The sequence below is a fragment of the Paraburkholderia sp. Ac-20340 genome (assembly GCF_017104965.1).
Classification (GTDB): Bacteria; Pseudomonadota; Gammaproteobacteria; order Burkholderiales; family Burkholderiaceae; genus Paraburkholderia.
On the sequence record NZ_JAAGPR010000009.1, the window covers coordinates 1 to 113,148 of the forward strand.

Sequence of the window (113,148 nt, forward strand, 5' to 3'; positions counted from 1 at the left end):
GCCATCACGGCCGGCGAGGTGTAGTTTTCCGACGCGATCAGTTCGATGTGCTCTTCCTGACGGCGGTTCTCGAGTTCGATCGCGGCAAAGAGTTCGGGATCGACGTTGGCGATGGTGCTTTCGGCTCTGTCAAACATACGGGTTCCGTTAAGTGTGTTCAGGTTGACCGGGTCTCGCGCGGAACGCGTAGCGCTTACGCGGCGCTGCTGGCGAAGAGGCCAGCCTTGGCGTGGCGGAAGAAGGTGCCGCACACGCGTGGCAGGGCAGCTCCGGCAGCGCTACGTGAAGCGCGCGGATCTCGGCTGCCCAGGCGAACGGCAAAACGGCACCCTGCGCTTCACGGTGGGTCGCTCCACCTTGAGCTCCCAATCGAGCCATGCGATGCACAGCTTGCCGGGCAATTATTACAACTGCACCTGCCGCAGTCGCACTTTCTGCCCCTCGGGAACCCTATCGCCAGTCACGCAGGGATTGAGCGCGTTAGTGTATTGGAACCGCCCACATTAGGCAACCGGACCGCCCCGGCGCCCCGCGAGGCGCGGCTTGCGCAGGTTCTGGCACTTCCTTGCCGCAGCGCCGCATTGGAAGTAGGCTTTCCCCTTTCCTCGCCTTCTACCGACCAGGGAGCCTCCATGATTGTCTTCGTCACCGGCGCATCCGCAGGATTCGGCGCCGCCATTGCCCGGGCCTTCGTCAAGGGCGGCCACCGCGTCGTCGCTACCGCACGCCGCAAGGACCGCCTCGACGCGCTCGCCGCTGAACTGGGTGACGCGCTGTTGCCGTTCGAGCTGGACGTGCGCGACCGCGCCGCCGTCGAGGCCGCGCCCGCCGCGCTGCCCGCCGAATTCGCCAATATCGATGTGCTGGTCAACAACGCCGGCCTCGCGCTCGGCGTCGAACCGGCCCAGAAAGCCGATCTCGACGAATGGGAAACCATGATCGAAACCAACTGCACCGGTCTCGTGCAGGTCACGCACGCCTTCCTGCCGGGCATGGTCGATCGCAACCGTGGTCATATTTTCAATCTGGGGTCGGTAGCCGGCCGCTGGCCGTACGCGGGCGGCAACGTCTACGGCGCGACCAAGGCGTTCGTGCGCCAGTTCAGCCTGAACCTGCGCGCCGACCTCGCCGGCACCGCGCTGCGCGTGACGGATATCGAGCCGGGCCTGTGCGGCGGCACCGAATTCTCGAACGTGCGCTACCGCGGCGACGACAGCAAGGCCGCCAACGTCTATAAGGACGTGCAGCCGCTCACCGCCGAAGATATCGCCGATTCGATCTACTGGATCGCCACGCGCCCCGCGCACGTGAACATCAATACGATCGAGCTGATGCCGGTGGCGCAGAGCTTCGCCGGGCTCAACATTCACCGCGGCTGATGGCTTTCAAAAGTCTTTCGTAGCTCAGTCGTCCGAACGGCGTAGCGCACTCGCGTTCCGGTAGAATGCGCGGCATGGAAAGATCCACCAGCAAGCCGGATACGGCCCCAGAACAGGCTACGGACGGCTTTATTTGGCCGGTCCGCGTCTACTACGAAGACACCGACGCCGGCGGCATCGTGTTCTACGCGAACTACCTGAAGTTCTTCGAGCGCGCGCGCACCGAATGGCTGCGCGCGTGCGGCGTCGATCAGCGCAGTCTCGCCGAGGAATCCGGCACGCTCTTCGTCGTGCGCAGCACTGCGCTCGACTACCGGGCACCCGCCCGTCTCGACGACATCGTGACGGTCGTGAGCCGCCTCGAAAAGCTGGGCCGCGCTTCTGTCGACTTCATGCAGGAAGCGTGGCGCGGCGACACGCTGCTGGCAACCGGCAAGATCCGCGTTGCCTGTGTCGATGGTGCCGTCATGCGCCCTGCCGCCATTCCGAGCCACGTTTTCGACGCTTTGGAGCGTGGCATGAAGAAAGTCTTGCCGGCTGTGTCAACGGCCACTTAACTATTGCCGTTGATTACGACGCCAGTGAACTCGCGTCGGTCATTGCAGGACCAAGCTGGGTTCGGCCACAAGCATGCAACGCCTTGCCGTTTGCCTTCGGGAAGCTTCGCATTGTCTTGCAGCCGCTCGCCCCTTCCGGGACGTCACAACGAATCTTTATGAACACTACACAAGATCTCTCGATCATTTCACTCGTTCTTAATGCGAGCATACTGGCACAGGCGGTGATGGGACTTCTCCTGTTGCTGTCCCTGATCTCCTGGACCTTCATTTTCCGCAAGTGGTTTGCCATCCGCCGCGCGCGCCGGCAGACCGAGCGCTTCGAGCGCGACTTCTGGTCGGGCGGCGACCTGCAGGCGCTGTATCAAAGCGCCGCCAACAACCGTCATACGATTGGCGCGCTCGAACGTATTTTCGAATCGGGCATGCGTGAGTTTCTCAAGGCCAAAGAGAAACGTCTGAACGATCCGAGCCTCGTGCTCGACGGCGCACGCCGCGCGATGCGCGCAGCGTTCCAGCGCGAGATGGACGCGCTCGAAGCGAATCTCTCGTTCCTCGCTTCGGTCGGTTCGGTCAGCCCGTACATCGGTCTGTTCGGCACGGTCTGGGGGATCATGAACGCGTTCCGCGGTCTCGCGAACGTGCAGCAGGCCACGCTTGCGAACGTCGCGCCCGGCATCGCCGAAGCGCTGACCGCCACCGCAATCGGTCTGTTCGCCGCCATCCCGGCCGTCGTCGCCTACAACAGCTACGCGCACGATATCGACCGTCTGGCGATCCGCTTCGAAACCTTCATCGAAGAGTTTTCGAACATCCTGCAGCGTCAGGCCCACTAATCTTCAAAGGAGTCGAAGATGGGAGGCTCAAGCCGTTCGAGCATGCGAGGCAGCCGCTCGCGTCGTGCAATGGCCGACATCAATGTCGTGCCGTATATCGACGTGATGCTGGTGCTGCTCGTGATCTTCATGGTGACCGCGCCGCTCGTGGCGCCGTCCATTGTCAATCTGCCGACCGTCGGCGGCGCATCGCAGCAGCAGCAGGTGCCGCCCGTGGTGGTGAACATTCGCCCCGACGGCAATCTGAGCGTACGCTACAAGGATGATGCGGGCGCCACGCAGCAGGAAACCATGTCGCGCGCCGATCTCAACACGTTCGTCGCCAACCGCGAGCAGGATCATCCCGACCAGCCGGTCGTGATTGCCGCCGACAAGGCCGTCAAGTACGAGACCGTGATGAACGTCATGTCCGACCTGAAGGCGCGCGGCGTCAAACGTGTCGGACTGCTCGTTAAATCGCAATGACCCGGAAGAACGAAACGTATCCATTGCAACCGCCTCGCGAGCGCGGCACGGGACGTGCTATAGCGCTCGCCGTGGTGATGCACGTGCTGCTCGGCTTCTTCCTCTACCACGGCATCCACTGGCAGAACAGCACGCCGGCGGGCGAGGAAGCGGAACTGTGGACGGAAGTCCCGGATCTTTCCACGCCGAAGCCGCTGCCGCCGCCCGTGCCGGTGCAGCCTGCCCCGCCGCCGCCGAAGACGGAAGACGCCGACATCGCCTTGCAACAGCAAAAGCGTAAGCAGCAACAGGAAGCGGCGCGCGAGGCGCAACTGGCCGAACAGCAGCGCGTGAAGCAGCAGCAGGAAGCCGAAGCGAAGCGTCAGCAGCAGCTCGCCGCCCAGCAGGCGGCGCAACTGGCAGCCCAGCAGAAGCAGGCGAAGCTCAAGCAGCAGCAACAGCAGGAGCAGCAGCAGGCCGCCGAAAAGCTGAAGCAACAGCAGCAGCAACAGGACGCGCTCAAGAAGCAGCAGGAAGAAGAGCAGCAGCAGAAGCAGGCGAAGCTCGACGCCCAGAAGAAGGCGGATGCGGATAAAGCCGCCAAGGCCAAGGCGCAAGCCGACGCCCAGGCGAAGAAGCTCGACGCCGAACGCCGTGCACGTATCGCGCAGATGCAAGGCGCGATGGGTGGCGGCGAAGGTTCGAGCGGCAATGGTCTGGCGAAGAGCGGCACCGGCAGCGGTTCGGGCGGCAATGCGGCGTCGGCTGGCTATGCAGAGAAGGTTCAGCGCCGCGTGCGTCCGAACATCGTCTGGGCCGGCGACACGGCGGGCCTCGAAACGGTGGTATCGGTGCATTGCTCGCCGAGCGGCACCCTGCTTTCGGCGACGATCACGCGTAGCAGCGGCAACTCGTCGTGGGACGACGCAGCGCTGCGTGCAGTGCAGCGCTCGGACCCGATGCCGCAGGACACCGATGGCAAAACGCCGTCGAGTTTCAAGATTACCTTGCGCCCGGCGGGTTAACGGCGCAAGTCAGAGCACAGAAAGCTGGCGCGCGGCAGCAGACAAGGAACGATTCGATGCATTTCGGGTCTGTCTGCTGTCCCGCGGTGTGACAAATATCGCTTTTTCAGGAAACAGCACAGCATGAAGTTGATGACGAAGCTTGGCCTGCGTACCCTCGTCGCGTCCTGCCTGCTCGCAGTGGGCGGCGCCGCGAACGCACAACTCAACGTCCTCGTCACCGGCGTGGGCTCCACCCAATTCCCGATCGCCACGGCCACCTTCGCCGGCGAGGCGAACTCGCCGCAGCAGGTCGCCGCCATCGTGCGCTCCGATCTCGCGCGCAGCGGCAAGTTCACCAATGTCGACGCGGGTAGCGCGCCGGTGTCGGAAAACGACTCGGTCGATCTCGGCGGCTGGAAAGCCAAGGGCGCCAACGCCTTCGTCGCCGGCAGCGTGAACAAGCTGCCGAACGGCCAGTACGAAGTGCGCTTCAAGCTCTACGACACCGTGAAGGGCGAAAGCCTCGGCGGTCTCGTGCTGCAAAGCCCGCCTGCCGGTCTGCGCATGAGCGCGCACAAGGTCGCGGACTACATCTACGCAAAGCTGATGGGCGATCGCGGTGTGTTCGCCACGCGTCTGTCGTACGTCATCAAGACGGGCGGCCGCTATCAGCTGCAGATTTCGGATTCGGACGGCCAGGACGCGCACATTGCCCTGTCCAGCCCGGAACCGATCATCTCGCCGGCCTGGTCGCCTGACGGCACCAAGGTCGCCTACGTCTCGTTCGAAAAGAAAAAGCCCATCGTCTACGTGCATGACCTGCCCACGGGGCGGCGCGTCATCATCTCGGACCAGAAGGGCAACAACTCGGCGCCTGCATGGTCGCCGGATGGGCGCACGCTTGCGGTCGCCCTTTCGCGCACGGGCAATACGCAGATCTTCGCCGTCGCTGCAGACGGCTCCAATCTGCATCGCCTGACCCAGGGCACGACGATCGATACGGAACCCACCTACTCTCCTGACGGACGCTCGATTTACTTCACGAGCGACCGCGGCGGCCAACCCCAGATTTACAGGATGCCAGCCCAGGGTGAAAGCGCCGGAGCGGCGCAACGCGTGACGTTTACCGGCAGCTATAACACGAGCCCGCGGGTCAGCCCGGACGGCAAACAGCTGGCGTACATCTCACGCACGGGCGGCGGATTTAAGCTGTACATTCAGGATCTGCAGTCCGGCGTCGCGACCGCCCTGACCGACACGACACATGACGAATCGCCCAGCTTTGCGGCGAACGGTCAGTACATTCTTTACGCCACACAGGTGAACGGCCGTGGCGTGCTGGCTGCTGTTTCGACCGACGGTCGTACGCGGCAAATCCTGTCCGTTCAGGGCGGCAGCGTACGCGAGCCGTCCTGGGGTCCTTTTATGCAATAACACTTCAGGAGAGCAACAATGATGTCAAACAAAGTCCGCCTGGCTCTGGCCGTCTTGATGATCGGTGCACTGGCAGCGTGTAAGTCGGCACCGAAGGCCGATGAAAACGCGAACGCAGGCTCGATGAGCACGCAGCCGAACCCGAACGCCGTCGCACAGGTCAACGTCGATCCGCTGAACGATCCGAACAGCCCGCTCGCCAAGCGCAGCGTGTACTTCGACTTCGACAGCTACGCAGTCAAGGACGACTACCAGAGCGTGGTCCAGGCACATGCACAGTACCTGAAGACGCACCCGGAACGTCACGTCCTGATCCAGGGCAACACCGACGAGCGCGGCACGAGCGAGTACAACCTGGCACTGGGCCAGAAGCGTGCTGAAGCTGTCCGCAAGGCTCTGTCGCTGATGGGCGTGCCGGATTCGCAGATGGAAGCCGTCAGCCTCGGCAAGGAAAAGCCGACGGCAACCGGCCACGACGAAGCATCGTGGGCGCAGAACCGCCGTGCTGACCTCGTGTACCAACAGTAATTAGCATTGGATGAAGGGGCGTATGTCGCACCGTTTCTCCCCGCTGCGGGCAGCCGCAGCCGCCTGCGTGGCTGGCGTCGCCTTTTCGGCGCTGCCGGCCCACGCGGGTCTCTTCGATGACGATCAGGCGCGCCAGGCGATTCTCGACCTGCGCGCGAAGACGGACAATCTGAACAGCCAGTTGTCCGCCGCTCAGCGCACGATCCTCGACCAGTCCAACCGTATCGACCAGCTCAACCAGCAGGTCGCGACGCTGCGTGGACAGAACGAGGACCTCGGCAACGAACTGACGACCCTGTCGAAGCAGCAGAAGGACTACTACACGGACCTGGATACGCGTCTCAAGAAGTTCGAGCCGCAGCAGGAAACCGTGGACGGCATGCAGGGCACGGTTCAGCCGGGTGAGATGGACGCGTTCAATTCCGCTTCCACGCAGTTTCGCAACGGCGACTTCAAGCAGGCCGCCGCTGCGTTCCGCAGCTTCATCTCGAAGTACCCGCAGAGCCCGTACCAGCCGACCGCGCAGTACTGGCTCGGCAATGCGCTCTACGCGCTGAAGGACTACAAAGGGTCGACCGCGACCTGGCAGAACGTCGTCAGCAAGTATCCGCAGCATCCGCGCGCGCCCGAGGCGCTGCTCGCGATTGCGAACAATCAAATGGAGCAGGGGCAAAAGGCCGCGGCCAAGCGCACGCTCGAACAGATCGTTTCGCAGTACGGCAGCACGGAAGTTGCGCAGACGGCGCAGAGCAAGCTCTCGCAGCTCAAGTAACGCACTGCCGCTTTCGCCCGGCGTGACGCAGACATGGCTGCGACGCACCGGGTAGCGAGCTTGCGTATCAGTTTTGAAGGGCCCGGAATACGTCGGCTGATTTGACGTGCTTCGGGCCTTTTCTGTTTGGGCGTTCTCTCTTTGGTCGTTTTCTCCCTGGCGAGCGAAAATTTGGATTGTGTGCGTCGGATTAGTTGACACACCCCCAGTATCTCGCTATACTCCCGCTTCTCTTTTGGGTCGTTAGCTCAGCTGGTAGAGCAGCGGACTTTTAATCCGTTGGTCACAGGTTCGAATCCCGTACGGCCTACCAAAGATACGTCAAGAAGCCCGGTCATTGCGACCGGGCTTTTTGCTTTTCCGGATCGATGCGTGCGCATCCTTGTCCCTGTCCTATCAGAAGATCCTGACGCGAGCGTGTATACTCACGCCCTCCCCGCTGTTCTTCTCCCGCTGCACAGGCCAACGTCAAATGAAGTTCCCGACTCTCGCCTGCGCTCTAGTCGCGCTGCTCTGGATCAGTCTGCGCGTTCAGGCGCAGGTTCAAGCTCCTCCCGAAGATTACGAGTACCTGCGCCGCATCCGCGTGCCGGACGCCGTGGTGAATTGCGTCGCCGCGCTCGACGAATGGGTGCATCAGGCGCAACGCTACGATTCGCTGATGGTCCCCGACCGCCGCGCACTCACTGCCAAGGTCGAAAGCCCCGTGCCCGCCAGCGCGCTCGCATCGGTATCGACGGCGATGTCGGCATCGGCGTCCGCTGCGAGTCCGCCGCCGCAGCCCTCGCCCATCGATACGCTGATCCACCTGCGCGCCTTCGCGAAGGTGCGCGGCAAGTACGCATGGGTGCCCGTGAAGGCGACGTGCGGCATCTGGCACACACATGTGGTGGACGTCGCGCTCTCGCCGCGATCGATCCACGAAAGCTCGCCGATTCACTGAAGCGCGCGCTGCCTCGCGAAGCAAAAAACAAAAAGCCCGTGCGCTCTCACGCACGGGCTTTTTTACGCGTTCAACGCGCAGCAGCGACGCCGAAGCTTAGTCTGCCTTCACGCCTTCGACCTGGATCTGCAGCGTCGTCAGCATCTTGAAGCCGTATGCCTGGCCGTAGTTCACGCCGAAGTCCGAACGGTCGAACTGGGCGGTCGCATCGGCGCCGCACACTTCGCGCTTGAGCATCGGGTTCTGGAAGCACTTGAACGAGTCGATCTTCAGGTTCAGCGGCTTGGTGACGCCGTGCAGCGTGAACGTGCCGATCACTTCAACGGGCTTGTCGCCGTCGAACTTGATCGAGGTGCCCTTGTAGACCGCCGTCGGGTACTTGGCTGCGTCGAGCATTTCAGCCGAGCTGACGTGCTTGTCGAGCGCCTTGTTGCCCGTGTCAATCGACGATGCGTCGATGGTCACGTCGACCGTGCCGGTCTTCGCTGCGGTGTCGAGCACGACGGTGCCCGAGCTCTTCGTGAACTTGCCGCGCCAGACCGAAACGCCACCGAAGTGGTCGGTTTCGAAGCTCGGGTACGTGTGCGTCGGGTCGAGGTTGTAGGTCGTAGCGGCGGCGAACGCAGGCGTAGCGATGGCGGCAGCCAGTGCGGCCGCGGCGAAAATCGTGGTCTTCATGAAAGCGTGGGTCCTGTTACGGAAGAAGAAGCGAAACGGATAAACGAAAAGGCCTACGCGCGTCAGTGCGCGGCGGCCACGATGTGAAACTTGATCTGCACGTCGTCGGCGACGACCGAGGTGTCTTTCCACTCGCCCGTGCCGATGTTGTAGGCCAGGCGCTTGATGGGCAGCGCGCCGTCGAACACCTGGTTCGCGCCGTCCTTGTGGAACGTCACGGGCACGACGACGTCGGTCGTCTTGCCCTTGATCGTAAGCTTGCCCGCCACGCTGTAGGCGCCGTTCGCGCCCGGCTTGATCTGCGTCGAGACGAAGGTTGCGTGCGGGAACTTGCCGGCGTCGAACCATTCGTCGCCCGCGACTTCCTTGTTGTAGTCGGCCGAGCCGAGATCAAAGCTCGCGACATCGACGTCGAGCTTCGCGCTCGATGCAGCGGCGTTGGCCGGATCGAAGTGCACGTCGGCGCTGAACTTGTTGAACTTGCCTTCGACCGGCACGTTCATCTGCTTGAAGACGGCCGACACCGTGCTTTTGGCGTTATCGGCGGCATCCGCGTTCAGCGCGAAGCAAGCGGTGAAAGCCGCGCCGGCGGCAAGCGCCGCGCCGAGCGCGACGACGGAAACTTTGGAGGCGAGACGTTGGATCATGTTCGTTCGGTTCGCGTTGAGCGGTGAGAGATCGGTTTCGGAAGTCTTGTTCAGTCGCGCGGCGTGCCGAACGGCAGCATGCGCGCGATGATGTTCTGACGGTCCAGCAACTGGTGTTTGACGACGGCGAGCACGTGCAGCACCACGACCGCCAGCAATGCGTAATCGAGCGTCACGTGCACGGTGCGCAGCACGCCCTTGAGCGCGGTGTCGGGGCCGATCAGCGTGGGCAGCGGCCAGATGCCGAGATACACCACCTGAATGCCCGCCGCCGAGCTATACAGATAACCGCTCACGGGAATCGCGATCATCAGCAGATACAGCGCGACATGGCCCAGATGCGCGGCGCCCTTCTCCCAGCCGTGCATCGAGCGCGGCAGCGCGGGCGCGGCGTGGGTCGCACGCCAGAGAATGCGCACCAGCACCAGCGCGAGCACGGTCACGCCAATCCACTTGTGCCACGAGAAGTAGCGCAGCTTGGTGGGCGTGAAACCGGGGATGTCGGTCATGACCCAGCCGAGCGCGAAGCCCCACACGATCAGCGCGGCAATCAGCCAGTGCAGCAGCATGGCGACGCCGCTGTAGCGGCCGGCGGGCTTGACGGAACGGTTCATCGGCATGGTCATCTTCGATAAGGAAGGCGCACTTTAACCCGGCGCCAGCTATACAAACAATCGTCTAAAATGGATCGTTACCATCCATTTTTTCGATAGGTCGATCATGGACCGCTCGCCCAGCCTCGAACAACTGCGTGCGCTGATCGCCGTGGCCGAAACCGGCAGCTTTTCGGCGGCCGCGCGCCAGCTCGACCGCGCGCAATCGGTGGTGAGCTACACGATCGCCAATCTGGAAGCGCTGCTGGGCGTGGCGCTGTTCGAGCGCGGCAAGCGCAAGCCGGAACTGACCGCCGCAGGCCGCGCCATTCTCGCCGACGCGCGCCGTCTGGACCTGCTGATGGGCCAGCTTAACGCCAAGGCGGCCGGTCTGCAGCGCGGGCTGGAAGGCGAAGTCTCCGTGGCCGTCGATGTCATGTTTCCTTCGCAGCGGCTCGTGGAGGCCTTACAGGCCTTCGCGCTGGCGTTTCCTACCGTCGCCCTCAATCTCACCATGGAAGCGCTCGGCGGCGTGCTCAAGCTGGTGCTCGACGGCGATTGCGCGATCGGCATCAGCGGGCCGAACCAGAACTGGCCGCATGTGATCGAGGCGCAGTCGATCGGCACCGTCGAACTCGTGCTGGTGGCCGCGCCCTGCCACCCGCTCGCGCAAGTACCTCAGCCAGTGCGGATTTCCGATGCGCGCGAGCACACCCAGCTCGTGCTCACCGACCGCAGCCGCCTGACCTATGGCCAGACCTTCGGCGTGTACAGCAACCGCGCATGGAAGCTCGGCGACCTGGGCGCCAAGCATCGGCTGCTGCTGGCCGGGCTCGGCTGGGGGTCGATGCCGCGCCATCTGGTCGAGGCGGATCTCGAAGCCGGACGCCTCGCGCGCATCGTGCTCGCCGATCGCGGATCGGTGAACTACAACGTCTCGCTGATCCATCGCACCGATGCCGCCACCGGCCCGGCCTGTCAGTGGCTCTGCCACTTCCTCCGCAGCGGCACGCCGCCCGATGCGCCGCTGCCGGATGCGCGCTGATCGGACATCCCGCTGCACGGCGTTGCACGGATACAACCGTCGCGCCTCGCTCTGACAAGTCTTAACAAATCCGCCTCAGCCGCGCCGCGTAACGCGCGCAGGTGGATAAGCGCGGCCGCGGGCGTTTGAACACGCTGGAAGGTGATTTTTCGAGATGTCGAGGCGTGCCATGATCGCGCCGCTTTCGGCCATCGACATCGCCTCATGTACAACTTCGTCTGCTGCCTGCTCTCGAATCTCGTCCTGCTCGCCGTGGTGCGGCTGGTCTGCTGGTTCATCCGCGCGATGCGCCCGGATCTCACGCCGCACGGCACGCGGGTGTTCGTCGGCATGATGGCGCTCGCCTGCGTGTTCGACGCCGCGCTCACCTTTCTCGTTTTCGCCGATGCAGGCGGGCCGTGGACCATCTATCACCCGGTCAACGCGTTCTTCGCGCGCGCCGTGGCGTATATGCTCGCGGTGACCGTCGCGCTGATCCTCGTGCGCCGCGCAGCCCGGCGCGGCACGCGCGAACCGGGCAAACACGGCACGCTCACGATCGAAACGTCGCCGTACAGCAAATCGACGTTGCCGATGTGAGCGCCACGAACCCGCGCATCGGCATTACTTCTTTCTGGCCTTGCTCTTGTCTTTGACCTTGGCCGATGCAGGCTTCTGCGCGGCCGCATCGCTCGCCGCCGCTGCGGCCGCCACCGCCCCGCCCGCGCCGCTCGTCACCGCAGTCTGCGGCACCACGCCCGACCAGCCCGGCAGATAGCGCGCATCGGCATCGTGCGCATGCGCGAGCGCATCGCGCAACGCATCGCCGAAATCCTTCGCGACATGCGCGGCGCTCACCTTCTGACGCAGATAGTCGGCCCAGAGGAATTCGCTGAAGGGCGTCGTGTCCTTGGCGTAGCCGCCCGCCACGCGCAACTCGCCCGCGAGGCTGCGATAGGGATCGTCGGCGAGACCGGAAAGCTGCTTGGGCAGCGCGTCGTAATCGCAGCGCTCGCCCGACGCATCAAACGGATGCACCCACTGGTTGTGCTCCATCATCCGCCAGAAGATCGTCGGCTCCAGCCACGAGAGATCCTTGATGACCGTGACGCGCACGCTCGGCACGCCTTCGTGCAGCCACGCGAGACCAAGGTGATGATGATCGACCACGTAGTAGCGCTGCTTCGGTCCGAGCACGGCCGGGAACCAGTGATTGTCGATGGCGGCGGCGCGGCCTTTTTTGTCGAGCGTCTTCCAGTGATCGCGCTTGAGCGCGACTTCGCGATAACCGACGGTCAGTTGCGTCGGCCGCAGTTCTTCGAGCTTGACGGTGATGAGATGCAGATCGGCATTCGACAGGTTCATGAAGCCTCCGTGTAGGTGTCCTGATAGCTTTCTTATGGGCTCGCCACGACCAATGCAGCGATAGACGCAACCCGCAACGATAACGCCAAACAGCTCGCGCACGCGCATGCAAAGCGCATGTTCTGAAACATCGACGTCGTCGCAATCGCGCGCGCATTGCCTGGGGTCAACCCCGAAGCACCTGGGCACGCAGGATGCACGCGATCGCCGCTTCGCCTATAAATGCACAAGCGATGCAGCGGCGGGCCCGACACTTCACGCCCGCCGGATCACAAGGCCTCGCCCCAACGGTTGCACAGTCGTCGTTTCAGTCGCTTCAACATGCAGTGGCCTGCAGTTCAACGCGTCTTTCCGGCTCAATCACCGAATCAAGCGAGGGCATCTTGGATCTCGAAACCATCCGCGTATTCATCATGACCCGAGGCATCGACTTCGGGACCAAAGTCATTGCGGCCATCGTCCTGTGGATCATCGGGCGCTGGGCCATCAATCTGGTCGCGGGCTTCCTGCGCAAGGTGCTCTCGCGCAACGAGCGCTTCGATCACACGCTCGCGCATTACCTGAGTTCGATCCTCGCGGCCGTGCTGAACCTGATCCTGGTGCTGGCGATCCTGCAGGTGTTCGGCGTGCAGACGACCTCGTTCGCCGCGCTGCTCGCGGGTCTGGGTCTTGCCATCGGCACGGCCTGGGGCGGTCTGCTCGCGCACTTCGCCGCGGGCGTGTTCATGCAGGTGCTGCGCCCGTTCAAGGTGGGCGACTTCGTGACGGCGGGCGGCGTGACGGGCACGGTCAAGGAGCTGGGTATTTTCGGCACGACCATCATTTCGCCCGATAACGTCGTGAACATCATCGGCAATAACAAGATCTTTTCGGACACGATCTCGAACTACAGCGCCACGCCCGTGCGCCGCGTCGAGCTGACCGCGAAGATCGCCAATGGCGTCGATCCCGTCGATGCCGCCAACCGTCTGCGCGCGGCCATCGCGAAGATCCCGAATGTCGCCACGGAGCCGGCGCCGGACGTCGAGATTCTCTCGTTCACGCCCGAAGGCCCGCTGCTGGCCGTGCGCCCCTTCACGAATAACGACACGTATTGGCAGGTGTATTTCGATACCAACCGCGCGATCGTCGAGACGTTCCGCGACGCGGGTTATCCGACGCCGGAAACGCCTTCGATCATCCGGCGCATCGGTGCGCAGGGTACGCAAGCGACCTAAGTGACTTGAGCGACTTAAGCCGCTTGAGCCACATAAAGCGGCCGAGCGCGCAAACAAAAACGGCATCGTCCTTGCGGGCGATGCCGTTTTTTCATGCAGTGCGAAACCGCTCAGTCAAGCTCAGTTGCCATTCGGCCCGCGCACGGCATTCGCGCCGTTGTTCTTGCGCATCATCTTCCAGAGACCACCGAGCACCACCGGCACGATCGCCGCGCCAATGCCCACCAGCACGATGATGTTGAGGTACTGGCGAATAAACGGAATATTGCCGAAGAAGAAGCCCAGCAGCACGAGCAGCAGCACCCAGAACAGCGCGCCCGCGATATTGAACAGCTGGAAGCGCTGCATGCTCATCTGCGAGACGCCCGCGACGAACGGCGCGAACGTGCGCACGACCGGAATGAAACGCGCGAGCACGATGGTCTTGCCGCCGTGGCGCTCGTAGAAGTCGTGGGTCTTTTGCAGCGCGGCGCGGTCGAGGAAGCGTTCGAGCCCAGGAATACGGGTGTTGAACACCTTCGGGCCGATGGCGCGGCCAATCATGTAGTTCAGCGTGTTGCCCGTGACCGCCGCGACGATCAGCAGCGTGAGCAGCGCGCCCAGATTCATTTCGTGCGTGGCCGCGAATGCGCCGCCGATAAACAGCAGCGAGTCGCCCGGCAGGAACGGCAGTACGACAAGGCCGGTCTCGCAGAACACGATCAGGAACAGGACCGCATAGACCCAGGCACCGTACTGGTGGATGAAGACTCCGAGAAACTTGTCGATGTGCAAGACAAGGTTGACGAACTGCAGCAGCGTATCCAAAAGTGTCCCTTATTGGTCATGGTTCCGGTCGACGAATCGTCGTGATGCGGCCGTCTGGAACCTGTGTTGCGCGAGAAGGAAAATTGACCGCGCCATCATACCGAAAGTGCCCGTCGTCACGAAAAATTCCCACGAAAATCTGCAAAAGTTCGTCGAATCTACGGCCAAAGCGCAGCAAACCCGGCCAGACACCGAATCCAGCCTTAAGGGAGCCTGAAGCGCGCGCCACGGCCGAAACCAGGGCCGCAAGGCGCCATCCCCGACTCGTTATAATTGCCCGCATGTCTGAGAATCTCGATCCCAGCGGCGACGCCGCGCCCGAAGCGGCCGATCACGCCGCGCCCGCCATCGACACTGAAGCGTCCGCCGCGCACATGACGCCCGAATCGGCGCATGAATCGCGCGCCGCCCAGCCCGCGCGCGCGATCCAGGCGCTGCCCGATCAGCTCATCAGCCAGATCGCCGCAGGCGAAGTGGTCGAGCGCCCCGCGTCGGTGGTGAAGGAACTGCTCGAAAACGCGCTCGACGCGGGTGCGGGCACGCTGCGCATCCTGCTCGACGAAGGCGGCGTGAAGCGCATTTCGATCGCCGACGACGGCTGCGGCATCCCCGAAGCCGAATTGCCGCTCGCGCTGATGCGCCACGCCACCAGCAAGATCCGCTCGCTCGCCGAACTCGAAAGCGTCGCGACGCTCGGGTTTCGCGGCGAAGCGCTCGCCTCGATCGCCTCGGTCGCCGAGATGTCGATCACGAGCCGCCCCGCCAGCGCCGCGCACGCGGTCAAGATCGACGCCAATACCGGCGCGCTCTCGCCTGCTGCGGGCGGCCAGGGCACGACCATCGAAGTGCGCGAGCTGTATTTCAATACGCCCGCGCGCCGCAAATTCCTCAAGAGCGAGCAGACGGAACTCGGCCACTGCCTGGAGATGATCCGCCGCAGCGCGCTCGCGCGGCCCGACGTGGCGATTTCGGTGCTGCACAACGGCCGCGCGGTCGAGCACTGGAACGCGAGCGATCCGTCCACGCGCGTGTCGAAGATTCTCGGCGAGACCTTTGCAACCGCGCATCTGCCGCTCGACGAGCGCGCAGGGCCGCTCGCCGTCTACGGCTGCGCGGGTCTGCCCACGGCCAGCCGCAATCGCGCCGATCAGCAGTATTTCTTCGTCAACGGCCGCTTCGTGCGCGACAAGCTGCTCACGCATGCGGTGCGCGCCGCGTATGAAGATGTGCTGCACGGCGACCGTTACCCGTCCTACGTGCTGTTCCTCGACTTGCCGCCCGAGGCCGTCGATGTGAACGTGCATCCGTCGAAGATCGAAGTGCGTTTCCGCGATTCGCGCTCGATTCACCAGTTCGTGTTCCATGCCGTGCAGCGCGCGCTGGCGCGGCACGCGGGCGCGTCGCCGGAAACGACTTCGGGCGGCCATTCGGCGATGATCGAGCCGCGTGCGATGCCGGGCGCGGGCGTGCTTGGCGGATCGGTCGGGCTGACTTCGGGTGCGACTGCGGGTGCGTCGGCTGGAAGCGGTTCGGTCGGCGGCGGCGCGGCTTCCGGGTTCGACGCGGCATCGGGCCGCTTCGGCACGGCGAGCGTCGCGAGCAGTTTCGGCGGTTCGGGCAGCGGCTTCGGTTCAGGCTCGCGCTCTTCGGGCTTCGGCGGCTCGGGTGGATCAGGCGGCGGGTTCGGAGGCAGCGGAGGCGGCAGTAGCGCCAGCAGCGGCAACACCTGGATGCGCCAGTCGCGCATGACCCAGGGCAGCCTGCCGGTCGCGCAGCCGCTCGCGCTCTACGACGCACTGTTCGGCCGCAAGGACGTGGGCGCCGGCACGGCCGACGCCTCGACCGTCCCGCACGCCGCCGATGGCGCACAAACCGACGCCTTCGACACGCAAGCCCAGCAGGCCGCCGGTTTCGACGCGCGCGACGATCATCCGCTCGGCTTCGCGCTCGGTCAGGTGCACGGCATCTACGTGCTCGCGCAGAACACGCGCGGCCTCGTGATCGTCGATATGCACGCGGCGCACGAACGCATTCTCTACGAGCAGTTCAAGCACGCGCTGGCCGAACGCTCGCTCGCCGTGCAGCCGCTGCTGATCCCCATTTCGATGACCGCCGATCCGATCGAAACCGGCACCGTCGAAGAAGAAAAGGCCACGCTCGAAGCGCTCGGCTTCGATCTCGCGGTGCTTTCGCCGACGTCGATCGCGATCCGCGCCGTGCCCGCCCTGCTCAAGGACGCCGATCTCCAGGCGCTTGCGCGCGCTGTGTTGACCGATCTGCATGCTTACGGCGGCTCGCGCGTGCTCACCGAGCGCCAGCACGAAATGCTCGGCACGCTCGCCTGCCATCACGCGGTACGCGCCAACCGCCGCCTGACGCTCGACGAAATGAACGCGCTACTGCGCCAGATGGAAGCCACCGAGCGCGCCGACCAGTGCAATCACGGCCGGCCCACGTGGTATCAGCTCACGCTCGCCGATCTCGATCGTCTTTTCATGCGCGGTCAGTGAGAGGGCAGAGATGGTGAATCACGTACTTCCGGTCGCGTGCCTGCTCGGCCCGACCGCTTCGGGCAAGACGGCCGCCGCACTCGAATTCGCCGCGCAGTCGAAAGCGCGCGGGCGCGAGGTCGAAATCGTCAGCGTCGATTCGGCGCTGGTCTATCGCGAAATGGATATCGGCACGGCCAAACCCAGCGCCGCCGAGCGCGCGGCGGCCGTGCATCATCTGATCGACATCGTCGATCCGGCCGATGCCTATTCCGCCGCCAACTTTCGCGCCGACGCGCTGCGCGTGACCGGCGAGATCGTCGCGCGCGGCAACCTGCCCTTGCTGGTGGGCGGCACGATGCTCTACTACAAGGCGCTCACGCAGGGCCTGAGCGATCTGCCGACCGCCGATGCCGCCGTGCGCGCTCAACTCGACGCCGACGCCGAACGCGACGGCTGGCCCGCGCTGCACGCGCGTCTGGCCGAAGTCGACGCGCCCACGGCCGCGCGCCTCGCGCCCAACGACTCGCAGCGCATCCAGCGTGCGCTCGAAATCTTCCTGCTGACCGGCCAGCCGATGTCGACGCTGCTGGCCGCGCCGCGCCAACCCGCCGCCAACGACGAAGCCGCGCGTTACCGCGCCGTGCCGATCGCGCTGGAGCCGTCGGACCGCGCCGTGCTGCACAAGCGCATCGAACAGCGTTTCGACGCGATGCTCGCGGGCGGTCTGATCGACGAGGTGACCGCACTGCGCGCGCGCGGCGATCTGAACGCGGATCTGCCTTCGATGCGCTGCGTGGGGTATCGGCAGGCGTGGGAGTACCTGGACGGCGAGATCGATTACGCCACCATGCGCGACAAAGGCGTATTCGCCACGCGCCAGCTTTGCAAGCGCCAGCTGACGTGGTTGCGCGCGATGCCGGAACGTATCGTCGTGGATTGCTGCGCGGCGGATGTGACGGCGCAAGCGGTGGCGGCAGTCGCCTCCGTGGTCAACAGCGCCGACTGACAGCCGACACGCGCCAAGTCATCTGGCGCGTTCTTCAGGCGCGGCGCATCGCGCGCCGCGCGCATCTGAACCTCCCTCCTCTGCGTTGTTGTGCGTCACAACAAGCGCATCACACGCGCGTCGATGCGCGTCCTCATGGCGTGTACAGCGGCGGTACCCCGCAGCGCACCACCAAAATCCGCTTTTCCCCGTCTTGACTTTCGATCGACCGAATACGATCATTCGTTCATCGATCGAGCAAATGCTCACACCCAGAGCGCAGCGCGCCTCGGAACGGCGCACGCCAGATGGCGCACGCAAAATGCGCGCAGCACCTGCAGGTCAAAGCCAGGCAAAAAATTCAGGGCGAAAAACAGGAGACAACTATGGACAGCGCGCGCAGCGACGCGAACGTGATCCTGCACATCGGCGCGGGATCGTTTCACCGGGCGCATCAGGCGTGGTATCTGCATCGCGTGAACCTCGCGCGGCAGCCGGACGAGCCGGCGTGGTCGCTCTCCGTGGGCAATATCCGCGCCGATATGAACCCCGTCATGGACGCCCTTGCCGCGCAGAACGGCGTCTACACGCTCGAAACCGTCACGCCGCAAGGCGAGCGCGCCTACGAGTCGATCCACTCGATCACGCGCGTGCTGCCCTGGTCGGCGGATCTTGCGAGCCTGATCGAAGCGGGCGCCGATCCGGCCTGCAAGATCGTCGCCTTCACGGTCACCGAAGGCGGCTATTACCTCGACGAACACGACCGCCTCGATACCTCGAATCCCGATCTGGCCGCCGATCTGAACGGTGCGCGCGCCACCATCTACGGCGCGCTCGCCGCGATCCTCGAAGCGCGCATGACGCGCGGCGGCGCTCCCGTCACGCTGCAAACCTGCGACAACCTGCGCAGCAACGGCAAGCGCTTTCACGCGGGCATGCGCGAATTCCTCAGCCTGCGCGGCGCGCTCGCGCTGCGCGAATGGTTCGACGCCAACACGGCCTGCCCCGATTCGATGGTCGATCGCATCACGCCGCGCCCCACGCCCGATGTGCGCGAGCGCGTCAAGGCCGCCACCGGCGTCGACGATGCCTGCCCGGTGATGGGCGAAGCGTTTATCCAGTGGGTGATCGAAGATCACTTCTGCGCGGGACGCCCGGCCTGGGAGCGCGCGGGCGCGGAGATGGTGGAATCGGTGATGCCCTACGAGGAAGCGAAGATCCGCATTCTCAACGCCACGCATAGCTGCATTGCGTGGGCGGGCACGCTGGTCGGTCTCGACTACATCCACGAAGGCACGCGGGACAGCGATATTCAGGCCTTCGCACACGCCTACGTGAGCGAAGACGTGATTCCCTGCCTCACGCCTAGCCCGCTCGATCTCGCGAAGTATCGCGACGTGGTGATCGAGCGTTTCAGCAATCCGTATATACAGGACACCAACCAGCGCGTGGCCGCCGACGGCTTTTCGAAGATCCCCGGCTTTATCGCGCCGACCATCGCGCAACGGATCGCAGCAGGCGCGACGCCGGCCGCCACGGCCATCCTGCCCGCGCTGTTCCTGCGCTTCCTGCAGCGCTGGAATGCGGGCACGCTGCCCTATCCGTATCAGGACGGCGTGATGGATGGCCCGAGCGTGGCGAAGATGTTCGAAGCGGCCAATCCGCTCGACGTCTTTTGCGCCGATAAACTGCTCTGGGGCAGCCTCGCGGGCAGCGCGCCGCTCGCCGCCGCGCTGCGCGATGCGCTCGCACGCGTCGATGCCTGGCTCGCGAAGCGTGGCGCCACCGTTTGACGACGCATCGTTCTTTCCTCGCCATCTGGCGCGCGCCGCGCCCCCGGGTCGGCGCGCATGGCGTCGGCCTGCGCGCGCGGCTAAAGTAGCCCCTCCACCCCACGACTACCGCGGACTTCCGCGCGCGCCCATGTATCTCGGCATCGACCTCGGCACCTCCGAAGTGAAAGTTCTGCTGCTCGCGCCCGACGGCCGCGTGATCGGCACGGCGGGCTCGCCGTTCACGGTTTCACGTGAGCATCCGCGCTGGGCCGAGCAGAATCCCGCCGACTGGTGGGACGGCACGCGCCACGCGCTCGCCGCGCTGCGCGAAAAACATCCGCGCGAATTCGCCGAAGTGCGCGGCATCGGCCTGTCCGGCCAGATGCACGGCGCGGTGCTGCTCGATCGTGACGATGCCGTGCTGCGCCCCGCGATCCTCTGGAACGACATGCGCGCCGTGGACGAATGCGCAGAACTCACTGCGCGCGCGCCGCAACTGCATCGCGTGGCGGGCAATCTGGCGATGCCGGGTTTCACCGCGCCCAAACTGCTGTGGGTCGCGCGCCACGAGCCCGAACTGTTCCGCAAGACCGCCTGCGTGCTGCTGCCCAAAGACTGGCTGCGTCTGAAGCTCACGGGCGGCAAGGTCTCCGATCCATCCGATGCGGCCGGCACGCTCTGGCTCGATGTGGCAAAGCGCGACTGGTCCGACGCCCTGCTCGACGCCTGCAACATGACGCGCGAGCAGATGCCCGCGCTCGCCGAAGGCAGCGCGCCGTCCGGCACGCTGCTGCCTGCTGTCGCGCGCGAATTCGGTCTGCGCGACGACGTCGTAGTGGCGGCCGGCGGCGGCGACAACGCCACCAGCGCGATCGGCATCGGCGCGGTGCAGCCGGGCGACGGCTTTGTCTCGCTCGGCACTTCGGGCGTGCTGTGCGTGATCGGCGACCGTTTCGCGCCGAATCCCGCTTCGGCCGTGCACGCGTTCTGCCACGCGATCCCCAACCGCTGGCATCAGATGAGCGTGGTGCTTTCGGCGGCCAGTTGCCTGCGCTGGGTCTGCAAGCTCACCGGCACCGACGAACCCACCCTGCTCGCCGAAGTCGAGCACATCGACGCGCGCACGCTCGCACAGGCGCCGCTGTTCCTGCCGTACCTTTCGGGCGAGCGCACGCCGCACAACGACCCCTACGCGCAAGGCGTGTTCTTCGGCATGACGCACGCGAGCGACCGCGCGCTGCTGGGCTACGCGGTGCTCGAAGGCGTGACGCTCGCGCTCACCGACGGCCTCGACGCCCTGCGCGCCGCCGGCACCGAAGTCGGTCCGCTGTCGATGCTCGGCGGCGGCGCGCGCAGCGCCTACTGGGCGCAGCTGGTCGCCGACGCGTTCGACACGCCCACGCGCCAGCATGGCGGCGGCGAAACCGGCGCGGCGCTGGGCGCGGCGCGTCTGGGCTGGCTCGCGGCGGGCGGCAATTTCGACGCGGTGCTCGCCAAGGCGCCCGTGACGGCCGAATACACGCCCGATGCCGCGCGTCACGCGGCGTTGCGCGAACGGCTGGCGTCTTATCGCGCGCTTTACCGGCACGTGCGGCCGCTGTTCGATCCCGCGCGCGAAAGGCTGGCGTAAGCGCGGCCGGTTTCGCGTAAACTCCGCCCGCCATCCCACAACATTCGCGCCGATCTCACCGTGCCCAAGTCCACCGAAAAACTCGATCTCGCCACCCGCGCCGCGTGGCTCTACTACGTGGCCGGCAACACCCAGAACGAGATCGCCGAAAAGCTGCAGGTTTCGCGCCCGGTTGCGCAGCGCCTGGTTGCCTTCGCGGTCGAGAAGAACCTGATCCGCGTGCGCGTCGATCATCAACTGGCCGATTGCCTCGCGCTCGCGGACCAGCTTTCGAAGCGCTACGGCCTCGCGATGTGCGAAGTCGTGCCCGTCGACGGCGACACTCAGGAAGCCATCGACCGCAAGCTCGCCGTGGCCGGCGCGCAGGTGATGGAGCGCTATCTGAACGAAGAACGGCCGATGGTCGTGGCCGTGAGCAGCGGGCGCACGCTCAAGGCCGCCGTCGATCAGATCGCGCAGATCGAGCGGCCGCAGCACCGGCTGGTGTCGATGGTGGGCGCAATTGCGCAGGACGGTTCGTCCAATCGCTACGATGTCGCGCTGCATATCTCCGAGAAAACCGGCGGCAAGCACTTCCTGCTGCCCGCGCCGCTGATCGCCGATAACGAAGCCGAGCGCGCGCAGTGGTGCAATCACCGCCTTTATCGCATCGTCGAGTCGCTGTCGGGCGAGGCCGATGTGGCCTTCGTCGGTATCGGCAATATCGGCGAGCATTGTCCGCTGCACGAAGACGGCTTCCTGACCACCGACGAAGTGCACGAGTTGATGCGCCTGGGCGCCATCGCCGAAATGCTCGGGCTGCCGATCGACGCCAGCGGCCGCCGCGTCGATTCGCCGACCGGGCGGCGCGTGACGAGCCTGCATCTGGATTCGCCGCCGAAGCGCCCGACGATTGGTTTCGCGGGCGGCGCGCGCAAGCGCGAAGCGCTGATCGCCGCGCTCAAGGGCGGCTGGCTTTCGGGTCTCGTGACCGACGAAGCCAGCGCGCGCGCGGCCTTGGGCGAGAAAGTCTGACGCGCTTTATTTGAGCGGATACGTCTGCGCCAGCGCCCGGCGGATCGCGTCCGCATTCGGATAGCGCGCGTGCTCCGTGTGGCCGTCGCGAAAGCCGCATTGACACTGGCCGATGAACGGCGCGCTGGCGTCGTTCTGCAGGCCCACGAACACCGCGCCCTGCGCAGCGGACCCCGTCAGCCTGTACACATAGCCGTCGTAAGAATCGCCGCCGTAGTCGTCGTGCTGCTGCGGCGTCTGCACGAGCACGATCAGGCTCTTGCTGCGCGGCGTCTGATCCGCGTGCGCGAAGAACACCGACGCGATCTTCGGAATGCCGCCGTCCTCTTCGTAGCGGTCGAATAGCTGATCGTGCCAGGCCTGATCGGCGTCCTGGTAGATCAGATGCGCGTCCAGCGTGTAGGGCCGATTCTCGCCGCGCTGGCCCGGACGCTTCGTCAGGTTATCGGTGAAATAGACCCACGCGCCAGGCATGACCGGATTTGCGTCGATGATCGGCGGTTGCAGTTCGTGCTGATTGTCGAGGCGCGCTTCGACCTGCTGCACGACAACGGTCGGCGCATCGGCTGCGTGTGCGGACATGGCGGCGAGAAACGGCGATATCGCCAGGACACTCGCGATCGACGCGATCTTGCGAATCATGATGGCATGGCTATAAAGACCCGGACGCAGGATCATAGCGCCCGTCCACCTTTCGCCGCTTGCATGTGCACAGAATGCGAGCAAAAAAGCGCGCAAAAAAAAGCCCGCTCGAAAGCGGGCGTCCCTTGGTTGGGGCAAGGCAACCTCGGACAACGACTAACGACCACTCCAAAACTTCAAGCCGCGAGTTCCTGCGCGAAGCGGCGCTCGAACGCCAGCCCTTGCGCATCGAACAGATGGCAGTGATCGGGCGTCGCGCCCAGCTTCATGGTCTCGCCGCGTTCGTGCTTTTCCAGCGGCGGAATGCGCGCGATCAGGCCATCGGGCGCGACCGGCGATTCGGCGTAGAGATAGGCGGCGTCGCCCAGCGACTCCACCGTCATCGCCTTCGCGCTCGCACCGTATTCGCCCGCATTGACATGCAGATGCTCGGGGCGGATGCCCACCGTGACCTTGTCGCCTTCGCGCGCACCGCGCGGCTCGACCGAGACCTTCTGCGTTTCGCCGGTTGGATAGCGCACCACGATGCCGTCGCTATCGACCTGCTGGATCTGGCCTTCGAAGAAGTTCATCTTCGGCGAGCCGATAAAGCCCGCGACAAAGCGATTGGCCGGCGCATGATAAAGACGGTTCGGACTCCCGACCTGTTCGACATTGCCCGCCGACAGCACGACGATCTTGTCCGCGAGCGTCATCGCTTCGACCTGATCGTGCGTCACGTAGATCATCGTGGTCTTGAGTTCGTCGTGCAGGCGCGCGAATTCCAGGCGCATCTTCACGCGCAGCGCGGCGTCGAGATTCGAGAGCGGTTCGTCGAACAGGAAGACCTTGGGCTTGCGCGTGATCGCACGGCCGATCGCCACGCGCTGACGCTGGCCGCCCGAAAGCTGCTTGGGCTTGCGATCGAGCAGATGGTCGATGTGCAGGATCTTCGCGGCATTCTTCACGGCCGCGTCGATCTCGGGCTTCTTCGCGCCCGCGAGCTTGAGGCCGAACGCCATGTTGTCGTACAGCGTCATATGCGGATACAGCGCGTACGACTGGAACACCATCGCAATGCCGCGCTTGGCGGGCGGCACGTCGTTCATGCGCGTACCGTCGATCATCAGATCGCCGGCGCTGATGTCTTCCAGACCCGCGATCATCCGCATCAGCGTGGTCTTGCCGCAGCCGCTCGGGCCGACAAAGACGACGAATTCGCCGTCGCCGATATCGAGGTTCACGTCGCGCAGGACTTCGGTTTCGTCGTAGCGCTTGAGCACGTTTCTCAGGATCACGCTTGCCATGATGTGTGTCTCCGTTCATTGCGGCAGGTGCCGGTTCTCGACCGTGTGGCACCTTGCACCGCGTTTTTCAGCACGTTCAGTTCGGGGCGCGGCAACGCGCACAGCGCATCACGCCGTGCGCGCCTGCGTCCTGTCGATCCACTCCGCCACCAGCGCGGGCAGCATGCGCATATCGTCGAAGATGGCCTGCGCGCCCACTTCGCGCAGTTCGAGCGCGTGCGCGTCGCCACCCACGTGCGCGCCGCCGACGAAACCCAGCACCGTCATGCCCGCCGCGCGCGCGGCGCTCACCCCCGTCACGCTGTCCTCCACCACGATGCAGGCCTGCGGCGCGACGTTCAGCCCGCGCGCGGCGGCCAGATACACATCGGGCGCGGGCTTGGGCTTCGCGACGATATCGGCGCAATAAATACGCTCGCCGAAAAAGCGCGTGAGATCGTTGCGCGCCAGCACGCCGCGCACCACGGCGGTGTAGCTGTTGCTCGCGCAGGCCTTGGTGAGCGAAATGGCTTCCAGCGCCGCCGCCACGCCGGGAAAGAGCGGCGCTTCGGCGGCTTCGCGTTCGGCCACGGCGCGGATCGCCGCGACATCGGCTTCGCTCAACTGCCGGCCGAGCGCTTCGCTCGTGCCGCCCAGCACGCGCTCGATACGCTGGCCGAGCAGCGGCATCAGCACCGGCGCGACCGCGGCACCGGGCCAGCGCGCTTCCAGCTCGCGCACCAGCACGCTGGCCGCCACGGCTTCGCTGTCGATCAGCACGCCGTCGCAGTCGCAGATCAGCGCTTCTATTGCGACATTCGCCATTACTTGACCGCTCCGAAGGTAAGACCGCGCACGAGTTGCTTCTGCGAGAGCCAACCGACGATCAGCACCGGCGCCACCGCCAGCAGCGAAGCGGCAGAGAGCTTGGCCCAGAACAGCCCTTCAGGGCTCGAATACGAAGCGATGAACACGGTGAGCGGCGCCGCATTCGAACTCGACAGGTTGATGCTCCAGAATGCTTCGTTCCACGAAAGAATGATTAAAAGCAGCGCGGTGGATGCGAGCCCCGGCACCGCCATCGGCATGAGCAGATAGACGATTTCCTGCCACGTGGCCGCGCCGTCCATGCGCCCGGCTTCGAGAATGTCGCGCGGAATTTCGTTGAAGTAGGTGTACGACATCCACACGGCAATCGGCAGATTGATCAGCGTATAAACGATGATCAGCCCGCTCACCGAATCCAGCAGCCCGGTGTTCTTCCACAGCAGATAGATCGGCACCAGCACGCCAACCGACGGCATCATCTTGGTCGACAGCATCCACAGCAGGATCTTCTGCGTGCGATGGTTCGGGAAGAACGCCATCGCATAGGCGGCCGGCACGGCGAGCAGCAGGCAGACGATCGTCACGCCCGCCGAGATCAGCACCGAATTCCACGCGAACGCAAAGTAATTGCTGCGCGCGAACACCTCGCGGAAGCTGTCGAGCGTCGGCATGAAGAAGATCGTCGGGATATACGCCTGCTGCTCGGTCTTGAACGCCGTGATCGTCATCCAGAAGATCGGGAAGAACAAGGCGATGGCGATGATCCACGCGAGCAGCCCCGGCACCACGCGGCCGATGAACTGCAGCGGCGAGGCGCGATTGACCGCGTGCGGCGACTGCGGTGCATGCGTAGCGGTAACTTGACTCATTTTTCGTACTCCCCTTTGAGGTTGCGCGCGAGCATGCGCACGAGGAAGAACGACACGATGTTCGCCAGCACGACAGCCAGAATGCCGCCCGCCGATGCGATGCCCACGTCGAACTGCTGCAGGCCCATCGAGTAGATCAGGTAAGTGAGGTTGGTGGTGGCGTTGCCGGGGCCGCCGCCGGTGGTCGTGTAGATTTCGGCGAAGATCGACAGCAGGAAGATCGACTCCATCATCACCACCACCGCGATCGCGCGGCGCAGGTGCGGCAGCGTGATGTAGAAGAACAGCGAGATCGCGCCGGCGCCGTCGATCTTCGCGGCTTCCTTCTGCTCCTGGTCGAGCGATTGAATCGCCGTGAAGAGAATCAGGAACGCGAACGGCAGCCACTGCCACGCCACGATCAGGATGACCGCGAAGAGCGGATATTCGGCGAACCAGTCGATCGGCGTCATGCCCACCGAGCGCATCGCGATGGCAACCAGCCCGTAGACCGGATGCAGGATCATGTTCTTCCAGATCAGCGCGCTCACCGTGGGCATCACGAAGAACGGCGCAATCGCGAACAGACGCGCAATGCCCATGCCGACGAACTTGCGGTCGAACAGCACCGCCATCAGCACGCCGCCGATCACGGTGATCGCCAGCACGGCCACGATCAGCACGATGGTGTGCACGATCGACGGCACGAACGAGGGGTCGGTCGCGAGGAACTTGTAGTTGTCGAGGCCCGCGAAACCCTTGAGATCGGGATTGAGCAGGTTGTAGCGCGTGAACGAATACCAGATCGTCATCGCAAGCGGAATCGTCATCCACAACAGCAGGACGGCGACCGAAGGCGAGACGAGCCAGCGCGACGCCGAGCGGCGGGTTTCCACCTGTTTCGCATTCGGCTTGGGCGCTCGGGTTCGATTGAATAGAGGCATGTGGAGATGGAGATGACGCATGAGGACCACCCTTCTCTGTTGCGCGCCGAGCGGGGGCAAGGCGCCGCATCTTGCTGCGCTGGACACGCACGGGGCCGGTTGCGGCTCGTGCGTGTCCAAGCTTGAGGCTTGCTTCTGCGCTGATTTCTGCGCTTACTTCTGCAGTTACTTTTGCGCTTACTTCTGATACCCAGCCTGCGCCACCGCGCGATCGGCGGCGGCGTTACCCGCCGCGAGCGCCTGATCGACGCTCATCTGCCCGGCTACCGCGCCCGCGATACTCTGCCCGACCACCGTGCCGAACGACTGGAATTCAGGAATCCCGACGAACTGCACGCCCGTGTACGGCACCGGCTTGGCAGTCGGATGGTTCGGATCGGCGGTCTGGATCGCCTTCAGCACGAAGTCCGAGAACGGCGCGGCCTGCTTGTACTCGGGGCGCTGATACGTCGAAATACGCGTGCCCGACGGCACCGAAGCCCAGCCCTCATCCTTCGCGACCATTTCGATGTACTGCTTCGAGGTCGCCCATTCGATGAACTTCTTCGCCGCGTCCGGCGACTTCGACGACTTCGGCACCGCCAGCGCCCACGACCACAGCCAGTGCGCGCCGTTCGGCGTCACGGCAGTCGGCGCGGCCGCGAAGCCGATCTTGTCGGCGACCTGCGACTGCGACTTGTTGTAGAGAATGCCGGCCGCCACCGTGGCGTCGATCCACATCGCGCACTTGCCCGAGGACATCAGCGTGAGGTTTTCGTTGAAGCCATTCGAGCTGGCTCCCGGAGGGCCGTCCTTCTTGAGCAGATCGACATAGAAGCCCACCGCCTTCTTCCATTCCGGCGTGGTCAGCTGCGCGTGCCACTTCTCGTCGAACCAGCGCCCGCCGAAGGTGTTCACCACCGTCGTCACGTAGGCCATGTTCTCGCCCCAGCCCGCCTTGCCGCGCAGACAGATGCCGTAGGTGCCCGCCGATTTATCGGTGAGCTTGTCGGCGAAGTCCTTGATCTGGTCGTAGGTCGGCTGGTCGGGCATCTTCAGGCCCTTGGCCGCGAACAGATCCTTGCGGTAATACGTCATCGAGCTTTCGACGTAGAACGGCAGCGCGTAGAGCGTGCCGCTGTACGAGAGACCGTCACGCGCCGTCTTCACGACGTCGTTGAGATCGTAGTCGGCGGGCAGGCCGGTCATCGGCGCGAGCCAGCCGCGCTTGCCCCATTGCGGCGCTTCATAGGTGCCGATCATCATCACGTCGAACTGGCCGCTGTTGGTCGTGATGTCGGTCGTGGCGCGCTGGCGCAGCACGTTTTCTTCGAGGATCACCCAGTTCAGCTTGATGCCCGGATTGGCCTTCTCGAAGGCCGGCGAGAGCTTCTTCAGCTCGATCATGTCCGGGTTGTTCAACATGGCGACCGTGACGGTCTGCGCGTGCGCGGCACCGGCCGCAGCGATCAGCGCGCCCGCACTGATCGAACGCAGCACGGTTTTGAAAGCGGGTTTCATGGCGTTGTCTCCTTTGTTTGTTACGTTATGTCGTGCTGCCTGCCCGATTGCAGGGTTCTAGTGCCTGAGGTACCGCTCGAGTCGATGCCGCCGGAACGCTCCGCCGGTTCAGCTCATCCAGTTGCCGCCGTCCACGTTGAGCGTCTGCGCGGTGATGTAATCGGCGTCAGCAGAAGCGAGAAAGAGCGCGGCGCCCGTGAGATCGGCGGGCAGACCCATGCGGCCCAGCGGCACCGCTTCGCCCACCAGACGCTTCTTCTCGCCCAGCGGCCGCCCTTCGTAGCGCGCGAACAGCGCGTCCACCTGCTCCCACATCGGCGTATCCACCACGCCCGGCGCGATGCCGTTCACGTTGATGCGATGCGGCGCCAGCGCCAGCGCCGCCGATTGCGTATAGCTGAGCACCGCCGCCTTGGTTGCGCAGTAGTGCGAAACGAGTGCTTCGCCGCGCCGTCCGGCCTGCGAAGACATATTGATGATCTTGCCGCCGTGGCCCTGCTCGACCATGCGCTGCGCGACGGCCTGCATCAGGAAGAACATGCCCTTCACGTTGACGGCGAAGAGACGGTCGTAGATATCCCAGGATTCGTCGAGCAGCGGGCGCATGTCGAACAGCGCCGCGTTATTGAAAAGAATGTCGATCTGGCCGAAGTGTTCGAGCGTCGATGAAACGATGCGCGCGATGTCGTCGCGCCGCGTGACGTCGGCGCTGAGCGCGAGCACGCGTTCGGGGAATTGTTCGCTGAGCGCGGGCGCGATGCCATCGGCCGGCTTCACGTCGACGAGCACGCAGCGCGCGCCCTCGTCCAGATAGCGACGCGCAACCGCTTCGCCAATACCGCTTGCCGCGCCGGTCAGCACGGCCACCTTGTCCTGCAAACGTCCTGCCGCCGGGTACGCGGGATGTGCCACAGGTTGTCTCCGATGTCGTTCTGCGGATGGACGCCACCAGGCCTTCAGCCTGAACACTCGCTCATCGCATGAACATTTGCTCTCTTGGTGGTCGAATGATCGGATACGCACGCACACATGTCAAGGCGGACAAACGCCATCGATGCGGATTTCGATGGTGCGGCGCGCAAGCGGCCTGCCGAGCCTCGATAGAGCGTCGGATGTACAGCATTTCCCGCGCCCGGCAGGCGCTTTTCGCACAGATTGACGCTCGCACCTCTGCCGGGCTCGCTCGCCAACTTTCGCGTTACGTTATATCATCGCGCCTTCACGGATTTTTGCCTTCTCCGGGTCGCTGCGCGTCCTGCCCCGACGCCATCCGGACCTTGTTCTCACGCCTCGCTCACGTCAAGGATAGAACCATGCTCGCATTTCCCCGCGCGACGCTGCGCACGCGCCGCCGGCCGGCCGCTGCTGCGGCTTTGCTCAAGCCCGCCTTCCGTTCGGCCATGGCGGTTGTCGCAACGCTCGGTGCGCTGTTCGGTTCGATGAGCGCCGCGCACGCTGCGCTCGCCACGGATAACGCGATTCCCGTGGTCGCCGCGGAGAACTTCTACGGCGACGTGGTCAAGCAGATCGGCGGCGCCTACGTGAACGTGACGAGCATCCTGAGCAATCCCGACCAGGACCCGCACCTCTTCGAAGCCAGCCCGAAGACCGCGCGCGCGCTCCAGCATGCCCGCGTGGTGGTCTACAACGGCGCGGACTACGATCCGTGGATGACCAAACTGCTCGGCGCGACCGCCGCGCAGAGCCGCCAGCGCGCCACCATCGTCGCGGCGGATCTGGTCGGCAAGAAGGCCGGCGACAATCCGCACCTCTGGTACGACCCGCAGACCATGCCCGCCGTGTCGCGCGCCGTGGGCGCAGCGCTCGACGCCGCAGACCCGGCGCACAAGAGCGTGTACGATGCCAACCTTGCGGCGTTTCTCGCCTCGCTCAAGCCGATCGACGCGAAGGTCGCGGCGCTGCGCGCGCAGTACAAAGGCCAGCCGGTGACGGCGACGGAACCGGTGTTCGGCTATATGTCGGATGCGATCGGCCTCGATATGCGCAACCTGCGCTTCCAGTTGGCGGCGATGAACGATACCGAGGCCAGCGCCTCCGATATCGCCGCCTTCGAGCGCGATCTGCGCGAGCGCCGCGTGCGCGTGCTGATCTACAACAGCCAGGCGACCGAAGCGCTCACGCGCCGCATGCTCGGCCTCGCGCAGCAGTCGAAGGTGCCGACGGTCAGCGTGACGGAAACGCAGCCCGCCGGCGTGAACTTCCAGCAATGGATGCTGGCGCAGCTCGATGCGCTGGGCAAAGCGCTCGCCACGCCATAAGTACTCGATACACACTCAACAGCAAGCAGTCAGCAGGGAACCGAAGCAATGACCGAAGCCGCGCCCGCTTCACCCCACGCGTCTCATCAGGCGTCCACACCGTCCGGCCACCGCGCGCCGCAGCCGGTGCTCACGGTCGCGGGCGTGACGCTCACGCTCGGCGATCGCACGATTCTGCGCGACGCCAATTTCGCGGTGAACCAGGGCGAGTTCATCGGCGTGCTCGGGCCGAACGGCGCGGGCAAGACCACGCTGATGCGCTCGATCCTCGGCCTCGTGCCCGCCTCGCGCGGCGCGATCCGCGTGCTCGGCGAACCGGTGGCGCGCGGCAACGCGAAGATCGGCTATATGCCGCAGACGCGCACGGCGCTGGCCAGCCGCCGCATTCGCGGACGCGACTTCGTGGCGATGGCCGCCGACGGTCATCGCTGGGGCCTGCCCCGCTCCGACGCCGCCACGCGCGCCGATGTCTCGCGCGTGCTCGACCTCGTCGGCGCGACGAAGCTGGCCGACCGGCCGCTGTCCGAACTCTCCGGCGGCGAGCGCCAGCGTCTGCTGCTCGCGCAATGTCTGCTCGGCGACCCGAAGCTGCTGCTGCTCGACGAACCGCTCATCAGCCTCGATCCGCATCATCAACGCGGCGTGGTCGAACTCGTGCGCCGCGTGCAGCGCGAACTCGGCATCGCGGTGCTGTTCTCGGCGCACGAACTCAATCCGCTGCTCAACGCGCTCGATCGCGTGCTGTATCTGGGCAATGGCGTGGCGGCGCTCGGCAGCGTCGATGAAGTCATCACCGCGCCGGTGCTCTCGCGCCTCTATGGCTCGCCCATCGAGGTGATGCGCATGAAGGGCCGCATTTTCGTGATGTCCGGCGATGTCGAGGTCGAAAAGCACGACCACGAACACGAGCACGATCATGACCACGGCCATTCGCACGGTTCGCACGGCCACGATCACGGCCACTCGCACGACCATAACAACAACGCCCACGGCCATTCGCACGATGCTTGATTACGATTTCATGGTGAACGCCTTCGCGGCGTCGGGCATCGTCGCGGTGCTTGCGGGCATCGTCGGCTACTTCCTGGTGATGCGCGGGCAGACTTTCGCGGGTCACGCGCTCTCGCACGTCGGCTTCACGGGCGCCACCGGCGCCGTCCTGCTCGGTATTTCGCCGATGTGGGGCATGGTCGGCTTTACGCTCGCCGCGGGGATTTCGATGGGCGCGCTCGGCGAAAAGCTCGCGGGCCGCGATGTGGCCATCGGCGTGATTCTTTCGCTGGCGCTGGGCTTCGGCCTGCTGTTTCTGCACTTCTTCACGGCTTACGCCACCCAGGTCACGGCGCTGCTGTTCGGCAACGTGCTGGGCGTGAACCGCGATACGCTCGGCGCGCTCGCGGCGCTGGCCGTGGCGAGCCTCGTGGCGCTCGCGGCCATCATGCGTCCGCTGCTGTTCGCTTCGCTGCAACCGGAACTGGCCGAAGCCAAGGGCGTTTCGCTGCGGCTGGTTTCCGTGCTGTTTCTCGCCATCGCGGCGCTGGCCGTGGCGGCCTGCACGCAGATCGTCGGCGTGCTGCTGGTGTTCACGCTGATGGTCGGCCCCGCCGCCGCCGCGCAGAACCTCACGACGCGGCTGTCCGCCGGTCTCGTGCTCGCGGCGCTGCTGGCGCTCGCGCAGGCGTGGATCGGCGTCACGCTCGCCTTCTACACCGACTGGCCGACGAGCTTCTGGATCACCGCCCTCGCCGCGCTGGTCTACGGCGCGAGCCTGCTGCGCCGACGCTAAGCGCGTCGCGCTGAAGCACCCACGCAAACGGCGTTGCACCGCAAGGCGCAACGCCGTTTTGACGTGAGTCGCGCCGCTTCAGCCGTCGCCCATGATCAGACGCAGACGCCGCAACTCATCCGCGTTCGCGAGCAGATCCTCGAAACGCTGATCCGCCAGCCGCGTGAGCGCCGCCGTGGCGTCGGGCGTGGCGATGTCGAGGCCGCGCAGCACTTCCTGATCGGCGCCTGCATCGCTGTCCAGATGCAGATAGCGCTCCTGTAGCTCGCGCGCGCAGCTCGCCTGCGCCATGCGCGCCTGCGCCTCCATGCTCAGCGCGAGCGCGGGCTGCGCCCACGCGAGACCGCGCAGCGGCAGACGGCTCGGCACGCTGCGATGACGCACGCCCGTGGTGCCGACGCTCAACATGCGCACCGGCACGCCGCGCCGCTGCGCCTGATTCAGCGCGTGCGCATCGGGGCAATTCGCGGCGAGGCCGCCGTCCACGTGCCAGTCGTCGTCGAGCAGCAGCGCCGGAAAATGCGCGGGCGCGGCGGAAGTGGCGCGCGTGGCGTCGAGCAAGGTGCAGGTATCGGCGTCATCGCCCGCGAGACCGCGGCTGCGCAGCAGGCGCAATTCGCCGAGCGACCAGCTCACGGTCGTGAGCATCAAGGGCTTGTCGATATCGGCGAGACGCTGGTTCGCATAGCCGTCCAGACACGCGACGATCGCCCGTTCGAGCGGCTCGGCCGCATAGACCTTCTCGCTGAAAAGCTTGCGCAAGGTGCGCAGCGAGAGCTTCGGGAAAATCGTCGGGCCCCATTGGGCGAGCATCAGGTAGAGATCCCGCGCGCTCACGCCCACGGCGAGACCCGTCGCCAGAATGCCGCCCACCGACGTCCCCGCGATCAGATCGAAGCGCGAGCCGATCGGCCCACGCCCGAGCTTGTCGCTTTCCTCGATGCGCGCGAGCAGCCGCGCCGTGTACAGGCCGCGATAGCCGCCGCCCGACAGGCTCAGCACGCGCGTGCAGACGGGCGCCGGGGTGAGCCGGCCGTCGGGCACCCGGAACTGGTCGTCCAACGCCCTATTCCTCCAGCAAGGAAACGACTTCCACCTGCAGCTTGCGCAGCTCGCGGTGGTACGTTTCTTCGGGCTCGACCAGCGTGCAGCCGTTGGCGACCGCCGTGGCGATCACCATGCGCGTGTCCTGGCCAACCGGATAGCGCTTGCCGCCCTTCTCGATTTCGAGCGGCTGATGGCCGCGCCACTGCTCCCACTCGACGGCCTCGTTGACGCCGAACGGCAGCAGCACCGAACCATCGTCGACGAGCGCCGCCAGCCGCGCTTCGAGCGCCTTGCGGAACGCCGCGCGGCGCGGTTCGCTGGTCTTGTGCTGGGCAATCACCTGGCGCGCGGCCGCCACGCTGATCACGCTCAGATTGATGTCGCGCGCCTTCACGCCGCCTTCGATCCATTTGCGCGAGGCGGTGTCTTCGATACACATGTCGATGAGCGTATTGGTGCTCAACAGGAATCTCGGCATGAACGGCCCGGGTTGTTGTTGTCGCTGCAGTTGTCTTTGGAGTGGCGTGCCGGATGCCGCGCTGGACACGCACGCGAGCGTGTCTTTAGCGCGGCACGCGGTAGTGATCTTCGGCGTCGATGGACACGTCGCGCGGCAGCTTGCCCGAAGCCGGCACCGAAGGCAGCCCGGCGAACACTTCCGCCACGGTGCGGTCGCTGACCGTGTTGGACATGAGCGCGACGGCCTGATCGAGACCGAGGATGATGAACGGCTCCTGGCCCTGGTTGACGATCTCGACCGAGCCCGACTTCACGCGCTTGAGCACGCTCGAATAATTCGTCTTGAACGCCGAGATGGGCGTGCCGGCGGTGTCCACACTGGTCGCGCCCACGCGCGCGGCAATCGCCTTCACGGCCGCCTGGAAATCGACCTTGCGTCGCTCGGCGGTTTCCTTGCTGGCTTTCGGATCGAGAAGAGATGCGGGCATGGCCGTGGACTCCAGAAAAAGATCAATCTGACCAGATAATAGTACCAACCTGACCAGATTTCAAAGTTTCGCACGGGGTCGGATTCCATCAGACTCCGTGCCCGCAACGCCCGCTCCGGCTTACTTCAGCAGCACGCGCGCGTGATGCGCAATGTGATCTTCGATAAAGCTCTGAATGAAGAAATAGCCGTGATCGTAGCCCTCATGGCGACGCAGCATGAGCGGCTGGCCCGCGGCCGCGCAGGCGGCTTCGAACACGTCCGGGTTCAACTGGTTGGCGAGAAATTGATCGGCGAGACCCTGATCGACGAGGATGCCTTCCTCGAACTTGCGCGCCGCGTGCGCCACGAGTTCGCTGGCGTCGTACTGCTTCCACGCTTCGCGGTCGTCGCCCAGATAGCCCGAGAACGCCTTCTCGCCCCACGGGCAGCGCGTGGGCGCGGCGATCGGCGCAAACGCCGACACCGAGCGATAAATCTGCGGATTGCGCAGCGCGAGCGTCAGCGCGCCATGGCCGCCCATCGAATGGCCGAAGATGCCCAGACGGTCGCCGTCGACCGGCAGCGTCGAGGTGACCGCTTCGCGCAGTTCGTCGCGCACGTAGCTGCCCATGCGCCAGTGCGTCGACCACGGTTCGCGCGTGGCGTCGAGATAAAAGCCCGCGCCCACGCCAAAGTCCCAGGCATCCGCTTCGCCCGGCACATTGGCGCCGCGCGGGCTGGTGTCCGGCGAAATCAGCGCGATGCCGTGCTGCGCGGCGAAGCGCTGCGCGCCCGCCTTGATCGGGAAAGTTTCTTCCGTGCAGGTCAGGCCCGCGAGATAGAACAGACCGGGCACTTTCTGCGTGCGCGCCTGCTGCGGCAGGAAGACGGAAAAGCGCATCGGCAGGCCGATGGTTTCCGAGTCGTGCTTGTAGATGCGCTGCACGCCGTCGTAGCAGGCGTGTTCTTCAATCAGGATCAGCATGGTTTCTCCGTGGATACCGTGTTCAGTGATGTTCGGCGGCGCTCATGCGGCAAACCAGCTCCGCACGCGGCCATAGAGATCGATGAAGCGCGCGTAGCGCTGGGCGAGTTGTCGTGCGAGCGCATCGTCATGACGCGGCTGCGCGACGCGCGTGGCGGTCGGCGCAAGCGCGGCGAGTTCGTCGATGCGCCAATGCCCGTACGCCACGCCGCCAAGCAGCGCCGCGCCGCGCGTGGCCGCGTTCGGACAGTCGATGGCATCGAGTTGCGCGCCGAGCGTATCGGCCAGCAGTTGCCGCCAGCGCGCATCGACGGAACCGCCGCCCGCGAGCTTGAGCGTGGCGATGGACGCGGGGCCATCGGCGTTCGCTTCGCGCAAGGCGTCGAGCCCCGCGCGCAAGGCGAAGGCCACGCCTTCGAAGGCGGCGCGCATCAGCACGCCGCGCGTATCGCCGAGTCCCGCGCCCATCCAGCCGCCGCGCGCAGCGGGATCGAGCCACGGCGAGCGCTCGCCGCTCAGATAAGGCAGGAACGCCAGCGTCGACGATGCCGATACGGCGAACGCCTCGTCGTACGCCTGCGCCCAATCGTAGGCGAGCCAGCCGCGCGCCGCTTCGAGCGCGACGCCCACGTTCTGCATCGCCGCCATCGCGTACCAGCCGCCGCTCGCCGACCGGTAGCGATGCAGACCGCGCCGCGCGGGCGGCATCGTGCGCGAGGTGACGAGAATCTGGCCGCCGGTGCCGGTGGTGAGCAGCGCGTCGCCGTGCTCGGCCAGACCGCTGCCAAGCGCCGCGCAGGGCGTGTCGCCCGCGCCGGTCGCGAGCACGACGCCTGGCGGCAAGCCGAGCGCGTCGGCGGCATCGGCGGCCAGCGTGCCGCTTGCCGCGCCCGAGGCGGCCAGCGGCGCAAACCAGCGCGCGGGCAAACCCAGCCGCTCGATCAGGGCGACATCCCACGCGCCGTCGGGCGCGGCGAGCGCGGTCGCGCAGGCGTCCGAGGGATCGGCGACGAAAGCCGATTGCGCCGCACCCGCAAGGCGCACGCGCAGCCAGTCCTTCGGTTGCAGCGCCCAGCGCGCGGCATCGGCGATTGCGCGCTCGTTTTGCACAACCCAGCGCAGCAACGGGCCGGCCATGCCGGGCGCGACCGGGTTCGACGCGACGCCATCGGTATCGGCTTCGGAATCGCTGAGCCACGCGTCGAGCAAGCCATGCGCGCGCGTATCCGGCCAGAGCATCGCGGGACGCAACGCGCGCCCGGCTGCATCGGTGAGCACCACGCCGTGCATCTGCCCGGAGAAGCCGATCGCACGCACGGCCGCGCGCTCGTTCGCTGGCAGGCGCGCGCACGCCTCGATCAGCGCGCGCCACCAGCGCTCGACGTCGATTTCCGCCCAACCGGGCTCAGGGGTATCGAGCGTATAAGCGACGCTCGCGACGGCGCGCTCGACGCCCGCCTCATCGACGAGTGCCACTTTGAGCGAACCGGTGCCAAGATCGATGCCGAGAAAGCGCGTGAGCGTTGCGTTCATGCGAGGCGAAAAAGTGAGGATTAAGAGCACGCGCGCGGCGCGTCGAAGGCGGGATCGCGGCGGCCAGAACAGCCATGATAGCGATACCATTTGTCAGTCGCGAGCCAGGTCGCCATCGATCTGCCCAGGCGAATTCGAGCGCGCATGAATCGAGGCGGATTCGACCCAGTTCGCACGCGTTCGCCGCCTGTTCGCGGGTTAACCCGTGCGCCTGTCTCGCGATGCAAAATGCCTCACATGCGGCGGACGAAATATAGATCATAACCACGCCCGCATGCGCGACATGCCCCGCCATCCACTTGAATCGCGGCGACATGGCGAGAAACGTCACGCCGATGTCATCGCAATGCCTCGCCCGCGCCAGCACCAAACGTCATTCCAGCGCCTGAAAAGCGGCCTGAACGCCGCCACACCGGCACTCGCGCGTATCGGCACGATGCGCCGCAGCATCGCCGCGCGCCCGCATCGACGCACGATCTCCCCCCAATAAACGGCGTCGCGGCGCCCGCGTGCATATCGCCCCCGGAAAGCACGGAATAGTCCCCAGCGGTCTTGTTGCATATTTTCGTCCCGCATACCTTGGAGGCCATATTCCCAAACGAAGACGGAGAGAGACGACATGCATCCCCAGGGTATCGAAAGGGAGCAGGCCCAGTCCCGACAGAGCAGCGCAAACCAGGTTCATCCTTGCGACGAACGCCTGCCGTTCGCCCAGCTCCTCACGCTCGGCATCCAGCACGTGCTCGTGATGTATGCGGGCGCGGTCGCCGTGCCGCTCATCATCGGCGGCGCCATTGGTCTGCCCAAGGATCAGGTGGCCTTCCTCATCAGCGCCGACCTGTTCGCCTGCGGCATCGCCACGCTGATCCAGACGCTCGGCCTGTGGATCTTCGGCATCCGCCTGCCGGTCATCATGGGCTGCACGTTCGCCTCGGTCGGCCCGATGATCGCCATCGGCACCAATCCGCAACTCGGCATTCTCGACATCTTCGGCTCGACCATCGCGGCCGGAGCGATCGGCATCGTCATTTCGCCGATGATCGGCAAGCTGCTGCGCTTCTTCCCGCCCGTCGTGGTGGGCACGGTGATCGCCGTGATCGGCCTCTCGCTGATGGAAGTGGGCATCAACTGGGCCGCGGGCGGCGTGGGTAATCCGCATTACGGCGACCCGGTCTATCTCGGCCTCTCGCTGCTGGTGCTGATGCTGATCCTGCTGATCAACAAGTTCGGCCGCGGTTTCGTTGCGAATATTTCCGTGCTGCTGGGCATCGTCGCGGGTTTCGCGATTGCGCTGGCGCTGGGCCGCGTGAGCCTCGACGGCGTCACGCACGCGCCGTGGGTCGGCTTCGTCATGCCGTTCCACTTCGGTCTGCCGAAGTTCCACGTGCTGCCGATCGCCACCATGGTGATCGTGATGTTCGTGACCTTCATCGAATCGACCGGCATGTTCCTCGCCGTGGGCGATATGGTCGAGCGTCCGGTCGATCAGCAGACGCTCGTGCGCGGTCTGCGCGTGGACGGTCTGGGCACGATGATCGGCGGTATCTTCAACTCGTTCCCGCATACCTCGTTCTCGCAGAACGTCGGCCTGATCGGCGTGACGGGCGTGAAAAGCCGCTATGTCTGCGCGATGGGCGGCGTGATCCTGGTGGTGCTCGGCCTGTTCCCGAAGATGGCGCAGATGGTGGCCTCGGTGCCGCCCTTCGTGCTCGGCGGCGCGGGTCTCGTGATGTTCGGCATGGTGGCCGCGAACGGCATCAAGGTGCTCTCGAAGGTCGACTTCGTGAAGAACCAGCACAACCTGTTCATCGTCGCCGTGAGCGTGGGTTTCGGCCTCGTGCCGGTGGTCTCGCCGCACTTCTTCGCGCAACTGCCGCCGGCGCTGTCGCCGATCCTGCATAGCGGCATCCTGCTGGCTTCGGTGTCGGCGGTGATCCTCAACATCATCTTCAACGGCGTGAAGAGCGAACGCGCCGCCGAGCGCGACATCCGCCGCGCCGGTCACGATCTCGACGGCAGCCACGCGCCTGGCGCGCCGGAAGCCGGCCACGAAATGCAGCGCACCGCTGCGCACTGAACGACGTACCGAGTCGACGCGAGAGGTGCCCCACCGCACATAGGGTGCGAGCTGGGGCCTTTTGCTGGTTTGGCGTCACGGGAAACCGTGACGCCTTTTTTATCGGGCCGCGTGGCTAAGGACTCGCAGCATATTACGTTCAATGCCCGAGTTAGCTAATGCTAAATCCGTGCGCCGCCCAATGATGCGCTAAAGCCTCAGGAGAAGGCGGTATTTTCCCGATACGCATGAAATGACCAACCGCAGGCTCCAGCAAATCGCGTAGCCACGTTCCATTGCATTTTTCTGGATGAGTCACTATCCGCCCGTTGCAATCAAACGTGAATGCTCCGATTTCGAACGCCCGATCATGGAGCACGCAAAGGCAGACACCATTATTCGTTTCGCCCCGAAGATGAGAAGTATCTGCCCAACGCGCAATGTGCGACCCAATCAGAAATCTCACGTTATCTGCTCCGCAACCAGGGAAGCAGCATCGAAAACCATAGTTTTGCTTTACGTTTCTAGCGAAATTTTGTTGTCCGATGCGAGCCGCCACGCTCCTCAGCACAGTGCCCGTATTGGTCGAATCTGCAATCACTGTCGAGCGATCCACGCCAACTTCTATTTCGATGCCAAAAAGCAAATGTAAAAGGCTATCACTGACATATGAAAGGTATGCACCATTCAAACATTGCAGCCTTCCAGCCTGTTCAACATAGAAAATCCTTTCTTTCGCCGCGCCTGCGTTGCGGTTACTACGAAAATAAGCTCTCAGTTCACTGTTACGAGCCGCGAAAGTCTCCGTAAGTGACAGTGGGGACGAGAGCAATTCAAACTCACTCAACTCAACCCTGTAAAGCTTCTCGGGACCATTGGGCCCATTGTCCAAGAACGAACAGCTCGACGCGACAGTTGAAAAACCGGCGAACGCAGCGTTGCCAGAATGGCCGCATAAATGAAAGACCAAATCCCCCGGCTGGACGTCGCGCATGGTCTCCCAAAAGGCCCACGTGCGGCCCAGCTGATTTCTCTGAGGCGACCACAAGCACTGACCTACAGCCCATCCATCAGGACGCTGGTCCGGATTGCGGGACATTTCGATCCAAGCCATTTATCTGTTATGGAAACATAGAGGTTTCTTATGGTATCCGAGCGGCCATCACGAAGCATCGCAGGATTTCTGATTTTTCGTCGCGCGCAAATAAAAAAACGCCACGGTCACCCGTGGCGTTTTGACTTTGAGGCCTGGCTAAAGCGCAGCGAACAGCGCGCTCAGCCCGCCGATGCTGCCGGCGCCGACGCAGCCGCCGGTGCGCTGGCCGCGCCGTAATCGACCGGCTCGTCGGCCGGACGCGGCGTCTCGCCCGCGTGCTCGATCCAGCCGCCGCCGAGTGCGCGATACAGATCGACGAGGTTGGTCAGGCGCGCAAGGCGTGCCGTGATCAGCGACGTCTGCGACGTGTACAGCGTCGTCTGCGCGGTCAGGACCGGCAGATAGCTGTCCACGCCGTTCTTGTAGCGCAGCTCCGACAGATCCAGGCTGCGCTGGCTCGCGAAGGTGCTGCGCTCGAGCGCCCCGATCTGCTGATCGTAGGTGCCGCGCGCCGCGAGGCCATCGGCCACTTCACGGAACGCCGACTGAATGGCCTTCTCGTAGTTGGCGATTTCGATGCGCTTCTGCACGTTCGCAAGCTGCAGGTTCGCGATGTTCGAACCGCCTTCGAAGATCGGCAGCGTGACCTGCGGCACGAAACTCCATGCCGCCGTGCCCGCCTTGAACAGCCCGCCGAGCGACAGGCTTTCGGTGCCGAACGCCGCCGTCAGCGAGATCTTCGGGAAGAAGGCCGCACGCGCCGCGCCGATGTTGGCGTTGGCGGCGAGCAGCGTTTCTTCGGCTTCCATGATGTCCGGGCGCCGCGTGAGCAGATCGGACGGCAGGCCCGCCGGGATATCGGCGAGCAGGTTCTGGCCGTCGAGCGGCAGACCCTGCGGCAGATCCGCCGGCAGCGGCTCGCCGATCAGCAGCACGAGTGCGTTTTCGGCCTGCGCGCGGGCGCGCATCTGCGCCTGCAGGTTGGCCTGGGCGTTCTCGACCACGGTCTGCGCCTGACGCAGATCGAGTTCGGTGCCCGTGCCGGTGTCGAACTGCGCCTTCGTGATGTTGTACGAGTCCTGCGCCGTCTTGAGCGTCTCCTGCGTGACCTTCACGAGGTCGTCGTCGGAGAGCATCGTCAGGTACTGGTCCGCGACCTGCGAGACGAGCGAGATTTCCGCCGCCTTGCGTGCCTGGGCCGTCGACAGGTACTGCGCCAACGCCTGGTCCTTCAGGCTGCGCACGCGCCCCCAGAAGTCGATTTCCCAGGACGCCTGCAGGCCCACGTTGTAGACGCTGTACGGATTGTTCGCCGCGGTCTGCAGACTCTTCGGCACCCGCGTGCGCGTATCCGTGCCCACGCCATTGATGGCGGGGAACAGATCGGCGCGCGTGATCTGATACTGCGCGCGCGCCGCCTCGACGTTGAGCACCGAGACGCGCAGGTCGCGGTTGTTCTTCAGCGCGATCGTGACCAGTTGCTGCAGACGCTGATCGACGAAGAAGTCGCGCCAGCCGATTTCGGTGGCGTTCGCGCCGTTGGCGCTGTGGCCAGCCTGACCGTTGCCGTCCGTCGCGCCCGGCTGCGTCGCGTAGACGCCGCCTTGCGGGAAGGTCTGCGAAACCGGTGCTTCCGGCCGGTGGTACCACGGCGCCATCGTGCAGCCCGCCAGGAGCGCTGCCGCCCCTGCAATTACGGATAGTTTATGCATCTCAATGTCCTTCCTTGCCCGGGCCGTCAGCGCCGTTGCCGCCTGCGCCACCGTTGCCGCCGTTGTTATCGGCGTCATGGTCGTGCGCGTGGTGCTCTTCGTAATGCCTGAGCGCCGCATCCGGGTCTTCCTTCTCGCCGGCGAACTTCGCGCGGATCACCACGAAGAACATCGGGATCATGAAGATCGCGAGGAACGTCGCGGTCAGCATCCCGCCGATCACGCCGGTACCGATCGCGTGCTGCGAAGCCGAACCCGCGCCGTTACTGATCGCGAGCGGCAGCACGCCCAGAATGAACGCGAGCGAGGTCATCAGAATCGGTCGCAGACGCAGTCGGGCGGCTTCGAGCGCCGCTTCGACCGGGCCCATGGTGCCTTCCGCCTGCAGGTCGCGGGCGAATTCCACGATCAGAATCGCGTTCTTCGCCGACAGACCCACGGTGGTCAGCAGACCGACCTGGAAGAACACGTCGTTTTCCAGACCGCGCAGCGTCACCGCCAGCAGCGCGCCGAGCACGCCGAGCGGCACCACCATGATGACCGCGAACGGAATCGACCAGCTTTCGTACAGTGCCGCGAGACACAGGAACACGACGAGGATCGAGATGCCGTACAGGATAGGCGCCTGCGAACCCGACTGACGTTCCTGGAACGACAGACCGGTCCACTCGTAGCCGATACCCGCCGGCAGCTTCGCCGCGATCTGCTCCATAGCCGTCATTGCCTGACCCGTGGACTTGCCCGCACCGGCCTGACCCTGGATTTCCACCGCCGAGATACCGTTGTAGCGCTCGAGCTTGGGCGAACCGTAGGTCCACTGGCCGCTCGCGAACGAGCTGAACGGCACCATCCCGCCCGCGCTGTTGCGCACGTACCAGGTGTTCAGGTCGTTCGGCGTCATGCGGAACGGCGCGTCGGACATCACGTACACCTTCTTGATCCGCCCATCGACGTCCAGGAAGTTGTTGACGTACGACGAAGCCCAGCCGATCGAGAACGTCTGGTCGACCGATGCCGCCGTCACACCGAGCGCTTCAGCCTTCTGGCGGTCGATGTTGATCTTGTACTGCGGCGTGTCGTTCAGGCCGTTCGGACGCACGAGCGCCAGCGACGGGTCCTTCGCGGCCATACCGAGCAGCATGTTGCGCGCTTCGATCAGCTTTTCGTGGCCCACGCCACCGCGATCCTGGAGTTCGAAGTCGAAGCCCGAAGCGGTGCCGAGTTCAGGAATCGACGGCGGATTCACCGGAATCACCATCGCGTCCTTGTAGCCCGCGTAGTGCTGGAACACGCGTCCCACCAGCGCCTGGACCTTCTGGTCCGCGTGCTGACGTTCCTTGTAGTCGCGCATCCGCACGAACACGAGACCCGAGTTCTGGCCGCGGCCCGCGAAGCTGAAGCCGTTCACCGTGAACGTCGACTCGACGATCGATTTTTCGTCGTTGAGCAGATAGTTCTGGATGTTGGCCAGCGTGCGCGCCGTGGTTTCCTGGGTCGAGCCGGAAGGCGTCTGCACGATCACGAACATCGTGCCCTGGTCTTCATCGGGCAGGAACGACTTGGGCAGGCGCACGAACAGGAAGCCCACCGCGACGATCACGGCCAGATAGATGATGAGCCAGCGGCCCGAACGCTTGATGACGTGGTGCACGCCGCTGTGATACTTGTCGCGGCTCTTGTCGAACGTGCGGTTGAACCAGCCGAAGAAGCCCTTCTTCTCTTCGTGATGGCCTTGCGGGATCGGCTTGAGGATGGTCGCGCACAGCGCCGGCGTGAGAATCAGCGCGACGAGCACGGACAGCACCATCGCCGCCACGATCGTCAGCGAGAACTGACGATAGATGGCGCCGACCGAACCGCCCGAGAACGCCACCGGCACGAACACCGCCGACAGCACCAGCGCCACGCCTACCAGTGCGCCGGTGATCTGGCCCATTGCCTTACGTGTGGCTTCCTTGGGCCCTAAGCCCTCCTCCACCATCACCCGTTCGACGTTTTCCACCACCACGATCGCATCGTCCACCAGCAGACCGATTGCGAGCACGAGGCCGAACATCGACAGCGTGTTGATCGAGAAGCCCACCGCCGCCATGATCGCGAACGTACCCAGCAGCACCACCGGCACCGCGATCGTCGGGATCAGCGTGGCGCGCAGGTTCTGCAGGAACAGGTACATCACGAGGAACACCAGCACGATGCCTTCCAGCAGCGTCTTGATCACTTCCTCGATCGACAGGCGCACGAACGGCGTGGTGTCGTACGGGTACTTCACGACCAGACCGTGCGGGAAGTACTTCGAGAGGTCGTCGATCTTCTGGCGCACCAGCTTCGCGGTCTGCAGCGCGTTCGCGCCCGTGGCGAGCTGAATACCCAGACCGGCGGTCGGCGCACCGTTGTACTTCGTGTCGAAGTTGTAGTTTTCGCCGCCCAGACCGATACGCGCCACGTCCTTCAGACGCACCTGCGAGCCGTCCTGATTCACCTTCAGCAGGATGTTGCCGAACTCTTCAGGCGTGTGCAGCAGCGTCGATTCGGTGATGGTCGCCTGGAACGACTGACCCGCCACCGACGGCGTGCCGCCCAGCTGACCGCCCGCGATCTGCACGTTCTGCGCGGTGATCGCGGCCGTCACGTCGCTTGGCGTGAGGCTGAAATTGTTCAGCTTGTTCGGATCGAGCCAGACGCGCATCGCGTACTGCGAGCCGAACAGCGTGACCGTACCCACACCGTCGATACGGCTGACCGGATCTTCGATGTTCGACGCCACGTAGTTCGCGAGGTCGTACTTGGTCATGCTGCCGTCTTCGGAGACGAACGCCATCACCAGCAGGAAGCTGCTGCTCGACTTCGTCACCTTGATGCCGAGCTGCTGCACCACCTGCGGAAGAATCGGCGTGGCGAGCTGCAGCTTGTTCTGCACCTGCACCTGCGCGATGTCCGGGTTGGTACCCGCCGCGAACGTCAGCGTGATGGTAGCCGTGCCCGAGTCATCGGACGTGGACGACAGATACAGCAAGTGGTCGAGACCGCTCATCTGCTGCTCGATCACCTGGGTGACCGTGTCTTCCACCGTCTTGGCCGACGCGCCCGGGTAGGTCGCGCTGATCTGGATCGACGGCGGCGCGATGGTCGGATACTGCGCGACCGGCAGCGTGAACACCGACGCCACACCCGCCAGCATCAGAATGATGGCGATCACCCACGCGAAAATCGGGCGATCGATAAAGAACTTTGCCATGAAGCAGGCTCCCTGTTATTGCGCGGCGGAGGCAGCGGGTGCGGAAGCAGCCGACGCGCCGGATGCGGCGCCTGCGCTTGCGTAGCCCGATGCCGTCGCCTGGTCTGCCGAAGGCGCGCCCGGTGCGGGCGGCGGCGGCAGCTTGGCGTCCACGACCTTGACCTGAGCGCCCGGCTTGACCTTTTCGGTGCCCTGCACGATCACGCGATCGCCCGGATTCAGACCGCTATCGACCACCCAGTCCTGGCCGATCGAAGCCGACGTGACGACCGGATGCAGCTCGACCTTGTTGCTGGCGTTGACGACCATCACCGTCGCCTGGCCCTTCTGGTCGTGCTGGACGCCGATTTGCGGCACGAGGATCGCGTGGTCGTTGTTGCCTTCGTCGATGCGCGCGCGCACGAACATGCCCGGCAGCAGCACGTGGTCCGGGTTCGGGAACAGGGCGCGGATCGTCACCGAGCCGGTGGTCTGGTCGACGGTCACGTCAGTGAACTGGAGCTTGCCCTGCTGCGAGTACGTGCGGCCGTCTTCGAGTACGAGCGAGACCTTGGCCGCGTCCGGGCCATTGGTCTTCAGGCGCCCGTCTTCGATCTCGCGGCGCAGCTTCAGGCCGTCGAGGCTCGATTGCGTCAGGTCGACGTACATCGGGTCCATCTGCTGCACGGTCGACAGCAGCGTGGCTGCGCTCGCCTGCACGTAAGCGCCCGGCGTGACCTGCGAAATGCCCACCTTGCCGGTGATCGGCGAGAGCACATCGGTGTAGCCCAGGTTGATCTGGGCGGTATCGACGGCGGCCTTGCCGGCATCGACATCGGCCTGTGCCTGGCCTTGCGCGGACACGGCGTTGTCGTAGTCCTGCTTGCTCACCGCATTGGCCGAGACGAGCACCTTGTAGCGCGCGACGAGGGCGTTCTGCGTAACGAGATTGGCCTTGGCCTTCGCGAGCGTGGCCTTGGCGTTATTGAGCGTGGCGATGTACGGCGCCGGATCGATCTTGTACAGGCGCTGACCGGCCTTCACGACCGAGCCTTCGGTGAACTCGCGGCGCAGCACGATGCCGTCGACCCGCGCGCGAACCTGCGCGACGAGGAAGGCGTTGGTACGGCCGGGGAGTTCGGAGACGACCGGCACAGTGGTGGACTGGACGGTAACGACGCCCACTTCGGGCGTTTGCGGCGGCGGCGCCGACTGCTTTTGCCCGCAGGCTGCGAGCACAACGGCAGCCGTCGCGAAGCTGATTAGGCGGAATGGAACCCGTTCGACGCGCATGGAGCGACCTCTGTCTATATCTGACAATTAAAAGCGTGCAGCGTCCTCGCGAGCGGGAGCAAGCAGGAGGACGACGACACACGCCAGCATCTGGCAATACCTGACGGATAACCCGGTACTTCAGGAAAGGCGCGATACCGGTCTGCAACATCCATCCGGGCTTCATTCGCGCGCCACCACAGGGGCGTCGCGCATTGGGGTTTCTACGACCGCTTGGCCAGTGACGGATATTAACCGGACATCTCTACTCAAGGTATCCAGGTGGTGGGGTGGTATTATAGATACATTCGCGAATGAATGTTTAAGAACACTTCAGCCCCATGAAGCGTCGTTCGGGCAGATTCCGCGCATGACATCCATATTACAAATCAATACTTTGCCCGCCTGACCCTGTAATGCCTGGCCACTCCACTCACCCCGCCGCGAGGCGCTGACCCAAACATGGTCCGACGTACGAAAGAGGAAGCGCTGGAGACGCGCAACCGCATTCTCGACGCCGCCGAACACGTCTTCTTCGAGAAAGGCGTCTCGCGCAGTTCGCTCGCCGATATCGCCAATGCGGCGGGCGTGACGCGCGGCGCGATCTACTGGCATTTCGAAAACAAGGGCGACCTGTTCACGGCGATGTTCGATCGCGTGATCCTGCCGCTCGACGAACTCAAGGCGGCTTCGGTCGATCCGGGCGAGCCCGATCCGCTCGGCCGCATCAAGGATCTGTGCGTGCTGTGCCTGCGCGACACCGCCACCGACGCCCGCCGCCGGCGCGTGTTCGAGATCCTGTTCCTGAAGTGCGAGTTCGTCGAAGAGATGGGACCGGTGATGGCGCGTCATCAGGACAATATGCGCGAAGGGCTGATGCGTATCGAGGAAGGCCTGCGCAACGCGATGTCGAAGGGCCAGTTGCCCACCGATCTGGACGCCGCTCGCGCGGCGCGCGTGCTGCATTCGTTCATCACGGGCACGCTGCACGACATGGCGATCCTGCCGGATATGTTCGACGTGGCGAAGAACGCCCAGCGTCACGTCGAGGCGATGCTCGACGCGCTGACCAGCAGCCCGGCGCTGCGTACCGGCACCGACCTGGCCACTGACTCGGCCACCGATCCGGCCACTGACGACTGAGCCGCCCGCGCGGTTCAACTCGCCGTGAAGTGGCGCGCCACGTAGAACAGGATCGCCACGAAGAAGATCATCGCGGCCCAGGCCCAGCCGGGCATCGCGTGCGGCGTGGGTTCGTGGCGCAGCGTGCTGGCCGCGCGCCCCGACAAGGTCCCGTCCGCATGCTGCGGCAGCAGATGCGCGCGGCGCGCCACGGCGGCGAGATTGATCGGCCGCAGAAACACATGCTGACGCCGCGGTTCTTTCCCGCGCACGCGATTGGGCGCCTGGCCATGCTTGGCCGCCACCACGGCGCAGAACTCGGTGAAAAACTCGTCGGCGAGTTCGTGCAACGCGTTTTCGATCTGGCGCGGCGGCAACTCGCCCAGCGGCCCGGTCAGCGTGGCCCACACCGAATAATCGATACGCGTGCTCACGCCGCGCTCCACCGCCGCCGTCGCCGCCCGCTCCTCTTCCCGTAACGCCACATCGATCTGCCCGCGCAGCGAGCCGATGCCATCCGCACGCGCGCGAAAGCTCAGCACGCGGCGCGGCTTGAGCGGCACTTCGGCGACATCGCTGGCGATGTGAGCGCGCACTTCGTAACGCGCACGCAGCGGCCCGAGCGGCACGGTCAGCGTGATCGCGTACTCGCCGGGGCCGAGCCGGCGGAACGACTCGCAATGCTCCAGGCTCGCGCGCACGAGCGCGGCGTCCTGCAGCGCTTGCCAGACGGCGGACGGCTCGAGCGGAATCCTCAACGCGTCGTTCAGTTCCATGGCGGCTCCCCGATGATGGTGCGAGAAGGTCGGATCGTTGTCGAAAGGTGGATGGGGCGGCCCGCAAACGCGCGGCTCAGGAGGTCTGGTCGATGCGATCGACGCGTTCGGCGTCGAAGGCCAGATAACCGCCGATACCGCTCACCGTCTCGTGCGGCGCCTCGTAGCTCCACGCGGCGTCTTCGATACGGCCGTCTTCGGTACGCAGATGGAAATACGCCGCGCTGCCCTTGTGCGGACATGGCGTGATGCGTTCGGAGCGTTCGAGCCGCGCCATGTTCACGTCGGCGCGCGGGAAATAGAAGACGTCGGGAAGGCCTGTTTCGCTGACCGTGAGGGCCGCGAGCGTGTCGGCGATCGTGATGCCGCCATGGATCACGCGCACGCGATGGCGGTTCACGACGATATCGATGCGATGGCCGGCGTCCGGTTCGACCGCCATGATCTGCTCCCTGATCGAGGTGCGCCGCAACAGGCTGGCGCAACGCCGCTGGTTGGCCGGCTTGCCGGCACGGTGCCGGTCATGGCCGATTTATCCTGCTCCCTGACGCTCGCGTAGCCGGACATTGTCTTCCCTGCGCATGACGACCAAATAAAACATCGACATAGCACGCGCCAGAAAAAAGCCACGGCGAACCCGTGGCTTCATTATCGGCCAAACTTCGCCGGCTTGCGCAACATGATGCGGGCAGGCGACAGCCATGTGCGCTAGCGCACAGACGGCCCTCGCCCGCCGTGACGCCCAGTGACGATTACCAGACGAACGAGGCGCGCGCGCTACCGTTCGAACCCACCGTCACGGCGCTGGTTTTGTCGACGCCCGCGTGGCTCACGTGCACCGTGTAGCGGCCCGGACGCACGCGCACGAGCATGTACGGTCCGCGCGAAGTCGCGTCGAGCACGCTGGCGCCGTGGGCGTCGGTGATCTGCACGTGGACATCGGCGAGGAACTCGGCCTTGCGGCCGGTGAAGCGCAGCGCGAGCGGCCACGAGTGTTGCGCGGCTTGCAGCGCCTTCGATTCGTCCTGGCCGACGCCGCCGGAGACGAACGAGACATCGCCCTGTTGCTGCACTTGCGGCATGCCTTCGCCGTTGACGTTGCCCGCGCTGGTGTTGTCGCTGCTCGAACCGCCGACGGTCGCATTGCCCATCGTGCCGTTCATGTTGTCGGTGCCGGCATTGCCGCCGGGAGGCATGGCCTGCTGCGCCTGCGCGACGCCGATACTGCCCGCGAAGCCGATTGCACCGATGCCCAGGGTGGCCGCCAGTGCAGCGGCCGAAAGGACGGGACGCGTATTACGAAACATCTTCATCGTGGCTGCTCCTCAACAGGTTTGCGGCTCGACTCGAGCGCAAGGCGTGTGCCCGCCCCGCCGCACTCACACCCGCACTCATATCGATAGCGACGATATCGGCAATTCGCGCCGATCGCTCCTGCAGCGCACAAAACGGCGCACAGAACGGCGCACAAAACCGCGCGCCCAAAAGAAAACTGCCGCCGGACACGAAGCCCCGGCGGCAGTGAAAAGCGACCCGACAATCCCGGTAGTACAACGCAGCGGGCCGCCAGAGCGAACCGTTGCGGACGTTAGCCGAGATCGACCGGCACGAAGATCTGCGCGTCGTCGCGCTGGATCAGCAAAGCGATGCTGTTGCCGGCCTGCGCGATCATCTGCTTGAGCTGGTCGGCGCTGCTCACCGGGCGGCCGTTCACGGCGAGAATCACATCGCCCTGCTGGATGCCCGCGCTTTCCGCCGCGCCGCCCGCCTGCTCGACGAGCAGACCGTGATCGAGCGAGCTGTTGCTCTTCTCTTCCGGTGTGAGCGGACGCACCGCGACACCCAGGCGACCCTGCATCTGCGACTGCGGCGTGTCGTTCGACGCGACCTTGCTGTCGGAGAGCGAGCCGATCGTCGCCGTCAGATCCTTGGTGCCCTTGTCGCGCCAGATCTGGATATCGGCCTTGGTGCCCGGCTTCATGCCCGCGATCAGCGACGGCAGATCGGACGAATCGCCCACCTGCTCGCCGTTCACCGACACGATCACGTCGCCCGGCTTCAGACCCGCCTTGGCGGCCGGGCCGCTGGCGTCCACCGAACTCACCAGCGCGCCGTGCGGCTTGTCCATGCCGAACGAGTTCGCCAGCGTCTGGTTCATCGATTGCACCGCAACGCCCAGGCGTCCGCGGCTCACATGGCCGGTCTTGACGAGATCGTCCTTGACCTTCATGGCTTCGGTGATCGGGATCGCGAACGACAGGCCCTGGAAGCCGCCCGTCTGCGAGTAGATCATCGAGTTGATGCCGATCACTTCGCCTTGCAGATTGAAGAGCGGGCCGCCCGAATTGCCCGGGTTCACCGGCACATCGGTCTGGATGAACGGCGTGTAGTTTTCATCGGGCAGCGAGCGCGATTTCGCGCTGATGATGCCCGAGGTCACGGTGTTGTCGAAGCCATACGGCGAGCCGATCGCCACCACCCACTGGCCGACCTTGCTCTGGCGCGGATCGCCGATCTTCACGGTCGGCAGATCCTTCGCGTCGATCTTGAGCACGGCGACGTCCGACTGCTTGTCCGCGCCCACCACCTTGGCCTTGAATTCGCGCTTGTCGGTGAGCTTGACCGTCACGACGTTCGCGCCATCGACGACGTGCGCGTTGGTCAGAATGTAGCCGTCCGGGCTGATGATGAAACCGGAGCCCAGGCTCGCGCTCGGCGTATCCGGCTGTGCACCGCCGCCGTCGCCACCCATGCCGGGCATGCCGCCATAGAAGTGCTTGAAGAACTGATAGAACGGGTCGCTCGGATCGATCGGCAATTGCTGCGCACCGCCGCCACCGCCGCCGCCGCGCAGGGCGGTCTGCTTCACCACATGCTTCGCACTGATGTTGACGACCGCCGGGCCGTAGGTTTCCACGAGGCCCGAGAAGTCAGGAATGCCGGTCTTGGCCGCGGCTTCGGCAGGCATCATCGCGGCCTGCGCGGGCGTGATGACCTGGGGCGGCGGCACATCGCGGCGCCCGGCCACGTAGCCCGCCGACAACGCGACGGCTACAGCGATGGCCACGGCACTGCGGGTAATGACTTTGGTATTCATAGTGGACTCCTTGCGCGGGATGCTGTCACGACGTAACGAAGGTTAAGCCGCGTCACTTAAAGGAGTCTTAATTCAGGAACTATTCCGCGAAGGCGCCGCAAGCGCCCGCGTGGCGGGCGTTTGGGTGAATGGGGAGCGATGAAAAGATCGATGCGCGCGCATCGATCTCGACCTACAGATTGAAAGCAATCCGGAATTTTTACGGTGAGCTTTCAGATGCCGCGATTAAACGCTTCTATTCACCTCTATTAAACGCCGCGGTCAAAACCGCACGTCGATCTGCAAACCGCCCGCAGGAGAATCGTCGAGCCCGATCGTCGCGTCGTGCTGATCGGCGATACGGCGCACGATCGCGAGCCCGAGTCCCGTGCCGGCCACATCCGTGCGCGCGCGATTCGCGCCCGACCCCACACGATAGAAACGGTCGAACACGCGCGCGCGCTCTTCCACGGGAATGCCCGGCCCGCTATCCGCGATACGCACGAGCGGATGGCCGTCCTGCACCAGCAGGCTCACATCCACGCGGCCACCCGCAGGCGTGTACTTGGTCGCGTTATCGAGCAGATTGTTGAACATCACGCGCAAGGCGTGCGCGTCGCCGTGCACCTGCGCGGCCACGCTTTCCTCGATGCCGAGATCGACGCCACGTTGCTGCGCGAGCGGCGCATAGTTGAGCACGCAATCATCGAGCAGCGCATGCAGATCGACGCTTTGCGCGCGGGCGTGACCATCGGGTTCGGAGCGCGCGAGCGCGAGCAGTTGTTCGGCCAGACGCGTCGCGCGCGTCACGCCCGCCTGCAGATCGCCGAGCGCTTCGCGGCGCGTTTCGTCATCCTTTGCGCGCGCAACCAGTTGCGCCTGAATCTGCACGGCCGCCAGCGGCGTGCGCAGTTCGTGCGCGGCATCGGCGACAAAGGCTTTTTGCGTATCGAGCGCCTGCGCGAGGCGTTCGAGCAGCGCGTTCAACGCATGCACGAGCGGCATCACTTCGCGCGGCAAACGCTCTTCGGGCAGCGGATCGAGTGCTTCGGGATGACGCGTGTCGAGCGCGCGCGCCACCCGCGAAAGCGGCTTGAGACCGCGCCCCACCACCATCCACACGGCCAGGCCGAGAAACGGCAGCAGCACGATCAGCGGCCAGAGCGTGCGCAGCGCGACGTTCGCCGCCAGCCGGTTACGCACCGACACCGGCTGCGCCAGCTGCACGACGTTATCGCCGACGATCGCGCCATACACGCGCCAGTCGCCGCGATCGGTCTTCTCGGTCGAAAAGCCCAGTTCCGCACGCGGCGCGAGCGGCGCACGCGGGTGCGAGTAGTACATCAGCACGCCGTTGCGATTCCAGATCTGCAGCACGATGCCCTCGGCGCCGGTATCGCGCGAACTGAGGATCTCGTTGAACGGCTCGGAGGGCAGCGCCTCGGCGATTTCGCGTAGCTGGTAATCGAACAGCTCGTTGGCCTCCGCAAGCGCCTGGCGATAGATCAGCCAGCCCGCGAGACTCACGCCCGCGACCACGATCGCGAGCAGCCAGAACAGCAGTTGTCGTCGTATTGAACTCATCCAGAACTCATCCGCAGGCGCAGGTCCTCAGGCGTCCTTCGCAATCATGTAACCGAGGCCGCGCACGTTGCGGATCAGATCGGCGCCGAGCTTTTTGCGCAGCGCGTGGATATAGACCTCGACGGTATTGCTGCCGATCTCCTCGCCCCAGCCGTACATTTTTTCTTCGAGCTGGGTTTTGGAGAGCACCGCGCCCGGACGCGCGAGCAGCGCTTCGAGCAGCGCGAATTCGCGTGCCGACAGCGCGACCGGCGCGCCGTCCTGGGTGACCTGGTGCGAAGCGGGATCGAGCGTGATCGAACCATGGCGGATGGTCGAATCGCTGCGGCCCGACTGGCGGCGGATCAGCGCGCGCATGCGGGCGCCGAGTTCGTCGAGATCGAAAGGCTTGATGAGGTAATCGTCGGCGCCCGCGTCGAGACCCTTCACGCGGTCGGCGACGGCGTCGCGCGCGGTGAGGATCAGCACCGGCAGCGCGTTGCCGCGCGCGCGCAGCGTACGCAGCACGTCGAGGCCGTCGCGTTTGGGCAGCCCGAGATCGAGCAGCATCAGATCGTAGCTTTCGCCGCTCGCGGCCGACAGCGCGGCTTCGCCGTCCTCGACCCAATCGACCGCAAAGCCTTCGCCGCGCAGCGCCTTGCGCACGCCCTCGGCGATCATGCGGTCATCTTCGACTAGCAGTATGCGCATCGTAGTGAAATGGCAGGCGGCGCCCAGCGCCGCACTTCGTTGATGACGATGCTGCATTCTAGCGCCTTGCCGCGGTCGTTCCTTTCATTGCGCAGACCGCGCGCGCACGCGAAGCTTGCAGCGACCCTGCGCCTGCGTAACCTTCGCTCACTTTTTCCCGTCGTTTCTTCGATTTATCGCCAACGACGCACGCAGGCCGCGCGAGGTCTTTACAATGGGCGCTTTTGCGGCGCGCGGCGTCGCGAAGCCGATTGCGCCCTTTCATGCTGCTGCGTCGTGCGGCGGCTGCGCAGGCCTCGCGGCAGCAGCGCGACTGCGCTTTTTTTATCGCGATGTGCGCGCGATTTTTATCGCGTACTTTTATCGCGTTTTTTGCTTGATTCCGCGTCCGCGCGCGACGTCGCGAAGCCCCCGCCCGGGTCTCGCGCCGCGCCCGGCCCCTGCACTGCCCGCCCAATTCCAACGCATTTCATGCTGCCCGTTTCGCTGTCCCGACTACGTACTTTCATCCGTCCGCTGCGCACGATCCGCACGATGAGCGCTCCGCGCCAGCTCGCGCTGGCCCTCGCCTGTGCCGCGCTCGCCTCGGCGTTCGCCGGCGTCCCCGTCGCCCAGGCGCAGCAGCCCGACAACGCGCCGCGCATTCCGGCCGTCAACGTCAGCACCACGCTGCCGCCGAGCGTCATGGCCGGCCTCGAACGCGCGCACGTGCCGCTTTCGTCGGTGAGCGTGGTGATCGAGAAAGTCGGCGACCGCCAGCCGAGCGTCGCCGTCAACGCGGGCCAGCCGATGATGCCCGCCTCGACGATGAAGCTCGTCACCACCTGGAGCGGCCTCGCGATGCTGGGCGCCGATTACCGCTGGAAAACCAGCGCCTACACCGACGGTGAAATCGACGCGAGCGGCACGCTGCACGGCAATCTCTATATCAAGGGCACGGGCGATCCGAAACTCGTGCCCGAAGAACTGATCGATCTCGTGCAGAAGATCCGTCAGGCCGGCGTGACGCGCATCGAAGGCGCGCTCGTGCTCGACAAGAGCGAGTTCGATCCGTCCACGCGCGATCTGCCCTCGTTCGACGGCGACAACAGCGCGCCCTACAACGTCGGCCCCGATCCGCTGATGTACGCGTTCAAGGCGCTGTCGTTCACGTTCTCGCCGTCGCGCGAAGGCGTGTCGGTCGACATCGTGCCGCCGGTCGCGCAATGGCAGATCGACAACCAGATCCACACGCGCGGCGGCGCCTGCGGCGGCATGCTGCCGAGCCCGCAGGTCACGCCGGGCGCGAACGGTGTCGTCACGGCCAGCTTCGCGGGCAACTACGCGATGCGCTGCGGCGAGCGCACGCTCAACATGGCCGCGCCCGTCGATCATTCGACGTTCTTCGCCGATGGTTTCCTCGCGCTCTGGCAACAGGCCGGCGGCACCTTTGCAGGCACCACGCACGAAGGCGTCGTGCCGCCGCGCGCGCGCCTGCTGGGCGTGCACCAAAGCCCGCCGCTCGGCGATGTCGTGCACGACATCAACAAGTTCAGCAACAACGTGATGGCGCGCAATCTGTTCCTCACGCTGGGCGCCGTCGAGGGCAAGCCGCCTGCGACCACGCAGAAAGCCGCCACGGCCGTCACCACCTTCCTGCATCGCAATGGCCTTGCCATGCCCGAACTCGTGCTCGACAACGGCTGCGGTCTGTCGCGCGAGGAGCACATCAGCGCGCTGTCGCTCGCGAATCTGCTGCAGACGGCCAATGCGAGCCCGGTCGCGCAGGTGTTCATCGATTCGCTGCCGATCGTCGGCGTGGACGGCACCATGCGTAACCGCCTGACCAACGCGGGCGTGGGCGGCAACGCGCACATCAAGACCGGCACGTTGCGCGATGTGCGTGCGATCGCGGGCTATGTGGCCGCCGAGAACGGTTCGAGCTGGATCGTCGTGAGCCTGATCAACGATCCGCGTGCGGAGTCCGCGCGCGCCGCGCACGATTCGCTGCTCGAATGGGTCTACAAGGGCATGCCTGAAGAAGCGCCGGTTTATGTCGATCCGCATCCGAAGCGTTCGACCCGGGCGTCGCGTGCGGGACACGCTTCGAAGCCCGTGGGACACGGTGCGCATGTCGAGCGCGTCGAATACACGGCGCCGGTGAAATCGGCTACGAAGTCGACGAAATCGGCCGCGAGATCGACCGCGAAGTCGGCAGAAAAGTCGACCGACAAGCCCGCCGCCAAATCGGCCACGGCCAAAAAGAAGAAACACGCTGCGCATTAAAGGCGAGCGGGCTATCGCACGATAGCCCGCCTGTCGTTCCATCCTCTCGCCGCCCGCCGGCTTGAGACGCCTTTAAAAGTCCTTTAAAGGCGCTCAAAAGCCACGCAAAATCGCCCTGATCAATCGGCCAGCGGCGTCTCCCTTCGAAGTTTTCCTCTAGCAAAGCCCCGAGCGTCGCACGCGCGGGGCGTGTACCCTGACGGGCAAAGTCCGACAACGCGACAGACACATAACAGTACGCGCGCCGGCGTCCGCATCAGACGGACAACACACAAGAGACAACACCGCCGCGCTGGCCGACCAGCGCCGCCCACGGGACAGGAGGACGACGTTCGTGCAGTTCGACGCTGAATGGCTGCTGCTCGCCCTCGCGCCCGTGTTTCTCGCCTGCATCGGCTGGGAAGCCTGGCATCTCGCCCGCACGCGGCCCGGCGCCGCGCTCTACAACTGGCCCGATACGCTCTGCAACGCCACGCTCGCGCTCATGCATCAGGGCACCGACAAGCTCGCGTGGCTCGTCGCGATTCCGGTTTATGCGTGGGTCTATCGGCACTGGCGCCTCGTCGACTGGCAGCCGGGGCTGCTTGCGTGGTTCGCGCTTTTCATCGCGCAGGACCTGCTCTATTACGTGTTTCATCGCGCGAGCCATCGCGTGCGCTGGCTCTGGGCCGCGCACGTCGTCCATCATTCGTCGGGACGTCTCAATCTTTCCACCGCGTTTCGCCAGAGCCTGATGTATCCGGTCGCGGGCATGTGGATGTTCTGGATTCCGCTCGCCGTACTCGGTTTTCCGCCGATGCAGATCGTCGGCATCGTGCTGGTCAATCTGGGGTTCCAGTTCTTCGTGCATACCCAGGCAATCGGCAAACTGGGCTGGCTCGAATACGTCTTCAACACGCCGTCGATGCATCGTGTGCATCACGCGCGCAACGACTGTTATATCGATCGCAATTACGCCGGTGTGCTGGCGATCTGGGACCGGCTGTTCGGCAGCTATGTCGAGGAAGTCGCGCACGAGCCGCCCGTCTACGGCATCGTCAAGCCGCTCGACAGCGACAACCCGCTCAAGGCCAGTTTTCACGAATGGATCGCGATGGCGCGCGACTGCGCACGCATGCCCGATACGCGCACGCGGCTTGCTGCGCTGTTCGCGCCGCCCGACTGGTGCGCGCGCCGCGATGCGATGCAGGCCGAAAGCGCGGTGGCGGCCCATCAGAACGGATCACCCGATCGGCATCGGGTCATGAATTCGACCAACGAACTCAACGAACTCAGCGGTGACGGAAAACAACACCGAGGGTGACCTCGGGTCGCGTAAGACCTGAGAGATTGCGTAGGCTGTTGGCCACAGCCCGGGGAACTACGCAAAACACGAAGCGCGGCTAGCCAGGCCGCATCGGCTGGAAAAAACGCAGCAGAAACTGGCATCAGAAGCTTGCACCAGGCAGTGGCAAGACTGGCCACGAACAGGCCCAATTAGAGGAGATGAAGTGAATATGAAGCACCAAGCACCGAGACACCGTACCGTGCTGCGCACCACCCAGATCGCCCTCGCGAGCGCGGTTTTCGCGCTCCTCGCCGCCTGCGGCGGCAGCAGCGGCGGCGACAACAATTCCAATGCCACGCCCGCGTCGGGCACCAAGCTGCAGGTCGTGGCCTTCGGCACCAGCCTGACGGACGCCGGCACCTATTCCGAGCAGATCACGCCGGGCTTCGGCGGCGGCCGCTTCACGACCAATCCGGGCGAAGTCTGGGCGCAAAAGGTCTCCGAATACTTCGGCTACAGCCTCGATCCGGCCTTCGAAGGCGGCTTCGGCCTGCCGCTGACGGCCACCGGCGGCCTCGACTACGCTCAGGGCGGCGCCTACGTCTACACCGGCGGCGTGAGCGACACCAGCGTCGCCATCCCGACCGCCAGCCAGCAGCCGATCACGTGGCAGCTCCAGCAATACCTGGCGCAGCACGGCAGCTTCAATGCGAATCAGCTCGTGCTCGTCGAAGGCGGCGCGAACGAAATCCTGAATCTCATCGAGACCGACAACGCCGCTGGCCTGACCGCCTTCGGCACGGCGCTCGCATCGAGCACGTACGCCACGCTGGTGAGCAACACCACGGTGCAGCAGCAAACCGTCGCGGCACTGGTCCAGCAAGGCTTCACCACCGCGCAGGCGACCGCCCTCGTGCCGGCCGCCGTGCTGCTGCAGGTGATCAAGGCCGATGCGAACGCGAGCACCGACTTCGCGTCGATCATGCCGATCCTCAACGCCGCGGGCGAACTCGCCAGCCTCGTCAACACGCAGATCGCCGGTACGCCGAAGGTGGCCGTCGTGACCGTGCCCGACATCGGCAAGACGCCGGCCGCGCTCGCTGTGGACGCGGCCGTGAGCGCCACGCCGGGCTCCTCGGGCGCGCCCGACCAGGCACTGTCGCTGATCTCGGCGGCCTACAACCTCACGCTGATCCAGGGTCTCGCGACGTCGATCACCGCGAAGAAGGTGGTGCTGGTCGACACGTTCTCATGGCTCGACCAGTCGATCACGAACGCGACGAGCCTCGGCTTCAAGGTGACGAACACCGGTACGGCCTGCAACCTGACGCTGATGCAGCAGAACGCGACCAACTACGCGCTGGCGCATCCTTCGGTGCTGGGTCTGCCGGCCGGCACGTCGCAGTCGGTGATCGACGCGGCAGCGGCCGTGTACGGTGCGAACTTCGCCTCGTCGCTGTTCTGCTCGCCGCAGACGCTGACGACCGCCGACGCGCCCACGACCTATATGTTCGCGGATCAGGTGCACCCGAGCACGGCGCTGCACGCGCAGTTCGCCGCCTATGTCGAGACGCAGCTGGCTGCAGCGGGTATCGGCAAGGCACCGCAGTAAAGGCGCACGCGCAGGTTCGTCCTGCGCAAAGCAAAACACCCCACGCGCCTTGCGGCCGTGGGGTGTTTTTTCATGGCGATGCGCAAAATGCGCGCGACGTCAGTCCTGCTGTTGCTCGAACGCCGCCGCCGCGCGGCCAAGCCGGTCGTTCACGGCGATCCATTCGATCGTCTCCGGCAGCTTCTCGATGAGAATGCGCGAAACGTTCGCACGATCGAGCGCGCGCAACAGGCTGTACAGCTCGCGAGCGTAGATCTGCGGTTCTTCCGGCGCGCCGACGAAATGCACATTGGCAGCCGTGGCCCACGCCTGCGCGCGCGAAGCCCGCGCGACCAGCGCCACGGTTTCGCCCGCCTCGCGTGCGGCCGCCAGCATCGGCTCCAGCGCATCGAACGGCAGCAGCGCGAGCGGCGTGCGCGGCGCGTAATGCGCCTTGAGCGTGCCCGAAGCGCGCGGCGCGGTGGCGTCCGAACCATCGGGCAGACGCGGCGCTTCGCCCAGCACGCGCGCGATGTCCTGCGGACTCACGTGACCGGGACGCAGCAAGGCCGGGAAGCCGCGCGAGAGATCGAGAATCGTCGATTCGATGCCGACGTCGCATGCGCCGCCATCGAGCACATGCACATCCGCGCCGAACTCGTCGCGCACGTGCTGCGCGGTGGTCGGGCTCACATGACCGAAGCGGTTCGCCGACGGCGCCGCCACGCCGCCATGACCGCCGCGCCGCTGCGAGAACGCCGCCAGCAGACGCTGCGCGACCGGATGCGACGGGCAACGCAGGCCGACCGAATCCTGACCGCCGCTCACCGCATCGGGAATGCGCGCGTGGCGCTTCACGATCAGCGTGAGCGGGCCGGGCCAGAAGGCATCGACAAGCTTTTGCGCCGCTTCCGGCCACTCGGCCGCCCAGTACGTGGGATCGCCGCCAGGCGGCAGATGGACGATGACCGGATGATTGGCCGGACGCCCCTTCGCGGCATAAATGCCCGCGACGGCAGCGGGCGAAGCCGCATCGCCGCCCAGACCGTAGACGGTCTCGGTCGGAAACGCGACCAGCTCGCCCGCGTCGAGCAAGGCGGCGGCCTGCTCGATTTCGGCGTCGGTCGGATGCGCGGCGGTGCGGATCTGCTGATCGGACATGTCGCGGTCCAACTCAGCTCGTGACGATGTGCAGCAGGCGCGCGCAATCGCGTGCGGCCGTGCGCGCTTCGTCGAGCGTGGGCGCGGTGAAGTTCACGTGGCCCATCTTGCGGCCCGGGCGTGCATCTTCCTTGCCGTACAGATGCAGGCGCGCAGCCGGCATCGCCGCGACCTGATCCCACGGCGGCGTGATGGGCGCGGCGCCCTTCTGGGCCTTCGCTTCGCCCGCACCGGCCGGGAACCACACATCGCCGAGGATGTTGAGCATCACGGCCGGCGAGTGCTGGCGCGTGTCGCCCAGCGGCATGCCCGTCATCGCGCGCACCTGCTGCTCGAACTGGCTCGTGGCGCACGCATCGGTCGTGTAATGACCCGAGTTGTGCGGACGCGGCGCCATTTCGTTGGCGACCATCGACCCGTCTTCGAGGATAAAGAACTCCACGCACAGCACGCCGACATAACCGAGCTTCGCGGCGATCTGCAGCGCGGCCTGCTGGGCCTGCTGCACGAGCACGTCGCTTGCGTCGGGCGCGGGCACGATGGTGTGCGACAGCACGCCGTTACGGTGCGTGTTCTGCGCGAGCGGATACACCACCGCCGCGCCGTTCGCGCCGCGCGCAATCAGCGCGCTCACTTCGAACTTGAGCGGCAGACGCTTTTCCAGCACGCAAGGCACGCCGGCGAGCGACGCATGCGCTTCGCGCACTTCGTCGGCGTTGGTCACGCGAATCTGGCCTTTGCCGTCGTAACCCATGCGCGCGGTCTTGAGAATGCCGGGGAGCACGGCCGTGAGCGTCGCATCGTCGATGGCGGCCAGCGCCTGCGACGATTCGATCACCACATGCGGCGCGACCGGCACGCCCGAGGCAGCGATAAAGCGCTTTTCGGCAATGCGGTCCTGCGCGACGGCCACGCAGCGGCCGGCGGGACTCACGAAAGTCGATTTGGCGAGCGCGTCGAGACTTGCGGCGGGCACGTTCTCGAATTCGGTCGAGATCGCGGCGCACAGGCGCGCGAGTTCGGTGAGCGCGGCTTCGTCGTCGTAGGCCGCGCAGATGTGGCGGTCGGCCACGGCGCCTGCGGGACTCGTCGCGTCGGGATCGAGCACGGCGACGCGATAGCCCATCGCCTGAGCGGCAAAACAGAACATGCGGCCAAGCTGGCCGCCACCCACCATACCCAGCCATGCGCCGGGCAGGATCGGTGAAACCGGAGAATTGTCAGGAGTCATCTTCGTGGTCGGTCACGGCTGGCCGCGGCGCGTGGGGTGCGACGCGCGGACCAGACCGGGGTTTAACGTCGGCGGGACGTGCCTGATATCGACAACAAATCGACGATATATCAACGATATAGCGCCGATATGCACGCAGCGCCCGCGCCGACGGGGGCGCTTACAGCGCCGGCAACACCATCGCATGCGCCGCTTCGTTCTGGCGCACACGGAAAGCCGCGAGCTTGTTCGCGTATTCGGGATCGGTCCCGCTCAGCATCGAAACGGCGAAGAGCGCCGCATTGGCCGCGCCCGCCTCGCCGATGGCGAAGGTCGCAACCGGCACGCCCTTGGGCATCTGCACGATCGAATGGAGCGAATCCACGCCCTTCAGATACTTGCTGACCGCCGGCACGCCGAGCACCGGCACCGTGGTCTTGGCCGCCAGCATGCCCGGCAGATGCGCCGCGCCGCCCGCGCCCGCGATGATCGCGCGCAGGCCGCGCTCGCGCGCTTTCTCCGCGTACTCGAACATCTCGTCGGGCATGCGGTGCGCCGAAACGACCTTGGCCTCGTACGCCACGCCGAACTCCTGCAGGATCGCGACCGCGTGCTTCATCACATCCCAGTCGGAGCTGGAGCCCATCAACACGCCGACGAGCGGCGCCGCATGCTGGTGAGCCGTCTGAACTTCGCTCATTGTGCTTCCTTCTTCCCTCAAATGACTTTAGGCGAGCTTCTGGCCGGTCAGGCGCTCAAGCGCTTCCTGATACTTGGCCGAGGTCTTTTCGATCACATCTTCGGGCAGCTTCGGTGCCGGCGGCTCCTTCGCCCAGTCCTGGGTTTCGAGCCAGTCGCGCACGAACTGCTTGTCGAACGACGGCGGGTTCGAGCCCACCTGATACTGGTCAGCCGGCCAGAAACGCGACGAGTCGGCCGTGAGCGCCTCGTCCATCAGGAACAGCTGGCCGTTGTTGTCCAGACCAAACTCGAACTTGGTGTCGGCGATGATGATGCCGCGCGTGGCAGCGTAATCGGCGGCTTCCTTGTACAGCTTGATCGAGATTTCCTTGATCGTGCGCGAGAGTTCGGTGCCGATGCGGCGCTCCATCTCGTCGTACGTGATGTTCTCGTCGTGATGACCCATTTCGGCCTTGGCGGCCGGCGTGAAAATCGGCTCGGGCAGCTTTTGCGCGTTCTGCAGGCCTTCCGGCAGTTGCACGCCGCACACCGCGCCGGTTGCCTGGTAATCCTTCCAGCCGCTACCGGCCAGATAGCCGCGCACCACGGCTTCGACGAGGATCGGCTCGAGGCGCTTGACCACGACGGCGCGGCCCTTGACCTGCTCGACTTCGTCGGCGGACACGACGGTTTCCGGCGCCACGCCCGTGAGGTGGTTCGGCACGACGTGCTTGAGCTTCTCGAACCAGAAGTCAGCCATCTGGTTGAGCACCTCGCCCTTGCGCGGAATCGGCTCGCCCATGATGACGTCGAACGCCGACAGGCGGTCGGTCGTGACGATCAGCAGCTTGTCGGTGCCCACGGCGTAGTTGTCGCGGACCTTGCCGCGGCCGAGGAGCGGCAGCGAGCTGAGCGTGGATTCGTAGAGGGTAGACATCGTCGTGATTCGCTAAAAAGACAGTTCGAGGACTATCGAAACAGAAGGCGGAACCCCGGCCTGCGATGCAAGCTGAAGGCGGAATTCTGAGGGTATTGCGAGGTTAAACCAAAAAGCACGTCGCCGTCCCCCAAAACAGGCGGAAACGGCGACGTTTTTGTCTCGCCGCGAGCGCACGGCTTTTAACCCGCACGCTCGCAGATCAAGGCGGTTTTATCCGAACTTAGCGCACGATCTGTGCGAGTTCGCCCGACTTGTACTTCTCGGCGATCTTGTCGAGCGAGACCGGCTTGATCTTGCCAGCCTGGCCTTCGCAACCGAACGCGAGGAAGCGGTCCACGCAGACCTTCTTCGCAGCTTCGCGAGCCGGCTTCAGGTAATCGCGCGGGTCGAACTTCGACGGGTTTTCGAACATATAGCGACGGATCGCGCCCGTGATGGCCAGACGCAGGTCGGTGTCGATATTGATCTTGCGCACGCCATGACGAATGCCTTCCTGGATCTCCTCCACCGGCACGCCGTACGTTTCCTTCATGTCGCCGCCGAATTCGCGGATTTCAGCCAGCAGTTCCTGCGGCACCGACGACGAACCGTGCATGACCAGGTGCGTGTTCGGGATGCGTGCGTGGATTTCCTTGATGCGCTGGATCGACAGGATGTCGCCCGTGGGCTTCTTGGAGAACTTGTAGGCGCCGTGCGAGGTGCCGATTGCGATCGCCAGTGCGTCGCACTGGGTCAGCTTCACGAAGTCGGCGGCCTGCTCCGGGTCCGTCAGGAGCTGTTCGCGCGTCATGGTGCCTTCCGCGCCGTGACCGTCTTCCTTGTCGCCCATCAGGGTTTCCAGCGAACCGAGCACGCCCAGTTCCGCTTCGACCGTGACGCCGATCGAGTGCGCCATTTCGACGACCTTGCGCGAGACATCGACGTTGTACTCGTAGGAAGCGACCGTCTTGCCGTCGGCTTCGAGCGAACCGTCCATCATCACGCTGGTGAAGCCGCTGCGGATCGCAGCCATGCAGACCGCCGGCGACTGGCCGTGGTCCTGGTGCATCACGACGGGGATATGCGGATACGACTCGACCGCCGCTTCGATCAGGTGGCGCAGGAACGGCTCGCCCGCGTACTTACGCGCGCCGGCCGAGGCCTGCATGATCACGGGCGAGCCGACCTGGCTGGCCGCTTCCATGATCGCCTGAACCTGTTCGAGGTTGTTCACGTTGAACGCGGGCAGACCGTAGCCGTTTTCGGCCGCATGGTCGAGCAGTTGACGCATTGAAACGAGAGGCATTGTTGCTACTCCTTTGATTTGAAACGAATTGCTTCGTGCCGCCGGCCGTCTTGCGCAGCCGGTCGAGGGCGGCCTGGCAGCCGCCTCCCGCGTGCTCGTCGCGGGCTCAATGACGTGATTTTATCGCGAAGCGACTGCAATTCCCGCGCCGAAACGCGTAACTGGCATGAAATTGGCGTATCCGAACGTCAGAAGCGCGAGAAGATGCAAAAAGGATTGACAGCCCGCGCGTTGCCTCAACTGCGCGAGAGCCGGAATTGCGGGGATTTACGTCGATTTTGCTACGATCTTGCAGTCAATTAGCGCCGATCTGATACCAATGTGATACCAGTCGGCGCCAATGGTGTTAACTCGCTGTTTTTTTCAAAACCGCGTTACAGCACTGCGTTACAGCACATCTCCGACACGCACGATCTTCAGCGTGTTGGTGCCGCCAGGCTGGCCCATCGGCTCGCCCACGGTCAGCACGACCATGTCGCCGCGCGACGCGTAGCCCTTGCTCACCACCACTTCGATCGCCTGCTGCAGCGCCGTGTCGCGGTCGCTGCTGGTGTCCAGATGCAGCGGCGTGACATTGCGGTACAGCGACATGGCGCGCTCGCTACCCTCGCGCGGCGTCAGCGCGAAGATCGGCACGTGGGTCCAGTGACGCGACATCCACAGCGCGGTCGAGCCCGATTCCGTCAGCGCGACGATGGCCTTGGCGCCCAGATGGTAGGCCGTGAACAGCGCGCCCATCGCGATCGACTGGTCGATGCGCGTGAAAGTGCGGTCGAGGAAATCCTTGTCCAGCTCGGATTGTTCCGACTTTTCGGCTTCCAGGCAGATGGCGGCCATCGTTTCGATGGTCTGCACCGGGTACTTGCCTGCTGCCGATTCGGCCGACAGCATCACGGCGTCGGTGCCGTCGAGCACGGCATTGGCGACGTCCGAGACTTCGGCGCGCGTGGGCACCGGCGCGTGGATCATCGACTCCATCATCTGCGTGGCCGTGATGACGAGCTTGTTCGACTCGCGCGCCATGCGGATCATGCGCTTTTGCAGCGCCGGAACCGCGGCGTTGCCGACTTCCACGGCCAGATCGCCGCGGGCGACCATGATGCCGTCCGACGAATCGAGAATTTCCTGCAGCGCCGGAATCGCTTCGGCGCGCTCGATCTTCGCGATCATCTTCGGCTTGATGCCGTACGGCGCACCCGCGATGTTGGCGAGCTGACGCGCCATTTCCATGTCGGTGGCGTTCTTGGGGAACGACACGGCCACGAAGTCCACGCCGATCGACATCGCCGTGCGGATGTCTTCCATGTCCTTCGCGGTCAGCGCCGGCGCCGTGAGGCCGCCGCCCTGACGGTTGATGCCCTTGTTGTTGGACAGCTCGCCGCCGATCTTCACGACCGTGTGAATTTCGGTGCCGATCACGCGCGACACGTCGAGCACGATCAGGCCGTCGTTGAGCAGCAGCACGTCGCCCGGCTTCAGGTCGCGCGGCAGGTCTTTGTAGTCGAGACCGACGCGCTCGTCGTTACCGAGTTCGCATTCGGCGTCGAGGATAAAAGGCTGGCCCGGTTCGAGCAGCGTCTTGCCGTTCTCGAACTTGCCGACGCGGATCTTGGGGCCTTGCAGGTCAGCCATGATCGCGACTTCGCGGCCGGCCTGACGGGCGCACGCCCGCACGTTCTCGGCACGCTGACGGTGATCGTCGGCGGTGCCGTGCGAGAAGTTGAGGCGCACCACGTCCAATCCTGCGTGGATCATTTTCAGCAGGATGTCCGGCGTGCTGGAAGCCGGACCGATGGTGGCGACAATCTTGGTGGCGCGATGCATGAGTCTCCTCGTCTGGATAGGATCGCTGGGAAAACCGTTACTGCGAGAAGTGCTGGCCGGCTGCGCTGACGCGGTTCCAACTTGCGTAGCACTGCCGTGACGCGCACCGGTGATGCCCGGCGTCGCTTTCTTGGAGGGCGCTTCCTTGGCCGATACGACTGGCGCGGCCTCGGTGGCGTTACTTTGATGCGTTTGTGCTTGCTGTGCCTGCGAAGCTTCGGCGGCGGGCGTGGCTGTGCGCCCTGCTTCATGACCGGCTTGCGGCGTCACCGTCGTCGCGAGCGATTCAGCGGTCGCTGCGCCCGACGGGGTCGAATCAGATTCCATCACCGCTTCGAGAACGGCAACGGACGTCGCGTCCGCCCGTGCCTCTTCTGTCGCGGCTTGCAGGGGCGTCGGCCCCTGCTTTGCGGCGGATTGCGCGGCCCCGGCTGCGACGCGCTTTTGCGCGCTCGCACGAGGAAGCTTGTTGGTGGCCTTCCCGGCCGGGGCGCGCGGCGCCACTTAGCCTGCCGCCCGGGTTTCGAGCACTTCCACGGCCGGCAGCTTCTTGCCTTCGAGGAACTCGAGGAAAGCGCCGCCGCCGGTGGAGATATAGCTGACCTTATCGGCGATGTTGTACTTCGCGATGGCCGCGAGCGTGTCGCCGCCGCCTGCGATCGAGAACGCGCCCGAATTCGCGATGGCGTCCGCCAGCGTCTTCGTGCCGTTGCCGAACTGGTCGAACTCGAACACGCCAACCGGGCCGTTCCACACGATCGTGCCGGCCTGCGCGAGCTGCGCGGCGAGCGCATTGGCCGTGACCGGGCCGATGTCGAGGATCATGTCGTCGTCGGCGACGTCGGCGACATTCTTGGTTTCGGCCTTGGCCGTCGCCGAGAATTCCTTGGCCGTGACCACGTCCGTCGGGATCGGCACCGAGGCGCCGCGTGCGCGGGCCGCGTCGATGATCGCCTTGGCGTCGTCGATCAGATCGACTTCGGCCAGCGACTTGCCGATCTTCAGGCCGGCAGCCAGCATGAACGTGTTGGCGATGCCGCCGCCGACGATCAGCTGATCGACCTTTTCGGCCAGCGACTTGAGAATGGTGAGCTTGGTCGAAACCTTCGAACCGGCGACGATCGCCACCAGCGGGCGCTTCGGTGCGCCGAGCGCCTTGCCGAGCGCGTCCAGCTCGGCCGCCAGCAGCGGGCCTGCGCAGGCGATGGGCGCGTACTTCGCGATGCCGTGCGTGGTGGCTTCGGCGCGGTGCGCGGTGCCGAACGCGTCGTTCACGTAGATATCGCAGAGCTGGGCCATTTTCTGGGCCAGTTCGTCCGAATTCTTCTTCTCGCCCTTGTTGACGCGGCAGTTTTCGAGCAGCACGACATTGCCCGGCTCGACGTTCACGCCGTTTTCCACCCAGTTCGCGACCAGCGGCACGTCGCGGCCGAGCAGTTCGGCCAGACGCTGCGCAACCGGAGCGAGCGAGTCTTCGGGTTTGAATTCACCTTCGGTCGGGCGGCCCAGGTGGGACGTGACCATCACCGCGGCGCCCGCATCCAGCGCGGCCTTGATGGCCGGCACGGAAGCGCGCACGCGGGTGTCTTCGGTGATGTTGCCGTGGTCGTCCTGCGGCACGTTCAGGTCGGCGCGGATGAACACCCGCTTGCCCTTGAGCTTGCCTTCGGAGATCAGATCGGAAAGACGCAGAACCTTGTTCATGGACATGTCATCTTGATGGTGGGAAGGCGGTGACAAGACGATGCAGGTCCGCGGGCCGCTGAAGCGTTGCTTCGGGCAGCCAGGGCGGCTAAGGCGCGACGGGCGCGGCGCGGGATCCGCGCGGCTGCCGTCTCCAGGCGCCGCCGCGGGTCGCTTGCTCGGCGCTCGGCACGAGCCGGCATCGAATTGCGAGATCGGTATTTTAGCCGATAGCCAGGATGATCTGAGGCGTGCATCGGCGAATGTCCCGTATTTGGGAGAACGCTGAGTGTCATATTTACGATTGTGCAACGCAACATGACAATCTTCGTTCAGCACGCGTTTGTCAGCGGTGAAAGAGACCGAAGACAGCTTCCAATCCAGACATAAAAGATGCACAAGCCGCGCACAAGCCAGGCAGAAACTGGCCGCACGCGGCGCCGGATCGGCCCGGAAGGCCCGCCGCGCGCGCCCGTGGGCGCGCTAAGGCCGCGTAAATGACGTTAGAATGATCCTCTTTGCCAAACGCTGGCGCAGCGTGCCCGAACACCGGCGCGCAATGCGCGAGGAATCGCGGCGCGTTGCGATGCCCGACTTATATGCCCAGCGCATATAACAACGTTTAGCACCGGTTTTCAGTCGTTTTTGCCCGCTTTTTTGCGCGTTTTTTGCTCGTTTAATCACCGTTTCACTGCACTCGCCTGGAGAATCGTATGTCAATGGCCGACCGCGACGGCAAGATCTGGATGGACGGCAAGCTGGTGGACTGGCGCGACGCCAACATCCACGTGCTGACCCACACGCTGCACTACGGCATGGGCGTCTTCGAAGGCGTACGCGCTTACAAGACCACCGACGGGACCGCCATTTTCCGCCTGGCCGAGCACACCAAGCGTCTGCTCAACTCGGCGAAGATCTTCCAGATGGACGTGCCGTTCGACGCGAAAACCCTCGCCGACGCGCAGCTCGAAGTCGTGCGCGAGAACAAGCTCGAATCCTGCTACATCCGCCCGATCATCTGGGTCGGCTCGGAAAAGCTCGGCGTCTCGGCCAAAGGCAACACGATTCATGTGGCGATCGCCGCGTGGCCGTGGGGCGCTTACCTGGGCGAAGACGGTCTGGCCAAGGGCATCCGCGTGAAGACGTCGTCGTTCACGCGCCATCACGTGAACGTGTCGATGGTGCGCGCGAAGGCGTCGGGCTGGTACGTGAACTCGATTCTCGCCAACCAGGAAGCCACCGCCGACGGCTACGACGAAGCGCTGCTGCTCGACGTCGACGGCTATGTCTCGGAAGGCTCGGGCGAAAACTTCTTCCTCGTCAACAACGGCAAGATCTACACGCCGGATCTCGCGTCCTGCCTCGACGGCATCACGCGCGACACGGTCATCACGCTGGCGCGCGACATGGGTATCCCCGTGATCGAAAAGCGCATCACGCGCGACGAGGTCTACACCTGCGACGAAGCGTTCTTCACCGGCACCGCCGCCGAAGTCACGCCGATCCGCGAACTGGATAACCGCACCATCGGTTCCGGCTCGCGCGGCCCGATCACCGAGAAGCTGCAATCGGCATTCTTCGACGTGGTTTCGGGCAAAAACGAGAAATACGCACACTGGCTCGCGAAGGTCTGAGGACCGCCGCGCACCGTGCGCCCCACTGCTACACAGAGAAACATCCCCATGAGCGAACTCAAGGAAATGCCGCTGGTCGAGTTGAAGGCCAAGGACCTGCCGGCGTACTGCCCGAACCCGTCGATGCCGCGCTGGAGCAACCATCCGCGCGTCTTTATCGACGTGACGCACGGCGAAGCAAAGTGCCCGTACTGCAGCACGCGCTACAAGCTGAAAGAAGGCGAGGTCGTGCACGGCCATTGATGGCCGGGGCGTATCCGCAGGCGCGGCCTCTACATCGATGATGTCGAGGCCGCGCCTGACCGCTTTCGAACCGCGCTTTCGAGTACCCGTAAAATTTGGCATTCCCGAGCTTAGCGCCGGCCCCGCGCCCGCTGAACACACGGAGCGCCACGGACTCGCAGCCTCCCCCGACGCGCTCCGGCGCGTCTTTTCCTAACCGCGTTTCGCGCGCGACGCCGCTGGCCCCCATTGCCTGGGAGCCGCCCGTGCCCGAAACCTTTGCCTTTTTCCGGACTTTGAATCCCGATGCGCCGCGCGCTGGTTATTGCACCGAACTGGATCGGTGACGCACTGATGGCGCAGCCGCTATTTTCGCGGCTCGTAAAACTGCATCCGCGTATCGAAATCGACGCGATTGCGCCCACCTGGGTTGCGCCCGTTCTCGAGCGCATGCCCGAGATTCGCGACGTCTACGCCACCGACCTCGCCCACGGCAAGCTGCAGTTGCTGCGCCGCTGGCAACTCGCCGGCGACCTGCGCGCCGAAAAATACGACGCCGCCTATGTGCTGCCGAATTCGCTGAAATCCGCGCTGATCCCGTGGCTCGCGAACATTCCGCTGCGCATCGGCTACACGGGCGAAAGCCGCTACGGCCTGCTCAACGTGCGCCACGCGAATCCGCCCAAGGACGAGCGTCCGCCGATGGTCAAGCACTACGCCGCGCTCGCCTGGGCGCCCGGCGCGAAAGTGCCCGACGATCTGCCGCTGCCGCGTCTCGAAGCCGACCCGAACGAAGCCTCGCGCGTTTCGGCGCGCTTCAATCTGGACACGCGCGTGCCGCTGCTGGTGTTCTGCCCCGGCGCGGAATACGGCCCGGCCAAGCGCTGGCCGCCCGAGCATTTCGCGGCGCTCGCGCGCATGGTCGGCCAGTCGTTCCCGTACACGCAGATCATCGCGCTCGGCTCGCCCAAGGACGCCCCGCTCGCCCAGGCGATCGCCGACCAGGCGCCCAACGTGCGCAATCTGTGCGGCCAGACCGCGCTCGGCGAAGCCTGCGCGCTGATCTCGCGCGCCAGCGCCGTGGTGACCAACGATTCGGGTCTGATGCACGTGGCGGCCGCGCTGCGCCGCCCGCTGGTGGCGCTTTACGGATCGACAGATCCGCGCCACACCCCGCCCCTGTCGGACCTCGCAAAGGTACAATGGCTGCATCTCGAGTGCAGTCCCTGCTTTGCGCGCGAGTGTCCGCTCGGGCATCAGAAATGCCTGCGCGAACTGAGCGCCGAACAGGTTTTCGACGACTTGCGCGGCATGCTGGTCGCCCAACGCTGAAGCACACGCAACGCGTTGCGCGGCCGCCACGTTCAGGCACGCCCCGTAACGTGGATGTGCGGCACGCCACCGACGCCGTACCCGTGGCACGCGCCCAATGCAGTAAAGGGCGCTTCACGGGGAACGCGTAGCAAGGTCAGGCAAAAACCGCATCGGCGTGCAGCACGAAGTCTTGCGTCACAGGCCTGTCTCGCGATCGCGGCAAGCTCGCGGCTGCCGGCTTGTGTCTTGCCACAAGGCGCAAACCGTCCGGTCGCCAGCCAGTCGCGGCATCGCCAACCGAAGCTAACGCCAACCCGCGCCAAGCGCATCAGATCAACGAGCCATGCCACGTTTTGCCCACATCTTCGAAGCTGCCGCGGACACTCTCAACGCGTACTACCAGGCCGTCGCGGAGGTCAATATCGACGCGCTGATGGGCCTGTGGATCGATGAGGAGTTCGTCAGTTGCATCAGCGCCGAAGGCGCGCATCTGCACGGCCTGTCCGATATCCGCTCGGGCCTTGCAGCGCAGCTCGTCGCCGCGCCGGTGTCGATCGAACCGCTCGACATCCGCGTGTACGACAGCCTCGGCACCGTGGTCTACGCGATCGTCGAAGCACACCGCCCGGTCGATCCGAGTGCGATCCCGGCGATGGTCTTCACGACCTACGTGATGGTTCATGAACGCGGCGAATGGCGCATCGCGCACATTCACGCCAGCAAGATGCCGGACGACGCGGCCAGCCAGTTCGCGGCGAAGCTGCGCCACGGCCAGGGCGCGCTGCACTGAAGTCGCAGTACAGGCGCGCGTGACGCCCAGCGCAAGGCGTCACGAAGTAAGCGGCAATGCCACGAAGCGCCGACGGAACAAGAAGTCACGCAGTTGCAAGAAGGGGACGGCCATGAGCACGACAGGCGACGAAGCAGCCAATTTCGACGCGGCAACCCATGCGTTACAGCATGCCGCGCCTTCAGGCCTGAACCTGGGCCTCGATCCCAACGATTCCGCCCCTGGCTATCGAGCGCCGTTCTGGCTGCCCGGCGCCCACATCCAGACCATCATCCCCGCGCTGTTCTCGCGTCTGCCGCTGCCGGCCTACCGGCGCGAGCGCTGGGACACGCCCGACGGCGATTTCATCGAACTCGACTGGGTCGACAGCCCCGCCGCCACGCCCGCCAACGCCCCGCTGTTCGTGCTGTTCCACGGCCTGGAAGGCAGTTCCGGCTCACACTACGCGCGTGCGCTGGCCGCTGCCGCCACCGCGCGCGGCTGGCGCGCCGTGATTCCGCACTTTCGCAGCTGCAGCGGGCCGATGAACCTGCTGCCGCGCTTCTATCATCTCGCCGATTCCGCCGAAGTCGACTGGGTGCTGCGCCGCCTCGCCGCGCAGCACGCGGGGCCGATCGTGGCGGCGGGCGTGTCGCTGGGCGGCAACGTCCTGCTGCACTGGCTCGCGCAGCAACGCGAAGACGCGCAGATCGTCAGCGCGGCGGCCGCGATCTCCGCGCCGCTCGACGTGCATGCGGGCGGCAAGATGCTCGCGAGCGGCCTCGGCATGATCTACACGCGCAGCTTCCTCAAGACGCTCAAGGTCAAGGCGCTGCAGAAGCTCGACCAGTTCCCCGGCCTGTTCGACGCCCAGGCCGTGCTGGCCACGCGCAACATGTACGAATTCGACAACGTGGTGACCGCGCCGCTGCACGGCTTTCAGAGCGCGCACGACTACTGGACCCAGGCCACCGTGCGCCCGAAACTCGGCGAAATCGTCGTGCCCACCTTGCTGCTCAACGCCCGCAACGACCCGTTCCTGCCCGGCGAAGTCCTGCCCGCGCGCCACGAAGTGAGCGCCGCCGTGGAACTGGATCAGCCCGAAAACGGCGGCCACGTCGGCTTCATGACCGGACCGTTCCCGGGCCGCTGCGAGTGGCTGGCGCAGCGCGTCACCGACTATCTTTCGCCCAACCTCCCCGCTCATGGATGACATCGTCAAGCAGGCGCTCGCGCGCTGGCCCAACGTTCCTCACTGCACCGGCTGGCTGCGCCTCGATGCGCGCGGCCACTGGCGTCTGCGCGACGAAGCCGATCAGGCGCAAGGCGCGCCCGGCACGCCGATCCGCCATGAAGCGCTGAACGCCTTCATCAGCCGCAATTACGAACGCGGCGACGACGGCCAGTGGTACTTCCAGAACGGGCCGCAGCGTGTCTATGTCGAGCTGGAGTACACGCCCTCGGTCGTGCGCCTCGTGCGCGCGGCGGATGGCGCGCTGGCGCTGGGCGATCAGACCGGCAAGGCCTTCGAGCCGATGGCGGTTTATCTCGACGAACACGGCAGCGTGCTGTTCGCGAACGCGCAAGGCCAGGTGGCGCTGCTGCACGATCACGATCTGGATGCCTTCGCGGAACACGCCACGCTCGCCGACGATGGCCAGGGCGGCACCTTCCATTGGCGCGCGGGCATCGACTTGCCGTTGCAGGCGATCGCGCGCGCCGAGGTGCCCGCGCGCTTCGCTTTCGTTCAGAGTCCCGAAGAAAAAGAAAAAGCCGCGAAAGTTTGATCGCACCGATCACGCCGCTCACACCGGTCACACCGATCAGCCGCGATCCTTTTCCTCCGCCCGCTCCTCCTTGTAGCGCGCCTCGAAATCATGCAGGCGCGCGTCGATGGTCGACAGATCGTAGAAGCCCACCGCTTTCATGTCGCGCGCCTCCTTCAACTGGCGGATCGCCGACGGCCACGCGCCGTCGATCGCGAACTTCTCCGCCAGCGCCCGGCGCTGCATCAGCAGATCGCCGATCCCCGCGCTCGACTGCGCCAGATACTGCCACCAGGCGCCCTCTTTCGGCTCGGCTTCGGTCTGCTGGCGCGCCAGCGTCTGCGCCTCCTTGAAGCGGCGCGCGGCGATCAGCGATTGCAGCAGGATGTCGGTGGCCGCATGCGAAGCGGGCCACGCCGCGTGCGCGGCCTGCGCGAGCCGCACGGCATCGTCGTTGCGGGCAGCGCGACGGGCGATATCGGCGGCCAGCACATCGAGACTCGGCGAGCTGCGCTGCCTGCTGCCGTCGCCCGCTTCGAACTGCGCGAACGCCGCGCGCGAAGTCGCGAGCGACGCCTGTGCATCGTCGTAGCGCTCCAGCAGCATCTGCGCGAAGGCAATGCCATACCAGTTCGCGGCCACGTTGAGCGCCACCCGGTCGTCGATTTCCGCGCGCAGCCGCGAAATTTCATCGATATATTCACCGCGCGAGCGGTCCTGCAACACCCGCACACGCGCGCGCACGAAGCCGTATTCCGGCGCCTGGCGCGGCTGCCGGTAAGGCGCGCGGCGCGCGCGGTCCTGCATGTCGGCGATGCGCTCGCCCGTGAGCGGGTGCGTGCGCGCATAGGCGGGCACGCCGGCATCGCCCATCGACGCACGTTCGAGCCGCTCGAAAAACGCCACCATGCCCCACGGGTCGTAGCCCGCGCCCGCCAGCAACTGGAAGCCGACGCGGTCCGCCTCGTGCTCGGCGGCGCGCGAAAAACGCAACTGGCTATCGACCATATACGCCTGACTGCCGATCGCAATCGCGCTGCCCAGATCGCCGCTGCGCGCGAGCACGCCCGCGAGAATGCCGAACAGAATGCCCGCGAGCGCCGTATAGCCGGTGCGCTCGCTCTGCGAGAGCATGCGCGCGATGTGCCGCTGCAGGACGTGCCCCATCTCGTGACCGAGCACGGAAGCGAGTTCGGATTCCGTCTGCGTCGTCACGATCAGCCCGGAGTTCACGCCGATAAAACCGCCTGGCAGCGAGAACGCGTTGATCTGGCCGTCACGCATGGCGAAGAGATCGAAGTCGGGCCGATAGCCGCCGATGAACTGCGCCGCCGCCGATGCCGAAAGCCGCTGCGCGACCGAATCGAGATAATCGAGCACGAGCCAATCGCCGATGTAGTCGGGGTCGCGGCGAATTTCGCGCATCACGCGCTCGCCGATGCGGCGCTCGGCCTGGGGCGTGAGCGCGCCGCCCGAGCCATCGCCCAGATCGGGCAGTTGCGGCACCCAGGCGGGCACGTGCACACTGGGATTGCCGCTCGCCGATCCAGATAAAGTTTGGCCGAAACGGCTCTGCGCGCCGCCGTAAGTGCCGAACACGCCCTGCGCGATCGAGGCGGGCACGACCGCATCGGCGGAATCGTCGAGCGGGCCGCTGACCAAGGCTGGCGCGGTGGGAGAAAGCGCGGCGGGCGCCCTGGAAGGTGGCGCGGCAGACGCAGTGACCGCAGCCGAGCCGAGATCGAGCACCGCGCGCGGCGCCGACGCCTGCGCCCACGTTTGCACCGGAGCGGCAAGCGACATGCTCAAACAGACAGCCAGCAGCCGTTTCTGAAGCATCGTGGTCAGATCGGAAAGCAGACAGCGCGAGGATGCCGGCGCGGCGGCCAGCCACCGGCCGATTGTAGAACGTCGCCCGTCATTGCGCCCTGGAATCGGGGCGCGCACGGCGCTGTTAAGATAAGCGCCCCTCAGGTTCAATGAAGCAGCGGAGAATTCCCATGTCCCAACTCACCCATTTCGACGCCGCCGGCGACGCACACATGGTCGACGTCGGCGACAAGGCCGAGACCAAACGCATCGCCGTCGCGAGCGGCACGATCCGCATGCTGCCCGCCACCTTCGCGCTGATCCGCGATGGCAATGCGAAAAAAGGCGATGTGATCGGCGTGGCGCGCATCGCCGCGATCCAGGGCGCGAAACGCACGTCGGATCTGATTCCGCTGTGCCATCCGCTGGCGATCACGCGCGTGAAAGTGGATTTCGTGCTCGACGAAGCGCTGCCCGGCGTGCATTGCTCGGCGCAGGTGGAAACGTTCGGGCGTACCGGCGTGGAGATGGAAGCGCTGACCGCCGTGCAGGTCGGTCTGCTGACGGTCTACGACATGTGCAAGGCCGTCGATCGCGGCATGACGATCACCGATGTGCGCGTGCTGGAAAAGCACGGCGGGAAGTCGGGGGATTGGGTGGCGGCTTGATGTGGCTTGATGCGACGCGATTTCGCGTCACGCGCTGATCGGCCATGAAAAAGGCGGCGTGCGTCGAAACGCTACGCCGCCTTGTCTCAGCGATGACCGCGAAGGTCAATCGTCCGAATCGTCGTCCTCATCGTCGCTGGCCGAAGCCGGCGGATTGCCGTACTTCTTCACCAGATCGGCCTTGAAGCCCTTGAGGGTCGGCTCGTCGTCGAGCAGGCCGTAGAGCGCCGCCAGTTGCGTCGGCCAGTCGTGCAGTTCCTGCGCGAAAATCTTCAGGCGTTCGACCGTGTCGGACGCGCCATCCGTATTGCCCGCCAGCGCCTGCAGCACCGCATAGCGGCGCAGCACGGTCTCGCCCGGCAGCAGCGCGATCGCGCGCTCGTGGGCCGCCAGCTTGGTCGACAGGCTCGCCGCGTTCATCGGCATGAGCGTCGCCATGCCGTAATCGCCCCACGCGCGGAACAGGAACGACGGCGCCTCGGCGTATTGCTGCGCCGGATGCGAGCCGTAGTAAAGGACTTCGGCGCGGTTGTAGTCGCGCATCACCGGCCACAGCGAGGCGATACCGCCAAACACGATCACCGTGTAGACCGCGAACGCCGCACGCGGCGACACGAAGCGCAGCGGCTTCGTCTCCAGCAGACCGAACACGAACATCGCGGGCAGCAGGAAGAACATGTACTGCTGCGGATACTCGACGAGCGCATGCATGACCAGCGCGCCAATCAGCGCGAAGCCGAAAATGCGCTCGGCCGTGTGCGGCGCGCGCAGCATGCGCACGAACCACGCGAGCAGCCCCAGCAGAACGATGCCGCAACCCACTACGCCGGTCTTGGCGAGCAGGTCGAGGAAAATATCGTGCGAGTTGTTGGCGATCTCGACGCCGCCCAGCGTGCGCGCGAGTTCGAACTGGTGAATCGGGAAATCGCCCCAGCCCACGCCCAGCAGCGGATGCTCCTTGAACATCGTCCAGCCGTAACGCCACAAGGCCAGACGCGGCGCGATCTGGCCGGCATCCTTGAAGCGGTCGGCCGCCGACTGGTCGAGTTGCAGCTGATAGTGCACGTTGGCCCAACGCACGAAGGCATTCACGGCCACGAAGATCGCGAACAGCACGACCGGCACGATCCAGTCGCGCACGCCGCCCTTCACCGCCACAGCGCCGATGCCCTCTTCACGCTCGCCGCGCACGCCACGCGCCGCCGACAGCGCCATCCACAAACCCGCCACGACGATCACGCCCATCTGCAGCCACGGACCGCGCGACACCGTCAGCGCCAGGCCGCCCGAATAGACCGCCGACAGCACGAACCACAGCACTGGATTCAGACGGCGCGTCTGCACCAGATACAGCGCCGCCGCCACGGCGAAGGCGATGTAGGTGGCGAGGTGGTTGGCCTGCGCCATATTGCCGAACGGCCGGCGATCGAATTGCACGTTGTAGGCGACGACCAGCGGCGTGACCTTCACCTCCAGATGCAGCAACTGGATCACCTGGCAGAACACCGCGAACAGCCCGCCGATCACGAGCGCCCACGCGCCCCACACCATCGCCGCGCGCACGAGATTCACGCGCGCGATCCCGTAACCCGCCTGCACGGCCATGAAGGCCGCGAGCAGATAGCCCGCGCCGAGCCAGTTCATCGACGGCTGCGCAACCGGCAGCGCGATCGTCTGCACGACGAGCAACAAGCCGAAAGCCAGCGGCACGAGCGCCACCGCAGGCAAGGCAAATCCCGCTGACGGACGCTCGGTCTGCGTCAGCATCCACACGCCCGCGCCCACCAGCAGGTAGAGCGCGAGCGCCGTGAATTCGGCATAGAACGTCGGAATCGGATACGTGTGGTTGACGACCGCGTAAGGCAGGATCAACGCAATGGCCAGCAGGACGAACGTAAGGTAACGCGCAAAAGGTGAAGGCATGGGAATTGGGGGCGTCGGCAACCGGCGCACTATACAAAACTTTTCCCTCCCTGTGCGGCCGCTTTCGGACGAAATCCGCTCGTATGCGCCGTACTTTCGCTCTGGGCTCCTGATTTTGCGTCTGCGCGGGCGGTGCTTGCGCAATCCTCTGCAAGCGAACGTCACCGCCCGCACGTCCCGGGCGCTACGTCCGGCGCCGGGTTGTCAGCACACGCTTATGCGCGGCATTCCGGCGGCGCCAGATTGGCCGGCAGCGTGGCCGCATCCGCCGGTGACGGTCCCGCGCCCGGCGCGCCAAGCGACGAAGCCGCCTTGCCGCCCGCAAAGCACTCCCACGTGAGCGTGCCGGCCTGCACCGAACCTTGCGCGAGCGCGACGCGCGCCGTGGGGTCATCGGCGTTATCGGGCACGGAAGGCACGAGCACGATGGTGTTGCTGCCTTCGGGCGCAATGCGCGTGGTGAAGGCCACAGTGATCTGACCGGTCGTGTCGTCGATCTTCACCGACGAGACATTGCGCGTGGCCGGCGGCTTGGTGTAGCCCGCGCCGAAGGCATTGCCGCTCGCGGCGTTTTCGGCCACCGAAAGCCGCGCCGCCGAAGCGAGCGACAGCCCCTCGCCTACCCGGCTGCGCGCCAGGTAGTCCTGATAGGCGGGAATCGCATAAGCGGCAATCACACCGACGATCGCCAGCACGATCATCAACTCGATCAGCGTGAAGCCGGGCGCGGCCCAGCGCCCGGCCCGGCGCAACAGCGCGCGCCACGATTGCACGAACGATGCGGCGCGCGATCTGGCGCGTCCGGGCGCGGGTACATCTGCCGCGGCTACACCTGAAATACGGTCTGCAACAAGTACGGATACGGTCATCATCTGGCTCCTGAAACGGAAAACGCCTGCCCACCGGGAGGTGAACAGGCGTTTCGATCGTATCGACGCCCCGGTTTGCCGGGCAGTCGGCCAGATGGCTTAGGCGTGGCGCTGTCGGCTCACGCTGTCAGTTCGCGGTCAGTGCGAGCCTTGCGCGCGCGCCGCGTTACGGCGCTTGAGCAGATGCCCCACTAGCACCACAAAAAGCGCGCCCGCCACGCACATGCCGTATTCGGCCACCGGCGTGTCGAGCATCGGCCAGCGGTCGCCAGCCGGATCATTGACGATCAGTCCGCCCGCGATCCAGCCGAGCAGCGCGGCGCCCAGCGTCACGATGACCGGATAACGGTCGAGCAGTTTGAGCACAAGCTGGCTGCCCCAGACGATCAGCGGAATGCTCACCATCAACCCGAAAATCACCAGCGCGATGCGGTGCTGCGGATCGGCGGATTCCGCCGCGCCCGCGATGGCCACGACGTTGTCCAGACTCATCACCGCATCGGCGACGATGATGGTCTTGATCGCGCCCAGCAGCTTGTCGGAAGGCTTCACATTGGCATGGTCGCCGTGCGCCGGCGCCAGCAGCCGCACGCCGATCCACAGCAGCATCAGCCCACCCGCGAACTTGAGCAGCGGCACGTTGAGCAGCACCACCGCGAAGGCGATCAGCACCACGCGCAACACGATCGCGCCCACGGTTCCCCACAGGATGCCGCGCAGGCGCTGCTGCGCGGGCAGATCGCGGCAGGCGAGCGCGATCACCACGGCGTTATCGCCGCCGAGCAGAATGTCGATGACGATGATCTGGATGACCGCGCCCCAGTGGAGCGTCGTGAAGAACTCGAGCATGAATACGGGAACTGAAGGGAAAGTTGCGCTGCGCGCGTGCGGAAAACCGCGCGCCAAATAAAAAGCGAGGCAGCCATGACTGGCTCCCTCGCTTTTGTTCGGAAACCTCGTGAAAGGATTCCGCAAGCATATCAAAAAACGCCAGCCGCCCGCGCATCCGTGATGCGGCGAACGGCGGCGTATTTCGACATTACAGCACCGACTTCAGCAGACGGCCCATTTCCGACGGGTTGCGCGTGACCTTGATGCCGCACGCGTCCATGATTTCCAGCTTCGCTTCGGCCGTATCCGCACCGCCCGAGATCAGCGCGCCGGCGTGGCCCATGCGCTTGCCCGGAGGCGCCGTGACGCCCGCGATAAAGCCGACGACCGGCTTCTTCATGTTGCCCTTGATCCACTCTGCCGCCGTGGCTTCGTCCGGGCCGCCGATTTCGCCGATCATGATCACGGCGTCCGTATCCGGATCGTCGTTGAACATCTTCATGACGTCGATGTGCTTCAGACCGTTGATCGGGTCGCCGCCGATACCGACTGCCGACGACTGGCCAAGGCCGAGTGCCGTCAGCTGCGCAACCGCTTCATACGTCAGCGTGCCCGAACGCGACACGACGCCGATGCGGCCCTTGCGGTGAATGTGACCCGGCATGATGCCGATCTTCAGCTCGTCCGGCGTGATCGTGCCGGGGCAGTTCGGGCCGAGGAGCAGCGTCTTGCGGCCTTCGCGGCGCATACGGTCCTTGACTTCGATCATGTCGCGCACGGGAATGCCTTCCGTGATACAGATCGCCAGATCGAGGTCGGCCTCGACGGCTTCCCAGATCGCAGCAGCAGCGCCTGCGGGCGGCACGTAGATGACCGAAACGGTCGCGCCGGTGGCGTCCTTGGCTTCACGCACGTTGGCGTAAATGGGGATGCCTTCGAAGTCTTCGCCGGCCTTCTTCGGGTTCACGCCCGCGACGAACGCTTCGCGGCCGTTCGCGTATTCACGGCAGGCACGCGTGTGGAACTGACCGGTCTTGCCGGTGATGCCCTGCGTGATGACCTTGGTGTCTTTGTTGATCAGAATCGACATGTATTGACCTCTGTTCGCTTGACGCCGCGCGTCGCGCCGCCCGCTACGTGTTGCCACGTAGAGCGGTCTTCGCGCCGGCACAGCGTCATTCGTATCCGCTGAAAATTACTTGCCTTCGGCAGCCGCGACAACCTTCTGCGCAGCCTCTTCCATGCTGTCCGCCGAGATGATCGGCAGGCCCGAGTCGGCCAGCATCTTCTTGCCGAGGTCCTCGTTCGTGCCCTTCATGCGCACGACGAGCGGCACCTTCAGGTCAACGGCCTTCGAAGCCGCGATCACGCCTTCCGCGATCACGTCGCAGCGCATGATGCCGCCGAAGATGTTGACGAGAATCGCCTTCAGCTCCGGGTTCTTCAGCATCAGCTTGAACGCTTCGGTGACCTTCTCGGTCGTCGCGCCACCGCCGACGTCCAGGAAGTTCGCCGGTTCGCCGCCGAACAGCTTGATGGTGTCCATCGTCGCCATCGCCAGACCTGCGCCGTTCACCAGACAGCCGATATTGCCGTCGAGCGAGATGTACGCGAGGTCGAACTTCGAGGCTTCGACTTCAGCCGGATCTTCTTCGTCCAGATCGCGGTAAGCGACGATTTCCGGATGGCGGAACAGCGCGTTCGCGTCGAAGTTGAACTTGGCGTCGAGGGCGATGACCTTGCCGTCGCCCGACACGTTCAGCGGGTTGATTTCGGCCAGCGAAGCGTCGGTTTCCCAGAATGCCTTGTACAGGCCTTGCAGGATCGCGCGTGCTTGCGGAATCGAAGCGGCCGGCACGCCGATCTTCGCGGCGAGGTCGTCGGCCTGCGCGTCGAGCAGACCGGTGTTCGGATCGACGACGATGTGGTGGATCAGTTCCGGATGCTTTTCGGCGACTTCTTCGATGTCCATGCCGCCTTCGCTCGAACCCATCAGCACGATCTTCTGGGTCACGCGATCCACGACGAGGCTGACATACAGTTCCTGCTTGATGTCGGCGCCTTCTTCGATCAGCAGACGGTTCACCTTCTGGCCTTCCGGACCGGTCTGGTGCGTGACGAGCTGCATGCCGAGAATCTGGTTCGCGTATTCGCGGACCTGTTCCAGCGTCTTCGCCACCTTCACGCCGCCACCCTTGCCGCGGCCGCCCGCGTGAATCTGGGCCTTCACGACCCACACCGGACCGCCCAGCTCTTCAGCGGCCTTGACCGCGTCATCCACCGAAAACACGGGCGTGCCGCGCGGTACCGCGACGCCGAATTTCCGCAGGATTTCCTTACCCTGGTACTCGTGAATCTTCATGCGTGATTCCCTTCAGTCTGAGAGTTGGAGTGAACTTCGTTTCCGCTGTTGTTATTCATGCGCGACGGCGTCGGCCTTGCCATCCTGGCGCGGCCCAGTGTCTTCGCGCACGCTGGTACCTGCCCCGCTGCGCTCTTGCGAACGCGGCGCGTGGCCATACCAGCGCGGATAAAACTGCTTGACCGCCTCGCCGTCGAACCGCAGCGCGTGGCAGCGGCCGAGCTGGAAAGGCGGTTTTTCACCGGTGGCGGTGTCGTCGCCGGCGGTCTTGCCGTGGTCCGGTCCTGCATCGTCGCCTGGATTGCCGTTCGAAACATCCCATACGGCTCCCACGAATGCCTGAACGGCGACAGTCGGCAACACGCCCAACATTTCTGTGAGATGCGTGCAGCCAGCCGTGCCGGCGAGCAGCCGGCCCGCTTCGCGGCGGAAATTCTGGAGGAGATTGAGCCCGATAAGGGCCCGATAGGCGGGATTGGCGTTCTGGCACTGACCGTCGTAAGGCACCCAGTCGGACGACGCTTCAGCGTCGACGACATTGAGCTTGCGATCGATCGTGATTCGAAGCCAGAGTTCATGGATCGGCAAACCATTGGGCCGGATACCGGATGCAAGCGGCACGTCGCGAGGCTTGTGATCCGTCAGGCACGCGTCGATATCCCAGAGGCCGTCTTCGCGCTCATAGGCGACCGCCCGGATAGCGCGCTGATGACGCAACTGGCGAGGCGCGGGCGGAGAGAGCGGCATACTAGGTAAGACCGGATTGGAAAACTTCTCGAGTTTAACATACCGGGTATTTGAGACAGCCACGATCTCGCACCCCCTCTAGAAGCTTGTTTCGAGACGTTTTTTGATCCTGGCGGATCATTTTTTCGATCAATCGCCCGAAAAGTCCTCCTCGATGCCTTTGAGGATCTTGCCGATGATCGACATCGAAAAACCGCGAGCGGCGAGAAAACGCGCCTGACGTGCGCGCTCGGCCGGCGTCTGCGGTAATTGACCATACTTCTTCTGCCAGACTGCACGCGCACGCGTGAGTTCCGTCTCGCGCAACTGCGAATTGACTTCCTGGATCAGTTCCTCACCGACAGCATGCCGCTTGAGTTCGCTGACGATGCGCCCCGCGCCCACGCGCGACGCACGGCGGTAGACGACGCTTTCGGCGAAACGCGCATCGGAAAGCCAGCCTTCGCGTTCGAGCGCATCGAGCAGCGCTTCGAGTTCGTCGGCGTCTTCGGTATAGGTCATCAGCTTGCGCGAGAGTTCCGCGCGGCTGTACTCGCGGCGCGACAGATAGCCTAGCGCGCGGCCCTTGAGCGAACGCTCGGGGCGCTGCCTGTTCGCAGCAGCCGCGTTGGCCTTGCGCGCGGCGCGCATCGTGGAACTGCGCTCGTAACTGTCGCCGGTTTCTTCGCGGATTTTTTCGGCCGCGCGCGCAATGTCGTGCGCATCGAACGATTCGGAATCGTCGAAATCGTTGCTGCGGCGGGAACTGCGTGTGAATGACTGCGCGGTTCGCTGAGCGGTTGACCCGGAAGCCGCAAGCGGCGTGCGGCGCGATGCGCATGCGGGTTCACCGCTCGCAGCATTCGATACCGGCGACGGCGATGCATCGACAATACCGGCGAGATCGGCAGGCGTATCGAAGAACGCCTCGAACGGCACTTCGAATACCGCGCCGCCTTCGTCGTCGAGTTCGGGCGTGGAGGAATGGGACAAAAGTTGAGGCTCGGAATGCACAAAGCCGCGATCGCCCGAATGGGCGTCGCGGCTTTGCGAGGTAATACAGGATGAATCGTGGGACCGGTCAAGGGAAGCGGAGGAGCGCCGGGCGGCGCCCCGTTCACCACTGCCTGCATCACGCAAACGCCCGGCTTCGTCCGCAGACGAAGCCTTCGCGGCCTGCGGCGGCGCCGAGGTCAATCCGCGCTTGCGCATCACAGTCGTGCTCCCCCTTAAGGGCCCGATTCAGGACTTATTCTTCGTCTGCGATTTCGACTTCGCCGGAATCCTTGACGCCGTCCGGCATCGTGCTGACGCCGAGCGATTCGCGGATGCGGTTTTCGATCTCGCGAGCGATGTCCGTGTTTTCACGCAGGAATTCGCGGGCGTTGTCCTTGCCCTGGCCAATGCGCTCGCCGTTATAGCTGTACCACGCACCGGCCTTGTCGACGATCTTGGCCTGCACGCCCAGGTCGATGATTTCGCCCTGACGCGAGATGCCTTCACCGTAGAGGATGTCGAACACGGCTTCGCGGAACGGCGGCGAGACCTTGTTCTTGACGACCTTCACACGCGTTTCGCTGCCGATGACTTCGTCGTTCTTCTTGATCGAACCGATACGGCGAATGTCCAGACGCACCGACGAGTAGAACTTCAGCGCGTTACCGCCCGTGGTGGTTTCCGGGTTGCCGAACATCACACCGATCTTCATACGGATCTGGTTGATGAAGATCACCATGCAGTTCGTCTTCTTGATCGTGCCGGTGAGCTTGCGCAGCGCCTGCGACATCAGACGAGCCTGCAGACCCGGCAGCGAGTCGCCCATTTCGCCTTCGATTTCAGCCTTCGGCACGAGTGCCGCGACCGAGTCGATCACGATCATGTCGATCGAGCCCGAGCGCACCAGTGCGTCCGTGATTTCGAGCGCCTGTTCGCCCGTGTCCGGCTGCGAAATCAGCAGTTCCGGCACGTTCACGCCAAGCTTCGAGGCGTACTGCACGTCGAGCGCGTGTTCCGCGTCGATAAACGCTGCCGTGCCGCCGATCTTTTGCAGTTCTGCGATCACCTGCAGCGTGAGCGTGGTCTTGCCCGACGATTCCGGACCATAGATTTCAACCACGCGGCCACGCGGCAGACCGCCAACGCCGAGAGCGATGTCGAGGCCGAGCGAACCCGTGGAGACCACCTGGATGTCCTCGACCGCGTCGCCGTCGCCGAGTCGCATGATCGACCCTTTGCCGAACTGCTTTTCGATCTGCGCGAGCGCGGCAGCCAGTGCCTTGCCCTTCTCAGCAGTCAGCCCAGCCGAGCCTTTCTTGCTATCTTCCATGAATCGTCCTTTGCTATGATGAACGGCGTCTGATGACGATGCACGCGCTCGCTTGAGACATGTTTTTGACACATGACGAGCGGTGCGCACGAACCCAGACACTGTATAAAAAAACAGTAGTTTTGGCAAGCACGTTTTCAACTAACGCGCACGCCGAAACCGCGAATTTCCGGAGACCGCCGTGCGCCGACCGTTCAGGCCCCAAGCCTGCGAACACGGCGCCGGTGCTGCGAAGCGCGCGCGGCAGCCACGTCGCGCTTCGAAGGCAACGCTTGCGCACCATGCGAATCCTCATTGCCGAAGACGACAGCATACTCGCGGACGGCCTCGTCCGATCACTCCGCCAGGCGGGCTATGCCGTTGATCACGTGCGTACCGGCGTGGACGCCGATACCGCCTTGTCGATGCAGTCTTTCGACCTGCTGATCCTCGATCTGGGCCTGCCGAAAATGCCCGGCCTGGAAGTGCTGCGGCGTTTGCGCGCGCGCAATTCCAACCTGCCCGTTCTGATCCTCACCGCCGCCGATAGCGTCGACGAGCGCGTCAAAGGGCTCGATCTGGGCGCCGACGATTACATGGCCAAACCCTTCGCGCTCAACGAACTGGAAGCGCGCGTGCGGGCGCTCACGCGGCGCGGCGCGGGCGGCGGGCCGACCGTCGTGCGGCACGGCGCGCTGTCGTTCGATCAGGTGGGGCGCGTGGCGCACATCCACGAGCAGGTGCTCGATCTGTCGGCGCGCGAACTGGGCGTGCTCGAAGTGCTGCTGCAGCGGCTCGGGCGGCTGGTGTCGAAGGAACAACTGGTCGATCACCTCTGTGAATGGGGCGAGGAAGTCAGCAACAACGCGATCGAGGTCTATGTCCACCGGCTGCGCAAAAAACTGGAAACCGGCGGCGTGCGCATCGTGACCGTGCGCGGGCTGGGTTACTGCCTGGAAAAGGAAGCAAAGGAAGCCGCGCAACCCGGCACGCAACCGGCTGCGCCATCGAGCGCCACCACGCAGGCCGATTCACAGGCCGCAACGCAGGCCGATTCGCCGCCCGCCATGCCGGCCAGCCACTACTTCAAATAGCCAGGCGCGACGATGGCCGAGCCCGCTCCCGCCGCGCGCAGCCAGCCGGCTTCGTCCGCCAGCCTGAACGCCACATCGGCGCTATCCGGCGCGCTCGACGACGAAGCGCGCGACGCCCGCTACGCCAACCCCTTCGCCCCGCCCGACGAAGCCGAAGCCGCCGCCGAGGCGCGCCCGCGCTCGCTGTTCGGCGAAATCCTCGACTGGATGCTCGCGCCGTTGCTGCTGCTCTGGCCGATGAGTATCGCGGTCACCTATCTGGTCGCCAAATCCATCGCCAACGGGCCGTTCGACCGCGCGCTCGAAACCGATGTCTACGTGCTCGCGCGCCAGATCCATCCGGTCAACGGCGTGGCCGAACTGACGCTGCCCGATTCCACGCGCGACTTCCTGCGCGCCGATAACGTCGACAGCGTCTATTACCAGGTGCTCGGCAGCCGTGGCGAACTGGTGGGCGGCGACCGCGACATGCCGCTGCCGCGCGACGACGACCGCCCTTCGCCCGGCCTCGTGGAATTCCGCGACGACACGCTGCACGGCATCGACATCCGCGTGGCCTATACGACGGTCGAACCGCAGCATCTGTCCGGCTCGCAGCCCGTGCTCGTGCAGGTGGCCGAAACGCTCGACAAGCGCCGCGCGCTCGCCAACGACATCATCAAGGGCGTGATCCTGCCGCAGTTCGTGATCTTGCCGCTCGCGATCCTGCTGGTGTGGTTCGGCCTGTCGCGCGGCCTCGCGCCGCTGCACGCGCTGCAATCGAACATGCGCATGCGCCGCCCCGACGATCTCTCGCCGCTCGAAGCGCGCCGCGCGCCGCCCGAAATCGAGCCGCTCGTCACCTCGTTCAACGACCTGCTCACGCGGCTCGAACAGAACATGGAACTGCAAAAGCGTTTTATCGCCGATGCCGCGCATCAGATGAAGACGCCGCTCGCCGGCCTGCGCACCCAGGCCGAACTCGCGCTGCGCCAGCACGCCTCGCCCGAGGTGCATCGCTCGCTCGAACAGATCGCGACCAGTTCCGAGCAGGCGGCGCGCCTCGTCACGCAATTGCTGGCGCTGGCGCGTGCCGAAAACCGCATGTCGGGGCAGATTTTCACGCCCGTCGACGTGACCGAAGTCGCGCGTCATGCGGTGCGCGACTGGGTTCAGCCGGCGCTCGCGCGGCAGATGGATCTGGGCTACGAAGGCCCGGAAGACGCCGATCAAGCGACCGCTGTCCTTGTCGACGGCAACCCGGTGATGCTGCGCGAAATGCTGTCGAATCTGATCGACAACGCGATCCGCTACACGCCCACGGGCGGGCGCATCACCGTGCGCGTGCGGCCCGAGCCCGCCGCGCGCGCCGTGCATCTGGAGGTGGAAGACACGGGCATCGGCATTCCCGTGGGCGAGCGCGAGCGCGTGCAGGAGCGCTTCTATCGCATTCTCGGCCGCGACGGCGACGGCAGCGGTCTGGGACTCGCGATCGTGCGCGAAATCGCGACGATGCACGGCGGCACGCTCGCCATCGACGACAACGTCTACCAGGAAACACCGCGACTGGCCGGAACGCTCGTGCGCGTGACGCTGCGGCTACGCGCTGTTTCCTGACAAGCCTCAGCCGAAACTGACAGCGAAAGCGTCAAAAGCCGCGAAAACGGGGATGGGACTTTCCCTGATGCGACTCGCGCGCGCCGCCACAACAATTGATCGATAGAGAAAAATGGCACATCGTTGCCATCAATTTAAACAACAATAAGCGACGATAAAAACAAATCCACATCGCAGCCGCACGCCTCGAATCATCCCTGGTCCGTCAGAACCCCGTAAGTTTCCATTCCAATAATGCAGCGCAGGACCGCCTCGACCGCGGGCCCACACGCACATCAAAATTGGAGACACATATGGCAACCGTTGGCGGACAAGTCTCGCACTCGCCGATGACCCGCGACGAAAAACGCGTGATCTTCGCGTCGTCGCTCGGCACCGTGTTCGAGTGGTACGACTTCTATCTGGCCGGCTCGCTCGCGGCCTTTATCAGCAAGAGCTTCTTCTCCGGCGTCAATCCCACGGCGGGCTTCATCTTCACGCTGCTCGGCTTTGCCGCAGGCTTCGCCGTGCGTCCGTTCGGCGCGATCGTGTTCGGGCGCCTGGGCGATCTGGTCGGCCGCAAGCACACCTTCCTCGTCACCATTGTCATCATGGGTCTGTCGACCTTCGTGGTCGGCTTTTTGCCCGGCTACGCGTCGATCGGCATCGCCGCGCCGGTGATCTTCATCCTCATGCGGCTGTTGCAAGGTCTCGCGCTCGGCGGCGAGTACGGCGGCGCGGCCACGTACGTCGCGGAACACGCACCGCCCGGACGCCGCGGCTTCTACACCGCGTGGATTCAGACGACCGCCACGCTCGGCCTGTTCCTCTCGCTGCTCGTGATCCTGGGCGTGCGCACCACGGTGGGCGAAGAAGCGTTCGGCGCATGGGCGTGGCGCGTGCCGTTCGTCGCGTCGATCCTGCTGCTCGCGGTGTCGGTGTGGATTCGTCTGCAACTCGACGAATCGCCGGCCTTCAAGCGCATCAAGGCCGAAGGCAAAGTGTCGAAGGCGCCGCTCACCGAAGCGTTCGGTCAGTGGAAGAACCTCAAGATCGTGATCCTCGCGCTGATCGGCGTGACGGCCGGCCAGGCCGTGGTCTGGTACACGGGCCAGTTCTACGCGCTGTTCTTCCTTACGCAGACGCTCAAGGTCGATGGTGCGAGCGCGAATATCCTGATCGCGGTGGCGCTGCTGATCGGCACGCCGTTCTTCCTGTTCTTCGGCTCGCTGTCGGACAAGATCGGTCGCAAGCCGATCATCATGGCCGGCTGCCTGATCGCGGCGCTCGCCTACTTCCCGCTCTTCAAGGCGCTCACGCACTACGCAAACCCGGCGCTCGAAGCCGCGACCGCGCGCGCACCGATCGTCGTGATCGCGAACCCGGACGAATGCTCGTTCCAGTTCAACCCGGTGGGCACGTCGAAGTTCACGAGCTCGTGTGACGTCGCCAAGAGCGCGCTGTCGAAGGCCGGCCTGAACTACTCGAACGTGGCGGCGCCGGCGGGCACGATGGCGCAGATCAAGGTGGGCGACACGACCGTCGACACCTTCGACGGCAAGGCGCCAGGCGCCAAGGAGGCGGGCGCGGCGTTCGACAAGACGCTTTCGGGCGCATTGAAGAGCGCGGGCTATCCGCTCAAGGCCGATCCCGCGCAGATCAACTGGCCGATGACCGTGGTGATCCTGACGATCCTCGTGATCTTCGTGACGATGGTGTACGGGCCGATCGCGGCGATGCTGGTGGAGATGTTCCCAACGCGGATTCGCTATACGTCGATGTCGCTGCCCTATCACATCGGCAATGGCTGGTTCGGCGGCTTCCTGCCTGCGACGGCGTTTGCGATCGTGGCGGCGCGCGGCGATATCTACTCGGGGCTCTGGTATCCGATCATCATCGCGCTGGCGACCTTCGTGATCGGCATGCTGTTCGTGAAGGAGACCAAGGATTCGGATATCTACTCGCAGGATTGAGCGGGCGTATTCCGATGACGGTCCCGGCGCCCTGAAAAAGTTTTGAGAAAGTGCTTGACAGGGTGCCGGGCACCCTACATAATCTCTCTTCTCAAGGCGAATTAGCTCAGCCGGTTAGAGCGACGGAATCATAATCCGCAGGTCCGGGGTTCGAATCCCTGATTCGCCACCAAATGCGAAAGCCGCTGTTTCGAAAGAAACAGCGGCTTTTTCTATTTGCGCGTCTGGAGTCGCCCGAGCTCAACACGCCCCGGTGTTAACATCAAAGTGCGTCGCGGCCAGGTCCAGTATGATTGGCGAAGCCTACCGCAGGCGCCCACTCTGGGCATAGCCGATAGCGGAACACACTCCATCACGAATCATGGCCGAGGCGCAGATCAATCCGACGATACTCACCTGGGCGCTTCAGCGTGCCGGGATCGACGCGCATCTACTGGCCGAGAAACTGGGCACTGCATCCACACGTGTCAATTCGTGGGAGTCTGGCGAACGAAAGCCGACCTTCCGACAGGCTCAACGCATCGCTGAGATTACGCATATTCCCTTCGGATATTTGTACCTCCAGCAACCACCAGAGGAAATTTTGCCGATTGCGGATTTTCGGACAATTGGCAACGACCCTGTTCCACCTCTGGGTGCAGACTTCCGCGACCTGTTAGACGAAGTGTTACGCAAACAAGCGTGGTTTCGCGAGTATCGGCAGCAACATGGCCATCAGCAGCTGGAATTCATCGGTCGCTTCAACGTTCGCAACGCAGCGGCGGATATTGCGGTCGATATCGGCCACGTGCTCAAGATTACCCCGCAGGATCGCCTCAAATGCCAGAACTGGGAGGAGTACCTGCGACTCTTGATCGAAAGGATCGAAAGCGTGGGTATTCTTGTGATGCGCTCGGGAATCGTTGGCAATAACACGCATCGCCCACTATCCGTCGACGAATTTCGAGGTTTTGTCGTTGCCGATATATATGCACCCGTCATATTTCTCAACGGAAAAGACGCGAAGGCAGCGCAGATCTTCACGGTAATTCATGAGCTGGCTCATCTTTGGATTGGCGAGAGTGGTGTATCCAACGAGCAATTTGATGCCCCTTACGAGCACGACAGGGACATCGAGCGACTTTGCAACGCAACGGCGGCGGAATTTCTCGTCCCGGCTAACGAGCTTCGTGCGCGATGGCGCGACAGACTCGACTTTGCAGCGCAAGTTCGAGAACTCGCACGCGCATTCAAGGTAAGTGGAGTCGTAGTTGGCAGAAGAGCGGTAGAGCTAAGGCTCGCGCCATGGGACGCGTTCTCAACGTTCTATCAGGTCGAACGTGCTGCTTGGGCAGCAACTGCTGCGCGGCAGGCTGGAGGCGGCAACCCTTACAGAACCGCTGCATCCAGGAATGGCAAGCTTCTTACGAAGGCTGTGCTTGAAACGGCATTCGAAGGCCGAATGCTGCTTCGTGAAGCGGGGAGTTTGCTAGGCGTCGCGCCCGCCAATCTGAAAAAGCTGGCGAGTAGCTTATACGGAGAAGAATAAGAATGTATTTGCTCGATTCCAACATATTCATCGAAGCGCAGAATCGCTATTACGCCAACGATATCTGTCCGGGTTTCTGGAATTGGCTGGACGACGCAAATGCACGCGGATTAGTTGCGAGTATCGGCGAAGTCTACAGTGAACTTGCAGGTCGCGGAGACAGTCTCGCCAGTTGGATAGAAGCCCGCCATGGAACTGGCTGGTTCCTTGACGTTTCCGATGAGCTAACTCAACGGACGTTCGCCGAAGTCGCACAACACGTTGAATCCGTAGCGCGTTATACGCGACCTAATAAGAGTCTTTTCCTTGGTGGCGCAGACCCGTGGCTCATTGCGAAGGCCAAAACGATGGGATGGGGCGTTGCAACGCATGAACAGTTTAGCGACAATTCAACGAAGGTGAAAATCCCCAACGTATGCCGAAGCTTCGAAGTTAATACAAGAGATACTTTCGATGTTTTGCGCCAATTGCAGGCAACGTTTGGGTGGAGCCGCGCTCACTGACATTCAAACCGCCAGATGAGTGCCCGCTGGCATAAAAAGTGGCCCAGCCCCTCGAGCGAAAGCCGCTGTTTCGAAAGAAACAACGGCTTTTTCTATTTTCTAACCCTAAGTCATTTCTGCAAAAACACTGGCGAGCTTTTGCCGGATTAAGAGTTTCTGCAATGAAACCGCCTCCGCTTCAGTTAATGAAGCCAGAATGTGACCGCCCCTGATCAACAGTAGCTGACCATCGCCGCCGAGCGCGCAGGCAAAGCCGTCAGTATCCCGGGTAGCGTCAGCCTGCTCGACTTCGCGACTCTTGCCGACAACAACCGGGGCATCATGGCTCGCTGTTCGCTGCGCTGCCGGCTTGCGTCGTACTTTCGTGCGCCGCGCCTTTTTCACCGGACCACCGAAAACGCTAGTTTGAGCGGTAACGCCCAAGGCCGGAGCAATGACGTCATTTGCATCGACCACACGCTGGTTGACCCGCGTAACAGTCTCGCCGTTTATCTGATCAGGCAAATAGTAGGCGTTGACGTGCCTGCCGTCCTGCATGACCCGCTCCGTAAGCACTCGCCCGCTTCGGATCGACGGCCACATGTCGGTAGTGACCTTTCCAGGATCGCCGATCCCTAGATGTTCGGCAATTTGCGCAGAGGTCGCCCCAGGACGCTCCCGAATCACCGCAAGGATTTCTGCTCGACGACTGGGGCGCCGCTTCGAAGCTCGTGCCATTTCCGGACTCCTCCTGAACGACTAGCGCTTTATTGCGCAGCACGTATCAGAATGGCAGCAGACGGGAGCGTTATCCGTAAAATTTAAATGTTGTTCGCTCCAGCGCAAATTCGCCCCACCGGTCATTCGCGCCCACCTCACCCCGCCACCCGTCTCCCCCGCTTCGCCTGATACATCGCCTTATCGGCCAGATCGATCAGCGCGGTCATCTCCATCCCGTCTTCCGGCAGCACCGCCACACCCACGCTCACACCCAGGTCGATCGACTGCCCTTCGAACTCGAATGGCTCGCCCACTTTTTCGGTGATCCGTTGCGAGTACACCTCGGCATCATGGCGACCGTGAATACCCGGCAGGATCATCGCGAATTCGTCGCCGCCCACGCGCGCGGCCGTATCGACGCGACGGCTATTGCGCGCGATGCGCGACGCCGTCTCCTTGATCGCCGCATCGCCGGCGCGATGGCCGTAGCGGTCGTTGATCGGCTTGAGGCCGTCCATGTCGAGATTGAGCACGCCCAGGCCGCCGGCCGAGCGCACCGCCAGATCCACCGACTGGCGCAGCCGGTCGTAGAACAGCGCGCGGTTCGGCAAACCCGTCAGCGCATCGTGCGTCGCGCGCAGATAAAGCTCGCTGGTTTCATGACGCGCGGCATGGAACATCGCCGCGGCGATCAAGCCGGAAATGAGCGAGAGCGCGGCGATATCGTCGTCGCTGAAAGCGCTCACTTCGGGCGCCACCACCTTCAGCACGCCCACGGTCGTTTCCAGATGCTTGAGCGGCGTCACGATCATCGAGCGCAGGCCCGCGCGTCGGCAGGCTTCGCGGTCCACGCGCGGATCGTTTTCCGAATCGTCGCAACGCAGGATCTCACCCGTGCTCACACACAGCCCCGACAGGCTCGAACCGCGCGCGAGGCGCAGGCCCAGCATGCTCGCCACGCTGCCCGAGGCCGCGCGGTAGACCATATCGTCGCCTTCGGCGAGTTCGACCGCCGCGCCCTGCGCGCCAGTCAGCATTTCGGCCCGTTCTGCGACGAAGGCCATCACGCCGCCCAGGTCGAGCCCGAGGCGCGCGATATCCGACTGCGCGCGGATGATTTCGAGGAGCGTGGCGTTGTCCAGTTGCGGGCCGCCGGGTGCATTCATCATCATGTCAAACGTTTGCGGAGTGAGACTGCATGCGGAAAAAAGTCAGCGTGGAAATCGTGCGGCCTGACGGCGCCATAAGCCGCGCCGCGCGAATGACCGCGCTGAAGCATAGCAAATTCGCCCACCCCAGCGCCGAACCTATCCTTCGATGCGCTCCCGCGTCACGCGCAGCAGCGCGGCCATCGCTTCGCGCGCGGCGGCGGCGTCGCGTCGGGCGATCGCGGCGGCCACTGCCGTGTGATCGGGCAGCGCGGCGTTGAAGACATCGGCGCGTTTGGCGTTCACGCGCAACTGACCTTCGAGCGTGCGCCCGATCAGCACGCCCAGCGGCACCAGCAGTTCATTGCGGCAGGCCGAGAGCACGGCCAGATGAAAGCGCAGGTCGGCGCGCACCCATTCGTCGACGTTGCGCGCAGCCGCCATCGCCGCATGCGCGTCTTCGATCAGCGAAAGCGCGGCGGCGTCGTGTGCGCTCGCCGCGAGACCCGCCGCGTAAGGCTCGATCATCTCGCGCATTTCCTGCAGCTTGAGCGCGAACGCCAGCGGCGGCGCAACGCGCGCGTACCAGTCGAGCAGATCAGCGTCGAGCAGGTTCCAGGCGGCGCGTTCGCGCACGCGCGTGCCCACCTTCGGCCGCGACTCCACGAGGCCTTTGGACGTGAGCGTGCGCAGCGCCTCGCGCAGCACCGTGCGGCTGACGTCGAAGCGCTCCATGAGTTCGGCTTCGCGCGGCAGGACTTCGCCGGGCGCGTGGTCGCCGCGCAGGATCGCGCTGCCGAGTTCGTAGGCCACCGTGCCGTGCAGATCGCGCTGAATGGCTGTTCTCCTGGATATTGGGAATCGACGCGAAATAATACTATTAATAGCACTTTACGGCGAGTTTCGCCGGATTTTGCAGTAGCATGTGCGTCGAGACGCGCCGGGCACCTCGCCTGCGCGCAACCGCCCAGTAACTGGATTGGATTGGAGACACCGCATGAAAATCACCAAGCTCGAAACCTTCGTCGTGCCGCCGCGCTGGCTGTTTCTCAAGATCGAAACGGACGAAGGCATCGTCGGCTGGGGCGAGCCGATCGTCGAGGGTCGCGCGCACACGGTCGAAGCCGCCGTGCAGGAACTGGCCGATTACCTGATCGGCAAAGACCCGCTGCTGATCGAGGACCACTGGCAGGTGATGTATCGCGCGGGTTTCTATCGCGGCGGCCCGATCACGATGAGCGCGATCGCCGGCGTCGATCAGGCGCTCTGGGACATCAAGGGCAAGCGTCATGGCGTGCCCGTGCACGCGCTGCTCGGCGGCCAGGTGCGCGACAAGATCAAGGTGTATTCGTGGATCGGCGGCGACCGTCCGAGCGATGTCGCGAACAATGCGCGCGCCGTGGTCGAGCGCGGCTTCAAGGCCGTGAAGATGAACGGTTCGGAAGAACTGCAGATCATCGACACCTGGGACAAGGTGCAGGGCGTGATCGACAACGTCGCGGCCGTGCGCGAGGCCGTGGGCCCGAACGTGGGGATCGGCGTGGACTTCCATGGCCGCGTGCACAAGCCGATGGCCAAGGTGCTCGCGAAGGAGCTCGATCCGTACAAGCTGATGTTTATCGAAGAGCCGGTGCTCTCGGAGAACGTCGAGGCGCTGCGCGACATCGTCAACCAGACCAGCACGCCGATCGCGCTGGGCGAGCGTCTGTACTCGCGCTGGGACTTCAAGCACATCCTCGCGAACGGTTTCGTCGACATCATCCAGCCGGACGCGTCGCATGCGGGCGGTATCACCGAATGCCGCAAGATCGCCGCGATGGCCGAGGCCTACGACGTCGCGCTCGCGCTGCACTGCCCGCTCGGGCCGATTGCGCTCGCAACCTGTCTGCAGCTCGACGCGGTGAGCTACAACGCGTTCATCCAGGAGCAGAGCCTGGGCATTCACTACAACAAGGGCAACGATCTGCTCGACTACATCCGCAACCCGGAAGTGTTCAAGTATGAAAACGGCTTCGTATCGATTCCGCAGGGCCCGGGTCTGGGCATCGAAGTGAACGAGGAAAAGGTGCGCGAGATGGCGAAGACCGGCCACCGCTGGCGCAATCCGGTGTGGCGCCACGAGGACGGCAGCGTCGCCGAGTGGTGATCGCTGCGAATGAATCGCGAATGAGCCGAGAATGTTACGGCGTTACGTGACGGCCCATCTGGACCACGTTTCAGCGCCGTAACGTTTGAGGCCGCTTTTCGACATGAAGGCCGCGTAGTGCCCCTGGGCACGCGCGGCCTTCGTCGTTTTCGCACACAAGGTTTGTCGCCCGCAAAGCCGCGCCGCACAAGGCCCGGCAGGCGTGCGCGAAAGCGCTGTACAGCAGAGCCGGCGCGGCTTGCACGCCGCTGGCCTGGTCCTTGCTGAATCTCCTGTGAGACCAACACAAAAAGCTACAGGGGATAACAACATGGACACCATGCTCCCGGACTATCTGATCCGCGAACAGGCCGCCGTTCTTGCGCTCGTCGTTTTCGGCCTGACGCGCATCATTGCCGCGGCGCTCGCCTGCACGCGCGGCTGGCGCATCGCGGTACTCGAGCAGAGCTTTATCGGCGTCGCGGTGCTCTGGTGCGCGCCGCAACTGATCGAGCTGATTGCGCATCCGTCTTCCGTGGTCGCGCTCGCGGAACTCGAAGGCAAGGCCATCGGCTGCGCGATGGCCCTGTTCTTCTCGCCGATTCTCAGCCATCGGCTTGGCTACGAGTGAGCGTGCGACGCCGCTTCAATGAGCGACGTTTCAGCCTTGCAACACGTAGCCCGGCACGCTATGCGCAAGCACGGCCGCAATCACCAGCACGGCCATCATCACGAGCGCTTCCAGATGCAGCACGTTGACGAAGCGCCGGGCCGCGCCCGTCGACGCCGCACGGCGCAGTTCGGGCATCGCCACCACGCGGTTGAAGCCGCCTAGCAGCAGCGCCAGCACGACCAGCGCGAGCTTGGCGAGCAGCACGTGGCCCCACGTGCTCGCCTGCAGCGCTTCGATCGAGCCGCCCGTGCCGCGAATGCCGTTGAACACGCCCGTCGCCAGCACGAGGCCGACGGCGAACACCGCCACGTTCGACACCTGCCCCGCCGTGCGGATCAGCACGCCGCGCGCCGTCGATGCGCCCAGCGCCGGCAACACCGCCAGCCCGCCCGCCATGACGATGCCGCTCCACGCGCTCGCGCTCAGCACATGCAGCGTGTTCAGGCCGAGCGCCGCCGATGCGAAGCCGGCATCGGCTGCATGACCGAGACCCGCGCGGCCCGCCGCCACCACGATGATCGCCAGCCACATCACGCCGTCGCGCAGCGGGCCGTTCGATGCGAGCGCCGTCGCCAGCAGCACCAGCGCACCCACGAACGCGACGCTCCACGCGTGGCCCACATGCGTCTGCCCGAGCACCGTCGAGATCACGCCGAACGCGTCCGGCAATGTTTCACCGCTGATCGACGCGCTTTCGTACAGCAGCCAGATCGCCAGCGCGACCACGAGCACGAGCGAGGCGGCGCGCAGCGAGCGTTGCGCGCGCAGCCAGGCGAGACGCGCGGGCGCGACCGCGCTGCGTGCGTCCTTTTCGAGCCACGCGCCATAGAGCGCGGAGCCGAGCGCGAAGGCATACGCGAGGTTCACGAGGGCCGCCATGGCGACCTGCCCGATCCAGAGCCAGTCAGCTTTCATCGGAAGGCGCCCTCCGCGGGTGCGCGGCGTGCGCACTCATCGGGGCGCGCCTGCTGGATCGAATCGGATAGCGTGGAAAAGGCTAAAAGTGCGAAAAGTGCAATTGGAGTCATCGAGACAAGTGGCAAGGAAACAACAGGAAACGTGGCGAGCGGGCCGATGGCAACTGCGGGCGCCTTTTCAGGACGCGCCTGCTTCGATAGCCGAGGCGTGGATCGGTTCAACGGCATCGTCATGGGCGCGCATCGATGGCATCGATCTGGCGGCGACACGCCAAAAATGATGACCGAAGGCAGGGACAATCCCGAGTCACGGATCGGCTAACAGGTGCAGAATCATAACCGGCGTCGTTGCGACCATCCGCCACGTGCGAGTTCGGGCAAGCCCGCGTTGGCGGCCCGCTGGCAGTTGTGGCAAAAAGTCTCCATTGGTCGCGATGAGGTCGCGATGCCAGAACTGGCTGCGTAGCCGCAGCGCGCACGGTCTCTTTCGCTTTCATCGCGCGCAGCCTCAAGCCGGGCCGCACGAAGCCTGGTCAGGTCCACGATAAAGAATGGAGTCACGCGTGTCCCCAAGACGTATCCTCCGACCGCTCATTCCGCTCGTCGCGCCGCTGGGAGCCGCATTGCTGTTCGGCACGACCGGAATGTTCAGCGCTGCTTCCGCACAGACCCCGCAACCGAAAGCCCCCGACACGATCGAATCGCGCGTGCAGGGCTGTACGGCGTGTCACGGCTCGCACGGCCAGGGAACCGACAACGACTACTTCCCGCGTCTCGCAGGCAAACCCGCCGAGTATCTCTACAACCAGCTGATGAATTTTCGCGACGGGCGCCGCAAGTACCCGCCGATGAATTACCTGGTGACCTATCTCTCGGACGAGTACCTGCACGAGATCGCCACGTACTTCTCGCAGCAGCGTCCGCCCTACCCGCCGCCCGCGAAGCCTTCGGTGAACGACAGCACGCTCGCGCGCGGCCAGGCAATCGTGCTGCGCGGCGATCCGGCCAAACAGGTGCCCGCGTGCGCGGCCTGCCACGGCGCGAAGCTCACCGGCATGGAGCCGGCGATTCCTGGTCTGGTCGGGCTGCATTCGGATTACATCAGCGCGCAGATCGGCGCATGGCGCTCGGGTTCGCGTCACGCCAAGGCGCCCGACTGCATGCATGAGATCGCCACGCGCCTCACGGACGAAGACGTGAACGCCGTTGCGGCCTGGCTGTCGACGCAAAATGCGCCGCAAAATCCCGTGCCGGCTGCGGCGGGCTCGTTGAAGACGCCGCTCGCGTGCGGCAGCGAACCGCAATAACGCGCCGGGGGAGACAGCCATATGAACCGCAAGTCCCTGTTCGCCCTGTCCACAGTCGTGCTTGCCGCCGCCGCGGCGCTCGTGCCCGTGCTGTGGACCGGCAACACCTATCTGCACAACAACGCGGCGCAGGCGGCCACGCCCGCCGATCAGGCCGATCTCATCAAGAAAGGCGAATATCTCGCCCGCGCCGGCGACTGTATCGCCTGCCACACGGTACGCGGTGGCAAGATCTTCGCGGGCGGCCTGCCGATGGCGACGCCCTTCGGCACGCTCTACACGCCGAACATCACGCCCGACGACAAGGACGGCATCGGCAAATGGAGCGCCGACGACTTCTACCGCGCCATGCACACGGGCCGCTCGAAGGACGGCAGCCTGCTCTATCCGGCCTTCCCGTTCACGAGCTACACCAAGGTCTCGCGCGCGGATTCGGACGCGATCTACGCCTACCTGCGCTCCGTGCCGCCAGTGGGCGTGCCGAGCCGCCCTCACGAGCTGAAATTCCCGTTCAACAACCGCAATCTGCTGATCGGCTGGCGCACGCTGTTCTTCCGCGAAGGCGAGTACAAGCCCGATCCCACCAAATCGGTCGAGTGGAATCGGGGCGCGTATCTGGTCGAAGGCCTTGGCCACTGCGGCATGTGCCACACGTCGATCAACATGATGGGCGCGCCGGTCAATTCATCGGCGTTCGCGGGCGGGCTGATTCCGCTGCAGAACTGGTACGCGCCGTCGCTCACGTCGAGTGAAGGCGGTCTCGGCGACTGGGACATGAAGGACATTGCCAGCCTGCTCAAGACCGGCGTGTCGGAACGCGGCGCGGTGTTCGGCCCGATGGCGGACGTGATCCATAACAGTCTGCAATATGTTTCCGACGACGACATCCACGCGATGGCGACCTATCTGAAGACGATTCCGCAGAAGAAAGAAGCGCCCGAGAACATGCAGATGGAAACCTCGGATACGTTCGGCGGCGAACTCTTACAGCAAGGTCAGAAGATCTACCATGACCAGTGTGCAAAGTGTCACGCGGAGAACGGCCTCGGCATGCCGCCGAATTTCCCGCCGCTCGCGAACAATCAGTCGATCCAGATGCACTCGGCTGTGAATCCGATCCGCATGGTGCTCAATGGCGGCTATCCGCCCAGCACGCAGGGCAATCCACGCCCGTATGGCATGCCGCCGTTCGCGCAGGCGCTGTCGAATCAGGAAGTGGCAGCGGTCGTGACCTTTATTCGCATGTCGTGGGGCAACAAGGGCACGCCGGTGTCCCCGCAGCAGGTGGCCGATCTGCGCTCCGCGCCGCTCGACTAGGGTATCCCCTGCTATAGTGACGCTTGCCTGATCAGGGCGCAGCCGGCAAAACGCCGTCGGCTGCGCCCTTCGCTATTTGGCGGTCCTGACAGGTATTTGAGCAGTTTTTGCGAAGTTTTCGGGCATTGAATCGGGCAGTCGCCGGACCGTTTGCGGACCACTGCGCTGCCCAGAACAGTTGAACGAACCGTTTTTTAAGCACGGCGCGAGCGGCGCACGAAAACGGCGGCAAAGCGGGTTTGCCGCGTTTGAGGTGCCGGATCGGCATGACGACCGGGATCGACATGCCGACGTCACGGGGCAAGAAGAACAAGGAGTTGTCGTCATGCACGCCGGTGAGCGTCTGAACAGCATTACTCACCTCGTGGGCGCCATGTTGTCGGTCGCGGGGCTGGTGTCGCTCGTGACGCTCGGTGCGCTCGATCACGACGCGTACAAGGTCGTGAGCTTCGCCGTCTATGGCGCGATGCTGTGCGCGCTGTACACGATTTCCACGCTTTATCACGGCGTACGCGGACCGCGCATCAAGGCCGTGCTGCAGAAGTGCGACCACGCCGCGATCTATCTGCTGATCGCGGGCAGCTATACTCCGTTCTCGCTTGTGACGCTACGCGGGCCGTGGGGCTGGTCGCTGTTTGGCGTGAGCTGGGGTCTTGCCGTGCTCGGCATCGCCCAGGAACTCACGCTCGGACGCCGCACACGCGTGCTGTCGATGGTGCTGTACGTGGTGATGGGCTGGCTCGCGCTGGTCGCGGTCAAGCCGCTCATCAGCACGCTGCCCGCTGCCGGCACCGCATGGCTGCTGGCCGGCGGCATCATCTATAGCGTCGGTATTTATTTTTTCGTCAATGACGAGCGCATCCGGCACGGACATGGAATCTGGCATCTGTTCGTGCTCGCCGGGAGCGTCTGTCAATTCGTGAGCGTCGCGGGCTACGTCGCCTGACGCGTCGCCCCGGGAATCGTCCCCCGGGGAATCCACACGAAGCCCATCGCGCGGCGGCCGCAGTGTCCGCGGCTGTGCGATGCAACCCTATGCCAGCCGACGCTCCGCGAGAGCGTCGACAAGCGGCGCGCGCACTGGCGCGCCGTCCGAATAAACGCGGATGGATGCGCGTGCCGGGTTTGCATGCGTGCAAAACCACGCCGCGCAGCGCGCCGGATAACGGCTGCGCCTGCCGTCCGCGATACTGCAATACAACAGGTGTTTATGTCTTTTGATTCTCTCGGCTTGTCCGAACCGCTGGTCCGCGCTGTCAACGAACTGGGCTACACCACGCCCACGCCCATCCAGACGCAAGCTATTCCGGCCGTGCTCGGCGGCGGCGACCTGCTCGCCGGCGCGCAGACCGGTACCGGCAAGACCGCTGGCTTCACGCTGCCGATCCTGCAACGCCTGAGCGAAATGGAACCGCACGCGAGCGGCAAGCGCGTCGTGCGCGCGCTGATCCTCACGCCCACGCGCGAGCTGGCCGCGCAGGTCGAAGAAAGCGTGCGCGCCTACGGCAAGTACCTGAAGATCAAGTCGACGGTCATGTTCGGCGGCGTCGGCATCAATCCGCAGATCGACGCCCTGCGGCGCGGCGTGGATATCGTGGTGGCCACACCCGGCCGTCTGCTCGATCACATGCAGCAGAAGACCATCGACCTCTCGCAGCTCGAAATTCTCGTGCTCGACGAAGCCGACCGCATGCTCGACATGGGCTTCATCCACGACATCAAGCGCGTGCTCGCCAAGCTGCCGCCCAAGCGCCAGAACCTGCTTTTCTCGGCCACCTTCGCCGATGAAATCAAGGCGCTCGCCGACAGCCTGCTCGACTCGCCCGCACTGATCGAAGTCGCGCGCCGCAACACCACCGCGGAAACCGTCGCGCAGAAGGTGTATCCGGTCGATCGCGACCGCAAGCGCGAACTGCTCACGCATCTGATCCGCCAGCACAACTGGTTCCAGGTACTGGTGTTCACGCGCACCAAGCACGGCGCGAACCGTCTGGCCGAACAGCTCACGAAGGACGGCATCAGCGCGCTGGCGATTCACGGCAACAAGAGCCAGTCGGCGCGTACGCGCGCGCTGTCCGAATTCAAGGACGGCACGTTGCAGGTGCTGGTGGCGACCGATATCGCCGCGCGCGGCATCGACATCGATCAACTGCCGCACGTGGTCAACTTCGATCTGCCGAACGTGCCCGAAGACTACGTGCACCGTATCGGCCGCACGGGCCGTGCGGGTGCGACGGGCGAAGCGGTGTCGCTGGTTTGCGTCGACGAACATCAGCTGCTCAAGGACATCGAGCGCCTGATCAAGCGCGCGGTGCCGCAGGAAGTGATTCCGGGCTTCGAGCCGGACCCGAACGCCAAGCCCGAGCCGATCCAGCGCCGCAGCCAGCCGCAAGGCCGCGGTCAGCAGCAACAAGGTCGTGGCCAGCAAGGTCAGGGCCGTGGCGCGTCGCAGGGCGGCAATGGCGGCGGCGCGAAGCCGGCGCAAGGTCGTGGCGAACCGCGTGGCGGGAATCGCGAAGGTGGCCGTGATAGCAACCGCGCGCACGCGGGTAATGGTGGCAATGGCGGCAACAACGGCGGCCAGCGCGCAGCCAAGCCGGCGTCCAACGGCATCCGCACCGCCAAGCCGGTGAAGCAGCAAGGCTCGGCGAATCAAGGCGGCAACCAGGGTGCGAATCATGGCGCCAACCACGGTTCGCAAGGCGGCCGCGGCGAACATACGCGCCGCGAAAGCCAGCGCGGCGTCTCGCACGAAAGCGCGCTGGGCCGTACGCAGCAACGCAAGCCGCAGTCGAACCCGGGCGCCCTGCTCGGCGGTCGTCCGGGCGGTTCGCGCCGCGACGGCAACGGTCAGCGCGACCGCTAAAAAGCCCGCACGCCAGATGCACAAAGGCCCGCTACGCAGCGGGCCTTTTTCATTTCAGCGCCAGAAAATCAGCGGAAAAACACGTGCTGCGTGATCTTCGTGAGCGGGTAATGCACGCTCGGCTGAATGCGCGCGGGCAGATTGAGCGGCTTGAGCAGCATCTTCACGCACATATCGGCGGAAAGATTGTGGCGCACCAGCTTGTTCACGCGCGCGGTGAGTTCGCGGTTATAGGCGGCGTCCTTCACGCGCTCCGGATAGCGAATCGCAAACACGTGACGCAGCGCAATCTCTGAGTCCTCGTTCTTGATCTCCATCACGCGGCGCATCAGCGCGCCGAGCACGGCAAGGCGCCCTTGCCCCTCGACCTGGTTGTACTTCTTGAAGTACTTGAAAAAGTGCTTGTAGTGACGCACTTCGTCGCTGCGGATGTTGTCGGTGATTTCCTTGAGCACCGGCTCGTTCGAGCATTCGCCGATGGCGCGATAAAGCGTGGCCGTGCCCGTCTCCACCACGCAGCGCGCGACCATCTCCAGCGCGCGCGTCTTCTCGAATTCTTCGAACGAGCAGGTCTTTGAGTATTCCTCAAAGAAGTTCTTGAACGCGGTATCCCAGTCGAATTCCGGCCAGACGTAGTTGATGTAAGTCTTCAGCGCGCGGCCGTGCTGCATCTCCTCGTGTTCCCACTCGTTGTTGAGCCAGTCGGACACTTCCGGATCGCCGTTAAAGAACACGCTCAGGTTGCTCGTGTAAAGATCCGAGCCGCTTTCGATAAACGATGACGCGCACAACAGCAGCAGCAAGTCTTCGTTCGCTGCGGCACGCTGCCGGTCGATCCGCGTGAGGTCGATGTCTTCGATGCGCCAGGGCATTACATGACCCGGCTCATTGTCATTGCGCATTGCGTCTTGCTCCCAAAGCGGTATCGGCTCCTGCTGCACCTCGCTACCCGGTCTTGCGCCCAGGCCGCGTAGCGAAAGGTACCAGCCCTTTTTACTTCATCTTAGCTGCTGTTTCGCGAAGCTGCAGTCTGAGAGCACAGACCGATCCCGATCCCCGCAGTTCCAGGAAGAGTTGACTTGTAAGGCGCGCGTGAGCGTGCCAACAGACTTCCGCAAGCAGCGTATTGGCGCGCCTTGCGTCGGCAAGACGCAGCCTGGCTTTGCCTTGCGCCCCGCTCGACACCTTCTCGCAGCGAGCGCGCATCGGTTTGCAATCCTCTGCAAATCACGAAGCAAACGGCGCGCCTGAAAGGTGAACACAAGGTGAAAAAAAGCTAAAGCGCATAACCGAGGAAAGGTTCCATATTGCCGCCTTGACGACGTCTGCGCGCCCCGTCCAACGCAACTCGCATCAGGCTTCGCGAGCGTTCATGATGCATGCCGCAACGCATGACGCAGCGCGGCTAATCAGCGCTGCGAACCATTGCGCATTCTTGCGCTGCCGCACGAACTTCAAGTGAATTCAAGGATTTGCGCGCGACCCTCGACCGCCGCTGCGGGCATCGATTGTCAAACGGAATATTTTTGGGGTGTGGTTTGTACAACGCTGCAGGTTTGCCTACACTGCAGTTCCCCGGCGCCAATCCAGGCTGGATGGCCGTTTGGCTTCATTTGCGACGTACGTCGATCGCCGCCCCGATCAATGACGCATGACAGCAAACGAACGCTGATCCAGCACACGCATCGCGCCGTCGCAGGCTTTCGCGCACGCCCACCGCATCCTCTGTCACTCGCCGCCCAGCCCGGCCGCGCAACGTGACCTCTGATGCGGCCACACGGAGAGAAAGATGCTGAGTCCGCATGAATTCGCCACCCTGCTGCTAGTCAAGGACGCGCCCAACCAGATCGACATGGAACGCGAAGAACTCGACGCCCTCCTCGAACGACAGCTCGTACAGCTGGAACGCCTGGCTTCCGGCCTCCAGCAATGGCGACTGACCGAAATCGGCGACTCTGCATTACGCGCGATTAAACGGTTTTCTTAAACCACGGGCGCGCACGTTGATGCGCTGTACGCCCGCCACTCACAACCGCTCCAGTTTCACCCTATTGTCTCGACCTGTGCGGATGCCGGGATCGTCCGCCAGCACGTTACGTCGAGCCCATCCCCGATGCAGGCGTACGGCAGCTCATGCTTACGTCTGCAGTGCATGGTCACGCGGACCCGCGCGCTTCATGCCCGCGTGACCATTTTTTTGCCACCGCAACCGCCCGCCTTCCGCCGATGACCGCGCCGCAGCGCGTGGCGCATCGTCATGTGCGGCCGCACTTCATCGGTGCTCACCCGCCGCGCAAAGTCGGGTCCGCCGATGCGCGCCACGTCACCGCCTGCGCGCGCTGCGCATTCAGATAATCGATCCAGGCATTGCGCGCCGCTGCACCGGCGCCGCTCGCCGCGTAGTGCTGCGCGAGGCCCGCCTGGAAGCCGCAGAACTGCGCCTGCGCCAGCTTGCCGTGACGGTTCGCGACGTACGCGTCGTACACCGCCGCATAGACAGCCGGGGTATCCGCGCCGTAGTCGTGCTGCTGGGCGCCGCACATCTGCTGCAGATCGGCAAATGGCGGCGCGCGCCAGCCGCCCGCGAGCCCCGACGCACTCGTGCATCCGGCCACGCAGCCCGCTACGAGCGCCGCCGCACCGATCATCGCAAGTCCTCGCATCGCATTCCCCGCTGTCTGGTTGATGCGGCATTGTCGCATCGCGCGGCGCGGGCGACAGCCAGCGCGCACGGCCAGGGTGCCGCAAAAGCACGTATCATGAAGGCTTTCCATCGTCCCGCCTTGCCGGCCCACGCGGGCTCGCCGCCTTGCCCGGCCGTGAGTTGCTCCGCTTTTTTTTCGTCTTGCGCATGATCGACCATCTCATCTGCGACTGCGACGGCGTGCTCGTCGACAGCGAAGTCATTGCCGACCACGTCATCTTCGATACCCTTAGCCGCACCTTTCCCGGCGTCGATTTCCGCTCCACCGTGGCGGGCGCGTTCGGGCAGCAGACCTCGCGTTTTCTCGCCGACGTCGCCGCGCGCTTCAATCTCACGATGCCCGAGAATTTTCTCGACACCATCGACCACAACTGCGAAGTCGCGATCGCCGAATCGGTGAGCCCGATCAACGGCGTGCGCGATGCGCTGCGTCGCGTGACGCTGCCCGCCGCCGTGGTTTCGAACAGCCGCATGACGCGCGTGCACGCTTCGGTGCGACGCGCCGGGCTCGACACGATCTTCGGCGAACGCATTTTCAGCGCCGAGCAGGTTGCGCGACCCAAGCCTTATCCCGATGTCTATCTCTTCGCGGCGAAGACGCTCGGCGTGGAGCCCTCGCGCTGCCTCGTGGTGGAGGACAGCATTTCCGGGCTGAACGCGGCGCGCGCGGCGGGCATGAAGACGATTGCCTTCGTGGGCGCGAGCCATATCCCGTCGGGCTATGCCGATGTGCTGCGCGAGATGGGCATCACGCGCATCATGGAGCACATGGACGAACTGCCCGCGCTCGTGGAAGCGGGCGTGCGCGGCGAGTTCGGCGACGTGCAGTCGTAAGGCTCGATAGCCAGCCGTCCAGCCAGAAATGAGAAACGGCGCGTGGGCCAGCAGGCCACACGCGCCGTTTCTATTTGCGTCGATGCGCGCCGATGCGCGCCGATCAAACCAGTTCGGCGTTACGCTCGCGCGCCAGTGCCAGCGATTCGCGGAACTCGACCAGTTCGGCGATCGTGAGCATCGGCAGGTTGTGCAGCTTGGCGAAGTCGTCGACCTGCTGGCCGCGCGCCATCGTGCCGTCCGGGTTCATCAGTTCGCACAGCACGCCGGCCGGCTCGAGGCCCGCGAGCGCCGCCAGATCGACGGTGCCTTCGGTGTGGCCGCGGCGCGTCAGCACGCCGCCCGGCTGCGCGCGCAGCGGGAACACGTGGCCGGGGCGCACGATATGCTCGGGCTTCGCATCGGCGGCGATGGCTGCGCGAATCGTGGTCACGCGGTCGGCAGCCGACACGCCCGTGCTCACGCCGTCACGCGCTTCGATCGAGACCGTGAAGGCGGTGCGGTTGCGGCTTTCGTTGTGCGAGACCATCGGCGGCAGTTCGAGTGCGCGCACTTTCTCGTCGGACAGACACAGGCAGACGATCCCGCTGCATTCGCGGATGAACAGCGCCATCGTCTCGTTGGTCAGGTTCTGGGCAGCGCAGACGAGATCGGCTTCGTCTTCGCGGTCGTGGTCGTCCTGCAGCACGACCGGGCGGCCTTCGCGCATGGCTTGCAGCGCGGCGGCGATGCGCGGCGGCACCACTTCGGTTTCGAGCAGGGAAAGATCGTCGATGGCGTCGAACGGCACATCGGCGGACACAGCATTGCGGGTAAAGGACATGTGAAACGCTCCTCGCAAGAGTTGGGCGAAAAACGTTTCAGGGCATTGCAAACAGACAGGAATCCCCGTCGCACGTCGTCCGGCACACGACGCATCTTGAAAATCAGCTCGCGGTATTCATCCGCAAAATCCAATCGACAAAGACACGCACGCAGGCCGGAAAGCCGCGGCGGATGGGCAAACATGACCATCTGCACATCTTCTTCCATCCGGACTATGACCGTCGGCTCTGGCTTCGCACCAGATCTGCTGACCCCGCAAAAAACCACACGCGGGCGCTCGCGGGCTCGCTGACCTGACCTTTCGGCCGGGCCGGCATACCGCCGGTGGGGAATTTCACCCCGCCCTGAAGACGCACTGATTACCGGATGATGACCTCATCAAACCGGCGGGCAAAGGATACAACAGGCCGCGCAATCGTGCAGCGCGGTAAAAAACCAGTAGACAAATAGCGCGCGGCGCGTCTTGTGCAGTGCGGCAAAGCGCTGCCTGCCCGGTCTGGCGCGACGCTCATGCCGGTTGATGCGCGGCCAGCGCTTCGCCGCCCAGCGCGCCCGCACCGTGCGGCACGTCCCAGCGCGGCGGCGTTTCGGCGTTGAGCGTCACGCGGAACACGCGCGCTTCGGTATCGCCGGGATTGCGCAGGCTGTGCGGTTGATCGGCGTCGAACACGATGGCGTCGCCGGTCGCGAGCAACTGGCGGCGGTCGTGCACGCTCACTTCCAGCGTGCCTTCGCTGACCACCAGATTGACGGTCGTGCCCGGCGCGCGGCGCGAGCCCGCTTCCGTGTGCAGCGGCGCGATGCGCAGTTCGTGGAATTCGGCGGTGGCCGGGCTGTCTTCGGGATAAAGCGCGCGCGCCGAATAGCGGCCGTCGGCGCTGACGCGGCGCGCAGCGCGATCGGCGGGCAGATGTTCGAAGCCGCTTACCGCATGGCGGCGCAGGAATGCCGATACCGACACCTTGAGCGCCGCCGCCACCTTGCAGAGCACCTTGATCGACGGCACGCTGCGCGCCGATTCGACCTGCGCGAGCATGGCGCGCGAGACGCCCGAAGCGCGCGCCAGGGCGTCGAGCGAAAGCTGCCGTTCGGCACGCAGTCGCGCGAGATTCACGCCAACCAGATATTCGAGCGCATCGAACGGACCTTCGCCGCGTGCGGTATGCGATGCCGCGAGCGCATCCGCGGAGAGCGACGCAGACAGCGCCGCGTGTTCATCGGCTTGATCGTGCGGCGATTCATGTGGCGAGTTATGCGGCGATACATGCGGCGCATCGAGCGAATCCGCCGACCGATGCGTAGTAGTGCGATGTGCGTCCCTCACGAGCGCAAGCGGTGAATGCATGGCTGCCTCCCAGGCGCGCCGATATTGGCGCTAGAGCTTGAATGGAGGCAAGACTAGCATCGCGTCCTGCCGCGCCCAACGAAGTTATCTTCACACTGATATCAGCATTGCAGAGCGCGATTTCGGGAATGCTTTTGCATCCTGACGATATGCGCCAGGCTCAGCAGGCGTCCTGTCGAATCGCGACTTGAGCGGCCGTTTTCAGCGGCGCGCCGGGTGTCGCTGCGCGCTTGTCGTGCCGCGCTGCAAACCACGTCAGCACCAGCGCCGCGATGGCCACCACCGCCGCCACCCACGGCAGCGCATCGAGCGCCACGCCGCGTGCAATCGCCATCCCGCCGAGCCACGCGCCCAGCGCATTGCCCATATTGAAAGCGCCGATGTTGAGCGTCGAGGCAAGGTTCGGCGCGGCGGCGGCCTTCGCCACCACGCGCATCTGCAGCGGCGGCACAGTCGCGAACGCGGCGATACCCCAGACGAACAGCGTGATCGCGGCGGGCACACCTGCGTGGCTCGTCCTGGTGAAGATCGCCATGACCACGGCGAGCGCGACGAGAATGCCCATCAGCGAAGGCATCAGCGCGCGATCCGCCAGCTTGCCGCCGAGCGTGTTGCCCAGCGTCAGCCCGACGCCGAACAGCACGAGCATCAGCGTCACGCCGCGCGGCGTGAAACCGCTCACCTGTTCGAGAATCGGCGCGATGTAGGTGAACACGACGAACACGCCGCCAAAGCCCAGCACCGTCATGCCCAGCGCCATCCACACCTGCGGATCGCGCAGCACGCGCACTTCCTGACCGAGGCTGACCGGGCCGCTGTCGTGCCGGTTCGGCACCAGCGCCGTCACGCCGATCAGCGAAATCACGCCGAGTGCGCTCACGATCCAGAACGCCACGCGCCAGCCGAACTGCTGGCCGATCGCCGTGCCGAACGGCACGCCCAGCACCGTCGCGAGCGTGAGCCCCGTGAACATCAGCGCGATGGCGCTGGCGCGCTTTTCCTGCGGCACGAGCGAGGCCGCCACCACCGCGCCGATGCCGAAGAACGAACCGTGCGCGAACGAAGCGACGACGCGCGCGACCATCAGCAGCGCGTAGTTATCGGCCATCGCGCACATCACGTTGCCGACGATAAACACGCCCATCAGCAATTGCAGCGCGAGCTTGCGCGGCATGCGGCTGGTGAGCACGGCGAGCACCGGCGCGCCCACGGCCACGCCCAGCGCGTAGCCGCTCACCAGCAGGCCAGCAGCGGGAATCGTCACGCCCAGATCGCGCGCGACGTCGGGCAGCAGGCCCATGATGAGGAACTCGGTGGTGCCGATGGCAAAAGCGCTGATCGCCAGCGCAAGCAAGGGAATAGGCATCGCAATCTCCTGATGGCCTGAATGTGTGGGATGAGTGCTGCGGTTCAGCCCGCCGCCGTCACGAACTCGACGACCACGCCCGGCGCGAGCGCGACGAACAATTGCCGCTCGCCGCTCAAGGGCACGTCCGCGAGTTGATACGGCACGTCATGCGATTCGATGCGCGCGAGCAGCGCCTGCCATTCGCCGCCGGGCGCGACGCGAAACGCCACGTGATCGAAGCGCGGCGCCACGCGCGCGGGCCGCGCGCCGGGCATCGTCGAATCGACCAGATGGACGACGGGACGCCCGTTCGCGTAAAGCCAGTAGCCGCCCACCGAAAACGGCGGACGCGGCCCGTTCTCCAGTCCGGCGATGTCGCAAAAGAAACGGCGCGCGCCTTCCAGATCGGGCGTGACGAGGGTGACGTGATCGAGTTGCATGGCGGGTCCTGGTGCGGCGTGGCGGGCAAAACCTGAAAACACGCGCATTGTCGGTGCTCCACGCGATTTTGATAATTGGCGTAGCATTTGAAGCATTTTCAATCGCCATCTAATAATCGCGTATGGACAATCTCGGCGACGTGCGCCTTTTCGTGGAGGCCGCGCGGCTCGGCAGTCTGTCGGCGGCCGGGCGCAAGCTCGGCCTCACGCCCGCTGCGGCCAGCGCCCGCCTCGCGCGGCTCGAAGCCGAACTGCACGCGCGCCTGTTCGATCGCACCACCCGCCAGCTGCGCCTCACCGACGAAGGCCGCAGCTATCTCACCTGTAGCGAACACGCGCTGCGCTCGCTCGACGACGCCAAGGCCGCGCTGCAGGAGGGCCAGAACGCGGTGCGCGGCAAGGTGCGTATTTCGGCGACGTCGGACTTCGGCCGCAATCTGCTGATGAGCTGGCTCGACGAATTCCGCACGCGCTATCCCGACGTGCGCTTCGCGCTCACGCTGACCGATTCGATCTCGAATCTCGTGCAGGAAGATATCGATCTGGCGATCCGCTTCGGCACGCCCGCCGACAGTTCGCTGATCGCGCGACGCCTCGCGCCGAACCCGCGCGTGCTGTGCGCCGCGCCCAAATACATCGCGCAGCACGGCGAACCGCAGGAACCGGCCGATCTGGCCCGCTTCGACTGCATCGTGATCGGTTCGCCGGCCGGGCCGGTCAACGAGTGGCGTTTCACGCGCGGCGACCAAACCCAGACCTACGTGGTGCCGCTGCACGACGCGCTGGAAAGCTCGGACGGCGAGGCCGTGCGCCAGTGGACGCTGTGCGGTTACGGGTTATCGGTGAAATCGATCTGGGACGTCGCCGACGACCTGCGCGCCGGGCGTCTGCAAATCGTCATGCCGGACTGGCGCTACCCCGAGCAGCCGGTGCACGCGCTGTACCATCGCAACCGCTATCTGGCGCCGCGCGTGCGTGTGCTGCTGGAGTTTCTGACCGAGCGCTTCGCGCAGACTTCGGGCGAATTGAGCGCGCTCGTGCCGTGCGCGCAAGACAGCGCCGACACGCCAGCCGGCAAGACCGGCGCACGTTCGCGCCGACGCAAAGCCGTCGAGGCATAAGGCTATAATGTCGGATTAAGCTGAACGACGGTTCGCGTCGTCAAACTGCGGAAAAAAACGCGAAAGCGGCCTCAAAAGCCGCCGTAAAACCCCGCAAGCGAACCGCCCCACCGTGCGCCACGGCTCTCGCAGGCCGGCCACTCGATTCAGCCCCACTTTTCACCGAAGTCCCGACGTGCATGACGTGCATCAACCGGACGACGCCCCCAGGTGAACCACTGCGAACGGCGAACCCCGATGACCAAGAAAGTATATGTAAAGACCTACGGCTGCCAGATGAACGAGTACGACTCCGACAAGATGGTCGACGTACTCGGCGCCGCTGAAGGACTCGTGAAGACCGACACGCCCGAGGATGCGGACGTGATTCTGTTCAACACCTGCTCGGTGCGCGAAAAGGCGCAGGAAAAAGTCTTCTCCGAACTCGGCCGCGTGCGCGAGCTGAAGGAAGCGAACCCGAACCTGCTGATCGGCGTGGGCGGCTGCGTGGCGAGCCAGGAAGGCGCGTCCATCGTCCAGCGCGCGCCGTACGTCGATCTGGTGTTCGGTCCGCAGACGCTGCACCGCCTGCCGCAGATGATCGACGCGCGCCGCGCCTCGGGCCGCGCGCAGGTCGACATCAGCTTCCCCGAAATCGAAAAGTTCGACCATCTGCCGCCCGCGCGCGTGGAAGGCCCGAGCGCGTTCGTCTCGATCATGGAAGGCTGCTCGAAGTACTGCAGCTACTGCGTCGTGCCCTACACGCGCGGCGAAGAAGTCTCGCGTCCGCTCGACGACGTGCTGACCGAAATCGCGGGTCTCGCCGACCAGGGCGTGCGTGAAGTCACGCTGCTCGGCCAGAACGTCAATGCCTATCTGGGCGCGCTCACGCTAGGCGCGACCGATGTCGCCGACTTCGCCACGCTGATCGAATACGTCGCCGAAATCCCCGGCATCGAACGTATCCGCTACACGACTTCGCACCCGAAGGAATTCACGCAGCGTCTGATCGACACCTACGCCAAGGTGCCCAAGCTCGTGAGCCATCTGCATCTGCCGGTGCAGCACGGTTCGGACCGCGTGCTGATGGCGATGAAGCGCGGCTACACGGTGCTCGAATACAAGTCGGTGATCCGCAAGCTGCGCGCGATCCGCCCGGACCTGTCGCTGTCGACGGACATCATCGTCGGCTTCCCTGGCGAGACGGAAGAAGACTTCGAAAAGACCATGAAGCTCGTCGAAGAGATGAGCTACGACACGAGCTTTTCGTTCATCTACAGCCCGCGTCCGGGTACGCCCGCCGCGAATCTGGAAGACGAAACGCCGCGCGAGATCAAGCTCAAGCGTCTGCAGCATCTGCAGGCCACGATCGAAGAGAACGTGCAGCGCATCAGCCAGTCGATGGTCGGCAAAGTCGAGCGCATTCTGGTCGAAGGCCCGTCGCGCAAGGACCCGAGCGAACTGTCGGGCCGCACGGAAAACAACCGTGTGGTGAATTTCCCGGCGCCGCTCGCTTCGCACGCACGTCTGATCGGCCAGATGATCGACGTGAAAATCAATCACGCCTACCCGCACTCGCTGCGCGGCGAGCTCGTGCTCGCGCACGAGGGCAATGCGGCGGTTTCGCACTAAGCTGCGCACTGTCACGCTATCCACGGAACACGGGAGTTCAGAGACACCTTGAAGCCGAATCAGCAGCATCTGGAATTCACCGCGCCGCGCGAAGACAACGCGCGGCTCGCGAACCTCTGCGGTCCGCTCGACGAGAACCTGCGACAGATCGAGCAAGCCCTCGACGTCACGCTCGCGCGCCGCGGTCATCGCATCTCGATCCGCGGCCGTGGCGCGAAACTCGCCCTCGCCGCGCTCGAAAACTTCTACAACAAGGCACGCGATCCGCTGTCCATGGACGATATCCAGCTTGCGCTGGTCGAAGCGCGTCATCCGGCGGCGATGGGCCTGAAAAGCGGTAACGGTAACGGCGGCACCAACGGTGACGACGCCATCGACCCGCGTTTTCGCGGCGATCCCGATCATCCGTTCGACGAGCCGGCCGGTCTCGACATCGATATCGAGGAACAGGGCCCGAAGCTCTACACGCGTCGCGCCGACCTGCGCGGCCGCACGCCCGCGCAGCGCGAGTACCTCAAGCAGATCATTTCGCACGACGTGACCTTCGGCATCGGACCGGCGGGCACGGGCAAGACCTATCTCGCGGTGGCCTGCGCGGTGGACGCGCTCGAACGCGATCAGGTCAAGCGCATCGTGCTCACGCGTCCGGCCGTGGAAGCGGGCGAGCGTCTGGGCTTCCTGCCCGGCGATCTCTCGCAGAAGGTCGATCCGTATCTGCGTCCGCTTTATGACGCGCTGTACGACCTGCTCGGTTTCGACAAGACGGCGAAGATGTTC

The 113,148-nt window shown here is 64.8% G+C and carries 101 protein-coding genes, 2 tRNA genes, 2 pseudogenes and 2 riboswitches (1 of these 107 only partly in view); of the genes and pseudogenes, 51 read left to right on the top strand and 54 right to left on the bottom strand.

The annotated features are described in order from the left end of the window. Positions 1–137 (bottom strand): annotated as a pseudogene (gene glyA / locus G3N59_RS14165) (serine hydroxymethyltransferase); the annotation flags it as partial. 160 nt (positions 138–297) lie between these two features. Further along, positions 298–474: riboswitch (ZMP/ZTP riboswitch) on the bottom strand. Positions 475–632: 158 nt separating this feature from the next. On the opposite strand from glyA, the gene ydfG reads away from it, so the two are divergent. The 10 genes from ydfG (at position 633) to G3N59_RS14215 (ending at position 7,900) form a co-directional block, all read left to right on the top strand. Then, a complete protein-coding gene (gene ydfG, locus G3N59_RS14170) occupies positions 633–1,379 on the top strand; it encodes a bifunctional NADP-dependent 3-hydroxy acid dehydrogenase/3-hydroxypropionate dehydrogenase YdfG (protein WP_205983262.1) in 747 nt (248 codons plus the stop codon). A 65-nt stretch (positions 1,380–1,444) separates the two neighbouring features. Beyond that, complete coding sequence (gene ybgC, locus G3N59_RS14175) at positions 1,445–1,936, top strand: tol-pal system-associated acyl-CoA thioesterase (RefSeq protein WP_205983263.1); 492 nt, start codon at positions 1,445–1,447, stop codon at positions 1,934–1,936. 158 nt (positions 1,937–2,094) lie between these two features. Continuing rightward, on the top strand, positions 2,095–2,772 hold the full coding sequence (gene tolQ / locus G3N59_RS14180) for a protein TolQ (protein ID WP_027817805.1): 678 nt from the start codon (positions 2,095–2,097) through the stop codon (positions 2,770–2,772). Positions 2,773–2,790: 18 nt separating this feature from the next. Beyond that, a complete protein-coding gene (gene tolR / locus G3N59_RS14185) occupies positions 2,791–3,237 on the top strand; it encodes a protein TolR (protein ID WP_205983264.1) in 447 nt (148 codons plus the stop codon). Further along, a complete protein-coding gene (tolA, locus tag G3N59_RS14190) occupies positions 3,234–4,241 on the top strand; it encodes a cell envelope integrity protein TolA (protein ID WP_205983265.1) in 1,008 nt (335 codons plus the stop codon). Before tolR ends, tolA begins: the two co-directional genes overlap by 4 nt. A 123-nt stretch (positions 4,242–4,364) precedes the next feature. After that, positions 4,365–5,657, top strand: a complete 1,293-nt coding sequence (gene tolB, locus G3N59_RS14195) for a Tol-Pal system beta propeller repeat protein TolB (protein WP_205983266.1) — start codon at positions 4,365–4,367, stop codon at positions 5,655–5,657. A gap of 18 nt (positions 5,658–5,675) precedes the next feature. Beyond that, positions 5,676–6,185, top strand: coding sequence for a peptidoglycan-associated lipoprotein Pal (gene pal, locus G3N59_RS14200; RefSeq protein WP_205983267.1), 510 nt, complete (start codon positions 5,676–5,678; stop codon positions 6,183–6,185). A gap of 22 nt (positions 6,186–6,207) precedes the next feature. Next, positions 6,208–6,957 (top strand): tol-pal system protein YbgF, encoded by a 750-nt coding sequence (gene ybgF / locus G3N59_RS14205; protein WP_205983268.1) that lies wholly within the window; start codon positions 6,208–6,210, stop codon positions 6,955–6,957. A gap of 237 nt (positions 6,958–7,194) precedes the next feature. Next, a tRNA-Lys gene (locus G3N59_RS14210) sits at positions 7,195–7,270 on the top strand. A gap of 159 nt (positions 7,271–7,429) precedes the next feature. After that, complete coding sequence (locus G3N59_RS14215; RefSeq protein ID WP_205983269.1) at positions 7,430–7,900, top strand: hypothetical protein; 471 nt, start codon at positions 7,430–7,432, stop codon at positions 7,898–7,900. A gap of 96 nt (positions 7,901–7,996) precedes the next feature. Here G3N59_RS14215 and G3N59_RS14220 read toward each other — a convergent pair whose 3' ends face one another. The 3 genes from G3N59_RS14220 to G3N59_RS14230 form a co-directional block, all read right to left on the bottom strand. Then, a complete protein-coding gene (locus tag G3N59_RS14220; protein WP_167069785.1) occupies positions 7,997–8,578 on the bottom strand; it encodes a YceI family protein in 582 nt (193 codons plus the stop codon). Positions 8,579–8,640: 62 nt separating this feature from the next. After that, positions 8,641–9,225, bottom strand: coding sequence for a YceI family protein (locus tag G3N59_RS14225; protein ID WP_205983270.1), 585 nt, complete (start codon positions 9,223–9,225; stop codon positions 8,641–8,643). Positions 9,226–9,275: 50 nt separating this feature from the next. Next, positions 9,276–9,839 carry a cytochrome b gene (locus tag G3N59_RS14230; protein WP_205983271.1) on the bottom strand — a complete coding sequence of 188 codons (564 nt, stop codon included), beginning with the start codon at positions 9,837–9,839 and terminating at the stop codon, positions 9,276–9,278. 106 nt (positions 9,840–9,945) lie between these two features. On the opposite strand from G3N59_RS14230, the gene G3N59_RS14235 reads away from it, so the two are divergent. Continuing rightward, entirely contained in the window at positions 9,946–10,863 is a 918-nt protein-coding gene (locus tag G3N59_RS14235) for a LysR family transcriptional regulator (RefSeq protein ID WP_205983272.1), read from the top strand. A 204-nt stretch (positions 10,864–11,067) separates the two neighbouring features. Then, the gene (locus G3N59_RS14240; protein WP_205983273.1) at positions 11,068–11,442 is read left to right on the top strand and encodes a hypothetical protein; all 375 of its coding nucleotides are present in this window, start codon (positions 11,068–11,070) and stop codon (positions 11,440–11,442) included. 150 nt (positions 11,443–11,592) lie between these two features. Here G3N59_RS14240 and G3N59_RS14245 read toward each other — a convergent pair. Further along, positions 11,593–12,207, bottom strand: a pseudogene (locus tag G3N59_RS14245) (ParB-like protein); the annotation flags it as partial. Between the two features lie 383 nt (positions 12,208–12,590). On the opposite strand from G3N59_RS14245, the gene G3N59_RS14250 reads away from it, so the two are divergent. Then, complete coding sequence (locus tag G3N59_RS14250) at positions 12,591–13,424, top strand: mechanosensitive ion channel family protein (protein WP_205983275.1); 834 nt, start codon at positions 12,591–12,593, stop codon at positions 13,422–13,424. Positions 13,425–13,544: 120 nt separating this feature from the next. Here G3N59_RS14250 and G3N59_RS14255 read toward each other — a convergent pair whose 3' ends face one another. Beyond that, on the bottom strand, positions 13,545–14,231 hold the full coding sequence (locus tag G3N59_RS14255) for a DedA family protein (RefSeq protein ID WP_205983276.1): 687 nt from the start codon (positions 14,229–14,231) through the stop codon (positions 13,545–13,547). Between the two features lie 281 nt (positions 14,232–14,512). Here G3N59_RS14255 and mutL point away from each other — a divergent pair, with 281 nt between their 5' ends. From mutL to G3N59_RS14280, 5 genes are all read left to right on the top strand, one after another. Further along, positions 14,513–16,741: a DNA mismatch repair endonuclease MutL gene (gene mutL, locus G3N59_RS14260; RefSeq protein WP_205983277.1), complete on the top strand. Its 2,229-nt coding sequence runs from the start codon at positions 14,513–14,515 to the stop codon at positions 16,739–16,741. 13 nt (positions 16,742–16,754) lie between these two features. Further along, a complete protein-coding gene (miaA, locus tag G3N59_RS14265; RefSeq protein WP_346777883.1) occupies positions 16,755–17,729 on the top strand; it encodes a tRNA (adenosine(37)-N6)-dimethylallyltransferase MiaA in 975 nt (324 codons plus the stop codon). Positions 17,730–18,094: 365 nt separating this feature from the next. Next, a complete protein-coding gene (gene dalD, locus G3N59_RS14270) occupies positions 18,095–19,501 on the top strand; it encodes a D-arabinitol 4-dehydrogenase (protein WP_205983279.1) in 1,407 nt (468 codons plus the stop codon). 130 nt (positions 19,502–19,631) lie between these two features. Further along, positions 19,632–21,113 (top strand): xylulokinase, encoded by a 1,482-nt coding sequence (xylB, locus tag G3N59_RS14275; RefSeq protein WP_205983280.1) that lies wholly within the window; start codon positions 19,632–19,634, stop codon positions 21,111–21,113. Between the two features lie 60 nt (positions 21,114–21,173). Then, a complete protein-coding gene (locus tag G3N59_RS14280) occupies positions 21,174–22,127 on the top strand; it encodes a sugar-binding transcriptional regulator (protein WP_205983281.1) in 954 nt (317 codons plus the stop codon). 6 nt (positions 22,128–22,133) lie between these two features. Here the strand turns inward: G3N59_RS14280 and G3N59_RS14285 are convergent, their stop codons facing one another. From G3N59_RS14285 to G3N59_RS14315, 7 genes are all read right to left on the bottom strand, one after another. Then, a complete protein-coding gene (locus G3N59_RS14285) occupies positions 22,134–22,805 on the bottom strand; it encodes a hypothetical protein (RefSeq protein ID WP_205983282.1) in 672 nt (223 codons plus the stop codon). Positions 22,806–22,945: 140 nt separating this feature from the next. Then, the gene (gene ugpC / locus G3N59_RS14290; RefSeq protein ID WP_205983283.1) at positions 22,946–24,055 is read right to left on the bottom strand and encodes a sn-glycerol-3-phosphate ABC transporter ATP-binding protein UgpC; all 1,110 of its coding nucleotides are present in this window, start codon (positions 24,053–24,055) and stop codon (positions 22,946–22,948) included. A 108-nt stretch (positions 24,056–24,163) separates the two neighbouring features. Further along, entirely contained in the window at positions 24,164–24,859 is a 696-nt protein-coding gene (locus G3N59_RS14295; RefSeq protein WP_205983284.1) for an HAD family phosphatase, read from the bottom strand. Continuing rightward, a complete protein-coding gene (locus tag G3N59_RS14300; RefSeq protein ID WP_205983285.1) occupies positions 24,859–25,731 on the bottom strand; it encodes a carbohydrate ABC transporter permease in 873 nt (290 codons plus the stop codon). Before G3N59_RS14300 ends, G3N59_RS14295 begins: the two co-directional genes overlap by 1 nt. After that, on the bottom strand, positions 25,728–26,675 hold the full coding sequence (locus G3N59_RS14305) for a sugar ABC transporter permease (RefSeq protein ID WP_205983286.1): 948 nt from the start codon (positions 26,673–26,675) through the stop codon (positions 25,728–25,730). Before G3N59_RS14305 ends, G3N59_RS14300 begins: the two co-directional genes overlap by 4 nt. A 156-nt stretch (positions 26,676–26,831) precedes the next feature. Next, positions 26,832–28,154, bottom strand: coding sequence for a sugar ABC transporter substrate-binding protein (locus G3N59_RS14310; protein WP_205983287.1), 1,323 nt, complete (start codon positions 28,152–28,154; stop codon positions 26,832–26,834). A gap of 108 nt (positions 28,155–28,262) precedes the next feature. Continuing rightward, on the bottom strand, positions 28,263–29,066 hold the full coding sequence (locus G3N59_RS14315) for an L-iditol 2-dehydrogenase (RefSeq protein ID WP_346777884.1): 804 nt from the start codon (positions 29,064–29,066) through the stop codon (positions 28,263–28,265). A 401-nt stretch (positions 29,067–29,467) separates the two neighbouring features. On the opposite strand from G3N59_RS14315, the gene G3N59_RS14320 reads away from it, so the two are divergent. The 3 genes from G3N59_RS14320 to G3N59_RS14330 are packed head-to-tail and all read left to right on the top strand — an operon-like array spanning position 29,468 to position 32,219. Continuing rightward, on the top strand, positions 29,468–30,433 hold the full coding sequence (locus tag G3N59_RS14320) for a metal ABC transporter solute-binding protein (RefSeq protein WP_205983288.1): 966 nt from the start codon (positions 29,468–29,470) through the stop codon (positions 30,431–30,433). A 48-nt stretch (positions 30,434–30,481) separates the two neighbouring features. After that, entirely contained in the window at positions 30,482–31,444 is a 963-nt protein-coding gene (locus tag G3N59_RS14325; protein ID WP_205983289.1) for an ABC transporter ATP-binding protein, read from the top strand. Continuing rightward, positions 31,437–32,219 (top strand): metal ABC transporter permease, encoded by a 783-nt coding sequence (locus tag G3N59_RS14330; RefSeq protein ID WP_205983290.1) that lies wholly within the window; start codon positions 31,437–31,439, stop codon positions 32,217–32,219. Before G3N59_RS14325 ends, G3N59_RS14330 begins: the two co-directional genes overlap by 8 nt. Before the next feature lie 78 nt (positions 32,220–32,297). Here the strand turns inward: G3N59_RS14330 and G3N59_RS14335 are convergent, their stop codons facing one another. From G3N59_RS14335 to G3N59_RS14355, 5 genes are all read right to left on the bottom strand, one after another. Continuing rightward, on the bottom strand, positions 32,298–33,281 hold the full coding sequence (locus G3N59_RS14335; RefSeq protein ID WP_205983291.1) for a CBASS cGAMP-activated phospholipase: 984 nt from the start codon (positions 33,279–33,281) through the stop codon (positions 32,298–32,300). A gap of 4 nt (positions 33,282–33,285) precedes the next feature. Beyond that, complete coding sequence (locus G3N59_RS14340) at positions 33,286–33,744, bottom strand: hypothetical protein (protein ID WP_205983292.1); 459 nt, start codon at positions 33,742–33,744, stop codon at positions 33,286–33,288. Between the two features lie 85 nt (positions 33,745–33,829). Beyond that, positions 33,830–34,213, bottom strand: coding sequence for a hypothetical protein (locus G3N59_RS14345; protein ID WP_205983293.1), 384 nt, complete (start codon positions 34,211–34,213; stop codon positions 33,830–33,832). Between the two features lie 120 nt (positions 34,214–34,333). Beyond that, positions 34,334–35,179, bottom strand: coding sequence for an S-formylglutathione hydrolase (gene fghA, locus G3N59_RS14350; RefSeq protein ID WP_205983294.1), 846 nt, complete (start codon positions 35,177–35,179; stop codon positions 34,334–34,336). Between the two features lie 42 nt (positions 35,180–35,221). After that, positions 35,222–36,712, bottom strand: coding sequence for an FGGY family carbohydrate kinase (locus G3N59_RS14355; RefSeq protein WP_205983295.1), 1,491 nt, complete (start codon positions 36,710–36,712; stop codon positions 35,222–35,224). Positions 36,713–37,331: 619 nt separating this feature from the next. On the opposite strand from G3N59_RS14355, the gene G3N59_RS14360 reads away from it, so the two are divergent. After that, positions 37,332–38,789, top strand: coding sequence for a nucleobase:cation symporter-2 family protein (locus G3N59_RS14360; RefSeq protein ID WP_205983296.1), 1,458 nt, complete (start codon positions 37,332–37,334; stop codon positions 38,787–38,789). 151 nt (positions 38,790–38,940) lie between these two features. Here G3N59_RS14360 and G3N59_RS14365 read toward each other — a convergent pair whose 3' ends face one another. The 4 genes from G3N59_RS14365 to G3N59_RS14380 form a co-directional block, all read right to left on the bottom strand. Continuing rightward, positions 38,941–39,762, bottom strand: coding sequence for an HNH endonuclease (locus tag G3N59_RS14365; RefSeq protein WP_205983297.1), 822 nt, complete (start codon positions 39,760–39,762; stop codon positions 38,941–38,943). Positions 39,763–40,043: 281 nt separating this feature from the next. Beyond that, positions 40,044–41,576 carry an efflux transporter outer membrane subunit gene (locus G3N59_RS14370; protein ID WP_205983298.1) on the bottom strand — a complete coding sequence of 511 codons (1,533 nt, stop codon included), beginning with the start codon at positions 41,574–41,576 and terminating at the stop codon, positions 40,044–40,046. Between the two features lies 1 nt (position 41,577). Beyond that, a complete protein-coding gene (locus G3N59_RS14375; protein WP_205983299.1) occupies positions 41,578–44,814 on the bottom strand; it encodes an efflux RND transporter permease subunit in 3,237 nt (1,078 codons plus the stop codon). 15 nt (positions 44,815–44,829) lie between these two features. Beyond that, a complete protein-coding gene (locus G3N59_RS14380; protein WP_205983300.1) occupies positions 44,830–46,086 on the bottom strand; it encodes an efflux RND transporter periplasmic adaptor subunit in 1,257 nt (418 codons plus the stop codon). 441 nt (positions 46,087–46,527) lie between these two features. Between G3N59_RS14380 and G3N59_RS14385 the strand changes: the two genes are divergently transcribed. Then, positions 46,528–47,208 (top strand): TetR family transcriptional regulator, encoded by a 681-nt coding sequence (locus tag G3N59_RS14385; protein ID WP_205983301.1) that lies wholly within the window; start codon positions 46,528–46,530, stop codon positions 47,206–47,208. Between the two features lie 14 nt (positions 47,209–47,222). On the opposite strand, the gene G3N59_RS14390 is transcribed toward G3N59_RS14385, so the two are convergent. The 6 genes from G3N59_RS14390 to G3N59_RS14415 form a co-directional block, all read right to left on the bottom strand. After that, the gene (locus G3N59_RS14390) at positions 47,223–47,963 is read right to left on the bottom strand and encodes an SRPBCC domain-containing protein (protein WP_205983302.1); all 741 of its coding nucleotides are present in this window, start codon (positions 47,961–47,963) and stop codon (positions 47,223–47,225) included. A gap of 76 nt (positions 47,964–48,039) precedes the next feature. Beyond that, on the bottom strand, positions 48,040–48,405 hold the full coding sequence (locus G3N59_RS14395; RefSeq protein ID WP_205983303.1) for a DUF427 domain-containing protein: 366 nt from the start codon (positions 48,403–48,405) through the stop codon (positions 48,040–48,042). 310 nt (positions 48,406–48,715) lie between these two features. Further along, positions 48,716–49,276 carry a carboxypeptidase regulatory-like domain-containing protein gene (locus G3N59_RS14400; protein ID WP_205983304.1) on the bottom strand — a complete coding sequence of 187 codons (561 nt, stop codon included), beginning with the start codon at positions 49,274–49,276 and terminating at the stop codon, positions 48,716–48,718. 275 nt (positions 49,277–49,551) lie between these two features. Then, the gene (locus tag G3N59_RS14405) at positions 49,552–51,060 is read right to left on the bottom strand and encodes a DegQ family serine endoprotease (protein ID WP_205983305.1); all 1,509 of its coding nucleotides are present in this window, start codon (positions 51,058–51,060) and stop codon (positions 49,552–49,554) included. A gap of 261 nt (positions 51,061–51,321) precedes the next feature. Further along, positions 51,322–52,623, bottom strand: a complete 1,302-nt coding sequence (locus G3N59_RS14410; protein WP_205983306.1) for an ATP-binding protein — start codon at positions 52,621–52,623, stop codon at positions 51,322–51,324. A gap of 27 nt (positions 52,624–52,650) precedes the next feature. Continuing rightward, the gene (locus tag G3N59_RS14415; RefSeq protein WP_205983459.1) at positions 52,651–53,313 is read right to left on the bottom strand and encodes a response regulator; all 663 of its coding nucleotides are present in this window, start codon (positions 53,311–53,313) and stop codon (positions 52,651–52,653) included. A gap of 534 nt (positions 53,314–53,847) precedes the next feature. Between G3N59_RS14415 and dacB the strand changes: the two genes are divergently transcribed. The 3 genes from dacB (at position 53,848) to G3N59_RS14430 (ending at position 58,457) form a co-directional block, all read left to right on the top strand. Continuing rightward, the gene (gene dacB, locus G3N59_RS14420; RefSeq protein WP_241023445.1) at positions 53,848–55,578 is read left to right on the top strand and encodes a D-alanyl-D-alanine carboxypeptidase/D-alanyl-D-alanine-endopeptidase; all 1,731 of its coding nucleotides are present in this window, start codon (positions 53,848–53,850) and stop codon (positions 55,576–55,578) included. A 334-nt stretch (positions 55,579–55,912) separates the two neighbouring features. Beyond that, the gene (locus G3N59_RS14425; protein ID WP_205983308.1) at positions 55,913–56,881 is read left to right on the top strand and encodes a sterol desaturase family protein; all 969 of its coding nucleotides are present in this window, start codon (positions 55,913–55,915) and stop codon (positions 56,879–56,881) included. A gap of 193 nt (positions 56,882–57,074) precedes the next feature. Continuing rightward, complete coding sequence (locus tag G3N59_RS14430; RefSeq protein ID WP_205983309.1) at positions 57,075–58,457, top strand: SGNH/GDSL hydrolase family protein; 1,383 nt, start codon at positions 57,075–57,077, stop codon at positions 58,455–58,457. A gap of 99 nt (positions 58,458–58,556) precedes the next feature. Here G3N59_RS14430 and G3N59_RS14435 read toward each other — a convergent pair whose 3' ends face one another. The 7 genes from G3N59_RS14435 to G3N59_RS14465 all read right to left on the bottom strand — a co-directional run bounded on the left by G3N59_RS14435 (position 58,557) and on the right by G3N59_RS14465 (position 67,241). Then, complete coding sequence (locus G3N59_RS14435; protein ID WP_205983310.1) at positions 58,557–59,597, bottom strand: L-threonylcarbamoyladenylate synthase; 1,041 nt, start codon at positions 59,595–59,597, stop codon at positions 58,557–58,559. Positions 59,598–59,610: 13 nt separating this feature from the next. Then, positions 59,611–60,828: a 5-(carboxyamino)imidazole ribonucleotide synthase gene (locus G3N59_RS14440; RefSeq protein WP_205983311.1), complete on the bottom strand. Its 1,218-nt coding sequence runs from the start codon at positions 60,826–60,828 to the stop codon at positions 59,611–59,613. Positions 60,829–60,988: 160 nt separating this feature from the next. Continuing rightward, entirely contained in the window at positions 60,989–61,507 is a 519-nt protein-coding gene (gene purE / locus G3N59_RS14445) for a 5-(carboxyamino)imidazole ribonucleotide mutase (RefSeq protein ID WP_167065128.1), read from the bottom strand. Between the two features lie 27 nt (positions 61,508–61,534). Further along, positions 61,535–62,425 carry a phosphoribosylaminoimidazolesuccinocarboxamide synthase gene (locus G3N59_RS14450; RefSeq protein ID WP_205983312.1) on the bottom strand — a complete coding sequence of 297 codons (891 nt, stop codon included), beginning with the start codon at positions 62,423–62,425 and terminating at the stop codon, positions 61,535–61,537. A 223-nt stretch (positions 62,426–62,648) separates the two neighbouring features. Then, positions 62,649–63,713, bottom strand: coding sequence for a class II fructose-bisphosphate aldolase (gene fba, locus G3N59_RS14455; protein WP_027817856.1), 1,065 nt, complete (start codon positions 63,711–63,713; stop codon positions 62,649–62,651). 387 nt (positions 63,714–64,100) lie between these two features. Then, on the bottom strand, positions 64,101–65,537 hold the full coding sequence (gene pyk, locus G3N59_RS14460) for a pyruvate kinase (RefSeq protein WP_205983313.1): 1,437 nt from the start codon (positions 65,535–65,537) through the stop codon (positions 64,101–64,103). 504 nt (positions 65,538–66,041) lie between these two features. After that, positions 66,042–67,241: a phosphoglycerate kinase gene (locus G3N59_RS14465; RefSeq protein WP_205983314.1), complete on the bottom strand. Its 1,200-nt coding sequence runs from the start codon at positions 67,239–67,241 to the stop codon at positions 66,042–66,044. A gap of 692 nt (positions 67,242–67,933) precedes the next feature. Between G3N59_RS14465 and G3N59_RS14470 the strand changes: the two genes are divergently transcribed. From G3N59_RS14470 to G3N59_RS14495, 6 genes are all read left to right on the top strand, one after another. Continuing rightward, entirely contained in the window at positions 67,934–68,854 is a 921-nt protein-coding gene (locus G3N59_RS14470; RefSeq protein WP_205983315.1) for a branched-chain amino acid transaminase, read from the top strand. Between the two features lie 48 nt (positions 68,855–68,902). After that, on the top strand, positions 68,903–69,097 hold the full coding sequence (locus tag G3N59_RS14475; protein WP_065059306.1) for a zinc-finger domain-containing protein: 195 nt from the start codon (positions 68,903–68,905) through the stop codon (positions 69,095–69,097). Positions 69,098–69,382: 285 nt separating this feature from the next. After that, entirely contained in the window at positions 69,383–70,408 is a 1,026-nt protein-coding gene (gene waaF / locus G3N59_RS14480; RefSeq protein WP_205983316.1) for a lipopolysaccharide heptosyltransferase II, read from the top strand. 325 nt (positions 70,409–70,733) lie between these two features. After that, a complete protein-coding gene (locus G3N59_RS14485) occupies positions 70,734–71,180 on the top strand; it encodes a nuclear transport factor 2 family protein (protein ID WP_205983317.1) in 447 nt (148 codons plus the stop codon). Between the two features lie 112 nt (positions 71,181–71,292). Further along, positions 71,293–72,372 (top strand): hydrolase, encoded by a 1,080-nt coding sequence (locus G3N59_RS14490; protein WP_205983318.1) that lies wholly within the window; start codon positions 71,293–71,295, stop codon positions 72,370–72,372. Next, a complete protein-coding gene (locus G3N59_RS14495) occupies positions 72,365–72,946 on the top strand; it encodes a DUF2946 family protein (protein WP_205983319.1) in 582 nt (193 codons plus the stop codon). The genes G3N59_RS14490 and G3N59_RS14495 overlap by 8 nt, the downstream gene beginning before the upstream one ends. Positions 72,947–72,982: 36 nt before the next feature. Here the strand turns inward: G3N59_RS14495 and G3N59_RS14500 are convergent, their stop codons facing one another. Beyond that, positions 72,983–74,764 (bottom strand): M48 family metalloprotease, encoded by a 1,782-nt coding sequence (locus G3N59_RS14500; RefSeq protein WP_205983320.1) that lies wholly within the window; start codon positions 74,762–74,764, stop codon positions 72,983–72,985. A 161-nt stretch (positions 74,765–74,925) separates the two neighbouring features. Here G3N59_RS14500 and moaC point away from each other — a divergent pair, with 161 nt between their 5' ends. Further along, positions 74,926–75,402 carry a cyclic pyranopterin monophosphate synthase MoaC gene (gene moaC / locus G3N59_RS14505; protein WP_205983321.1) on the top strand — a complete coding sequence of 159 codons (477 nt, stop codon included), beginning with the start codon at positions 74,926–74,928 and terminating at the stop codon, positions 75,400–75,402. A gap of 105 nt (positions 75,403–75,507) precedes the next feature. Here the strand turns inward: moaC and G3N59_RS14510 are convergent, their stop codons facing one another. The 8 genes from G3N59_RS14510 to recA all read right to left on the bottom strand — a co-directional run bounded on the left by G3N59_RS14510 (position 75,508) and on the right by recA (position 84,439). Beyond that, positions 75,508–77,325: a Wzy polymerase domain-containing protein gene (locus G3N59_RS14510; RefSeq protein ID WP_205983322.1), complete on the bottom strand. Its 1,818-nt coding sequence runs from the start codon at positions 77,323–77,325 to the stop codon at positions 75,508–75,510. Between the two features lie 215 nt (positions 77,326–77,540). Next, positions 77,541–78,197 (bottom strand): pilin, encoded by a 657-nt coding sequence (locus G3N59_RS14515; RefSeq protein WP_277397913.1) that lies wholly within the window; start codon positions 78,195–78,197, stop codon positions 77,541–77,543. A gap of 135 nt (positions 78,198–78,332) precedes the next feature. After that, positions 78,333–79,043, bottom strand: coding sequence for a TerC family protein (locus G3N59_RS14520; RefSeq protein WP_205983323.1), 711 nt, complete (start codon positions 79,041–79,043; stop codon positions 78,333–78,335). A gap of 190 nt (positions 79,044–79,233) precedes the next feature. Continuing rightward, positions 79,234–80,115, bottom strand: coding sequence for a succinate--CoA ligase subunit alpha (gene sucD, locus G3N59_RS14525; RefSeq protein WP_027817870.1), 882 nt, complete (start codon positions 80,113–80,115; stop codon positions 79,234–79,236). A gap of 105 nt (positions 80,116–80,220) precedes the next feature. Continuing rightward, positions 80,221–81,387, bottom strand: a complete 1,167-nt coding sequence (gene sucC, locus G3N59_RS14530; RefSeq protein ID WP_205983324.1) for an ADP-forming succinate--CoA ligase subunit beta — start codon at positions 81,385–81,387, stop codon at positions 80,221–80,223. Positions 81,388–81,438: 51 nt separating this feature from the next. Continuing rightward, positions 81,439–82,134 (bottom strand): DUF2889 domain-containing protein, encoded by a 696-nt coding sequence (locus G3N59_RS14535; protein WP_205983325.1) that lies wholly within the window; start codon positions 82,132–82,134, stop codon positions 81,439–81,441. A 129-nt stretch (positions 82,135–82,263) separates the two neighbouring features. Beyond that, on the bottom strand, positions 82,264–83,106 hold the full coding sequence (gene recX, locus G3N59_RS14540) for a recombination regulator RecX (protein WP_241023446.1): 843 nt from the start codon (positions 83,104–83,106) through the stop codon (positions 82,264–82,266). Between the two features lie 256 nt (positions 83,107–83,362). Next, positions 83,363–84,439, bottom strand: a complete 1,077-nt coding sequence (recA, locus tag G3N59_RS14545; RefSeq protein WP_205983327.1) for a recombinase RecA — start codon at positions 84,437–84,439, stop codon at positions 83,363–83,365. Positions 84,440–84,720: 281 nt separating this feature from the next. On the opposite strand from recA, the gene G3N59_RS14550 reads away from it, so the two are divergent. From G3N59_RS14550 to G3N59_RS14575, 6 genes are all read left to right on the top strand, one after another. Further along, the gene (locus G3N59_RS14550) at positions 84,721–85,512 is read left to right on the top strand and encodes a response regulator transcription factor (RefSeq protein WP_205983328.1); all 792 of its coding nucleotides are present in this window, start codon (positions 84,721–84,723) and stop codon (positions 85,510–85,512) included. A 12-nt stretch (positions 85,513–85,524) separates the two neighbouring features. Beyond that, entirely contained in the window at positions 85,525–87,108 is a 1,584-nt protein-coding gene (locus tag G3N59_RS14555) for a sensor histidine kinase (protein ID WP_205983329.1), read from the top strand. Between the two features lie 293 nt (positions 87,109–87,401). Continuing rightward, positions 87,402–89,060 carry an MFS transporter gene (locus tag G3N59_RS14560; RefSeq protein WP_205983330.1) on the top strand — a complete coding sequence of 553 codons (1,659 nt, stop codon included), beginning with the start codon at positions 87,402–87,404 and terminating at the stop codon, positions 89,058–89,060. A gap of 95 nt (positions 89,061–89,155) precedes the next feature. Continuing rightward, a tRNA-Met gene (locus tag G3N59_RS14565) sits at positions 89,156–89,232 on the top strand. A gap of 189 nt (positions 89,233–89,421) precedes the next feature. Beyond that, positions 89,422–90,588, top strand: a complete 1,167-nt coding sequence (locus G3N59_RS14570; RefSeq protein WP_205983331.1) for an XRE family transcriptional regulator — start codon at positions 89,422–89,424, stop codon at positions 90,586–90,588. A 2-nt stretch (positions 90,589–90,590) separates the two neighbouring features. Further along, positions 90,591–91,091: a DUF4411 family protein gene (locus tag G3N59_RS14575; protein WP_205983332.1), complete on the top strand. Its 501-nt coding sequence runs from the start codon at positions 90,591–90,593 to the stop codon at positions 91,089–91,091. 105 nt (positions 91,092–91,196) lie between these two features. Here the strand turns inward: G3N59_RS14575 and G3N59_RS14580 are convergent, their stop codons facing one another. The 3 genes from G3N59_RS14580 to G3N59_RS14590 all read right to left on the bottom strand — a co-directional run bounded on the left by G3N59_RS14580 (position 91,197) and on the right by G3N59_RS14590 (position 93,751). Beyond that, on the bottom strand, positions 91,197–91,808 hold the full coding sequence (locus tag G3N59_RS14580; protein ID WP_205983333.1) for a hypothetical protein: 612 nt from the start codon (positions 91,806–91,808) through the stop codon (positions 91,197–91,199). Positions 91,809–91,945: 137 nt separating this feature from the next. After that, positions 91,946–92,962, bottom strand: coding sequence for a sensor domain-containing diguanylate cyclase (locus G3N59_RS14585; RefSeq protein WP_241023447.1), 1,017 nt, complete (start codon positions 92,960–92,962; stop codon positions 91,946–91,948). Positions 92,963–93,097: 135 nt separating this feature from the next. Beyond that, positions 93,098–93,751 (bottom strand): FCD domain-containing protein, encoded by a 654-nt coding sequence (locus tag G3N59_RS14590; protein WP_321816242.1) that lies wholly within the window; start codon positions 93,749–93,751, stop codon positions 93,098–93,100. 184 nt (positions 93,752–93,935) lie between these two features. Here G3N59_RS14590 and dgoD point away from each other — a divergent pair, with 184 nt between their 5' ends. Both dgoD and G3N59_RS14600 read left to right on the top strand, forming a co-directional pair. Next, positions 93,936–95,084 carry a galactonate dehydratase gene (gene dgoD / locus G3N59_RS14595; RefSeq protein WP_205983334.1) on the top strand — a complete coding sequence of 383 codons (1,149 nt, stop codon included), beginning with the start codon at positions 93,936–93,938 and terminating at the stop codon, positions 95,082–95,084. A 310-nt stretch (positions 95,085–95,394) separates the two neighbouring features. After that, entirely contained in the window at positions 95,395–95,694 is a 300-nt protein-coding gene (locus tag G3N59_RS14600; protein ID WP_205983335.1) for a hypothetical protein, read from the top strand. 30 nt (positions 95,695–95,724) lie between these two features. Here G3N59_RS14600 and G3N59_RS14605 read toward each other — a convergent pair whose 3' ends face one another. After that, positions 95,725–96,651 (bottom strand): CopD family protein, encoded by a 927-nt coding sequence (locus G3N59_RS14605; RefSeq protein ID WP_205983336.1) that lies wholly within the window; start codon positions 96,649–96,651, stop codon positions 95,725–95,727. A 72-nt stretch (positions 96,652–96,723) separates the two neighbouring features. Between G3N59_RS14605 and G3N59_RS14610 the strand changes: the two genes are divergently transcribed. The 5 genes from G3N59_RS14610 (at position 96,724) to G3N59_RS14630 (ending at position 102,143) form a co-directional block, all read left to right on the top strand. Further along, positions 96,724–96,975 carry a hypothetical protein gene (locus G3N59_RS14610; RefSeq protein ID WP_205983337.1) on the top strand — a complete coding sequence of 84 codons (252 nt, stop codon included), beginning with the start codon at positions 96,724–96,726 and terminating at the stop codon, positions 96,973–96,975. 229 nt (positions 96,976–97,204) lie between these two features. After that, positions 97,205–97,960 carry a c-type cytochrome gene (locus G3N59_RS14615; protein ID WP_205983338.1) on the top strand — a complete coding sequence of 252 codons (756 nt, stop codon included), beginning with the start codon at positions 97,205–97,207 and terminating at the stop codon, positions 97,958–97,960. Between the two features lie 21 nt (positions 97,961–97,981). Next, a complete protein-coding gene (locus G3N59_RS14620) occupies positions 97,982–99,277 on the top strand; it encodes a cytochrome c (protein WP_205983339.1) in 1,296 nt (431 codons plus the stop codon). A gap of 325 nt (positions 99,278–99,602) precedes the next feature. Further along, on the top strand, positions 99,603–100,223 hold the full coding sequence (locus tag G3N59_RS14625) for a hemolysin III family protein (RefSeq protein ID WP_205983340.1): 621 nt from the start codon (positions 99,603–99,605) through the stop codon (positions 100,221–100,223). 264 nt (positions 100,224–100,487) lie between these two features. After that, a complete protein-coding gene (locus G3N59_RS14630) occupies positions 100,488–102,143 on the top strand; it encodes a DEAD/DEAH box helicase (RefSeq protein WP_205983341.1) in 1,656 nt (551 codons plus the stop codon). 68 nt (positions 102,144–102,211) lie between these two features. Here the strand turns inward: G3N59_RS14630 and G3N59_RS14635 are convergent, their stop codons facing one another. After that, positions 102,212–103,045 (bottom strand): ferritin-like domain-containing protein, encoded by an 834-nt coding sequence (locus tag G3N59_RS14635; RefSeq protein ID WP_205983342.1) that lies wholly within the window; start codon positions 103,043–103,045, stop codon positions 102,212–102,214. 887 nt (positions 103,046–103,932) lie between these two features. Between G3N59_RS14635 and G3N59_RS14640 the strand changes: the two genes are divergently transcribed. Beyond that, entirely contained in the window at positions 103,933–104,130 is a 198-nt protein-coding gene (locus G3N59_RS14640; protein ID WP_028217863.1) for a hypothetical protein, read from the top strand. Positions 104,131–104,425: 295 nt separating this feature from the next. Here the strand turns inward: G3N59_RS14640 and G3N59_RS14645 are convergent, their stop codons facing one another. Then, on the bottom strand, positions 104,426–104,806 hold the full coding sequence (locus G3N59_RS14645; RefSeq protein WP_205983343.1) for a hypothetical protein: 381 nt from the start codon (positions 104,804–104,806) through the stop codon (positions 104,426–104,428). Between the two features lie 188 nt (positions 104,807–104,994). Here G3N59_RS14645 and G3N59_RS14650 point away from each other — a divergent pair, with 188 nt between their 5' ends. Next, entirely contained in the window at positions 104,995–105,681 is a 687-nt protein-coding gene (locus tag G3N59_RS14650; RefSeq protein ID WP_205983344.1) for an HAD family hydrolase, read from the top strand. Between the two features lie 103 nt (positions 105,682–105,784). Here the strand turns inward: G3N59_RS14650 and ribB are convergent, their stop codons facing one another. The 4 genes from ribB to G3N59_RS14670 form a co-directional block, all read right to left on the bottom strand. Further along, a complete protein-coding gene (gene ribB / locus G3N59_RS14655; protein ID WP_205983345.1) occupies positions 105,785–106,504 on the bottom strand; it encodes a 3,4-dihydroxy-2-butanone-4-phosphate synthase in 720 nt (239 codons plus the stop codon). Positions 106,505–106,697: 193 nt separating this feature from the next. Beyond that, a riboswitch (FMN riboswitch) is annotated at positions 106,698–106,862 on the bottom strand. Between the two features lie 152 nt (positions 106,863–107,014). After that, positions 107,015–107,851: an XRE family transcriptional regulator gene (locus G3N59_RS14660; protein ID WP_241023448.1), complete on the bottom strand. Its 837-nt coding sequence runs from the start codon at positions 107,849–107,851 to the stop codon at positions 107,015–107,017. A gap of 160 nt (positions 107,852–108,011) precedes the next feature. Continuing rightward, a complete protein-coding gene (locus tag G3N59_RS14665) occupies positions 108,012–109,217 on the bottom strand; it encodes an MFS transporter (RefSeq protein ID WP_205983346.1) in 1,206 nt (401 codons plus the stop codon). A 44-nt stretch (positions 109,218–109,261) separates the two neighbouring features. Then, positions 109,262–109,639 carry a VOC family protein gene (locus G3N59_RS14670; protein WP_205983347.1) on the bottom strand — a complete coding sequence of 126 codons (378 nt, stop codon included), beginning with the start codon at positions 109,637–109,639 and terminating at the stop codon, positions 109,262–109,264. Between the two features lie 122 nt (positions 109,640–109,761). Between G3N59_RS14670 and G3N59_RS14675 the strand changes: the two genes are divergently transcribed. The 3 genes from G3N59_RS14675 to G3N59_RS14685 all read left to right on the top strand — a co-directional run. Further along, entirely contained in the window at positions 109,762–110,760 is a 999-nt protein-coding gene (locus tag G3N59_RS14675; RefSeq protein WP_205983348.1) for a LysR family transcriptional regulator, read from the top strand. 237 nt (positions 110,761–110,997) lie between these two features. Continuing rightward, positions 110,998–112,371, top strand: coding sequence for a tRNA (N6-isopentenyl adenosine(37)-C2)-methylthiotransferase MiaB (miaB, locus tag G3N59_RS14680; protein WP_205983349.1), 1,374 nt, complete (start codon positions 110,998–111,000; stop codon positions 112,369–112,371). 48 nt (positions 112,372–112,419) lie between these two features. Then, on the top strand, positions 112,420–113,148 hold the 5' portion of the coding sequence (locus G3N59_RS14685) for a PhoH family protein (RefSeq protein ID WP_205983350.1). Its footprint extends 357 nt past the window's final position; 729 of the gene's 1,086 nt are visible here — the first part of the coding sequence; its start codon is at positions 112,420–112,422; its stop codon lies off the right edge, out of view.

Excerpts from the sequence above, each read along its gene's own strand:
- ydfG (WP_205983262.1), top strand. The coding sequence starts at position 633 with ATGATTGTCTTCGTCACCGGCGCATCCGCAGGATTCGGCGCCGCCATT.
- sucC (WP_205983324.1), bottom strand. The coding sequence starts at position 81,387 with ATGAAGATTCACGAGTACCAGGGTAAGGAAATCCTGCGGAAATTCGGC.
- G3N59_RS14465 (WP_205983314.1), bottom strand. The coding sequence starts at position 67,241 with ATGAACAAGGTTCTGCGTCTTTCCGATCTGATCTCCGAAGGCAAGCTC.
- G3N59_RS14215 (WP_205983269.1), top strand. The coding sequence starts at position 7,430 with ATGAAGTTCCCGACTCTCGCCTGCGCTCTAGTCGCGCTGCTCTGGATC.
- ybgF (WP_205983268.1), top strand. The coding sequence starts at position 6,208 with ATGTCGCACCGTTTCTCCCCGCTGCGGGCAGCCGCAGCCGCCTGCGTG.
- G3N59_RS14390 (WP_205983302.1), bottom strand. The coding sequence starts at position 47,963 with ATGGAACTGAACGACGCGTTGAGGATTCCGCTCGAGCCGTCCGCCGTC.
- G3N59_RS14235 (WP_205983272.1), top strand. The coding sequence starts at position 9,946 with ATGGACCGCTCGCCCAGCCTCGAACAACTGCGTGCGCTGATCGCCGTG.
- G3N59_RS14305 (WP_205983286.1), bottom strand. The coding sequence starts at position 26,675 with ATGCGTCATCTCCATCTCCACATGCCTCTATTCAATCGAACCCGAGCG.
- G3N59_RS14650 (WP_205983344.1), top strand. The coding sequence starts at position 104,995 with ATGATCGACCATCTCATCTGCGACTGCGACGGCGTGCTCGTCGACAGC.
- miaB (WP_205983349.1), top strand. The coding sequence starts at position 110,998 with ATGACCAAGAAAGTATATGTAAAGACCTACGGCTGCCAGATGAACGAG.
- G3N59_RS14570 (WP_205983331.1), top strand. The coding sequence starts at position 89,422 with ATGGCCGAGGCGCAGATCAATCCGACGATACTCACCTGGGCGCTTCAG.
- G3N59_RS14340 (WP_205983292.1), bottom strand. The coding sequence starts at position 33,744 with ATGCCGAGATTCCTGTTGAGCACCAATACGCTCATCGACATGTGTATC.
- G3N59_RS14500 (WP_205983320.1), bottom strand. The coding sequence starts at position 74,764 with ATGCTTCAGAAACGGCTGCTGGCTGTCTGTTTGAGCATGTCGCTTGCC.
- G3N59_RS14485 (WP_205983317.1), top strand. The coding sequence starts at position 70,734 with ATGCCACGTTTTGCCCACATCTTCGAAGCTGCCGCGGACACTCTCAAC.
- G3N59_RS14490 (WP_205983318.1), top strand. The coding sequence starts at position 71,293 with ATGAGCACGACAGGCGACGAAGCAGCCAATTTCGACGCGGCAACCCAT.
- G3N59_RS14535 (WP_205983325.1), bottom strand. The coding sequence starts at position 82,134 with ATGCCGCTCTCTCCGCCCGCGCCTCGCCAGTTGCGTCATCAGCGCGCT.
- G3N59_RS14665 (WP_205983346.1), bottom strand. The coding sequence starts at position 109,217 with ATGCCTATTCCCTTGCTTGCGCTGGCGATCAGCGCTTTTGCCATCGGC.
- G3N59_RS14620 (WP_205983339.1), top strand. The coding sequence starts at position 97,982 with ATGAACCGCAAGTCCCTGTTCGCCCTGTCCACAGTCGTGCTTGCCGCC.
- G3N59_RS14240 (WP_205983273.1), top strand. The coding sequence starts at position 11,068 with ATGTACAACTTCGTCTGCTGCCTGCTCTCGAATCTCGTCCTGCTCGCC.
- G3N59_RS14510 (WP_205983322.1), bottom strand. The coding sequence starts at position 77,325 with ATGCCTTCACCTTTTGCGCGTTACCTTACGTTCGTCCTGCTGGCCATT.
- G3N59_RS14605 (WP_205983336.1), bottom strand. The coding sequence starts at position 96,651 with ATGAAAGCTGACTGGCTCTGGATCGGGCAGGTCGCCATGGCGGCCCTC.
- G3N59_RS14400 (WP_205983304.1), bottom strand. The coding sequence starts at position 49,276 with ATGAAGATGTTTCGTAATACGCGTCCCGTCCTTTCGGCCGCTGCACTG.
- G3N59_RS14300 (WP_205983285.1), bottom strand. The coding sequence starts at position 25,731 with ATGAGTCAAGTTACCGCTACGCATGCACCGCAGTCGCCGCACGCGGTC.
- xylB (WP_205983280.1), top strand. The coding sequence starts at position 19,632 with ATGTATCTCGGCATCGACCTCGGCACCTCCGAAGTGAAAGTTCTGCTG.
- G3N59_RS14385 (WP_205983301.1), top strand. The coding sequence starts at position 46,528 with ATGGTCCGACGTACGAAAGAGGAAGCGCTGGAGACGCGCAACCGCATT.
- G3N59_RS14550 (WP_205983328.1), top strand. The coding sequence starts at position 84,721 with ATGCGAATCCTCATTGCCGAAGACGACAGCATACTCGCGGACGGCCTC.
- tolQ (WP_027817805.1), top strand. The coding sequence starts at position 2,095 with ATGAACACTACACAAGATCTCTCGATCATTTCACTCGTTCTTAATGCG.
- G3N59_RS14225 (WP_205983270.1), bottom strand. The coding sequence starts at position 9,225 with ATGATCCAACGTCTCGCCTCCAAAGTTTCCGTCGTCGCGCTCGGCGCG.
- G3N59_RS14320 (WP_205983288.1), top strand. The coding sequence starts at position 29,468 with ATGCTCGCATTTCCCCGCGCGACGCTGCGCACGCGCCGCCGGCCGGCC.
- G3N59_RS14520 (WP_205983323.1), bottom strand. The coding sequence starts at position 79,043 with ATGCTCGAGTTCTTCACGACGCTCCACTGGGGCGCGGTCATCCAGATC.
- G3N59_RS14675 (WP_205983348.1), top strand. The coding sequence starts at position 109,762 with ATGGACAATCTCGGCGACGTGCGCCTTTTCGTGGAGGCCGCGCGGCTC.
- ybgC (WP_205983263.1), top strand. The coding sequence starts at position 1,445 with ATGCGCGGCATGGAAAGATCCACCAGCAAGCCGGATACGGCCCCAGAA.
- G3N59_RS14575 (WP_205983332.1), top strand. The coding sequence starts at position 90,591 with ATGTATTTGCTCGATTCCAACATATTCATCGAAGCGCAGAATCGCTAT.
- purE (WP_167065128.1), bottom strand. The coding sequence starts at position 61,507 with ATGAGCGAAGTTCAGACGGCTCACCAGCATGCGGCGCCGCTCGTCGGC.
- G3N59_RS14355 (WP_205983295.1), bottom strand. The coding sequence starts at position 36,712 with ATGAACGCAACGCTCACGCGCTTTCTCGGCATCGATCTTGGCACCGGT.
- G3N59_RS14615 (WP_205983338.1), top strand. The coding sequence starts at position 97,205 with ATGGAGTCACGCGTGTCCCCAAGACGTATCCTCCGACCGCTCATTCCG.
- sucD (WP_027817870.1), bottom strand. The coding sequence starts at position 80,115 with ATGTCGATTCTGATCAACAAAGACACCAAGGTCATCACGCAGGGCATC.
- G3N59_RS14360 (WP_205983296.1), top strand. The coding sequence starts at position 37,332 with ATGCATCCCCAGGGTATCGAAAGGGAGCAGGCCCAGTCCCGACAGAGC.
- dalD (WP_205983279.1), top strand. The coding sequence starts at position 18,095 with ATGGACAGCGCGCGCAGCGACGCGAACGTGATCCTGCACATCGGCGCG.
- G3N59_RS14285 (WP_205983282.1), bottom strand. The coding sequence starts at position 22,805 with ATGATCCTGCGTCCGGGTCTTTATAGCCATGCCATCATGATTCGCAAG.
- G3N59_RS14310 (WP_205983287.1), bottom strand. The coding sequence starts at position 28,154 with ATGAAACCCGCTTTCAAAACCGTGCTGCGTTCGATCAGTGCGGGCGCG.
- G3N59_RS14440 (WP_205983311.1), bottom strand. The coding sequence starts at position 60,828 with ATGACTCCTGACAATTCTCCGGTTTCACCGATCCTGCCCGGCGCATGG.
- pyk (WP_205983313.1), bottom strand. The coding sequence starts at position 65,537 with ATGCATCGCGCCACCAAGATTGTCGCCACCATCGGTCCGGCTTCCAGC.
- ribB (WP_205983345.1), bottom strand. The coding sequence starts at position 106,504 with ATGTCCTTTACCCGCAATGCTGTGTCCGCCGATGTGCCGTTCGACGCC.
- G3N59_RS14415 (WP_205983459.1), bottom strand. The coding sequence starts at position 53,313 with ATGCGCATACTGCTAGTCGAAGATGACCGCATGATCGCCGAGGGCGTG.
- mutL (WP_205983277.1), top strand. The coding sequence starts at position 14,513 with ATGTCTGAGAATCTCGATCCCAGCGGCGACGCCGCGCCCGAAGCGGCC.
- G3N59_RS14430 (WP_205983309.1), top strand. The coding sequence starts at position 57,075 with ATGAAGCACCAAGCACCGAGACACCGTACCGTGCTGCGCACCACCCAG.
- tolB (WP_205983266.1), top strand. The coding sequence starts at position 4,365 with ATGAAGTTGATGACGAAGCTTGGCCTGCGTACCCTCGTCGCGTCCTGC.
- G3N59_RS14220 (WP_167069785.1), bottom strand. The coding sequence starts at position 8,578 with ATGAAGACCACGATTTTCGCCGCGGCCGCACTGGCTGCCGCCATCGCT.
- G3N59_RS14370 (WP_205983298.1), bottom strand. The coding sequence starts at position 41,576 with ATGCATAAACTATCCGTAATTGCAGGGGCGGCAGCGCTCCTGGCGGGC.
- G3N59_RS14410 (WP_205983306.1), bottom strand. The coding sequence starts at position 52,623 with ATGAGTTCAATACGACGACAACTGCTGTTCTGGCTGCTCGCGATCGTG.
- recA (WP_205983327.1), bottom strand. The coding sequence starts at position 84,439 with ATGGAAGATAGCAAGAAAGGCTCGGCTGGGCTGACTGCTGAGAAGGGC.
- G3N59_RS14450 (WP_205983312.1), bottom strand. The coding sequence starts at position 62,425 with ATGTCTACCCTCTACGAATCCACGCTCAGCTCGCTGCCGCTCCTCGGC.
- dgoD (WP_205983334.1), top strand. The coding sequence starts at position 93,936 with ATGAAAATCACCAAGCTCGAAACCTTCGTCGTGCCGCCGCGCTGGCTG.
- G3N59_RS14600 (WP_205983335.1), top strand. The coding sequence starts at position 95,395 with ATGGACACCATGCTCCCGGACTATCTGATCCGCGAACAGGCCGCCGTT.
- G3N59_RS14435 (WP_205983310.1), bottom strand. The coding sequence starts at position 59,597 with ATGTCCGATCAGCAGATCCGCACCGCCGCGCATCCGACCGACGCCGAA.
- G3N59_RS14230 (WP_205983271.1), bottom strand. The coding sequence starts at position 9,839 with ATGAACCGTTCCGTCAAGCCCGCCGGCCGCTACAGCGGCGTCGCCATG.
- G3N59_RS14475 (WP_065059306.1), top strand. The coding sequence starts at position 68,903 with ATGAGCGAACTCAAGGAAATGCCGCTGGTCGAGTTGAAGGCCAAGGAC.
- G3N59_RS14330 (WP_205983290.1), top strand. The coding sequence starts at position 31,437 with ATGCTTGATTACGATTTCATGGTGAACGCCTTCGCGGCGTCGGGCATC.
- G3N59_RS14345 (WP_205983293.1), bottom strand. The coding sequence starts at position 34,213 with ATGCCCGCATCTCTTCTCGATCCGAAAGCCAGCAAGGAAACCGCCGAG.
- G3N59_RS14295 (WP_205983284.1), bottom strand. The coding sequence starts at position 24,859 with ATGGCGAATGTCGCAATAGAAGCGCTGATCTGCGACTGCGACGGCGTG.
- fba (WP_027817856.1), bottom strand. The coding sequence starts at position 63,713 with ATGCCTCTCGTTTCAATGCGTCAACTGCTCGACCATGCGGCCGAAAAC.
- pal (WP_205983267.1), top strand. The coding sequence starts at position 5,676 with ATGATGTCAAACAAAGTCCGCCTGGCTCTGGCCGTCTTGATGATCGGT.
- G3N59_RS14395 (WP_205983303.1), bottom strand. The coding sequence starts at position 48,405 with ATGGCGGTCGAACCGGACGCCGGCCATCGCATCGATATCGTCGTGAAC.
- G3N59_RS14560 (WP_205983330.1), top strand. The coding sequence starts at position 87,402 with ATGGCAACCGTTGGCGGACAAGTCTCGCACTCGCCGATGACCCGCGAC.
- G3N59_RS14495 (WP_205983319.1), top strand. The coding sequence starts at position 72,365 with ATGGATGACATCGTCAAGCAGGCGCTCGCGCGCTGGCCCAACGTTCCT.
- G3N59_RS14660 (WP_241023448.1), bottom strand. The coding sequence starts at position 107,851 with ATGCATTCACCGCTTGCGCTCGTGAGGGACGCACATCGCACTACTACG.
- G3N59_RS14670 (WP_205983347.1), bottom strand. The coding sequence starts at position 109,639 with ATGCAACTCGATCACGTCACCCTCGTCACGCCCGATCTGGAAGGCGCG.
- G3N59_RS14580 (WP_205983333.1), bottom strand. The coding sequence starts at position 91,808 with ATGGCACGAGCTTCGAAGCGGCGCCCCAGTCGTCGAGCAGAAATCCTT.
- G3N59_RS14585 (WP_241023447.1), bottom strand. The coding sequence starts at position 92,962 with ATGATGATGAATGCACCCGGCGGCCCGCAACTGGACAACGCCACGCTC.
- G3N59_RS14635 (WP_205983342.1), bottom strand. The coding sequence starts at position 103,045 with ATGCGCAATGACAATGAGCCGGGTCATGTAATGCCCTGGCGCATCGAA.
- tolR (WP_205983264.1), top strand. The coding sequence starts at position 2,791 with ATGGGAGGCTCAAGCCGTTCGAGCATGCGAGGCAGCCGCTCGCGTCGT.
- waaF (WP_205983316.1), top strand. The coding sequence starts at position 69,383 with ATGCGCCGCGCGCTGGTTATTGCACCGAACTGGATCGGTGACGCACTG.
- G3N59_RS14640 (WP_028217863.1), top strand. The coding sequence starts at position 103,933 with ATGCTGAGTCCGCATGAATTCGCCACCCTGCTGCTAGTCAAGGACGCG.
- moaC (WP_205983321.1), top strand. The coding sequence starts at position 74,926 with ATGTCCCAACTCACCCATTTCGACGCCGCCGGCGACGCACACATGGTC.
- G3N59_RS14365 (WP_205983297.1), bottom strand. The coding sequence starts at position 39,762 with ATGCGCGACGTCCAGCCGGGGGATTTGGTCTTTCATTTATGCGGCCAT.
- G3N59_RS14630 (WP_205983341.1), top strand. The coding sequence starts at position 100,488 with ATGTCTTTTGATTCTCTCGGCTTGTCCGAACCGCTGGTCCGCGCTGTC.
- tolA (WP_205983265.1), top strand. The coding sequence starts at position 3,234 with ATGACCCGGAAGAACGAAACGTATCCATTGCAACCGCCTCGCGAGCGC.
- ugpC (WP_205983283.1), bottom strand. The coding sequence starts at position 24,055 with ATGGCAAGCGTGATCCTGAGAAACGTGCTCAAGCGCTACGACGAAACC.
- G3N59_RS14405 (WP_205983305.1), bottom strand. The coding sequence starts at position 51,060 with ATGAATACCAAAGTCATTACCCGCAGTGCCGTGGCCATCGCTGTAGCC.
- G3N59_RS14375 (WP_205983299.1), bottom strand. The coding sequence starts at position 44,814 with ATGGCAAAGTTCTTTATCGATCGCCCGATTTTCGCGTGGGTGATCGCC.
- G3N59_RS14325 (WP_205983289.1), top strand. The coding sequence starts at position 30,482 with ATGACCGAAGCCGCGCCCGCTTCACCCCACGCGTCTCATCAGGCGTCC.
- G3N59_RS14380 (WP_205983300.1), bottom strand. The coding sequence starts at position 46,086 with ATGCGCGTCGAACGGGTTCCATTCCGCCTAATCAGCTTCGCGACGGCT.
- G3N59_RS14555 (WP_205983329.1), top strand. The coding sequence starts at position 85,525 with ATGGCCGAGCCCGCTCCCGCCGCGCGCAGCCAGCCGGCTTCGTCCGCC.
- G3N59_RS14470 (WP_205983315.1), top strand. The coding sequence starts at position 67,934 with ATGTCAATGGCCGACCGCGACGGCAAGATCTGGATGGACGGCAAGCTG.
- fghA (WP_205983294.1), bottom strand. The coding sequence starts at position 35,179 with ATGCTGATCCTGATTGAAGAACACGCCTGCTACGACGGCGTGCAGCGC.
- dacB (WP_241023445.1), top strand. The coding sequence starts at position 53,848 with ATGAGCGCTCCGCGCCAGCTCGCGCTGGCCCTCGCCTGTGCCGCGCTC.
- G3N59_RS14515 (WP_277397913.1), bottom strand. The coding sequence starts at position 78,197 with ATGATGACCGTATCCGTACTTGTTGCAGACCGTATTTCAGGTGTAGCC.
- G3N59_RS14645 (WP_205983343.1), bottom strand. The coding sequence starts at position 104,806 with ATGCGAGGACTTGCGATGATCGGTGCGGCGGCGCTCGTAGCGGGCTGC.
- G3N59_RS14625 (WP_205983340.1), top strand. The coding sequence starts at position 99,603 with ATGCACGCCGGTGAGCGTCTGAACAGCATTACTCACCTCGTGGGCGCC.